The sequence below is a fragment of the Methylophaga sp. F7 genome, assembly GCF_056863975.1.
The window spans coordinates 2,315,858-2,430,244 of record NZ_CM166511.1 but is presented as its reverse complement, the minus strand read 5'-3'; the positions used below and the strand labels follow the sequence as shown (position 1 = coordinate 2,430,244).

The following is a 114,387-nucleotide window of genomic DNA, read 5'->3' as shown; positions in this document are numbered from 1 at the left end:
CCGCCGGCCAGTGTTTCCGGGTTTCCGACACCTTCCAGCGTAATGACGGCAAAAACTTTAATCATGCCAATAACGGTACCCAACAAACCGATTAGGGGGGAGATCGCGGCAATAGTGCCTAAAGTATTCAGGTTGCGTTCCAGTAGCTGAGTTACATGGCGACCCGTATCCTCAATACTTTCTTTGGTAATTTCTCGAGAACTGTTGCGATTGATAAGACCTGCAGCGAGAATTTGACCAAGCGGAGAGTTTTTTTGCAGTGAGTTAATGCGATATTGATCAATTTGTTTGAATTGTAACCACTGCCAGATCTGAGTGATTAATTCAGGTGGTGCAATACGACGTTGTTGTAGACTCCAAAACCGCTCTGCAATAATTGCAATGGCAATTATCGAACAGCCAAGTAGCGGTAACATCAGCCAGCCACCTGCTTTAAATAGTTCCAGCATGCTCCATCCGTCCCAGTTAATGAAATGTTGCCATGATACGTGAAAACGCATTTATTCAGTAGCGTTACGCATCCATATTCTACGGTGTTGCTCCCGCCATCCAATGGGCATTAAATCGATTTGTTGGTCGAGTTTGATAGATAATGCACCTTGTTTACCCGTTTGAAATGTTTTGCTGCCAATATCCTGGTAACGGTAAACTACCTCTTCAGAAGGAAAGTTGTAGCGGTTTTGATGACCACTGGCGAATAAAACATAGCGTGGAGAAACCTGCCTGATAAACGTCGTAGAGGATGAGCTGCGGCTGCCATGGTGAGGTGCAATCAGAATATCGGCTTTGAGCTGCTGCTCATATTGTCTTATAAGTTTTATCTCGGCTTTTCGCTCAATATCGCCCGTCAATAAAACCGTACCATATGGACCGCTGATTTTAAGTACGCAGGATAAATCATTACGGCTACCGGTTTGATCTTTATCAGGATGTAAAACGTCAAACCGGACCTGATCCCACTGCCATGACTGGCCATCTCTGCAGAATTCACTGCCAGCTAATTTATCAGGATCACTGCTTAGAATCTGTTTAGTGGGATAGCTTGATAAAACGGCACTTGCTCCGCCAATATGATCGTTATCTGCATGACTTATCATCAGCATATCGAGTTGCTTGATACCTTGATATCGAAGATAAGGCACTACCACTGCAGCACCGGTATCAAAATTACCAAAAGCCGGACCGGTGTCAAAAACCAATGTATGATTTTCAGTTTGCACTACGGCTGACAAGCCTTGTCCCACATCGAGTAACGTAAACCAGATTTCACCGCTTTCTGGTTTATTTGGCAGATAATAAAAAAGTGGCAATAACATAACAGCACCCAGCCAGCGTAAAGGCCAACCCCGTGGGGCAAGTATTATCAGCGTGCCAATGATTGATATGGCGAGCAGCTCAACGGGAAACACAGGTGTTTGCCAGACAGAAAAGGGTGATTGTGCCAGCCACTCCAGATACCACCACAATTTGGATAACAACCATTCTGTAAGTTGCAGCAGCCATTCAGCCAATCGCAGATCAAAGCTTAACAACAGCATGGAAATTAACAACAGCGGAACAACCAGGAAACTGATCACCGGCACCGCAAGCAGGTTAGCTAACGGTGCAATCAACGAGGTTTCCTGAAAAAACAGTAAAAGTAATGGCGTCAGACCTATTGCAATCCATAGATGAATATGCAGCCAGAGCCATTTTCTGGCCGGTTGTCGATATTGTGCTATATACAAAATGCAGGCAACAGCAGCAAATGAAAGCCAGAAACCTGCTGCCAGAACCGCAAATGGATCCAGCATCAGAATCAATATCAAGCTCAGACTCAGCACATGCAGCGGATCAGTACGACGTTTTATAAAGATACTGAGCATCACCACGCTGACCATTACTAATGCACGCTGAGTCGGGATGGATAATCCGGCCAGCAAGGCATAGAACAAAGCCAGTAAAAATCCGCCAACAGCACCGGCCTGCCTGTCGCTTAATGTTAATAAATGACGACTGCGTATTCGCCAGAGCAGTTTGGCAATAAAAAATCCCAGTGCTGCAGCGAGTCCTATATGCAATCCGGAGATTGCCAGTAAATGGCTGGTACCAGTTTGTCGTAAAGTATCCCATTGGCTTGTTTGCATATTGTCACGGTTACCAACAGCCAGCCCTTGAACTAACGCCAGCGAAGGACTTTGCTTTAAGACGTCGGACATTTTATCTATTAACTGCGCGCGCCAATGATTAACCGATAGCAAATTTGCTGAATGTAATTTTTGATTATGATCAGATTCCCGTATATATCCGGTAGCCCCGATCTGTTGCTGAAACAACCATGCTTCGTAATCAAACCCACCCGGGTTGGACATACCATGTGGGGCTTTCAAGCGAACAGAGAACTGCCATTTTTCACCGGATTGGGGGAGGTTGGGAGGAGGGAAATACCAACTCAAGCGAATCTTATCGGGCAACTTTAAATCGTTATTTTCAGGTTTGAATTCAAAACGGATTCGTTGATCGTTATGATGTGGTAAGGAAGTAATGAAACCTGACACCACAATATCCTGTCTCTCAAGTGTAGGATCAAGCTGATCATCTATTCTGAGCTGAGCCTGGAAGCTTGCCCATACTACCGCCACAACAAACCACATAACGGTCCATTGAGACCGCCGCCAGACAATAATCATCAAGGGGATTAAAGTGAGCAGCCAATATGGAGAGAGCAGCTGGGGCAACCATGCCACCAGTAAACAGCCCGACAAAAATGCAATGGCAGGTTTAATCATATATCCCTATAATGACCGCCGTTTATCAGCAATACTGAGACGTAATGCCTCGTAAGTTCCTAAAACGAATCATGCCAGATCATGTCACCATGCGCGAGCATAAGCATATGCGGCGTTTTGGCGAAAAGATCATGGCGCCGGAATTGTGGCATCTTAACCGCAGATCAGTATCTGCGGCGGTGGCGATAGGGGTTTTCTTTGCCTTTATACCGATGCCCGGACAAATGCTGGTGGCGGGTCTGCTGGCTATCTGGTTACGGGTAAACCTGCCTATTGCCGTGATGTGTGTATGGATAACCAATCCATTGACCATGGCGCCAATTTACTTTTTCACTTATAAAGTCGGCGCTATCCTGCTGGATGTGCCACTGCGCACGCATGAATTTGCTTTCAGTCTGGAATGGTTGTGGCAGGAGATAGGATTTATCTGGCAACCATTATTACTCGGTTCGGTAATCTGCGGCGCGCTGGCTGCGTTAGCGGGTGTGATTATTGTTCGATTAATCTGGCGTCTGGTCGTGATCAACAGTTGGTTAAAACGCTACCAGCGCCAAAATTCAGCTAAACGAAAAGATAAATAAATCAATTTTGTAATTTGCCATCAATCAACGTTAATTGCTGATCCATTCTGGCAGCAAGTTGTCTGTCATGCGTTACGATGACCAGTGCTGTACCCAGTTCCGTATTCAATTTCATAATCAAATCAAAAATACCTTCAGCAGTCTGGTGATCCAGATTTCCGGTAGGTTCATCAGCCAACAGGCAGGCAGGTTTGGTAATTAATGCGCGAGCCAGTGCCGCACGCTGACGTTCACCACCCGATAATTCGCTGGGTTTATGATGTGCCCGGTGACCCAGTCCTACCTGTTGTAACAGTTCAACGGCCTGTTGTTTGGCTGCCTTGGGATGCATGCCGCCAATAACCAGTGGCATAGCAACGTTTTCTTCTGCCGTGAACTCAGGTAGTAAATGATGAAACTGGTAAACAAAGCCTAATGATTGATTGCGTAATTTACTGAGATCATTGACTGAAAGTTTGCTGATATCCTGACCCAATACCTCAATTTTTCCGTCAGTTGGACCGTCCAGTCCGCCAAGCAGGTGCAATAGCGTACTTTTACCGGAACCTGAACTGCCGACTATCGCAATACGGTCACCAGCAAGCACTTGCAGATTAATATCCTGTAATACTGGGGTTTCCAGATTACCGTCTTTATAGCGCTTTACCAGTTTTTCGCAGCGAATTACCGTGTTATCAGTCATAACGTAAAGCCTCAGCCGGTTTAACCTGAGCGGCACGCCAGGAAGGATAGATAGTCGAAAGAATGGATAAAACAAAGGCAGTAATACCAATCACCGTGACATCGTTCCAATGCAAATCGGAAGGCAGGTCACTGATGTAATACACTTCTGCTGGCAGGAACTGGTAGCCTAAAATGGTTTCTATCCAGGCGATAATGTTAGAGACATTCAACGCCAGAATGACCCCACCTATCACCCCCAGAATTGTGCCAATGAGACCGATAACAATACCCTGCACCATGAAAATCCCCATGATGCCGCGCGGTGACATGCCCAGCGTCCTCAAAATGGCAATATCTGCATATTTATCGGTTACCATCATTACCAGCGTTGAAACGATGTTAAATGCCGCAACGGCCACAATCAGCATCAGAATGACAAACATCACGGTTTTTTCGGTTTTTAAGGCACGGAAAAAGTTAGCATGCTGGTAAGTCCAGTCAGCTGCGCGATATTCTGCAGGCAGGGTTTGTAAAAGCTCTCGGGTAATTCTTGGAGCCTGATAGACATCGTCTAGTTGCAATCGCAGGCCCGTTACTTTGCCGGGTATGCGGAATAAATTAGCGGCATCCTCAATATTCATGATGGCTAACGCACTGTCATATTCATACATGCCGATTTCAAAAACACCTGATACGGTCAAACGTTTCAGTCTGGGAATAACCCCGGCAGGGGTTGGGGTAACGTGTGGTGTGATCACCGTGATTTTATCGCCGGTGCCCACGCCCATGGTAATGGCTAAATCCTTACCCAGAATAATGCCGTAACTGCCCGGTTGCAGTGAGTCAAAGCGACCCTGAATGATTTTGTCACCAATACTGGAAACCTTAGGCTCCAAAGCGGGATCAACCCCACGGATTTGGGTGCCTCGAACCCGGCTACCCTGATTCAGCATTGCCTGGCCTTCAACAAAAGGAGCAGTATTTATAACTCTTGGGAAGCCTTCGATAAGTACCTCGGCCTTTTCCCAGTCAGCCAGTGTGCCATCCGAGCCGGTGACAAAAGCATGTGATGTCATACCGAGAATGCGTTCGCGTAATTCCTTTTCAAAACCATTCATTACCGATAACACGGTAATCAATGCGGCCACACCGAGCGCGACGCCCAGCATAGAGGTCATCGAGATGAATGAAATAAAATGATTACGCCGTTTAGCCCGGGTATAACGGGCGCCGATATAGACACTTAGAGGTCTGAACATATATTCGCTCTGGCAAAAAGCCCGCTATTACAGCGGGCTAGTGCATATTATTTTGGGTTGACGGTTTGGGTACCGTTTTCGGTGCCTAGTAACAACACGTCCGCAGGACGCATCGCAAACAAGCCGTTAGTCACTACGCCAACGATATCGTTCAGTGTTTTTTCCAGTTTGATAGGTTCCATAATATCCAGACCATGCACATCCAGAATGACATTATGGTTATCGGTGATCACGCCTTCACGATAAACTGGCTGACCGCCCAGTTTAACGATTTCACGGGCGACATAGCTACGCGCCATCGGGATCACTTCAACCGGTAACGGGAATTTGCCCAGCACATCAACCAGTTTGGTTGCGTCAGCAATACAGACAAATTTATCAGCCACTGCTGCAATAATTTTTTCGCGGGTTAATGCACCGCCACCACCTTTAACCAGTTGCAGATTGTGGTTTGATTCATCTGCACCATCTACATATACCGCGACTTCTTTAACCTCGTTTAAATCAAAAACATGAATGCCGTAATCCTTGAGCCGTTGGGTGGAAGCATTTGAACTGGATACAGCACCTTCAATACGACCTTTAATGGTAGCTAACGCATCAATAAAGTGATTAACGGTAGAGCCGGTGCCAACACCTACGACACCATCAGTGGTAATGTATTCCAAAGCCGACCACGCAGCTTGTTTCTTCATTTCATCAGCAGTCATTGCGATTCCTTGTTAATTTGAATGGCTTGATTTTATCCGGCTAATTATAGAGATAAATGATGGTCAATGGTAACGTAGTCATCTTTGTTAACCTAACAGACTGAATCTGGAACACCATGCTCACAGGCTATGTAGAAAAAATCCTTAAAGCGCGCGTCTACGATGTCGCTATCGAAACCCCTTTGGATTTGATGCCAAGATTATCCAAGCGGCTGAATAATCAGATTCTGATTAAACGCGAAGACTTGCAGTCGGTTTTTTCCTTTAAATTGCGTGGTGCCTATAACAGGATGAGCCACTTAACCGATGCTGAGCGAAAGCAGGGGGTGGTCGCCGCTTCAGCAGGTAATCATGCGCAAGGTGTTGCGCTGGCCGCCAGCAAAATGGGTATTTCCGCCATCATTGTTATGCCGATAACTACGCCACCAATCAAAGTGGAAGCGGTACGTATGTTGGGTGCTGACATTACTTTGCATGGTAATAGTTACGATGAAGCGTTTGATTATGCCAAGCAAGTTTCTGCTGATGAGGGACGGGTGTTTATCCATCCTTATGATGATCCTCTGGTGATAGCCGGACAGGGCACCATTGCGATGGAAATCATGCGCCAGCATCCCGATCCAGTTTATGCAGTATTTATTCCGGTAGGTGGCGGCGGTTTGCTAGGCGGAATGGCGGCTTATATAAAAGCCATCTGGCCTGAAATCAAAATTATTGCAGTTGAACCTGCCGATGCTGCGAGTCTCAAAGCCGCTCTGGATGCCGGTGAAAGAGTCAAACTGGATCAGGTAGGGTTGTTTGCCGATGGAACTGCGGTCAGACAGGTTGGTGAAGAGCCATTCCGGATTGCACAAAAAACGGTTGATCATGTGGTGACGGTGGAGACCGATGAAATCTGTGCTGCGATAATGGATGTGTTTGATGATACCCGCTCAATTGCCGAGCCTTCAGGGGCGTTATCGATTGCCGGTGCCAAAAAATATATTCAGCAAAATGGTTTGTATGACAAAACCATGGTGGTTATCAACAGCGGCGCAAATATGAATTTTGATCGGCTCCGGCATGTGGCAGAACGGGCTGAAATTGGGGAACGCCGGGAAGTATTGTTTGCCGCAACCATTGACGAGCAGCCGGGTAGTTTCCAACGCTTCTGCAAGACTTTGGCGGAACGCGGAATAACCGAGTTTAATTATCGATATGCTGATAAACAGCAGGCACAGGTGTTTGTTGGGGTGCGGATGTCTGGTCGTGAAGAAGAACGACAGATTCTCTTTGAAAACCTGACTCAAGCGGGCTACCAGTGGATCGATTTTAGCGATAATGAAATGGCGAAATTACATGTTCGTTATATGGTTGGTGGCCATGCACCTCAAGCTGAAAATGAACGTCTGATTCGTTTTGAATTTCCGGAACGACCGGGGGCCTTGTTACGTTTTCTGACACATATCGGTCAGCGCTGGAATATCAGCCTGTTTCATTATCGTAATCATGGAGCAGCGTATGGCCGGGTGCTGGTTGGGATTCAGGTAGCACCTGAATTCAATGAAGAATTTCAGGCGTTCCTGGATAATCTTGGCTATGTCCACTGGTTGGAAACCGACAACCCGGCCTACGATTTGTTTTTAAAGTAAGCCTAGGGCTTGTTTATCTTTCAGAGCAACTACTGCTGGAGACGCATTTCGTCCAACAGAAGCGGAAATGAAAGAACTATAAGTCTTAATCCGTTAGCGTGGTGGTATCACTGATCAATTGAATCTGGCCATGGACATCAACTGAGACTTTATTGCTGCCAGCTTCAAGTGCTACGGGTGCACTTTTGCTGCTCATATCGGCGGACATCATCATGCTGCTTTCCATGCGATGAACCGGCGCATAGCCGCTGGTATTGACTGACATATTAACCAGGCGATAACCCGGTTCATCAAATTGCTGCTGAATTAACGATGCTTTATTACGAAACTTGCTGATAGCCTGTTGCATCAGGTCGTTTTGAGTTGATTCGATTAATTCGTCGGATAATGAAAATTCCATGGATTGTACTGTGCCAAGAGATTGAATTTCACCCAATAATTCGCTCATCTGATTGAAATCGTGACTGTCTAAGCGAATTTGCTGGCTTACCTGCCAGGAGACGATTTGACTGTCTTTATACATCGGGCGGGTTTGGTAGCCGGTGGTTTGAGATTTGACCGCATCAAAATCTTTGATTTTCGCCAGTAACTGATTGCTGCGTTGATTGACCTGCTGACCCAATTTAGCCGGATCTGTGCCATTAAGCATTACCTGAATCACACTGCTTACCTTGTCATTTGCCACTTCGGTGGCGGCTGTTGCATTGAGATTGATTAGGTTAAAGTTTATTTCTGTTTCAGCTGCAGCAGACGCGGAATAAAACAACATGGCAACAATAAAAAAAGTATTTTTCATAAAGTGAAGGTTCCTGTGAGAAGTGGATTGAAGTGTTATTTGGCTTGCTGTCGGTGCAGCTTGATTGCTAAATTAGCAGGATTTGACTGACACTGTCAGCTGATTACCGCACAAAAATTATTTTTAATATTGAGGATAGACATGAAAGCTGAACAAAAAATTCTGCCTGATTCTGATACGCTGATCGAGGCTGCTGCCGAACATTTTGTGGTGACCGCCCGTTCAGCCATTGCCAAAAGAGGCGTATTTTATGTTGCGCTTGCCGGTGGTTCGACACCAAAAGGACTGTATCAGAAACTGGCTACTTCACCTTATATCGAACAGATAGATTGGGCAAGAGTGCAGATATTTTTTGGTGATGAGCGCTGTGTGCCGGCCACTCACGATGACAGCAACTTTAAAATGGCCAGACTGGCAATGCTGGATCATTTACCTATCCCGGCTGAGAATGTGCATCGCATGCCTACCGAAAGTGGCGATGCTGCTGAGGTTGCAACTCGTTATGCCAGTACCATCAAAATGGTGATGGAAGATAATCCTTTTGATCTGGTGCTCCTCGGGTTAGGGCCTGATGGTCATATTGCTTCACTGTTTCCAGATACTCCCGCACTGGACGTTACCGATACGCTGACAACCAGTCTGTTTGTGGAGAAATTTCAATCCTGGCGCGTAACATTGACCTATCCGGTAATCAACTCAGCCAGACAGGTGATTGTGTTTATCGCCGGTGAAGCGAAAGCAGATATTGTCAGAGATATTACCAGTGAGGCGGTATCCGGCTTACCGGTTCAGCGGCTCGCGCCGACAGGTGATTATTACTGGTTTATGGACCAGGCTGCTGCGGCACAATAATATGCAAACCCTGTTAGCTGCAGATATCGGCGGTACCAAAACCTTGTTGCAACTCAGTCACCTCGAAGGTGAAATTATTCTGCAACAACGTTTGGAAAATGATGATTATGCTGATTTTGAAAGTCTGCTGACAGCGTTTTTATCTACTGTAGCCGTCGATTTTCTGCCAGTCAGTAGCGCATGTTTTGCCGTGGCAGCACCGTTAAGTGGACGCCGAGTGCAACTGACGAATCGACCCTGGATCATCGATAGCGATAAGCTGAAGCAGCAATTTCCACTTGCTGAGCTTTGCCTGGTCAATGATTTTGCCGCGGTGGGTCATGGTATCGGTGAACTTGAAGAGAATGATCTCATTGTGCTGCAGCAAGGTAAGCCGGAAGCCAAATCATTACGAGCAGTCATTGGTGCAGGTACCGGGTTGGGGCAGGCTATTCTGTCACCTCTCCATAAAAGCTGGCGGGTATGGCCGACAGAAGGCGGCCATACCGACTTTGCTGCTCAGGACACCCAACAGCACGCTTTATTGAATAAACTGTTTGAACAATTTGAGCATGTCTCCTACGAGCGGGTATTATCAGGCTCCGGCCTGGTTATGCTGTACCAGTTTATTGCCGAACAGCAAGGTGACAACACGACATTGAATTTAACGGCAGAACAGATAAGTCAGTCTGCTCTGCAAGAAACAGATCCCGCGGCAGTAAAAGCCATGCAGTTATTTATGCAGATTTACGGGGCTCAGGCGGGTAATCTGGCGCTAATGACTCTGCCCAGAGCCGGAATTTTTATCGCTGGAGGTATTGCGGTAAAGAATCTGGCCTTATTTGAACAGGGCTTTTTCATGCAGTCTTTTCTGGCAAAAGGCAGGATGCGTGGGGTGCTGGAGCAGATACCGGTGTATTTGATCAACAATCATGATGTGGGACTTCGTGGAGCACGTTTGTTGGCTCGAAAAGCATTGTATAATGTTGACCATGACCGATAAAAAAAATCACATTATGGTGAACGTTGAAACCACTTACCTGGATCATGAATCTGATCCGGCCAGAGCAAGATATCTTTTTGCCTATACCATTACCATTACCAATGAGGGCGATACGCCAGCGCGGTTATTATCACGTTACTGGAAAATCACTGGTGGCGATGGTCATGAACAGGAAGTGGAAGGTGATGGCGTGGTTGGTCAGCACCCTTATCTGGCGCCGACAGAAACATTTACCTACACCAGTGCGGCTATGCTGGATACCCCAGTCGGTATGATGCAGGGCCATTATAATATGATGGATGACAGCGGCAGTCGTTTTGCGGTCGATATCCCGGCATTCACATTGGCTGCTCCGCAAAAGCTGCATTAATAACCCGGCTTATAAACAGTTTCCAATGGAACCTGCCGCACATATACGGCCATCTATCCAGATCGCTTTGTCCAATTTTGCATTTTGCAAATCACTGCCCCCCAGTTTGGCATCACGTAAATTGGCAAAACTCAAATCACTGTCGGATAAATTACTGTAAGACAAATCAGTCTGCTGCAGGTTGGCTCCTTTCAAATTGGCTCCCTGAAAATTGGTATAACTCAGGTTACTGAGCGGTAAATCTGCATAGCTTAAATCAGCCCCAACCAAATCAGCATTCATCATATTCGACATGGCGAGTCCGCTATTGCGAAGGTTGGCCCCCGTTAACATGGCTGAAGGGATATCCATGCCGGGTTTCAGACAGTTTTCCCAATTCACTAATGGGGCCGGAGCGGTATCACAATCTGCTTCAGAAAGATTCGAAGGGGTTGGAAATAAAATCGCACCTACAAATACACTGGTTAAAATCACACTGATAGTAAATATCGGCCAAAAACGGGCAGGACGTTCAGGTTTGAGTCTTTTTAATAATTCACTGCGCTGTTGGCGCTGCTGAATTAAAAAGTCCGGTTCCTGTTTGCGTCGCTGTTGCCGACGCATTTCACGTTCGGCTTCGGTAAGAGGCTGTTCATTGCGCCTATCAAAACCATCACGTTCATCAATGGGTAAGGGAGGGGGATGACCGGGTCAACAGTGTCCAGGGCGATGATATCGCCCAGCGGTTGCCAATATTTCTGATCAGTGCTGACTTCCGTTTGAGCATTAATTCTGCCCAATTGCAGGTTACTTTTCAGCAGGGCCTTTGTGAAAGGGCCACTGATGGTCTTATCCTGGCGTGTATACCATTTTGTACTGAATTTATTCATTGACCGGTCTTTGGCAACAAGTTGGTTGCTATACTAGCATTGTGTTTAATGCTGGGTGAATTCATGCAAATACCTCAGAGCTCACAGGCTGCTCAGGTCATTGTTACGGAAACTGCAAGTCGCACGCTGCCGCTTACTCCTGGTCAGGTTGCACAGGCGGTGGTGGTCTCAGCAGGTAAAGCCGGTGAAAATGTTGATATTCAATTGGCGGGAAAAATCGTCACCATTCAGGCTGGTGTGGATTTGCAACGTGGTCAGACTATCGAACTACAGCGGTCCGATAGCGCTGATAAAGTGGCGTTTAAACTGATTTCAGTCGCAGCCGTTTCTTCCGTTTCGACCGATCTGCGTCCGGGGCAAACGCTATTGGCTGAGGTCATTAAGTTGCTGCCCCAGCAATCCATCTTGCTGGCGCTGCAGCAAACAGGAAAGGTATCTGTTCCCCTGGAATTGGATATTAGCAGACTAAGTTCCAGCTTTAGACCCGGTCAGCAACTTTTAGTGCAAATTCTCAGTAACTCACCGTTAAGTGTGGCTTTACAAACTCCCAATCAAACTTCCTCAGAAACCATGGTTTCCCAACAACGTCGTTTAATGCCAATGGTTCTAGCTCAGCCACCACAATTGCAAAATGTTATCAATGCATTACCTGAATTGAAAAACATGCTGCCGGTGCAAAATGCCGTGAGCCAACTTTGGCAAAATATTCGCGAATTACAGACTGTCCAGCAACCTGCCAATTTACAGCAAGCTATTCAGCAGTCAGGCGTATTCCTGGAACGACAGTTACTGCAGCCTAATCCGAGTTTAACTGGAGACTTTAAAGCCAATTTGCTGAAACTGGCTGCTGCGTTGGAAGGGCAGATCCGACAGACAGCAAATGGACAAATCAATGCTCAGAATCTTCCGCCGGAGATTCGAACTGCACTGATAAATCTGCTCAATCAACCGGCGGCTTTACAGCAACTGCCATCACATATTACCAATGCTTTACTGGCTGGCGGGCAAACGCCAGCACAGTTACTCACCACGCTTCTGGCTAGACAAGGTTCTGTTGGCGCGACTGTTACAAATAACCAACCAATGAATTCTCAGAATGCGCCTGTTCAACAAATTAATCAGAATGCCCAATTTCAGGCTGGCGTTACAGAGTTAGCCAGATTGCAGGTGTTATTGCGTGAGGTGGAAACGGCGCTTGCCAGGGTACAGATGAACCAACTGAATATGGTAAGGGAAGCGGATAGCCCCACCCAACAGCAGGTCTGGTTAATGGATGTGCCGCTAAGGGACAAACAACAGTTACAGTGGATGCAGTTACAGTTTCAGCAGGGGAACAGGCAGAACCAGCAAGATGAAGAGCAATGGCAGGTCACACTGAACCTGGAAACGCAAAACCTTGGCAAGCTGCGGGCTTCGATCGGCTTACAATCAAGTGTTGTCAGTGTGGCATTAACGGCAGAAGATCCCAAAGCGGTGGCATTGCTGGAGGAAAATATCGATTTATTACGCGAAAAATTAGCGGCACTTGATTTACAGGTGCAACAATTAAGTTGTCACTGTGCCCCGGTGGAATGGTTAACGCCGCTGACGCAGACAGCTACCTCTGATGCATTACTGGATATTTCGGTATGAAACAGCAGTCACAGCCATTACGAGCAATTGCACTACATTATGATGGTGATAATGCACCGACAGTGACCGCCAGTGGTGAAGGTGATATTGCCGCTGAAATTATCCGCATTGCCAAACAGCACAATATTCCGCTTCGTGAAGATGCAGCGTTAGCGGACATGCTTAAAGATATGCAGCTGGGTGAAGCGATACCCGAAGCTTTATATCGGGTAATCGCTGAAGTGATAGCCTATGCCTTTATTGTTTCAGGAAAGTTTCCCAAAGAAAAAGGTTAAATTCCTTTAGCAATTCATCTATATCGAACCATTATCATTGAGCTCATATAGGCTAAATTTCTTCAATACTTTATAAATCGCATTATAAAAATCACATTAAGTATTGATTTTAAAATATAAAACCGCTATTTTCATCTGCATGTATCTCTAAAACCGGTCAAAAGTAACCGCATACAGAACAGATGAATAAACTGCTAACAATTGAGTCACAGGTGTCAAAGACATCCGAGCAGAGCCTGACGGCGCCAGTATCTGCTGCGGAAGTTAATGATTTACTGGCGGCACGAATTCTGATTAGCGGGACACGCGTTTCTGATCTGGCTTTTCTGCAAACCATGTTGTCACTTAGTGGATTTACTAACATCACCAGTGCAAATGGCCAAGAAAAGCTGATGCAAGTACTGCGCAAGAATATTAATGATGATCAATGTGATATTGATTTAATTATTCTGGATTGTCGCCTGGGTGAATGTAATGCCCGTGAACTGCGACTGAAACTGGATCAGTTTGATGAATGGCGGCGCATTCCGGTTATTGCCCTGACCGAAAAATCCCAATGGAACCATAACCAGTTATTAACGGATTTGGGGCATGGGGTGACGTCGCTTTTATATCGGCCGCTTACTGCTGAATCATTGCCGCCTGCAGTTATGACCACGCTGGCTACCAAGCGCGAACGTGATCATTACTATCTCCGCCAACAACAGATTGAAGACGAAAATGCCCAGCTAAGGGTGATGGAAGCTCGACTGCAATTTTCAGTAAATCATGATGATTTGACTGGTCTGGCAAACCGGCGTCGGCTTGAACAGGCACTTGAAATTACTTTAACGCAGGTGCGGAATTTCCATACCAGTAGTGCGGTGTTTTATATTGATCTGGATAGCTTCAAAGTTCTTAACGACGCTGAGGGTCATGAGGCGGGTGATAGCTTACTGGTACAGGTTGCGAATTCGTTGCGGGGATTTTTTAAAGTCCGCGACACACTGGTTCGAATCGGTTCTGATGAGTTTGCGGTATTAGTCGATACCATCGATCCGGAAACCGCCGTAGCGCGGGCAGAAGGTTTGCGAGACCTGTTTGATGGCTACAGTTTTACTTTCCATGATCATCAATATCATTTATCTGCCAGTATCGGTGTTAAATGTATTTCCGAAGCGGATGCCTCGACAGTAGGTGAAATTCTGTCGCATGCCAATCAGGCCTGTTATACCGCCAAAAAACGTGGACGCAATCGTGTACATGTATACAGCCCGGCAGATCGTGAAATGTATGCATTAAGACACAGTGTCAAATGGGCGCCCAGAATTCGTGCGGCATTGAAACAAGAAAAATTTGTTCTGGAATTTCAGCCCATCTACTCGCTCAAAGAGAGGAAAATCAACCATTACGAATGTTTGATTCGAATGCGTGGACAGGGCGACAAACTCTATTACCCACAGGATTTTATTCCCGTTGCTGAGGCTATGGGGTTAATTCACCAGATTGATTTGTGGGTGGTTAATCATGCATTTGAATTGCTAACACACATACCGAGTGATACAGCACTGGCGGTTAATTTGTCGGGCAATATTTTCCTCGATCAGAACTTATATCCTCTGGTGGAACGCAAACTGCTGGAAACCGGTGCCGATCCTTCGCGTCTGGTATTTGAAATTACTGAGACGTCAGCCATATCCAATTTTGAACAAACCAAACAGATGGTGGATCGTCTGCGACATTTAGGGTGTCGCTTCGCACTGGATGACTTTGGTGCCGGTTTCAACTCTTACAGCTATTTAAAACATTTCCCGGTAGATATATTGAAAATTGATGGTGGGTTTATCACCAATTTACATAATGATCCGGTAGATCAATTATTGGTGAAATCAATGATTGATATCTCACACAGTCTCGGCAAAAAAACGGTAGCTGAGTTTGTTGAAGACAGGGAAACACTGAAGATGTTGCAGGAATTCGGTGTGGACTTTGTCCAAGGTTATTTAATTGGTAAGCCTCAACGCGCGTTGCCTAATAAATCCTAGTGTAAATCGGTTACGGACTGACGCTGCATCCCATGCAGACGGGTAATCAACAATGCTTCTTCCTCACTCAGGTTGCAATTATCAATAAGCTGATTGATATCAACACCTTTTCTTGCCAAGCGAATGGCATGCTCGTAACTTTGTTGTTGAGGCTGTCCCAAATCCATACTGTTTTGCTGCTCACGTATTTTCATCAGGGTTTGTTCAAAGCGAACAATTCGTTCATCCGAACCCACTGCAGCACTGCATAAAGCAGATAACTGTTGCTGCAGAGCACTGATTTGGGTGGCCTGAGAGCGGCTCAATCGAAAGAAACGGTAGCTGGTGACCAGTAGCACAATCCCCAGCAATCCCACCAAACTGTATAAGCCGTATAACATCATGATATATCTCCTGAGATATCACACATATTCATCAATAATGCCGGTTTTAGGTGGCCGCTTTGGCTGTTTATTTTCTTTTTCATTATCTTCGACATGATTATCGTCCTGCTCGTTCTGTTTATGGCGACGTTTTTCATCTGCAGGAACATCCACTCTTGTTGTAGGAACAAGTGGTTGAGCAGGATGAATTTCGTCAGCCATGTCACATCAGAAACTGGCGATATCAGCGATTTCATCATCATTCAGCAGTTTATTGACGTCAACCAGAATCAATAACGTTTTATCTCGGTTACATACGCCCTGAATAAAACGAGAACTGTCATCACTGCTGACATTAGGCGCAGTGTCAATTTCTGATTGATGTAAATAAACCACCTCAGCGACGCTGTCGACTAACATGCCAATAACGTTACCACTGACTTCGGCAATAATAATTCGCGAATCTTCGTCAGCTTCACGGGAGGGCAGACCAAACCGCTTGCGAGTATCAATGACGGTTACCACATTACCGCGTAGATTGATGATACCCAGCACATAATCAGGTGCTCCAGGTACTGGAGCTATTTCAGTTGGGCGTAATACTTCCTGCACCTGCATCACATTGATGCCATAGACTTCCTGTTCCAAATGGTAGGTAACCCATTGTAGAATCGGATCACTGCCGGCCTGATTATCTTGCTCGCTCATGGTTTTTTCCTTATTCAAAAAATTGACCAACCTTAATCTGCCAATTTTATGACGCTATTTATATATATTCATCAAAGCACAGTTTGTGCCAATTTTATTTGCTAACGTATTATTTTTAACAGCTCGGGTAACGAAATAATACTACTCAGAGGAGACATTAACATACCCGCCAGCCAGGGTCTCTGACCTGGTTCTCGCCGCCAACGCACATTATCACCCTCGAGCTTGACCACATGACGTATCGCTGAGACCGCCAATCCCAATTGTTTATTGTCTACTAATAATATGTATCGGTTGTTATCTGAATTACTTGATTGATTGGTGATCAATGTTGTCAAATCGATTACTTGGGTATGCTGTTGAGGCCGACTTAAGGTTCCAACAACATAGCTTGGATGCCCTGGAATTTGCGACAACCCATCGTCTGGCCAGTTTTCAATGCCATCCAGTTCATCCAGACTCAATGCAAGCTGCATTCCCGCCACCTCGAATAATAATGCCTGCGTATGTTTGTCAGGCGAATTTTCGATGTCGGCGAAGCTTTCGGGTTCGGCGACAGGAAGTGTCTGGTCTATCTCAGCAGCTACCTGTTCAAGCGTTTCCGGTTCACTGTCCAGCAATAACTCCTGCAGATAAGCTGCTAACGCCTGTTTTGGTTCTTTTATTTGTGTTGGCTTAGACATTCTTATCTGACTTTGCCACTGCTGCGGCTTTGGTGAGTTTCTTCATTAGACGTTCATACGCCATGCTGCCCCGACTTTCAGGATTGAGTGCTGGCAGGGGAATGCCTGATTTGCTGGCATCACGAAATTGCGTATCTATTGGAATCGCATCCTGCCAAAGGTTATCTTCATAGTCTTTTTGCATTTTTTGCAATGTCTGGGTGCCAGCCCGAGTACGACGATCATACATGGTCGGCACAATCAGATACGGCAGCTTGTGCTGACGGGAATGGTTGATCAAGTGTAGCGTGTGCAACATGCGTTCTAGCCCTTTTAAGGCCAGAAATTCAGTCTGGACCGGTATTAACAGCTCATCACATGCAGCCAGAGCATTCACCATCAACACTCCCAGCATTGGCGGGCAGTCAATCAGTACATATTCAAAACGGTCTTTGAGTTGCTGTAGGGTTTTTTGTATCACTAAACCTTTGCCACTTTGAATGCCCAGCTGGCGATCCAGTGTCGCCATCGCAGTTGCAGCCGGTAATATGTACATATTTTCCTGACTGGTTTTCTTCAATGTTTTGAATATGGCGTTCAGTGGTTGCTGTTCAGCATGTTGGAATAGGGTATAGATACTGTTTTCGATATTGTCCGGATCAAAACCAAAATAAGTGGTTAATGAACCATGTGGATCCATATCCAGCAACAGCGTTGAATGGCCCTTCAACGCCAGATGGCTGGCAAGACTCACCACCGTAGTGGTCTTGCCTACGCCACCTTTCTGATTGGCGATCGCCCAGACCGTCATGGAGATGCTTCACCATTATTGGCGGGCATCATCAACGGCGATGACAAGGTGTCAGTAATGGGAGTACTTGAGTTTTCTGGCTCTGTTGCAGAGCGATTAAATTGATCAAACACTTCAAGTGTCCTCCGGCTTTCCGAGCTGCCCAGAATAACCAGAACAACCCGACGGTTTTTTTGGCGGCCCAATTCCGTTTCATTATCAGCTATCGGTTTGAATTCTCCATACCCAATAGCTGACATTCGTCCCGGCTCAATGCCAAAACGATCCAGTAAATTTACAACACTGGCAGCTCTGGCTGCTGACAACTCCCAGTTTGACGGAAATCTTGGCGTATTGATCGGTTGATCATCGGTAAACCCTTCAACCTGCAGAGGATTGGCAACGGGTGCCAGTACATCCGCAATCTGACCAATCACTGGCACAGCCTCACGTGCTAAACGCGCATCGCCGCTGGCAAACAGAAAATTGGAATTGATTTCTACCTCCAGCCAGTCTTCAGTTTGTTTGATACTGACATCTTCATTAGTAATCAAATCGGCCAGTGCACTGCTGAGTTGCTGCGAAATATCATTAATCGTCCGTATGCTCTGCTCGGAAACGGGGGGCGTTCTTTGGGAAGTTCGGGTAATTCAATTTCAAAATCCGGAAGTTCTGGTTTACCCGGTGAAGCTACTCGTTCGCCTTGTCCGCGGCTGACTTCGCCAATCTGAATGGGGTCCTCACTGCGGGTTGATTGTGAGAACACGCTTTCCAGTGTCTCTGATAGCACCCTATATTTACCTTCATTAACAGAAGAAATGGAATACATCACCACAAAAAACGCAAACAGCAGGGTAATAAAATCAGCATAGGAAACCAGCCAGCGTTCATGGTTTTCGTGTTCTTCATGACGCTTTCTCCGGGCCATAGGATTAACCCAGATATGCCTGCAGACGGCTTTCGATATTGCGTGGATTGTCACCATCAGCCACACTGATCAAGCCATCAATTAACATCATTTGTAATTGGGTGCGGCGCTGTACCAACGTCTTGAGTTTATTTCCGATTGGTAAAAACAATAGGTTAGCCAGCCCGACACCGTAAATGGTGGCAACAAAAGCCACGGCAATGCCTGATCCAAGTGAGGAAGGATCTGCCAGATTTCCCATGACGTGAATTAACCCTAATACCGCGCCAATGATACCGATGGTGGGTGAATAACCTCCCATGGCTTCATAGACTTTAGCGGCCTGCAGATCATTGTTTTCCATGATATCGAGATCGGTCTCCAGAATTTCACGAATGATTTCCGGCTCGGCACCATCAGCAATGAGTTGCAGACCTTTTTGGGTAAAGATATCGGTTTCTTCCATAGCCATAGCCTCAAGGCGAAGTAACCCCTCACGTCGGGCGATTTGATTCCAGTCAAGAATCTTTTCCAGTAAACGTTTGGCCGATTGCTGAGGGGGCTTGAATATCCATACGGTCATTTTCAATGCACGCAAAAATGTATTCATCGGCGTCTGTAGCATTACGGCACCCAGTGTACCGCCCAATACAATTAATAAGGCCACCGCATTAAGAATGGTATCGAGATGCCCACCTTCCAGATACTGACCGACAATAATGGCACCAAAACCAATCAGTAAGCCCAGGATGCTAAGGATATCCATAGCTTATTTAAGCGCCGTCAGTAGTTTACCGATTTCAGCCAGGCTGAGAATTTTATCAGCCACGCCTGCCTTGGCGACGGCCATTGGCATACCATAGATAGTACTGGACTGTTGATCCTGAGCCCACACGGTTGAGCCTTTCTGATGCATTTTTATCGCCCCATCACAACCATCAGCCCCCATACCGGTAAGGATTATCGTCAAGGTCTGTGCTGGACAAATCTGGGCAACAGATTCCAGTGTGACATCAATACAGGGGCGATATGTTGCATTTTCGGGGCCAGCCTCGACCTGCAGATAAAGCTGTCCTCGACGGCCTTTCAACATCAATTGTTGTCCACCCGGAGCAAGGTAAGCCACTCCTGGTTTTAAGGAATCATTCTGCTGAGCTTCTTTGATTTTGATATGACACTGGGAATTCAGTCGTTCAGCAAAAGAGGGGGTAAACGTTGCAGGCATGTGCTGCAATAGAATAATCGGAAACGGAAATTCCGCTGGCAACTGGGACAATACACTTTGCAAAGCAACAGGCCCACCGGTTGAGGTGCCGATAACCACCAGTTCAATTTTTTTCTTTTCAAGTGGCGTTATGGTGACCGGTGATTCTGACGTTTTGATGGCTGTGGTATGTTTTTCAGGCTTTGAGTGTGTTGCCAGAAAATTGATACGGTCACATAATTTTTGCCGGGCGCTGGCTTTGTCCTGCGCAAGATCTTCAAAACGTTTTGGCAGAAAGTCCATCGCCCCGGCATCTAATGCCTCTAGTGTGGCCTTGGCGCCATCCGTGGTCCAGGTGGAAAGCATAAGCACCGGGGTAGGGCGACGGCGCATGATTTTTTTACTGCCCCAATGCCATCCAATACAGGCATTTCCAAATCCATGGTAATAACATCGGGTCTGTAGCGAGATACCAGTTCGACGGCTTCCATACCATCAGCGGCACTGGCGATAACTTCAAGCCGTGGATCGGCATTAATGATTTCAGTCAGTCGCCGGCGAAAAAAGCTGAATCATCAACAATCAGTACCTTAACAGTCACAAATATCCTTAATAATTTCGATGTGCGTAGGTATTCATTAACTCTGGGAAATCAAGAATCAGAGCAATACGTCCATCGCCAGTAATGGTCGCTCCTGCAAAGCCTTTGGTACCATGCAGCAGGGCTCCCAGAGGCTTGATAACCACTTCTTCCTGTCCAATCAACTGGTCAACAACAAAACCCACTTTTCGTGTGCCGACATTGACGATAACAACATGTTCGGTTGTTGCTTTACGCTCTGTGACATTGTTTTTATTCAGCCATTTACGCAAATAAAATAAGGGCAGAGCTTTGTTTCTAACAATAACAGTTTGCTGACCATCAACGGTATTGGTTTTATTCAAATCCAGATTAAAAATTTCATTCACACTGACCAATGGGAAGGCAAATATCTGATTACCCAACATCACCATTAATGTGGGCATGATCGCCAGAGTTAACGGGACTTTGATAGAAAGTGTAGTGCCTTTGCCTATTTCCGATTGAATATCAATGACACCATTGAGTTTGGAGATGCTTGTCTTGACCACGTCCATACCGACACCGCGACCGGAGATATCAGAAATATCCTGTTTCATCGAAAATCCTGGTGCAAATATCAATGCAAAACATTCCGATTCGGTCAGACGTGAGGCAGCTTCCTCATCCATCATGCCTTTTTCAACGGCTTTGCGGCGTAATACTTCAGGGTTCATTCCGGCGCCATCATCTGAAATAGTCAGCAGAATATGGTCACCTTCCTGAGCTGCAGCGAGCACGATTTGCCCTTGTTTCGGTTTGCCTGCCGCTTCACGGACATCGGGCATTTCAACGCCATGATCGACTGCATTACGAACCAGATGCACCAACGGATCTGCCAGGGCTTCTACCAGATTTTTATCCAAATCGGTTTCTTCGCCACGTAATTCAAGATTGATGTCTTTTTTCAGGCTGCGAGCCAAATCACGTACCACTCGAGGGAAGCGACCGAATACCTTTTTGATCGGTTGCATCCGCGTTTTCATGACGGCGGTTTGCAGGTCTCCAGTAACCACGGCAAGATTATTGACGGCTTTGGCCATTTCCTCGTTTTCAAAGGCCGCTTCCAGCGTGTTAATACGATTTCGCACCAGAACCAGTTCGCCTACCATATTCATTATGTCGTCCAGTCGGGACGTATCGACGCGTACACTGGTTTCTGCTGGCGCTTTCGCTGCTTGCGGTGCAGCTGCAGCAGCTGCTGGTTTTACCGCTGTTACCACATCCTCATCTTCAGCCGTTTTCGGTGAAGATGCAGGTTCTGCTGGACTGACAGGTTTAGATGCTTCGGCAGCAGGTTTAGCTGCGGGCGGAGGAGTGGTTTTAGCTGCTGGTTTCTTTCCCTGTAATTCATCCAGAAGCGCTTCAAATTCTTCTTCGGAGATTTCATCATCTCCAGTCGATTTGGCTGGTTCGGCTTTAGGAGGATCTGCAGGTGGAGTAATGCCAGGCGCAGCATTGCCATGCAACTGGTCCAGTAGCGCTTCAAATTCATCATCTGTTATGTCATCGCCAGCTACATTGTTCTCAGCTGCCGGTGGGCTCACTTCTGGTTCAGGCTCTGGTTCAGGTTCTGCAGCAGCGGGCGGCGCTTCACCAGATAAATAAGCCGCCAGTTGATCGATTATGACCGGATCAGCTGCCGTTGGATAAGAGCCGGCTTTGACCTCAGCAAACATACTGTTAAGAATATCCAGTACCTTGAGAAAGGTATCCATCATGTCTGCATCAACCAGGCGTTCACCCTGACGCAACAGGTTAAATACATCCTCGCCTTTATGACACAGGTTTACCATCGCTTCGAGACTTAAAAATCCAGCGCCACCTTTAATGGTGTGAAAGCCCCGAAAAATGGAGTTAAGTAAATCTTTATCCTGTGGCTGTGTTTCCAGAGCAACCAATTGCTCATTCAAGCCATCCAGTATTTCTTCTGCCTCAACCAGAAAATCCTGCAGAATTTCATCATCTGTATCTAAGGCCATGCTCCTGTCCTTCTAAAAACCAAGACTGGATAACAAATCATCCACATCGTCCTGGTTGTTGACCACATTCGGTTTATTTTTAGCATTTATCTGCGGTCCTTCTGCTTTTAATGGATCGACCTGTTTTGTCTCTCCACTTTGCTGAGATTGTCCTGCCACCTTAACCAGTTTTACCAGATTGTTTTCAACTTCTTCTACCAGTCCAATGACCTGGCGTAAAACTTGTCCGGTTAAGTCCTGAAAGCCCTGTGCCAGCGTCATTTCAGATAAGTTATTGTGGATCTCCCCAGCATGCGTATTCACCACAGGTAAGTAAGCTTCAATTTCCCGGCTCAAATCACGGAATTCTGTTGCTGACATCTCCCGATTTCGAAAGCGTTGCCAGCTTTCATTGAGCTTAGCGGCAGTTTGTTTCAATTCATTAGCCAAAGGCAGGGTTTTATCGATATAACCTAACGTTTTGTGTGCAGCTTCTTCAGTGGTTTGAATAACGTAGTTCAGACGATCCCGGGTATCCGGCATATCGTTGTGTGTCAGATCAACCAGTCGGGCATCAACTTTGAAGTTATTTAATGCTTCGTGAAGTTCACGGGTCAATTTGCCTATTTGCTGAAATAATGCACTTTCGCGAGCATTGGTAAGCGCCATTAATTCAGTTTTAATACGATCTTCGTCATCCTGCTCAATCGCATTAATAAGGGCCTGGGCGGCTTCAAGTTGTTCTGCTTTATTCAGAGCTTCCATAAATTCCTTTCCAGCGGATTATTGTGCGTTGATACGTTCGAATATTTTTTCGATTTTTTCTTTTAATGTTGCGGCCGTAAATGGTTTGACAATATAGCCATTGACGCCAGCCTGAGCGGCCTCAATGATTTGCTCCCGTTTTGTCTCGGCAGTAACCATTAACACGGGCAAGGTAGCTAATTTGGGATCGGCACGCACAGTTTTAAGCAAGTCTATTCCTTGCATGCCGGGCATATTCCAGTCGGTTACCAGGAAATCGATACCACCTGCATTTAAGATGGGCAGGGCAGTTAAACCATCATCTGCTTCAATAGTATTATTGAAGCCAAGATCACGTAATAGATTTTTGATAATCCGTCGCATTGTAGAAAAGTCATCCACAATGAGGATTTTCATATTTTTATCCAAGGTATACCTCCCAAAATTACTGCATCCAATCGCGAAGCTTACTACGCAATCTCACCACAGTTTGTGTGTGGATCTGACTGACACGTGACTCACTGACGCCGAGTACTTCACCAATTTCTTTTAAGTTTAATTCTTCATTATAGTACAGGCTCATTAATAACCGCTCACGATCCGGCAGACCGTCTATCGCTTCTGCAAGAGCGCGTTCAAAATTGTTATTCTCGGTGATTTCAGCGGGACCGACATCATCACTACCGAAAGAGTCACCATCAGTCAGTTGATTATCAGTCATATCATCCAGACTGAATACCTGGTGCCCTGAGGCATCCTGTAATTGCTGGTGGTACTGATCAAGTGTCATTTCCAGTGCATCCGCCACCTCTACATCCATTGGTGAACGGCCAAGTTGCTGTTCAAGCTGATGCATGACTTCAGCGATTTCACGGGCTTTGCGGTGTACCGAGCGCGGTGCCCAATCATTGCGCCGAATTTCATCAAGCATCGCTCCACGGATACGAATACCCGCATACGTTTCGAAGCTGGCACCCTGGCTGGCTTTATACTGGTGGGAAGCATCCAGCAGACCAATCATGCCTGCCTGAATTAGATCATTCACTTCAACCGTATGGGGTAAGCGGGCAACCAGATGATAAGCGATACGTTTAACCAGGCCACCATGCTGTTCAATCAGCTGGTGCTGAGTGAGTTCTGATATTTGGCTGGAATACATGCTTAATCCAATCATCCTAACCTGCTTCCAGGCTAGCCTGTATCAGACGTTCAACAAAGAATTCCATATTTCCCCTCGGTTGTTTGGCTACGGGCCAGTAATCGATTTTTTTGCCAGATGCTGAAATGCCGTGGCAGATTTGCTGCGCGGTAAAAACTCGACCACTGAACGTTGCTTTTTAACTGCCCGACGAAGATCTTCATCAAAAGGAACAATCCCCATAAAATTTAAGGTTACATCCAAAAAGCGATCGCATACCAGTGAGATTTTATCGAATAATTCACGACCTTCCTGAATACTGCGTCCCATATTGGCAATAATATGGAATCGTTCAACTCCATGCTCGCGACTCAGTAATTTGATTAATGCATAGGCATCGGTAATTGAGGCAGGTTCATCACAGACAACAACGATGACTTCCTGCGCCGCTTTGGTAAAACTGACGACACTGTCAGCGATACCTGCTGCACTGTCGATAAGCAGGATATCAATATGATCATCGAGTTCACTGAAAGCTTGAATCATACCCGCATGTTCAGCAGGGCTGAGTTCAGCCATTTTCTTAACACCGGAAGCCGCTGGGATAATCTGTAGCCCGGATGGGCCATCAACCATAATTTCTTTCAGGCTTTTATCTCCCTCAAGAACATGCAGCAGATTGAATTGCGGATGTAAGCCAAGCATCACATCGATATTGGCCAAACCCAGGTCAGCATCGAGTAGAACGACTTTTTTCCCTTGAGTAGCAAGTGCCACACCAATATTCACCGTGACATTGGTTTTACCCACACCACCTTTACCACTGGCAATAGCGATTACTTTTACCGGCTTCGGAATGTGGGTCATTTTTCGCAGACCACTTGCCTGGTCCAAGGGTGCATCAGCCATAAGCGGCAAAACCTCCGTAACTGGATACTGTATGAGGATCCAGTGCTTGTTGTTCAGATTGCATCAACTCACTGGCCTGATTCACCAAACTGTTTGGTCGTGCCAGACCGAGATCTTCAGGTACTTGCTGACCATCGCAGATATAGGCCAAAGGCAGTTGATGACGAATTATTGCAGAGACCGCACCTCCCAGACTGCTGCTTTCATCAGTTTTGGTCAGAATGCAGCCGCTTAATTTAAGGTGCGAAAACGCCTTAATGATATCATTCAGAGCAGAGTTTTGGGTGGTTGCAGACAGCGTGAGGAAATGTCGGATTCGGGGAGAATGCTGAGTTAACATAGCTATTTTTTGTGTTAATTGCATATCACGCGGATTCATACCTGCAGTATCGATCAGTATAAAGCGCCGATCAAGCATATCATTCAGTGCTTCACCCAGTTCCTGATGGTTTCGCGCGACTCGTAATGAGACGCCCAATATACGAGCATAACTACGCAGTTGCTCCTGACCGCCGATTCGGTAGCAATCAGTGGTAATCAGGCCTACCTGGCGTGCACCGTGTTTCAATGCGCAACGCGCTGCCAGTTTGGCAATGGTCGTGGTTTTACCAACGCCAGTCGGTCCCACCAGAGCCATGATGCCACCTTTTTCGATAATGTCCTGATCTGATAACGGGATTTGCGCCGCAAGTTTGCCTAATGATTGACGCCAGGCAGTTTCCAGATCATCAATTCCCTGACTGGCTGTAACCAGTTGTTTGGCGAGTTCAACATCCGTTCCCATGCGCATATGGCGTTGCAAAACTTGCATCTGGGTGGGACTTTGTCTTGCCATATCCTTCCAGGTTAAATCAGATAGCTGGTTTTGCAGCATATCCCGCAAACTGGCAATTTCTTTGCGCATCTGAACCAGAGTGGGTTCCTGCGACCAGATATTTTGTTGTGGGGAAACGTAAGCCGGTGCTTGCGGTTGAGCAGGATCAATTTCAATTTTGGGTTCGTCTGCGACAGCTGCGGGACGAGGAACATTATTCTGACGACGGAATTGCGTCTCATCGTAATCTGTAGCCGCCACAATCTCCACGCCACCATCAACGCGAGTATTAGAGAGGATAACGGCATCCGGACCCAGTACTTCACGTACTTCGCGGATTGCCTGACGTACATCTGCCGCCTGGAAACGTTTAATTTTCATCACATCACCTTCTTGTTATCGACCCACATTTGCCACAATGCGTATTTGTTTATCATCAGGTATTTCGTTGTAGGAAAGCACATGTAGTCCTGGAATCGCGTTACGGATAAAACGGGAAATCCAACCTCTTAATCCCGCCTGAACCACCAAAATCGCCGACTCACCCGACATCTCTTGTCGTTGAGCCGCTTCTTGCAGATTTTTGTGCATATTTTCTGCGAGTCCCGGTTCCAGACTTGCGCCACCTTCTCCAGATGCCTGTAATGTTTTTAGCAATATTTGTTCCAGCTCTGGATCCAACGTGATAATAGGCAGATCAGGTTGGGTGCCATTAATGTGCTGTACGATGGAATGTGCCAGCGCCATCCGTGTTGCGGCAGTGATTGCTTCGGGATCGGGATTGCGTGCTGCCTGTTCGGCAATTGCCTCACTGATGGTGCGGATATCGCGAATTGGAATGTTTTCCTGTAGCAGGTTTTGCAGTACTTTTTGCACCGTACCTAATGGGACGGTATCGGGTACCAGACCTTCCACCAGTTTGGGCGCAGTTTTGGCAAGATTGTCCAGCAGGTGCTGAACTTCTTCGCGTCCCAGTAAATCATGCGCATGATTTTGCAGGATTTTACTTAAATGGGTGGCAACAACTGTGTCAACATCAACCACGGTATAACCCTGGGCCTGGGCATGCTCTCGCTGGCTGGGCTCAATCCAGATTGCATCCAGACCAAAGGCGGGATCCTTGGTACGAATACCCTCTAATTGGGCGAAGACCTGACCGGGATTGATTGCCAGCATCCGATCGGGATAGACCTCGGCTTCACCAAAGGTCACACCAAATAAAGTGACTTGATACGCGGTGGGCGATAAATCCAGATTATCGCGGATATGCACCGGTGGAATTAAGAAGCCCATTTCCTGCGAAATCTTTTTGCGAATACCTTTGATGCGATTCATCAACTGGCCGCCCTGATTTTTGTCTACCAGTGGGATCAAGCGATAACCGACTTCCAGTCCAATTGGATCAACCGGACTTAAATCATCCCAACTCAGCTCCCGTTGATCTCGATTGGCTTCCTGTTGTGGCGGTGGAGCTGCCGCAAGTGTGGCGGCTTTTTGACGCTGTGCTATCAACCAGGCACTGCCAGCACCGGCACCGGCCAAAAGTAAAAATGGGACATTTGGCATGCCGGGAATTAAACCCATTCCGCCGATAATGCCTGAGGTAATGGCCAGGGTTTTGGGTTCTTTCAACAACTGAGAGAAAATCTGCTCACCAATATCCTGATCAGCAGTAGAGCGGGTGACCAGCAAGCCCGCAGCGGCAGCAAGCAGTAATGAAGGTATCTGGGCGACCAGACCATCACCTATCGTCAGCAGGGTATAGTTATGTGCTGCTTCAGAAAAGCTCAGACTATGTTGCAGAACACCAATGACAAATCCACCGATGATATTGATAAACAGGATCAGGATCCCGGCAATAGCATCACCGCGAACAAATTTACTGGCACCATCCATAGAACCGTAAAAATCTGATTCCTGCATGATTTCTTCACGACGACGGCGGGCTTCATCCTGATCAATTAAGCCAGCATTTAAGTCAGCGTCGATCGCCATTTGTTTACCGGGCATCGAATCCAGGGTAAAACGGGCGCTAACTTCAGCAATACGCGTTGCACCTTTGGTGACCACCACAAAGTTGATAATAACCAGAATGGCGAAAACGACCAGACCTACCGCATAGTTACCGCCGATAACAAACTCACCAAATGCTTCGATAACCTGCCCGGCGGCGGCAGTACCGGTGTGTCCCTCAAGCAGAACAATACGGGTAGAAGCGACATTCAAAGCCAGTCTTAGCAGGGTTGCTAATAGCAGTATGGTTGGGAATGCGGCGAACTGTAAGGGTTTTCTCACATAAACACTGGCCAGCACGATGGTCAGTGATAAGGCGATATTAAAGCTGAATAACATATCCAGCATAAATGCAGGAAGGGGAATGACCACCATGGCCAGCAATGCCACCAGGAACATTGGTGTCGCGACATTACCATTTAACACCCCACCTAAACGGCTTGTCAGGCTTGTATTCTCCATTGACTACTCATCTCGTTTAAATTCATCCGGTATTGGCAAGTCTTCTGTATTGAGATTTGGCTTGTTACCGCCCGTATTTTTATAACGTCTCAATTGGAAGACAAACGCCAATATCTGGGCTACTGCAATATATAGACCAGATGGAATTTCCTGACCGATTTCCGTGCTGTAATAGACGGCTCGGGTCAGTGGAGGAGCAGAGATAATGGGCACTTCGTGGTGATCGGCGACCATTCTGATTTGTTGCGCCATCAGATCGGTGCCTTTAGCCAGGACAATTGGAGCGCCAGATTTAGATTGGTCGTAACGTAAAGCAACCGCGTAGTGTGTTGGGTTGGTAATGATAACGTCGGCTTCGGGCACATCCTGCATCATCCGTTGTTGAGATAACTGGAGTTGCATCCTGCGAATCCGCCCTTTGACTTCCGGGCTACCTTCGGTTTCTTTATTTTCGTCTTTAAGTTCCTGTTTTGTCATGCGTAATTGTTTAGTGTGATTCCATAGCTGGAAAGGCACATCAATCAACGCAATCAAAATCAGGCTGGCACAAATTGCTAAAAATCCCCAGAGGACAATGAACCCCAGCTCTGTCATTGCCACTTCAACTTCCTGCCGTCCCAGTGTCAATAATCGGTCACGCAGACTCCACAGAATTAAGGTGCCTATGCTGCCCACCAGTAAAAACTTGCCTAGCGCTTTGCCAAGTTCAACCAGACCCTGAGGGCCAAAAATACGCTTAAGACCGCGAAGCGGACTCATCTTTTCCGGTTTGACGCCCATGGCCTGCGTGGAGAAATTCCAGCCGCCAATCAATGCCGGAGCTGCTAATGCCGCTATCAGCGTAATTGCCAGAAAACTACCGACATCAACAGCCATGATTTTCAAGGCGACAATCAGCTGCTGCGCCATCATATGCGGGTCCATGATCAACTTGCGGTTCAGCGAAAAGGATTGGGTCATTACCTCGCCGAGACTGCTGACCAGATTTCCACCTACAAACAGCATCGCCACCGCACTGGAAATCAATACCACTACTGTGCTTAATTCCTGGGATCGGGGGACCTGACCCTTCTCCCGTGCTTCATCAAGACGTTTACCCGAGGGGTCTTCGGTGCGTTCCTGACCGCTATCCTGATCAGCCATTGTTCACTACCAGCATTCGTGTCATTTGCAGCATTTGATCCGAAAAGTTAACCAGATGATTGCCGACCGCGGGCAGGGTGATATAAATGATGACAAAGCCCAAGCCGATGGTAAGCGGAAAACCGATCGAAAATGGGCTGATTTGTGGGGCAGCACGAGACAAAATACCAAACGCCAGATTGACCATCATTAAAGAGCCAATTGCAGGTAAGGCAATAATAACACCGGCTGCATACATCCAGCTGGCCAGCCCGGCGATATCACGAAAACTTTCCACTGAAATACCGCCGGCACCCATTGGCAAGGTGATAAAGCTTTCTGCCATCACCTGGATCAATACTAAATGCCCATTAATACTGAGAAACATCAGGGTAATGAAGATCAGATAAAATTGACTGATTACTGGCACCGTAGTGCCATTCTGAGGATCAACCATTGAGGCAAAACCAAGCCCCATCTGCATTGCAATAATCTGACCGGCGACGATGAAGGCATTAATCAATAGTTGCAACATAAATCCCATGCAGATACCAATCATCACTTCTTGAGCAATAAGCAGGATGCCTTCACCACTCAGCGGCGAGAATACCGGGGGGAGTATTGATGGTTGGAACCACCACGAAAGTGATGGCCAGAGCAATGATCAGTCTGGTTCGAACATTGACAAAATTGCTACTAAAAATCGGTGCCACCATCAGCATACCGCCAATGCGAAATAGCGGCAGCATATACGCCCCGAGCATCGCACTGATTTCTGCGATAGACAGATTCATCGCTAACCTATCAGGTAGGGAATGTTTTCAAACAGTCGAACCGTGTAATTGGTGACCAGACTGAGCATCCATGGGCCGGCTACCATCAATACCAAAATCGTTACCAGCAATTTGGGAATGAAACTTAACGTCTGTTCGTTGATAGAGGTAGCCGCCTGAAACATGCTCACGATTAAGCCGGCGATTAACGCTGGAATAAGTATCACAATAATCAGCAAAGTAATCACTTCAAGAGTTTGCTGCATAACGGTTAAGACGGTTTCAGGAGTCATCGCTAGATATAAAAGCTGGAAGCCAGCGTTCCCATTAATAATGCCCAGCCATCAATTAAAACAAATAACATCAGTTTAAAGGGCAGAGAGATCAGCATGGGTGACAACATCATCATCCCCATTGCCATCAAAACTGAAGCGACGACAAGATCAATAATCAAAAATGGTACGAAAATCAAAAAGCCAATTTGAAAAGCGGTTTTTAACTCGCTGGTCACAAAGGCTGGCAGCAACAGGCTGAAAGGTACATCTGCAGGACTTTCAATGGCGGAATAACCACCAATTTCAGCAAATAATTCGATATCACTCTCTCTGGTCTGCGCCAGCATAAATTCGCGAAAGGGTTGACTAACCTGTTCAATCGCTGCGGTTGCTTCGATATCGCCATCCATATATGGCTGAACGCCATTTTCATAGGCTGTACTGAAGACCGGAGACATGATAAAGAAAGTCAGAAACAGCGCCAGACCAATCATAATCTGATTGGAAGGCGTGGACTGCACACCCATTGCCTGCCGCAGAATCGCCAATACAATAATGATCCGGGTAAATGAGGTCATCATTAACAATGCTGCCGGTAACAGCGTCAACACTGTCATTAACGCCAGGATCTGCAAGGTCAGCGAATAACTTTGTGATCCATCTTCGCCAGTCGACAAGGTCAATGCAGGAATACCAGGCTCAGCTAAAACCAAGCCAGGCAACACTAGCAGTAACAAGAACAAACCAACGCTACGCATTATTTATGGCCTCGCTGCTGCATCATCTGTTTCAGCCGATCAGCAAATGACTCGCCCTCAGCGGGTGGGGAAATTTCACGAATGGGAAGTGGTTCGGATAGCGTATGCAAAGTGCTGATATGTTGCGCAGTAACACCAATTAAAAGCTGTTGTTCGCCCACTTGTATCAACACAGCTTTTTCCCGCGTACCTAAAGAGAGGGATCCTAAAACCTTTAATTGACCATTATGTGCTGCGTGAAAGAATTGACTGCGTTTAAGCATCCAGCCTAAAAACACAATTATCGCCAGCACCACAATCAAGCCAAAGATCGTTTGTAGCAATGTACTGGCATTGACTGGTGTGGAACTCATGGTTTCTGCGTTGACCAATAGTGGGAACAACGCAACAGAGTTCACCAAAATGACTTGCCAATATCTCATCGCAGTTTTTTAATCCGCTCTGCGGCGCTGATAACATCGGTCAGACGTATACCGAATTTGTCGTTAACCACCACTACCTCACCATGGGCAATCAAGGTGTCGTTAACCAATACGTCCATCGGTTCACCCGCCAGCCGATCCAGTTCAACCACTGAACCCTGACTTAATTGCAGTAAATTACGGATGCTGATTCGGGTACGGCCAATTTCCATCGAAATGGTCACCGGAATATCCAGAACCATGTCCATATCTACATCAGTACGTGGTTTACCTTCATCATCCAGTTTATTCAGTGGAGCAGGGCTGGGCCGGGCTGCTGATGACTCGGCATCGGCCTGCTCTTCAAGTGCTGCTGCCCAGTCATCCTGGCCGCTATCGTCATCGACCTGTTCTTCCAGTGCAGCCGCCCATTCGTCAGCCAGATCCTGATCGGATTGTTTTGTATCTTCACTCATGATTTTTAGCCTTTGTCATCTGGTAACTTGGTGTAGTGTCTTTGGGATGTTCAATAATTGAGGTGATTTTCAACGCCGCTTTTTCATTATGCTCACCATAGCTAGCACGGAATATCGGGATATTTTCCACCATTGTGGTCACCGTTTTGGGCATGCTGATAGGGATAATGTCGCCCACTTTTAATGAGCGAACTTGTTCCAGCGTCAGTTTCGTTTGCGCCAGTGTTGCCGAAACGGTGACATCCGCCAACATCAATTCTTCACGCATTGATTTGGCCCAGCGACCATCATCGGCAGAACGATCACTTTGCAGGCCGGTATCCAGTAACTCACGAATCGGTTCCAGCATCGAGTAGGGCAAGGTGATATGTAAATCTCCACCACCACCATCCAGTTCAATATGGAAGGTGGAAATAACCACTACTTCACTGGGACTGACAATGTTGGCAAACTGAGGATTGACTTCATGGCTGACGAATTCAAATTTTACTGGCATAACTGGTGACCAGGCTTCAGTCAAATCGGTAAAGCACAAATTCAACACCATCCGTATCACCCGTAACTCGGTGGCAGTGAACTCCCGGCCTTCTATACGAGCCTGAAACCGGCCTTCACCACCAAAATAATTATCCAGAATGGTAAACACTAATTTGGGTTCAAAGACGATAAGTCCAGTGCCACGTAATGGTTGTAGCTGAATCAGATTCAGACTGGTCGGAACAAACAATGTATGAACATACTCAGAGAACTTCATCACCTGAACGCCACCCACTGAAATCTCAGCGGAGCGGCGCAGCATATTAAACAGATTAATTCGTAAATAGCGGGCGAAACGTTCGTTGATCATTTCCAGCGTCGGCATCCGACCACGAATAATGCGTTCTTCGTTACCGAAGTCATAACGCCGTGGTTTGCCGAACTCATCCAGTTCAGGTTTATTCTGCTGGATATCGTCACCGCCAAGACCATTTAGCAGTGCATCGACTTCATCCTGTGACAATATATCGTGAACGGCCATATCTATTGCATTACCAAACTGGTGAAATAAACGGCTTCAAGCCCGGCGACATCACTATTCTGCTGTTTAAGGAAACTATTAATGGTTTCCAGCGATGCCTGCTGTAAAGCCTTTGTGCCCTCAGTCGTACTGAGATCGTCATAATTTTGACTGTAAAACAACATCAGCAATTCATGAACCAGTGCGGGTTCATGTAAAGCAAACAGATCAATGGATGCCTGATCGCGCGCCATGACTTTCATTTTGATTTGCAGATAGCGGACCCGATCGTTGCTTTGCTCTGAGAAATTGACAATAAAGGGGGCGGTCACTTCATGATAAACCGGAGTAGCTTTCTGTACCTCTACCTCGGCATCCTCTGTCGACTCATCCGAAGCTGCATCTTTAGACAGCCACCAGTAAACACCTGCCCCTATGATAGATAACAGCACGACAATCCCAATAATCATGATGATTTTGGTTTTTTTGCTCATGCCTTGTTTGAGTTCGATATCTTTTTGTATTTCAGCCATGTTGTCTATGTCCTATCGATAAATTATTCAAAGCAAATACCGTGCCTGTTCATTGCCAGAGAAAGGTAGTGAAATACACTGCTTCAAGGTTGCTGTTACCTGTCTCTTCTTCAAAAATGGCTTTAATACGCTGATAAGCTTCTTCTTGGAGTTGGGTACGACCTTCCAGACTTTTTACTGAATCCATATTTTGCTCTGCAAATAGAATACGCAGCGTGTCCTGAATCATTGGTAGGTTACTTTCTGCACTGGCCAGGATGGCTGGATCTTCTGACTTTAACGCTACCTTGATTTGCAGATAACGTGCCTGATCATCACTTTGCCGCAAAAAATTAATGGTAAAGGGCTCTTCAATAACGTAATACAATGGTTGATTCGGCTGGCCACCTCCCGCATAACATACATAGCTGGTAAAACTGAGCAATGTGATTATTAATGCGTTCAGCAGATTTTTCATGACTTGGTATACTCCTTTGCGGAATGAGCTGGTGATATCAGCAACTGATTATGACAAGCTTAGGTAATGCGTGAAAGGGGGCAATTTGTCTAATAATGAACTAAAGCAAAATCAGGTGCCGAGAGCGAGCAAAAAAGATTTCTGGCTGACCCTGCCACAATACTGTCTGCCACAACACTTATTATCACTGCTGATGCACCGAATTTGTCGATTAACCACACCCTGGTTTAAGAATCGCATAATCTCAATTATTATTCGCCAGTATAAGGTGGATATGTCGGAAGCGGTAAATCCAGATATTAATTCCTATCAGCATTTCAATGCTTTTTTTACCCGCAAAATTAAACCCCAAACCAGACCAGTCGCATTGGGGAGTGACGTAGTTGTCTCTCCGGTAGATGGTTGTTTAAGCCAGTTGGGCTTTATCGAACAAGGCAGAATTGTACAGGCCAAGGGCCATGATTATTCAACGCTCGAACTATTAGGTGGCGATTCAGCAGTAGCGGAAAAGTTTGATGGGGGACAATTTGCGACAATTTATCTGTCACCACGTGATTACCATAGAATCCATATGCCTGTTTCAGGAAGTCTGACCCGAATGCGCTATATACCGGGGAAATTATTTTCGGTTAATCCACTTACCGTTCGCGGTGTACCGAGATTGTTTGCCCGCAACGAGCGCGTGGTCACAATTTTTCAGACCGACTTTGGACCTGTGGCGCTTATTCTGGTTGGCGCTATTTTTGTTGGCAGTATGGAAACAGTGTGGCATGAAGGCGAGATTACGCCACCATACACCAAAGGTATTCTGGACTGGCACTATACCGATGCCCATATTCGTCTGAATAAAGGTGAGGAGATGGGGCGTTTCAACATGGGGTCGACGGTGGTTTTATTATTACCACCTGGCGCGCCAACCTGGACAGATAACTGGAAAGCCGAGATGAAGATAAAACTGGGTCAGGCCCTGACCTGAAGTATCTAGATAATCAAACGCAAAAAAACCGGACATTGTCCGGTTTTTTTGTTTGCTATCTAGACATTGTTACGCCAGGCGTGACAACTGTTGTCCTTTAATTGCTCCACTTCTTCCGGACCCCAGGTACCCGCTTTATAGGTGTGGATGAAATCTTTTTCTTCAGACCATTTCTCCAGGATCGGATCAACCGCTTTCCAGGCCAGATTGACTTCATCAGCACGCAGGAATAAAGAACGATCACCTTGGATAGCATCCAGTATTAATGCTTCATAAGCATCAAGCTTGTGCTTGTTGTCATCCGACTCCATTGTTTCCAGACCAACGGTATGCGCTTTCATTTCCAACCCGGGTTGTTTGGCCTGTAGTTCAATACGCAACGTATTGTCAGGTTGCAGACCCATGACGATCCAGTTGGCATGACTTTCACCTACTTTGGTGTCTTTGAATAATTCCAAAGGCGGTTTTTTAAAGCGAATGGCAATCATCGCTTTTGATTCCGGCATGCATTTACCGGTGCGCAGATAGAAAGGCACACCATGCCAGCGCCAGTTATCAATATAGACTTTCATCGCGGCATACGTTTCGGTCACACTGCCTGCAGGTGCATCATCTTCTTCCAGATAACCTTTGACCGGTTTGCCGTTGATTTCACCTGCCGCATATTGGCCACGGAAAGCATGTTGATCAACGATGTCTTTAGTGATTGGACGAATTGATTTGAGAACTTTTACTTTTTCATCGCGTAATGATTCATCATCCATGTCTGCAGGTGGTTCCATTGCGACCAATGCCATCACTTGCAATAAGTGACTTTGAATCATGTCACGTAAAGCGCCCGAACCATCATAGTAGCCAGCACGGCCACCAACACCTTGTTGTTCGGCATGGGTGATCTGTACGTGATCAATGTATTTGTGATTCCACAAGGGTTCTAACAACAAATTGGCAAAGCGGAAAACAAAGATATTCTGAACCGTGCCTTTACCCAGGTAATGATCGATACGGTAAGTCTGTTCTTCGGTGAAGTTTTTGCGCAGAATGCGTTCCAGTTCAGCGGCACTTTTCTGATCGTAACCAAAGGGTTTTTCGACCACCAGATGACGCCAGCCATCAGTTTCCTGATTCAACCCAACGGCAGAAAGCTGATCGCCCACTACGCTGAATAGAGAAGGACTGATGGAGAGGTAAAAAACGATATTTTGAGAGAAACCATTTTCCGGCGTGGTGATCAGTTTTTTCAATTCGTGATAGCTGAATGCTTCGTTGATATCACATTTGAAATAATGCACTTTCTTCAGAAAAGTTTGCAGTAATTCGTTATCGATGCCACCACGAACTCTGGGAGTAACGTATTCTGTTACCAGCTCCTGCCACTCTTCCTGGGTGCTTTCTTTGCGTCCCATACAAATGATGCGGGTGTCGTCGGTTAAACGATTTTCCGCTTGTAAATGATACAAGGCGGGCAGCAGTTTTTTCTGGGACAGATCGCCGGTGGCGCCGAAAATAACAATAGTACAAGGTTGCATGGTTTCTCCCGTTACAAGGCTGTGACTATGCCTTTGAGCGTATATAATTGAGTAATTGTACAATTTTGGGAGAGCATAGTGCGAAAAATTCTGTTTGCAAGTAGTGAAGTGCATCCGCTGATAAAAACCGGTGGCTTAGCGGATGTCTCAGCCAGTCTGCCATTGGCCCTTTCACAGATGCAGCAGGATATTCGTATTATCATGCCGGCATATCGTGCCACACTGCAGCAATTAGGCGAATGTCCGCTGATTGCCACAGTAAAACTGGAGGGCTATCATCAGCCCATCCAGCTTCTGCAAGCACAATTACCGGATAGTGATGTTGTCGTGTTGCTGGTGGATTCTCCTGAGCATTTTGATCGGGATGGCGGACCTTATTGCGATACACAAGGGGCAGACTGGGCGGATAATGCGGCACGTTTTGCGTTATTTTGCCGCGCTGTTGTAGCGGTAGCCACCAATCATGCTGGGTTAGACTGGCAACCCGATGTAGTGCATTGTAATGACTGGCAGACCGGTCTGATTCCGGCGTTACTCAGCCTGGAAAAGACTCGCCCGGCTACTGTTTTCACCATTCATAACATGGCCTACCAAGGGTTGTTTTCCCGTGAAGTATTTGAGGTGCTCGATTTGCCTGATGCGTTATGGCAGATCGAGGGCATTGAATTTTACGGCATGATGTCCTTTATGAAAGGTGGCCTGGTTTATGCCGACCACATCACCAGCGTCAGCCCCACCTATGCGCAGGAAATCTGTCATTACGAATACGGTTATGGCCTGGAAGGTTTACTGGCCTTGCGTTCAGAACAATCACGACTCAGTGGTATCGTGAATGGTATTGATACTCAGGAATGGAATCCGCAAACCGATAAGTTCATCAGTCACCACTACAGTATTAAAAACCTGCGACCCAAATTGCTCAATAAAAAAGCATTGCAGCAGCATTTCTTTCTTCCCGAATCAGCCGACACATTGATGTTTGGCATGATCAGTCGGCTGGTGTCGCAAAAAGGTGTGGATCTCACGATTGATGCGATTCATCGTCTACTGGCAGAAGGCAAAGATGTCCAATTGGTTTGTTTGGGAAGTGGCGAAGCCGGATTTGAACAGGATTTGCGTGTTTTACGTGCCAGATTTCCTGATAAAGTGGGCATCCAATTTGGTTATGATGAAGCATTGGCGCATAAAATCGAGGCGGGTGTTGATGCGTTTTTGATGCCATCACGATTTGAACCCTGTGGTTTGAACCAAATGTATAGTCTGCGCTATGGCACGTTACCTGTCGTCAGAAATACCGGTGGCCTGGCCGACACAGTAGTCGATGCGAACGAAGAAAATCGTAAACAGATGTTGGCAACAGGCTTTAAATTTACCAAGCCCACCGTCGAGGATTTGTACAATACTCTGTTAACGGTGAATGAATTATTTTCACATCCCCGGTTATGGCGACGGATGATGCTGACTGCAATGGTGCAGGATTTTAGTTGGATAAATAGCGCGCAAGCCTATTTGCACCTTTATCAGCAATTAGTGGATAACTCATGACAACACGGCAAGTTGATTTCAGTAGCGCTGTGGCGCTTGATTTACTTACGGACAAAGATTTACGTTCACACGTCCGTTTTTTGGTGAATTTATTGGGCGAAGTTATCGCTGAACAGTCCGGGCCTGAGGTTTATCAGGTGATTGAGCAGTTACGCAAAGGATTTATCCGACTGCGTAAGGAAGATGATGTTGAGCTGCGTCAAACTCTCAAGGATAAAATTGAATCGTTGGATGAACTGACCTTACGTGAAGTTATCCGCGCTTTTAATCTGTATTTCAGTCTGGTCAACACGGCTGAAGAAGCCTATCACCACCACAATCGACAAATTCAACTGCGAAACGGTGGAAATCTCTGGCATGGTTCGTTTCTGGATACACTGACTCAGTTCAAAAATGAAGGTGTATCAATCAAACAGCTACAGGATTTGCTGGAAAAACTGGTTTTTATGCCGGTGTTTACCGCCCATCCAACCGAGTCTAAACGACGCACCGTGATGGAAATCTTACGTCGCGTGTTTTTGCTTGATGAGAAACTTACTGAAGGTCTGATAACATCGTTTGATCAACAGCAGATTCGTAACCAATTGAAACGTCAAATCCAGCTGCTCTGGTCAACTGATGAAGTAAGAGCGGTTAAACCATCAGTTCGCGATGAAATCAAAAACGGATTGTATTATTTCAATGTCAGTCTGTTTGATGCAGTGCCACGCAGTTATCGTAACCTGGAGAATGCTCTTCGTCGGGTTTATGGTGATGAACTGGATCCGGAAACACCAATTGTGGTGCCAGATTATTTACGTTTTGGCTCATGGATTGGTGGGGACCGTGATGGCAATCCCTTTGTCACTGCGCAAACAACGGAAATGGCGATAGCGCTGCAAAAGCGCACGGTAATTCGACGTTATCTGGAAGATGTCACTAAACTCAGTTTTATTCTGACGCAGACGCAGCCACTCTGCGAGATCAATGCTGATTTGGCTACCGATATCGAACTGAGCGAACAACGTTTTGCCGGAGCCTTTTCAACCAATCCGCAACGGTTTATTAATGAGCCTTACCGTCGCAAGCTTTATATGATGCGCTATCGGCTCAAAGATAATCTGGCTGTTCTGGAAGAATTCTTTCGCCCGGATCTGCAAATTGAAAGTCTCGGTGTGGCCTATCATAACGAAGATGAGTTTCTGGCGGATTTGTACCTGATACATAAATCACTGGTGGATAATGGCGATATCGCGATAGCTGCCGCTGAACTCACCGATCTGATTCGGCTGGTCAAAACCTTTGGGTTTTATCTTTATAATCTCGATATTCGTCAGGAATCATCAAAGCATACTGATGCGGTGGGCGAGATATTAGCGCTCACTGGCCTCAATCGCCATTATCTGCAAATGGATGAAGCAGAGCGCCAGACGTTGTTATCGGATTTACTGTCGGCCCCCAGATTGCCAGAAATATACGGCGATTTGCAGCCAGACTCTCTGGAAATTCTCAATGTATTCAGATTAATCGCCCGACTGCGGGTAGAGGTCAGTGAAAAAGCATTTGGTAATTATGTGATTTCCATGACCCATCAGGCCAGTCATATTCTGGAAGTAATGCTGCTGGCCAGATTTGCCGATTTAATTGGTCAGGATGAACATGGCTGGTTTTGCCATATCCGGGTAGCACCATTATTCGAAACCATTGAGGATCTGGAGCATATCGAGCCGGTAATGTCTGCTTTGCTTGAGAACAGTCAGTACCGCACATTGCTTAGTGCTTCCGGCAATATGCAGGAAGTCATGCTTGGCTATTCGGATTCCTGTAAGGATGGTGGCATTCTGGCATCAGCATGGAATTTATACCAGGCGCAGAAAACCGTCAGTCGACTTTCAGAACAATATGCTATCGGTTGCCGAATGTTTCATGGCCGTGGTGGCACCATCGGCCGTGGTGGTGGCCCGACGCATGATGCCATATTGGCTCAACCGGTCGATACCGTGCACGGTCAGATTAAGTTTACCGAGCAAGGAGAAGTGCTGTCATTTAAATACGGTAATACGGAAACTGCGGCCTATGAGTTAGGTATGGGGGTCTCTGCATTAATTAAAGCCAGTAGGGGACTGGTAACCGATTCAGCTCAGGAAAAGCCCGAATACCTTTCGATCATGCATCAACTGGCACAGTTGGGTGAACAGCAATATCGACAATTGACCGAGCAGACTCCCGGCTTTCTCGACTATTTCTATGAAGCCTGCCCAATCAGTGAAATCGGTTTGATGAATATTGGCTCACGGCCTTCACATCGTAAGGTCGGCGATCGATCCAAGTCTTCGGTCAGAGCGATTGGGTGGGTGTTTGCCTGGGCGCAATCAAGACATACCTTGCCAGGCTGGTATGGGATTGGTAGTGCGATTGCCACGTGGATTTCTGGGGATCCTGAAAGACGTCAAATACTGCAAAAAATGTATTTTGAATGGCCGTTTTTCCGGGCAATGGTGAGTAATACCCAGATGTCACTTTCCAAGGCTGATATGGATATCGCGGCAGAATATGCTGATCTGTGTATCGATAAACAGCAGGCGCAACAGGTACTCTCTGTTATACGTAATGAATACCAGCAAACAGCCAGTCAATTATTACAGCTGACAGGGGCGGAGACGCTAATGGCCGAAAATCCCCAATTAGCCTTGTCTTTACGAAGAAGGCAGGCTTACCTGGATCCGCTGAATCATATCCAGTTACTGTTATTGAAACGTTATCGGCATGGCGATTACAGTGATGCGGAAACAGCCAAATGGCGCGATCCGTTGTTGCGCAGTATCAGCGCCATTTCACAGGGAATGCGTAATACCGGTTAATCGTCTTTGGCAGCACGATCCTTCTTGGGAATATAACGCGGTTTATCTTCCTTGCTTTTGGATCGTGCCTTGTTAGCCTTGGCCTTGGGCGCAAGCCCCTTCAATTTGCGGATGGGCAAGCTGTGGCCAAGGTGATATTCAATGCGTTCCAGATTTTTCAGATCGTGCGTTTCAACCAGATTAATCGCCGTGCCATGTTTATCTGCCCGACCGGTACGGCCAATACGATGAATATAGTTATCACCGCGAAACGGCAGATCGTAGTTAATGACATGGGTAATATCTGCTACATCCAGCCCCCTGGCAGCAACATCGGTGGCTACTGTGACCTTGATTTGACCGGCGCGGAATTTACGAATCCGTTCGCGGCGTACAGATTGATCAAAATCACCATGTAACAGCTGAGCGGAGATATTCTGTGACTGTAACCAGTCGCAAACTTCTTCAGCACGGATTTTTTTATTACAGAATACTAAGGCTCGTTGGCAGGCCGGTGCGTTGATAAATGCTAATAATAAAGCCTGTTTATGTTCACGGTTATCAGCCAGATAAACCTGCTGAGTAACATTCTCTGCCAGTTGATTGGCCGCATTAATATGAATTTCCTGCGGGTCGGTAAGCAGTTCGTCGGCAAAAATTCTGACACCACTGCCTGCCAAGGTTGCCGAGAACAGTCCAGCCTGGAATTTTGATTTAATAGCGGCGAGCGCCATCAGCACATCAGGACCCTGACCCATATCGAGCATGCGATCGGCTTCGTCAATAATGACCAGTTCAACTGCTGATAAATCGACTGATTCATCATTTACCAGACTTAAAAGACGACCGGGCGTAGCGATAATAATGTCGCATTGAGCAGTAGCGTGTTGCACCTGCGCCCAAGGCGAGGCACCGCCGGTCAACATGGCGATGGTCGGTTTAAAGGCTTTACCGAGTTGATGAAACACATGCTGGATCTGAAATGCCAGTTCGCGGGTGGGAGCGAGGATCAGAATACGAGCCTGATCGTGCTTATGGCGTTCATCATTGAGGCGTTGCAAAATTGGCAGGATAAAGGCCGCCGTTTTCCCGGTACCGGTAGCGGCACAGGCCAATACGTCCTGACCGGCCAATAATGCCGGGATCGCCAGTTGCTGGACCTCAGTCGGTTTTTCAAAACCACTGTCGCGCACAGCGGCAATCAATTCATCATCAAGGAATAGATCGTCAAAAGTCATGGTGTTTATCTTATCAGTCGAAAGCGCCTGTGGGATCACAACAGGCATAGAAGTGGCGGGCAATATAACACAATATTGCTGCTAAGCCTGATGTGGTTGTTTTACTTCAGGTAGTCAAAACCAGCAAACAGCCAGCAATCATGACTGCGCAAGCCGCTAATCGGCGAAGAATATGTTTTTCATGAAAAATGCGGTAGCCGAGAAACACCTGCAATACCATACTGAGTTGGAATAACGCCAGCGAATAGGCCACCAGTAATTGCGAAAAAATCAGCATAGTGGTGTATTGCATCAAAAAAATAAAACCGCCCAGCCAGAGAAAATGACTGCGGTGTTGTCTGGCTGCTTGCCAATCCATTTCCCAGCGTTTGCCACCAAACCAGTAATACAGACCAATCGATAATGGCAGGCCAAATAAACACCAATAGACTGTGGTTGCCAGTGCACCGCCACTCAATACGGCATTTTTAAGTGGCAGGGTGCCAATTGAAAATAACAGTATGGATAAAAACCGATATTGCACTCCGCGTTGCATGAATAATTGCGATAGTCGGTTTGCAGATGGAGTTGTGGCCGGAGGGAATAACAAAAAACTGCCAAGCAAAATGATTATAACCCCGCTGAGCCCCTGCATACTGGGCACTTCGCCCAGAAAGATCAGCGCAAGAATCATCGAAAATACAACTTTATACGCGTTCAGTGGGCCGAAAACCGATAAATCAGTTTTGGATAAAGACAACACCAGAAATAAAGTGCCCGCCATATCCAGCAGAGCAGCCAGCAGAATATTGATCCAGAAGCGATGATCAATGGCACTGTGTTCCACCAATAGTATTAAAGGCAGACTAATGCAGGCCAGAACGAGATAGGAAAGCATCACGATAAACAGTGAATGCAGACCTTTGTGAGTGAACTGTTTTTGAAAAACGTTAGCCGCGGCGGAGGAAAATATCCTCCCTAGGACGATCAGTAACTCCATTACTCAGCAGAGTTTAATGGCAGATAATTATTTTCAGCATTGGTTTGATAAGCATTAAACATCTGGTAGTTGGCGTCCGGATCAAAACTGAAGACGATAAAATGATCCTTGCGTGAGCCCATTTCCATGCCTGGTGTACCGACCGGCATCTGCGGAACCGACAAACCTTTGATATGAGCAGGTTTATCGATCAGTAATTGTCTAATATCATCAGCCGGCACATGGCCTTCGATCACAAAATCATTAATAACGGCGGTATGACAGGAAGCCATATTGTTGGGCACACCAAGTTTTTGTTTAATTGTCGCCATATCATTACGGATCTTATCAATCACTTCGAATTGATGTTTTTCGAGATGCTCAATCCATTTATGGCAGCACTGACAATTGGCGTCACGATATACAGTAATCGTTTGTGGCTGTTCAAGTTGCAGACGAGCCTGATCCCATTCGCTGGCGTGGAGAGTAGATGCTAAAGCCAGACTCAGCAGTAAAGTCAGGCCGAAATTTACCATTTTATTAAGGGCACTCAATCATAATCTCCTGATCCTGGCTGTTTTTCTCGACATACTCCAAAGCCCACAATGTCGACTTATTATTTTCAACATCAATCATCTGCGGCAACTCGACACAATCGATTCCATGGTTTTTAAAGTGATCGATTTCAGTTTCTGTCAGCAACTGCGGGTTATGCCAGATGGCTGAAATATCATCACTGATTTCAGCCTGAAAAGCTTCCAGACCCTCACGAGTAAAAATAATAAGTACCATGATTATGGGATATCCAAATAGGCTTTTTCAGAGATAGTCGCCCAATCTTCATCCTGTTCACGAAAGTTTTTATAGGCTTGATGAACAGTATTGAATTTAGGATTTTCCGCGGCTTCTTCAGCCAGAGTCTGTTCAGTAATTTTTTTGAGCGTATTCAATACATCCGCTGGGAAGGGAACGATATTGATATCATCGCGCTGACGTAACTCTGCCAGTGCAGCCACATTCTTCTGTTCCATTTCGGAGGCCATTAACAAATTTTCTGCTTTGGCTGCATTTTCGATAATAGCTTGTAAATCAGGCGGCAATAAATCCCAGGCACGTTTATTAATACTGAGTTCCAGCACAGCACCTGGTTCCTGCCAGCCCGGATAATAATAAAATCTGGCTGCGCGATGCAGACCCAGACGTTGATCGTGGTAGGGCGCAATCCACTCAGTGGCGTCAATGGTATTGCGTTCCAGCGCGGTATAAACTTCACTGCCAGCAAGCAGAATGGGATTACCGCCGGCTTTGGCAAAAACTTTGCCCCCTAAGCCGGGGATACGCATTTTTAAGCCTTGCAAATCGGCCATCGAGTTGATTTCTTTATTAAACCACCCCCCCATTTGAATGCCGGTATTGCCTAACGGAAAAGGCACAATATTGTATGGCTCATAGACTTCACGCCATAAATCCAGGCCACCACCATGATATAACCAGGCATTCATGCCGCGTGGGGTCATGCCAAATGGCACGGTAGAGAAAAACTGCGCTTCTGGTACCTTACCCGCCCAGTAATAGGCACTACCGTGGCCCATTTCAACGGTTCCCTGAGAAACAGCGTCAAAAGTCTGCAAAGCCGGAATCAATTCACCACCGGCAAATACTTTAACCTTGAGGCGGCCATTGGACATGGCTTCAAGGTTGGCGGCAAAGCGTTCAGCCCCTTCCTGCAGCACCGGGAAACCCGGGGGCCAGGCGGTTACCATTTTCCAACGATAGATTTTACTGGTATCAATTTCTTCGTTAAACGGGCCAGTGTCATCAGGACCACAGGCGGAGAGTAAGCAGATGCTTACCAGCAATGCCAAGCGTCGTATAAATACGGATAAATGCATTATCGTTTTCCTGAATTACAAGGTTTCAAGTTTGGCATAGGCCAATACCAGCCATTTACTTCCGGCTTGTTTGAAATTCACATGAACACGAGCGTGACTGCCATTGCCTTCAGTGTCAATAATCACACCCTGACCAAATTTCTGATGCATCACCTGTTGCCCGGTTCTGAACCCGTTATCTTCAGCTGATTGTGATCGACTGGCAAGTGCCGTCAGACCAGATGCGGCCATATTTTGTGGAGAACGTACCTGATGAACTCGTTCAGCGGGAATTTCACTCAAAAAGCGCGAAGGGCGAGGATGCATTTCCTGCCCATACAAATAGCGTGATTCGGTATACAACAGATAGAGTGTTTTGCGTGCCCGGGTCATGCCGACATAACAAAGACGGCGCTCTTCGGCCAGTCGCAGCGGGTCATCAGCTGATTTCTGCCCCGGGAACAGGCCTTCTTCCATACCCACCATAAAGACGATGGGAAATTCCAGACCTTTGGCGGAATGCAGGGTCATTAACTGCACACAATCCTGCCATTGATCACCCTGGTTTTCGCCAGCTTCCAAAGCGGCGTGCGCAAGAAAAGCATCCAGTAACGGCATCTCTTCTTCATCGTCAGCGCGCATAAATTCACGACTGGCGTTAATCAGTTCGTCCATGTTTTCAATGCGACCCTGGCCCTTTTCGGTTTTGTCCTTGGCGAAATGGGTACGTAAACCGCTTTCGTCGATCACCAGTGCAGTCAGTTCATGTAATGACATGGTGTCATCTTCAGGTGTGAGTGAATCAATCAGCTCCAGAAAACTCGATAAGGCGTTGGCTGCTCTGGCAGGGAAAACTTTTTGTTGTAAGGTATCCACCGCAGATTGCCACATGGATTGATTGGTTTCCCGGGCATATTGGCGCAGCTGGGTTAACGTGGCTGCACCAATACCTCGGGTCGGCGTATTTACAATACGTTCAAAGGCAGCATCGTCACGACGATTACTGACCAATCGCAGATATGACAATACATCCTTGATTTCAGCGCGTTCAAAAAAGCGCAAACCACCATAAACCCGATAGGGTACAGCCGATTGCATCAAGGCTTCTTCAATGACCCGTGACTGAGCATTGGAACGATACAGCACGGCAACATCACTGCGTTGTCCACCCTGATTCATCCAGTTGCGTACTTCCTGCACCAGATAGGCGGCTTCATCGCGTTCGTTATAAGCGTTATAAAGCTGGATGGGTTCACCATCGGCATCCTCGGTCCACAGTTCCTTGCCAAGACGTTCACTGTTATTCGCGATAACCGCATTGGCTACGGCCAGAATATTGCCGGTGGAACGATAATTCTGCTCCAACCTAACAGTACTGGCGTCGGGATAATCTTTATGAAATTTCTGGATATTCTCAATTTTGGCGCCACGCCAGCCGTAAATTGACTGATCGTCGTCACCGACAATAAACAGATGTCCGGTCTGACCGGCCAGTACTCTTATCCAGGCATACTGAATGGTATTGGTATCCTGAAACTCATCGACCAGGATCTGCGAAAACCGTTGTTGATAATGCGACAGAATATCTGGACGTTTCAGCCACAATTCATGACTGCGCAGCAGTAACTCGCCAAAATCGACTACACCGGCACGTTCACAGGCCTGTTCATAGGCCAGATAAATCGTCAGCATGTTTTGTGAATACGGATCTTCCCCAGCTTGCAAATGCGCGGCACGAAGACCTTCGTCCTTTTGGCCGTTGATATACCATTGAGCCTGCTTGGGCGGCCATTGCGCTTCATCCAGAGACATGCCACGGATAATGCGTTTGATCATGCGCAATTGATCATCGCTGTCGAGGATCTGGAAACCTTGCGGCAGACCAGCCTCCTGCCAGTGCGAACGAAGTAAGCGATGCGCCAGACCATGGAATGTACCAACCCACATACCGCCAATAGGATAGCCGAGCATCTGTTCGATACGACCACGCATTTCTGCGGCAGCTTTATTGGTAAAAGTGACTGCAAGGATGTTTGCCGGTGATAAGGCTTCTGCCTGAATCAGCCAGGCAATTCGATGTACCAGAACACGTGTTTTACCACTTCCGGCACCAGCAAGAATTCGCGTATGCCCCAGCGGTGCAGCAACTGCTTCGCGTTGTGGTTTGTTCAGATCATCAAGTAGTTCAGATACATCCATTAGTTTCGTAACATTTCGGAGTGGTGGCCCGGAAAAGCATCAGCTCGAAATAATATGCGATGCAGTGGGTTAAGGCATCTATAGATACAACTATCCCCACAGATGGTGGGGATAGCATTGCATTATGGATTTAGATGTTGCTGTCGAGAAACGCAGCCAATTGTGATTTGGTCAAAGCGCCGACTTTTGTGGCTTCCACTTCACCATCTTTAAACAGCATCAATGTCGGGATACCACGAATACCATAACGAGGTGGGGTATCTGGATTTTCATCGATGTTCAGTTTGCAAACTTTTAATTTGCCTGCGTATTCAGCGCCAATTTCTTCCAGCACCGGCGCAATCATTTTGCATGGACCGCACCATTCAGCCCAGTAATCAACCAATACAGGCATATCAGACTGTAGAACCAGGCTGTCAAAGTCGCCATCGGTCACATTAGTGACGTTTTCGCTCATGTTTTATCTCCAGTGGTATCTAAAGTATTGGACCGCTATACTCGCAAGCCAACATTGAGTAACATTTTTTCTTATCAGTAAAGGTAATGCAAGTATTTATATGAGTGCTCACCTCACCGACACGGCATTTTCATCGCTGCCACTCCATCCGCTCCTGCAGAAAGGCTTGCAGCAAGCCGGTTTTGAATTTTGCACGCCGATTCAGGCTCAGTCTCTACCTTTATTGCTGGCAAACCACGATGTCGCGGGTCAGGCACAAACAGGCACCGGAAAAACCATCGCCTTTTTATTGGCCACATTTCAACGCTTATTAACGAATCAGGATGCGCAAAAACCTGCTTCAAAGCAACCTCGCGCATTAATATTGGCACCCACTCGGGAATTGGCAATTCAGATTGTAAAAGATGCTGAATTACTAAATAGTCATGCCGGATTGCGCATTGTGATCGCTCATGGCGGTAAAGATTATCAACGTCAGCGTGATGCAATCGATGACGGTTGTGATGTTTTGATTGGTACACCGGGACGTCTGCTGGATTTCCATAAACAACGGGTGTTTAACCTTAACAATATTGAAGCAGTGGTGCTGGACGAAGCCGACAGGATGTTTGATCTGGGCTTTATTAAAGATGTGAGGTTTTTTCTGCGCCGCTTACCCAGTCCTGAAAAGCGTTTAGGTATGCTTTTCTCTGCCACACTTAGTTATAAAGTGACTGAGCTGGCTTACGAACATATGAATAATCCGGAGAAAGTGCAGATCGAACCGGAAAAAATGATGGGTGATCGGATTGAAGAATGGGTTTATTACCCGTCAAATGAAGAAAAAATACCGCTACTGCTGGCGTTGATTAAGCGAATTCAGCCTATCCGCAGCATTGTTTTTGTCAACACAAAACAAGTCGCCGAGCGGGTATGGGGGTTTCTGGAAGGAAATGGCTACAAAGCTGCTTTATTATCTGGCGATGTACCGCAGAAAAAACGTGAAAGCCTGTTAAAACATTTCCAGGATGGTGAGTTTCCGTATCTGGTGGCAACCGATGTGGCCGCGCGTGGGCTACATATTCCTGAAGTCAGTCATGTGTTCAACTTTGATTTACCGCAGGATGCTGAAGACTATGTGCATCGTACGGGTAGAACCGCGCGTGCAGGTGCCAGTGGTATTGCGATAAGTCTGGCCTGTGAAGAATATGCTTTTTCGTTGCCTGATATAGAGCAATATATCAAACATAAATTGCCGGTAGCGCAAAGCACCGATGAGCAGCTTGAAACACCTCAGCCCAGAATTAAAGCTGAACGAAATCCAGCACCACGCCATAAAAATAAAACTCGTGGAGATAATAGCCATAACAATCGTCCGCGCAGCGGCAAGCGCAATAATGGCCCCAAAAAACCGGTAACTTCGGATGCAAATCAATAGTAACTTACCGGTACTTTTTACTCCGACAAGACAACCGGATGAGTCGTCTGTCCGACTCCCGGTGTTGTTGGATAAACAATCTGATTTCAATAATGTAAATCGCCAGCCTGTTATCAGCCGTCCAGTCATTGGGGTAACCAGTGATAATGATAGTCAACAGGCACGTTATATTCGTAATTTCAGTCTGACCAACCGTGAAACTGAGCGTGAGTATACAGCCCAGAACAGATTGCCAGCACAAGTTCAGGCCTACCTGCAGGTAGAGGCCCTTAAGGATGTTCCGACTCAGGAGAGATTATTTGATGCAATGGCTTAAGCTTGTCTTGATTTGCAGCGTTATCTGTTTATTTTCAGCTTGTGCAGCCAATTCGAGTGATGGTTCACCTAACCTTTCCAGCTTTGCCAAAAGTAACATTGACGATGTTATCGAGCTGCATCAGCAACGGGTTATGCAGGATCTGAAAACGTTAACTATCAAACTGTATCAACGTAATCCCTATCAGCGTCATGATCGCCATATGCGTACACTGGAAGACAGTGTAGCCAGATTATTTATGTATCCGGCGGATGTCGGTTTTGCCAAATGGGATGGGTTTGAACCGACCGAGATTATTCGTCTGGCTCTGACGGATGATTATGATGGTGACAGGGTGCTGGCCTTTACCGTGGGCATGCGGCGGATGTTAATGGCTTCGTATAATAATCAGTCAGAATTTTATTATCTGTCATCTATTGATCAGCAAAAACTCTATAACAGCGCACGAAATATCGAAATTGCGGCTTGGATGCTGGCGGAAAAGCGTGATGCAAAGGGTAAGCGGTTATTACTCAGTGACAGCCTGCAAGATGAGTCCAGGAACTTGAGTTTTCAACGTATTATTGGGGGCATGATTGCGACTCAGGATAATATTTCCGCCATCATTGCGCAGAAAAACGGTCGACTGGTAAAAACGGTGGTGGTGCAGGCGGCCTCGATGATGTTTTTACCCATCTGACTACTTATTTTGCGCCAATCGCCTGCAGCATAATACGTTTTTTCAACCACTGGGATTTATTGACCTGGTTCATTCCGGCTGTTCTCAACCAGCTGACAGGTTTAGCAGACTGGGTAAACAGGCGATGAAAACCATCCATACTGAACTGCATCAGCAGATTTTCTGCCAAACGACGGCGTTGATATTTTTTTAACGTATGCAAGCTGCCAATCTGACGTTGCAGCTGTACTGTCCAGACAAGCGTTTCTGCCAACGCCCTGGCATCCTGCAAGCCAATATTCACGCCTTGTCCGGCTAACGGGTGAATAGTATGTGCTGCGTCACCCAGCAAGGCGAATCCCGGTTTTACATAGTCTCTGGCATGCGCTAATGCCAGCGGGAAACTGGCCCGCTCAGAAACCAGCTCAACTTTGCCCAGTTGATGGTCAAATGCTTCTGCAAGTCTCAATTCAAAACTGTTTTTGTCGATTGTTTTAAGTTGTTCTGCCTGCTCAGTTGGTAAGGACCAGACGATCGAGCATAAATGTGCATCATTCAATGGTAAAAAGGCGAGAGGACCACCAGATAAAAAATGCTGCCAGGCAGTTTTCTGATGCGGTTGTTCAGTGCGTATGGTCGCGACCAGTCCATGCTGCTGATAAGCCCAGCCTCGGCTGGTAATCCCGGCTTGCTCGCGTAATAAGGAATGTGCACCATCTGCAGCCACAATCAGGTCGGCAGTTAAAACTCGGCCATTTTCCAGAGTGATTTGACCAGTTTGATAATGTTGTGGCTTTTCGGGACAGATTAAGTCAATTTGCCGATGATTGGCTGCTAAAGCGATTGCCTGATGCTGAATAAGCTGATTTTCAACAATATGGCCAAGATAATCGACCCCGATTTCAGCTGCCGAGAATTGCAGAACGCTATCGGCTGTCTCCCAAACCTGCATTTTTTCAAAGGGACCCAGTCGCGAGGAATACAGATTTTGCCAGACATTTATCTCTGTCAGGATCCGCTGGCTTGCAGGATTAATCGCACTGACACGTTGCGATGGAGCATCATCAACCGCCAGTTGTTCTGTTTGATGCGCTTCAATTAAGGCAATCTTTAAATCAGTCTGCTTTGCCAGTAACAGGGCAAAGGTGGTGCCGACCATGCCACCACCGACAATAATCACATCATAGTGGTTTTTCATAATGGCAGTCCCCGACTGAGTCTGGACTGTTTACCGCTAAGTCCCATGCTTGTTTTAGCCAGCTGATTTTTTAATCCAGGCAGTCCATTAAGTAACGCAAGACTCAGCGAACGACCATGTCCAAGCAGAAAATGGTTATTGCTGAAGGTGTTCACCAGAAAATCCGTAGCATTGACCACTTTATCCTGATCCTTTTGCTGCCAGTCGGAATAATCCTGTAACAAACTGGCATGACCACAGTCTTCAGGATGGGCGGCGATCAACTCTGCCAGAACCGCTGCATCACGTAAGCCAAGATTAAAGCCTTGGCCGGCAATGGGGTGCAGGCTGTGGGCTGCATTGCCAATTAACACGACTCGATTTTGTACAGGCTGATTGGTTTGCATTAACCCTAATGGGTAGCAGCTACGCTGACCAATTTTTTCAAAATGGCCAAGACGATAGCCAAAGGCTTTCTGCAGCCGTTCAGCAAATTGCTGTTCGTTACTTGCTAACAGGGCTTGCTCTTCACCTGTTTTCACCGTCCATACCAAACTGCAACGACCCTCAGACATGGGCAATAAGGCTAACGGGCCATGTTCAGTAAAGCGTTCGTAAGCCCAGTTCTGATGTGCTCGTTCAGGTATCACATTAGCTGTGATGGCGGTTTGCTGATATTCACGCTGCCAACTGGTTAACCCCAGTAAGTCCCGAATGGTAGAAAATTGTCCATCGGCACCGACCAGTAATCTGGTGGTAAGTTGCTGCCCATCAGATAACGTTACAGTGACTGATGTAGCATTTTGCTCCAGAGTGTCAACCTGCAGCGGTGTCAGAATGCTTAGCGTTGGGTGTTGCTGTAATGCCTGATTTAATTTAATACCCAGATGTTTTGCGGTCATCACTTGACCCAACGCCGGAACCTGTTCTTTCTGGGCAGTCAGACGTGTTACGCCAAAATGTCCCCGATCTGAAATATGAATGCCGTGAATCGGCGTGGCTTTATCAGCCAGCTGCGACCAAAGCTGCATGGTTTCAAAAATGCGTTGAGATCCATAAGACAAGGCAATACCGCGGTCATCAAAACCAGGTTGGTGGTGTTCCAGCAGATCCTGAGCTTCTACCAACGCAATACGTAAACCGGTATTTTGTAGTGCCAGGGCCAAACTTGACCCCACCATGCCAGCGCCAACAATCAGTAGATCAAAATCGGTTTTCACGATGTTAGCGAGCTCCAGCCATCAGGGCTTCAATGTCGTCAATTTCTTTCGGCGCGGCAGCAGATAATACTTCGTGCCCCTCTTTGGTCACCAGCACATCATCTTCAATACGAATCCCAGTGAAATGCCATTTTTTATCAATATGTTCCGGATCGCGAATATATAAACCTGGCTCGACGGTTAACACCATACCTGGCTCCAGTAAGCGCCAGGTACTATCAATTTTATAATCGCCGACATCATGCACATCCATGCCCAGCCAGTGGCCGGTACGGTGCATATAAAATTCACGATAAGCCTGATCTTCAATTAACTGATCAACATTTCCCTGAAGCAAACCAAGTTTGACCAGGCCTTCCGTGAGAACCTGCACAGCCGCTTCATGCGGTTGATTCCAGTGGTTTCCGGGTTTGACTGCCTCAATAGCGGCATATTGCGCGTCCAGCACGATTTGATACAACTCCCGCTGGGCCGGCGTAAATTTGCCATTCACCGGGAAGGTTCGAGTGATATCTGCGGCATAACATTGGTATTCGGCACCGGCATCAATTAACAACAGATCATTGTTTTTCAATTTACTGTTGTTTTCGATGTAATGCAGAATGCAGCCATTTTCACCGCCACCGACAATAGAAGGGTAGGCCGGACTGCGGCAGCCATGTTTCATAAACTCATGAATCAGTTCCGCTTCGACTTCATATTCGAACTTACCCGGTTCGGTAAACTGCATTGCCCGGATATGTGCTTTGGCTGACGCCTCAGCCGCATAGCGCATGTTCTTGATTTCCTGGCTGCTCTTAAACAGCCTTAACTCATTGAGGCAGTGCTCCAATTCGATGATTTCAGTAGGGGAGTGTTTGCCGGAGCGGGAGGTCTGGCGAAGATGATTTAGCCAGCCGACCATATGCTGATCAAATGCAGGCTGGTTGCCCATGGTGTAATAGACTTTTTCCTTCTCTTCCATCAGGCCGGGCAAAATATCATCCAGATCGGCGATAGGATAAGAATCATCTGCGTCATATAACGCAATGGCACCTTCCTGACCGGCACGATAACCATCCCAGATTTCTTTATCGAGATCGCGTTCCCGGCAGAACAGGATAAATTCGCCGTGTTCCCGTCCCGGGATCAATACCAAGACTGACTCTGGCTCATCAAAACCACACAGGTAATGAAAATTACTGTCACTGCGAAATGGAAAATCGACATCGCGGTTACGTGGATGAACCACAGCGTTCGGTAACACGGCAATACTGTCCGGCCCCATGATTTCCATCAATCTCTGGCGCCGTTTGGCGAATTCTTTTTTAGTCATTAATGCTCAATTATCTTGTCTTCGGGAGTAGTTGGATTTAACTCACCATAAAGCAGGAACAGACCCATTCGGAGATATTCCACTAATTCTTCGTAGTTATTATCGTCATCGTCACTGGGTTGCAATTCAATATCATCCACCTGGCTGATTTGTAACACATCAGTCAGATATTCCTGACAATCTGCGGGCAGTTCAGTTTCGTTGGTCAGGCCAGAAACCCCCAACCCGTAAACCAGACCCTGAGACCAATCGCTTAAAGCAGCAAGCCGTGAGCCCAGCGGCGCGTCATCATCCGGCAGTTCCAGCTGAAAATCGAAATCAAGGCTGTTAAGAGACTGCATCGTTTCATCAAACAGCCCCAGCAGGTTTTGTTTTTCTTCTTCGCCAGGGTGGTAGTCCTCAAATAAATCGCTATACCAGGTATTACGATTGGCCTGAGAATTCATACACAACAAACCGCATAATGCGCCCTGCAACTCGGCTGTGCTGGCAGGACCATCGGCGGTCACGTTTTCCGGTGACAGGGATGGAAAATATAATTGAGACATAGAGATACAACCTGAAATTAAAAAACACATCATGCAGTTGTTGACCGGGTCAACGGCGCACGTCTATAGTTAGGCATTATTCTCGCATAGCCAAGACGAATATTAATGGATAAAAACCCGATTCAACAATTGGAACAGCAGCTCGATGAGCTGTTACGGGCCAGTAGACGCTTGCGTGAAGAGAATATGTTACTTCGTTCTCAGCAGGCAGCCTGGCTTAGTGAGCGCGCGCAATTAGTTGAAAAAACTGAAATTGCCCGTACCCGCATCGAGAATATGGTTAATCGACTGAAGCAGCTGGATGAAGAACTATGACCGTACCTGTTCACGTCACAATCCTCGGCAAAGATTATCAAGTTGCCTGTCCTGAAGATCAACAGGATGCGCTAATTGCCTCTGCGCGCATGGTGCATCAGAACATGGAAAAAATCCGTAACACCGGTAAGGTGGTGGGGGTTGATCGCATTGCAGTTATGGCGGCTTTAAATATTGCGCATGAGTTGCTGTCATTACAGCAGGATGAAAGCCAGGACATCAAAAAAGTTAATGAAAAAATTTCTCTGCTTAAAGAGCGGGTTAGTGCATTTATTAACGAAGATAGGCAGTTGGAATTATAAAATACTGACGACTTGGGGAATAAAGTTGCGTATCATTTAATCAACCCTGCGGTGAGCGATAGCGACATGTGTTGTCTTGAGCCGATAAGCAAATGCTTTAGGAAACCAAATTTACGGGGTTGAAAAACAAGCCCGCTCCGACGGGAAGTTTGCCATCCCCATGCGGTTTCCCACTTGAACCAACAGGTTCAAGAACCCCGTTCGTAACGCCACTGTGGGGCCTTTCTATAACTTCTCTGTTGTATCTAAATCTTGATTAGCGCATTCCTAACTGATTTATCTTCATTAATAGCTTATTGAGCATCTCACGCTCATCCCTGCTTAAGGCATCGCTAAGTTGTTTTTCATGTCTTGCCAAGACTATCTCTAATGCTTCCTCAATCAGCTTTTTGCCTTTATCGGTCAGTTTTACCAAGCGACTACGCTGATCATCCGCACATTGTCGCCGGGTTATTAAGCCGTTTTTTTCCAGACTATTAAGCACTTTGGTTAAACCACCTGAGCTCACCAGATTCACCTGGCATATATTGGACGGGGTTTGCTCGTAGGGTGGGCCCTGCAGGCGCAATGATGCCAAAGCGTCAAATTCACCCACATTCAGATGAAATTGCTCCATCACAATTTTTGCATCCGAAAAAAATAATTCACGCGCACGAAACAGCCGCTTTATTGTCTCTGCTACAGCAAGATCATCGCCGTGCCAACAACTGCGCATTTGTTCGAGTGTTTCTTCTATGCTTAATATGCGATCTGCCAAGTGAGTTCCTCCTGAGATGACAGAATTATGACAAAAAAATTTACTTGCACGTGAAAGAATCTTGCATTAACCTTTCCAGAAACCTTTCTAGAAAGAATTCTAAGCTATTCCCTTCGCTTTCACCAGCGAATAACAAAGGATCTGTCATGCGTGATAACTCACTTGATACTAAACCCGCCTCTCTGCAGGCTTTAGCCATCACTGCTTTTTTCTCGTTAAGCCTTCTGTGTCATTCGGTTAGTGCTGAACAAAACCTTCCCAGAGTTCAGGTGGTGGAACCTGAGGTCCGCACGTTGACAGAGTGGAAAGAATTCACCGGTCGTTTTGAAGCGGTGGAGATGGTTGAATTGCGGGCAAGAGTAACAGGCTATCTGGATAAAGTGCATTTCGACGATGGCCAGATGGTTGAAAAGGGAGACTTATTATTTGAAATTGATCCACGGCCTTATGAAGCAGCAGTAGCCAGAGCTGAAGCAGAACTGTCCAGAATGGATAGTCAACTGAAACTGGCTGACCTGGATACCAAACGGGGTGAACGTTTATTAACCCAGAGTGCGATTTCTCAGGAAGAGGTGGACACCCGTCGGGCACGTTTTCAGGAAGCCAATGCCAATGTGGCATCCGCTGCTGCTGCGTTGAAAACCGCCAAGCTGGATTTACAGTACGCCAAAATTACTGCTCCGGTAAGTGGGAGGATTTCTAATCGCCGGGTTGACGTCGGTAACCTGATTGGCAGTGGTGATACAGGTGAAGCTCTGACCACCATTGTCTCGCTGGATCCGCTGCATTTTGTGTTTGACGTATCAGAAACCGAATATCTGGAATTGATTCGTTTGCCAGAGGGCCAGGAGCAATTGGTGAATGGCAGAACCATGCCGACGGAACTTAAATTAATTGATGAAAAGAACTGGACCCGTGAAGGTCGCATCGATTTTGTTGATAACCGGCTTGACGAAAATACCGGTACCCTGAGAATGCGTGTGGTAGTAGACAATGCCGATGGTGTTTTACGTCCGGGACTTTTTGCCCGCTTACGTTTGCCGACCAGTCAGAATGCAGAAGCGATGCTGGTTCCGGATAAAGCGATTGTGACGGATCAGGCAGCCAAAGTGGTGATGACGGTGGATGCCGAAGGCAAAGTCATTCCCAAACCTGTTGAACTTGGAACATTACAGGGTGATATGCGGGTAATCAGAAGTGGATTAACTGTATCAGATCGAATTATTGTTGAAGGCTTGCTGAGAGCGCGTCCGGGTACCGAAGTGAATGCTGTTCCATATCAGACTGAGGAACAGACTAATGTTGATGGACAAGACTCATGAAGTTTACTCACTTCTTTGTTGAAAGACCCATTTTCGCGACCGTTATTTCGGTCCTGATTGTCCTGGTGGGCACAATTGCCTATAGCAATTTGCCTGTTGCACAGTACCCTGAAATTGCGCCGCCCAGTATCGCGGTCACTGCTACTTATCCCGGTGCCACAGCCGAAACTGCTGGTAATACTGTCGCGACAGTATTGGAACAGCAGATCAATGGTGTAGAGAACATGCTCTACATGAAATCTGAAAATACCTCAGATGGGCGCACCTCACTGAATATCACCTTCAAGCCGGGTACCGATTTGGATACAGCACAGGTGCTGGTGCAAAACCGCATTGCCATTGCCGAGCCTTTGCTTCCGGAGGAGGTGACTCGACAAGGTATCGATATTCGTAAAAACTCACCTGATTTGATGATGGTTATTCATATTCTGTCTTCAGATGGCAGTCGCGATAACCTCTATGTTTCAAATTATGCCAGAACCCAGGTAGTCGACCGTTTAGCCCGTATAGACGGGGTCGGTGAAGCGCGGATTGTTGCCGAGCGGGCTTATGCCATGCGGATCTGGATTGATCCGGAACGAGCTCAGGCGTTTGGTTTAACAGCGAATGAAGTGGTTGCCGCTTTACGTGAGAACAACACCCAGATTGCTGCCGGTACTATCAACAGAGAACCGATTGAAACCAAAGGCGGTTTTGAGTTGAGTGTGGAAACGCAGGGCCGACTGCTGGAAGAAGAAGAATTCGGCAATATCATTGTAAAACGTGGCACTGATGGCCGGACCGTGAGATTACGGGATTTAGCCAGAGTCGAGCTGGCAGCTCAGGACTACAATAATATTGGTTATCTGGATGACAACCTGGCTTTGCCGGTCGTTATCTTCCAACGCCCGGGTTCAAATGCATTGGAGACTGCTCAGGCGTTACGGGCAGAGATGAAAGACATTGCTCAAAGTATGCCTTACGGCGTCGAATATCAGATTATTTATGATCCCACCGAGTTTATCGCCAAATCCATCGAGAAGATTTATCACACCATTTTAGAAGCCATCATACTGGTTATTTTGGTGGTGATGTTGTTCCTGCAGAGCTGGCGAGCATCGATTATTCCTATTCTGGCCATACCGGTATCACTGATTGGTACCTTTGCCGTTATGTCCATGCTGGGAGTGTCATTAAATAACCTGTCGTTGTTTGGTCTGGTGCTGGCCATTGGTATCGTGGTTGATGACGCTATTGTTGTGGTTGAAAACGTAGAGCGTTATATACGAGACGGATTCAGCCCTCGAGAAGCGGCACATAAAACCATGGATGAGGTCGGCGGAGCCTTGGTGGCTATTGCCATCGTATTGACTGCCGTATTTATACCGACAGCTTTTATCACAGGTATTTCCGGGGCGTTTTATCAACAATTTGCCTTGACCATTGCCACAGCAACCATTATTTCGCTGATCGTTTCGTTAACGTTATCTCCGGCTTTATCAGCGTTGTTATTAAAGCCCCATGTTGAAGGCCATGAGCCTAGTGGAGTTTGGGGCAAGGTTAGTTATCCATTTCGTGCGTTTGGCAATGGTTTTAATCGTGCCTTTGAGTGGATGGGTGATCGTTATTCGGCAATGACACGCAAGTTGTTACGCATGATGGCGGTTATGCTACTGATTTACGTCGGTTTGATCATGTTGACTGGCTATCAGTTCAATAAAGTACCAACAGGATTTATTCCTGAACAGGATCAAGGTTATTTGATCAATGTCCTACAGTTACCCCCTGGTGCCACACTGGAAAGAACGGATGCTGCAGCACGTGAAGCTTCGGCACGTTTAAGAGATGTTCCGGGCGTTGCACATGCTGTTTTGTTTGTCGGTCTGGATGGACCTACTTTTACCAATGCGTCTAACTCAGCGGTTATCTTCACGCCATTGGATTCGTTTGAAGACCGTATTGCCGCTGGTATTACCATTGACGATATTGTTGCTGGTTCTCAGCAGGCCTTATCTCAGGTTGATGCCGCGATGGCTTTTGCTATCAGACCACCTCCGGTTCGCGGGATGGGTAACTCTGGTGGTTGGAAACTGTATGTCCAGGATCGTGGTGGGCTTGGTCTGGAAAGACTACAGGCTGTCACCAATGAGGTGATTGGCGCAGCGAATCAAACCGATGGTTTATCGTCCGTGTTTACCTTCTTTAACTCTGGAACCCCCAGAATTTACGCTGATATTGATCGTACCCGGGCAGAAATGCTTAATGTGCCGGTAGGCAATGTTATCGATACCTTGGAAATCTATCTTGGCTCACGTTACGTCAACGATTTTAACTTTCTGAATCGTACCTATCGGGTAGTGGCGCAGGCGGATGGCCCTTACCGTGATGAGATTGAAGATATCGGTAAATTACGTACCCGCTCTGATAATGGGGCGATGGTGCCGATCGGGACTATAGCTACTTTTGAAAATATCACGGGGCCAATACGTCTGCCACATTACAATTTGTATCCGGCGATTGAGGTTCAGGGCAATACCGCACCGGGTTATTCCAGTGGTGAATCGCTTGCCATTGTGGAAGAACTATTGAGCGATACTTTGCCTGAAGGCATCAGTTTTGAATGGACTGAGCTGGCCCTACAGGAAAAATTGGCAGGTGATACGGCATTTCTCAGCTTTTCACTGGCAGTAGTGTTTGTATTTCTGCTGCTGGCAGCTTTATATGAAAGCTGGTTATTGCCCCTTGCAGTGGTGTTGATTGTTCCTATGTGTTTACTGGCCGCGATACTCGGGGTGAGTTTGCGCGGTATGGATAACAACATTCTGGTACAGATTGGCTTTGTGGTGCTGATTGGTTTGGCCTCAAAAAATGCCATATTGATTGTTGAGTTTGCCAAGCAAGCTGAAGATCGTGGTCTGAGTCGCCTGGATGCTGCGGTTGAAGCAGCACGTACTCGTCTGCGTCCAATCCTGATGACATCCTTTGCCTTCATTCTAGGCGTGGTACCATTAGTCTTGGCCTCTGGTGCTGGCGCCGAAATGCGGCAGGCCTTAGGAACGGCAGTATTTTTTGGTATGCTAGGTGTGACCTTTTTCGGACTGATATTTACCCCGGTTTTTTATGTTTTCTGCCGCTGGCTGGCGTCATTGAGAGATAAACGCGAGCAGCAACAAACCGCTGATGAAGTGAATTAAGTTCAGCTGGCTGAGCTGGTTTGATCATTGAAACTCCATGGTCTCGAGCGAGTCCGATTAAGCGTCACACTATTTTTTGGAGGGATTATGAAACTATTGACGAGCATAATGATTGCGCTGACATCTTCAGTAGCACTTGCTGATACACAGATCGAGCTTTATGAAGTGGACAAACAGGGAACCGGCAAAAGCCTGGGAACCGTAGCAGTACATCAATCAGCATTTGGTCTGGTTTTTACCCCGGATTTAAAATCGTTAACACCCGGTTTGCATGGCTTTCATGTGCATCAGAATCCAAGCTGTGATGCCGCTGAAAAAGACGGTGAAATGGTGCCTGCATTAGCCGCTGGTGGTCATTATGATCCCTACGATACTGGTAAGCACGACACCCCTTGGGGCAGCGGTCATGCCGGTGACTTGCCACCGTTGTATGTAGCCGATGATGGAACAGCAACTCATCCAGTGCTTGCACCACGCTTGACGCTTAAAGATTTACAAGGGCGTTCATTAATGATTCATGCTGGTGGTGACAATCACTCTGATCATCCTAAACCCTTAGGTGGTGGCGGTGCCCGAGTCGCCTGCGGTGTAACGGATTAATCTCCGTCAACTAGATAAATCAGTAATCAGACCGGAAGCAAGATTGAAATATTAAGTCCGCCTTCCGGTCTGTTTGTTGCAATAATCTCTCCGCCGTGGATTTCAATAGCACGATGAGCAATGGTCAGCCCCAGACCGATACCATCTTGCTGGTGGTTGTCACGACTGCGAAAGAACGGCTGAAAAATTTGCTGTAAATCCTGTTCAGCAATTCCCGGACCCTGATCTTCTATAGTGATTTGCCAATGGCCGGCTAATTTTTCAGTGGTTAGTTGGATCACTCCATTCTCAGGTGAATACTTAATCGCATTGCGCAAAACATTTTCAATAGCACTATGAATAAGCTCAGGGCGTGCAAACAGACTGATTTGCTCAAAAGTATTGTGCGTTATCTGAACATGTTTATTCTGGGCTTCAAAACGAGCGTCCTCCACAATATCCAGCAGCATTTCTGTTAGATCGAAAAGTTGTCTTTCATCATTTTCAGTTGTCGGATTTTCCAGACGAGATAAATTCAGCAACTCACCGATGAGATGATCGATACGCTCGGATTCACGTTCAACCCGATCCAGCATTTTTGCGGTTTTATCCGGACTTTGCTGTGCCAAACCAATCGCAGCCTGCATCCGTGCCAAGGGTGAACGTAACTCATGAGAAACGTCGTGGAGTAATCGTTTCTGTGCATTCAGCAACTGGCTTATGCGCCCGGTCATATAATCAAAATTCTGCCCCAGTTCAGCCAATTCATCACGACGTTTTCCCATAGCCGGGCTAATTCGGGTATCCAGTTTGCCATCTGCAACATCATTAAAGGCTTTCTTTAGAATACGGATGGGTTTGGTAAACCACCAGGCCAGTAAAGCACTGAATAATAATCCCGACATCAACCACATGCCCAGTAATAATAAGAGTGGTGGTTTAGGAGGTTTGGGCCGATCCAGCTTCTGGACGAGTTTTTCAGGGGAGGGGATAAATAACAGCAAGGCTCTGCCATCTTCCAAAATTACTTGTTGGACAGAGCGTATTCTTTGATTTTCAAATAATAATTGTCTCGTCGTTGCCAGTAATTGCGGATCAATATTCCGTTGCAGAATATCCTGATTATCCTGATTAACGGCGAAAAGCTTAATGCCATTACGATGTTGTTCATGGAGGTACTTTTTTAGCGGCTCAATACCGGCATAACGCGCTATATCAGCCGCACTGTCGACAAGGTCAGTAGCTTTCCAGCCCATTTGCACTGGAATTGCCTCGAAGGACTGACGTTCAGCATTATGGCGTAGCCACATGCCACTGGCGACACCAATACTCGTCAGTAATAAAGCCAGTAAAAAAGCGAAAAAGAATTTCCAGAATAAACTTCGCATTACTTAATCAACTGATAACCTTTACCGCGGACTGTCTGAATATAAGAATGACCATCCTGTTGTTCTCCCAGCTTGTGCCGAATACTGCTCATATGCACATCAATACTGCGATCAAAGCGTGCCAGCGGCCGGCCTAATGCTGCTTCTGATAATGCATTTTTACTGACGACCTGACCGGCATTTCTTGCAAGGGATTCCAACAGGCTGAATTCGGTGCTGGTCAGTTCCAGCGCGGTATCAAACCATAAGGCTTTACGTTGTTGAGGCCAGAGTTGTAACGGACCCGTTTGAATAACGGTTTCATCCTGTTGCTGCTGTCGGGTGATTTCACTGCGCCGCAAAATAGCTTTGATTCGAGCAATTAATTCTCTGGGAGTACAGGGTTTAGGTACATAGTCATCGGCCCCAGATTCCAGTCCCATGATGCGATCAACATCGTCACCCTTTGCGGTAAACATTAAAATGGGCACATGACTTTGCTGACGGATGAGTTTTAATACTTCAGTGCCACTCATATCAGGCAACATCACATCCAGAATCACAATATCGAAATCTCCCTGCAAGGCAAGCTGCAGGCCTTCTGTTGCTGTATCTGCAGTGCGAACCTGAAACTTCTCTTCCTCCAGATAGTCTTGAAATAGACCAGAAAGAATCACATCATCATCAATAATTAATACTTTGCTCACAGAGATGTCCTGTTATTTTTTTAAAGTAATGATACGTCCGCAAATATTAATCAGCTAATTGTAAATCAGTGTTTTACCTGAATTTACATATCAAAACAGTCATTAACAGTTAATCCATCAATACTGTCTGCAACCTGTCGAACGACAGTATTTCGTTAAAAAATAACCTTTTTAGGAGAATACCTATGCGTAGCAAATTAATGGCGCTCAGTTTGATTCCAGCTTTATTTTTAGCAGTACCTGCCATGGCCGATAAACATAAAAGCTGTGGTGAAGGCAGTAAATACAGCGATATGAAGAAAATGCACGGTGAACATGATGGTATCCCTCTTATGTTGCAAGGCATTGATTTAAACGAGGATCAAAAATCAGAAATCAAAAAATTAGTTGAGGCTCAGCAAACTGATAAAAGAAATGATATGAAGTCGCACTGGGAGCTGCGCAAGAAATTAAACCAATTGGCTTTTAATGATCGTCTGGATCAAAACAAGCTAGAAGCCATAATCAATGAAGCCACAGAATCTCATGCCGACAGATTAGCTAAAAAAGCTAAATTGAATAATGCGATTTTCAATGTGCTAACAGCAGAACAAAAACAGCAGCTGAAGCAGAAAATGGCCGACTCTGAAAACCGTAACAAGCCTTGAATAAAATTACTTACCTCATCCTGACAATGAATGCAGGATGAGGTTTTTATGGGCGTTGTTCAGGATTTCTTTTGAAGCAGTGAAATTACTGAAGCTGTTTGCGGGCGCACACCACGCCAGATATAAAAGGCTTCTGCGGCCTGTTCAACCAGCATGCCCATACCATCAATTGTCTTGGCTGCATTATGTGTTTTAGCCCATTTGATAAATGCTGTATCAGCTTCGCTGTACATCATGTCATAACAGCAGGCGCCACTTGCCAGCACCGTATCAGGCAAAGGAGGTACTTCACCCTGTAAACTGGCTGCGGTGGCATTAATCACCACATCAAATTCACCGTCAATGTCATCAAATCCACCGCCATGAACATTGCCCAGATGGGCAAACAGCTCGGCAAGGTGAATGGATTTTGAAGCTGTTCGGTTGGCAATAAATATTCCGAGCGGTTTGTATTCAAGTAGGGGCGCGATCACGCCACGTGAAGCGCCACCGGCTCCAAGTAATAAAATTCTTTTGCCGGTAAGCTCAACCTGATGATTGACCGCTAAATCACGGCAAAGACCAATGCCATCTGTATTGTCACCAAACAAGCTGCCATCACTATTGAATACAACGGTATTAACTGCTCCAGCCAATTCGGCCCGGGCAGATTTTTGCTGGGTTATCTCCCAGACCTGCTCTTTGAATGGCACCGTTACATTGATGCCTTTTAACTTAAGCACGTCGCGAAGCTGTTGAAGACTGTCATGCAGTCCGTCCAACTGTACTTCAATCGCTGTATATTCAATATCCTCACCGGTTTGTCTGGCAAACGAGGCATGAATCAGCGGGGATATACTATGGTGGATCGGGTTACCGATCACGGCGTATTTATCTGTCATGATTTAGCGCTGTAACTGTTGTGCAATATCTTTAGCGAAATAGGTGAGGATACCGTCGGCACCCGCACGTTTAAATGCCAGCAGGCTTTCCATAATAACTTCTTCACTGAGCCAGCCTTTCAACGTTGCTGCCTTGAGCATCGCATATTCACCACTGACCTGATAAACAAAAGTGGGTTTCTGGAAAGTCTTTTTCACCCGGTACAAGACATCAAGATAGGGCATGCCGGGTTTAACCATCACCATATCAGCACCTTCCTGAATATCCAATGCGACTTCATGTAAAGCCTCATCAGAATTGGCTGGATCCATCTGATAACTGAATTTATTGCCACCGGCTAAATTCCCTGCACTGCCCACAGCATCGCGAAATGGTCCATAAAAACTGGAGGCATATTTAGCGGAGTAAGCCATGATACGAGTATGTATGTGCCCGGCATTTTCCAGCGCGTTACGTATCGCGCCAATACGTCCATCCATCATATCGGAGGGAGCGACTACATCGGCTCCTGCCTCGGCATGAGATAACGCCTGTTTGATTAATACTTCCACCGTTTCATCATTAATAATATAGGCGTTGTCATCAATCAGACCATCCTGACCGTGAGTGGTAAAAGGATCCAGAGCAACATCAGTCATTACCCCCAAATCGGGGAAGGCTTTTTTTAAGGCTCTGACAGCGCGTTGCGCCAGACCATCGGGATTAAACGCTTCTGCAGCATCCAGTGACTTCTGCTCCAATGGGGTCACTGGAAACAATGCCATCATCGGGATGCCCAATTTGTGAATGATTTCAGCTTCCTGAAGCAGCAAATCAATGCTCAATCTCTCCACCCCAGGCATTGAAGTGACTTTTTCTCGTTGATTTTTGCCTTCGAGTACAAAGCAGGGATAAATCAGATCATCGACAGTGAGCTGATGCTCTCGAACCAGTCGCCGGGAAAAGTCATCTTTGCGCAAACGGCGGGGTCTTTGTTGTGGAAAAGCGGAAAAATTAAAATACTGTTGGGTCATAAGTTCTGCCAGGTAAATAAGCTGCGCTTCATACTACCGCTGGCAAGGTAACTTGTCATCGTTTTTAGCGTGGACGCATAGGCTGCAGATAGGCTAAAATTGCAAAGATTTTGTCCGGGGAGAACGTCGTCCCCTGTTCCTTTTTTATCTGGTGGAGGTTCCCCTTGCGTACAACTGCGCTACTTGCTCTTGAAGATGGCACGGTCTTTCACGGCGAATCAATCGGTGCTGTGGGCCAGTCAGTTGGTGAAGTGGTCTTCAACACCGCGATGACAGGTTATCAGGAAATTATTACCGACCCGTCGTATTGCCGCCAAATCGTCACCCTGACTTATCCGCATATCGGTAACGTTGGCGTCAATAAAGACGATGAAGAATCTGACCAGGTGTATGCCAGTGGTTTAATCATTCGCGAACTTTCACCGGTCATGTCCAGCTGGCGTGGTGAAGAAGCTTTGGATAAATATCTTGAGCGCCAGAATGTAGTCGGACTGGCTGGTATTGATACCCGGCGGCTGACCCGTCTGTTACGGGAAAAAGGTGCGCAAAAAGGCTGCATCGTTGCTGGCGATAATATTGATGTTGATGCGGCAATTGCTGCGGCCAAAGCCTTTGCTGGTTTGAAAGGCATGGATCTGGCCAAAGAAGTTTCAACCAAACAGGCTTATGAGTGGACTGATGGTATCTGGCACATCGACAACCAGTCTCGTAAAGCCGAGCCGCGTTTTCATGTGGTTGCCTATGATTATGGCATCAAGAAAAACATCATGCGTATGCTTACCGAACGTGGCTGCAAATTGACAGTAGTGCCCGCACAAATGCCTGCTGAAGAAGTCATGAAGTTGAATCCTGATGGTATTTTCCTGGCCAATGGCCCGGGTGATCCAGAACCTTGTGATTATGCGATTAAGGCGATTCAGTATTTCCTCGATAAAGAGATGCCGATTTTTGGTATCTGTCTGGGACATCAATTACTGGCATTGGCCTGTGGTGCCAAAACCGAAAAAATGAAATTCGGTCATCATGGGGCGAATCATCCGGTTCAGGAATTGCTGGCAGGTCTGGTGATGATTACCAGTCAGAATCACAGTTTTGCTGTAGATGAATCCACTTTGCCTGACACCGTTGAAACCACTCATCGTTCTTTATTTGATGGAACATTGCAGGGTATTCATCATAAAACCAAACCGGCTTTCAGCTTCCAGGGACATCCGGAAGCCAGCCCTGGTCCACAGGATGCATCACCTCTATTCGATCACTTTATCGACCTACTCGAACAAGCGACAGGTAAATAACACATAATGGCTAAACGTACTGATATTCAAAGCATTCTGATTCTGGGTGCTGGTCCGATTGTTATCGGTCAGGCCTGCGAATTTGATTATTCTGGCGCACAGGCTTGTAAAGCCCTGCGAGAAGAAGGTTATCGCGTCATTCTGGTCAATTCCAACCCGGCCACTATCATGACTGACCCAAATATGGCTGATGCGACATATATTGAGCCAGTTACCTGGGAAGCAGTCAGCAAGGTTATTGAAGTTGAACGTCCCGATGCGATATTGCCAACCATGGGAGGCCAAACCGCGTTGAACTGTGCATTGGCACTGGAAAAACATGGCGTTTTGGAAAAATATGGCGTCGAGATGATCGGTGCTGACAGTGAAGCCATAAATAAGGCCGAAGATCGCGATTTGTTCCGCGCGGCGATGCGTAAAATTGGTCTGGATATGCCGCAATCGGATATTGCGCACTCCCTTGATGAAGCGCTTGAAGTTCAACAGAAATTTGGTTTCCCGGTCATTATCCGGCCGTCATTTACCATGGGCGGCAGCGGTGGCGGAATTGCCTATAACCGTGAAGACTTTGTCGATATCTGCCAGCGTGGCTTATATCTCAGCCCGACCTCAGAATTGCTGATTGAAGAGTCAATCATCGGCTGGAAAGAATACGAAATGGAAGTGGTGCGTGACAAAAAAGATAACGCCATCATTATCTGTTCCATTGAAAACTTTGATGCAATGGGCGTGCATACTGGTGACTCAATCACTGTGGCACCTGCCCAGACGCTGACCGATAAAGAATACCAAATCATGCGTAATGCCTCGCTGGCAGTTTTGCGTGAGATTGGCGTGGAAACCGGTGGTTCGAACGTGCAGTTTGCGGTAAACCCGGAAACCGGACGTTTGATCATTATCGAAATGAATCCACGGGTGTCACGCTCATCGGCTTTGGCTTCGAAAGCCACCGGTTTTCCAATTGCCAAAGTCGCCGCCAAACTGGCAGTGGGTTACACACTGGATGAATTACAGAACGAAATTACCGGCAATGCGACACCAACGTCATTTGAACCGACTATTGATTATGTTGTCACTAAAATCCCACGTTTTACCTTTGAAAAATTCCCGTTGGCGGATAACCGTCTGAGCACTCAGATGAAATCTGTCGGTGAAGTGATGGCCATTGGTCGTAATTTCCAGGAGTCTTTACAGAAAGCATTACGTGGTCTTGAAACAGATCGGGATGGATTTAACGAAATTCTGGATCTGAAAGCCGAAAATACCGCTGAAGTATTACGCCGTGAATTAAGTTTGCCTGGCTCCGATCGTCTTTGGTACGTAGGTGATGCTTTCCGTTATGGAATGGGCTTTGACGAAGTTCAGCAGCTAACACATATTGATCCGTGGTTCCTGATACAGATTCAGGAGCTGGTGGAAATTGAAAATCAGCTTAAAGAGCGTTCGTTAAACGATATTGATGAAGCTGAAATGCGCGCGTTGAAGCGCAAAGGTTTCGCTGATTCACGACTGGCAAAATTGTTACACAAAACTGAAAAACAATTTCGCAGCCATCGTCATGCATTGGGAGTTCGTCCGGTGTATAAACGGGTTGATACCTGTGCAGCTGAATTTTCAACCTCTACTGCCTATATGTACTCAACCTATGACGAAGAGTGCGAAGCCAATCCGACTGATCGTGACAAAATCATGATTTTAGGTGGTGGTCCTAACCGTATTGGTCAGGGTATTGAGTTTGATTATTGTTGTGTTCACGCCGCTCTGGCATTACGCGAAGATGGTTACGAAACCATTATGGTCAACTGTAATCCAGAAACCGTTTCCACCGATTACGACACATCGGATCGACTATATTTTGAGTCACTGACGCTGGAAGACGTACTGGAAATTGTTGCGCTGGAAAAACCTAAAGGCGTGATCGTCCAGTTCGGTGGTCAGACACCATTGAAACTGGCGCGTGCACTTGAAGCTGCCGGTGTGCCAATTATTGGTACTTCGCCGGATGCCATTGACCATGCAGAAGATCGCGAACGGTTCCAGCAAATGGTCGAAAAACTCGGCTTGCTGCAACCGCCAAATCGTTTGGCACATTCAGTTGATACCGCTGTGTCACTGGCGGCAGAAATCGGTTATCCATTAGTGGTTCGTCCATCTTATGTATTGGGTGGCCGTGCAATGGAAATCGTTTATAACGAAGAAGAGTTACAACGTTATATGCTGACTGCGGTATCGGTTTCCAATGATTCTCCGGTATTACTGGATCGTTTCCTGGATGACGCCATTGAGGTCGATGTCGATGCAATTTGTGACGGTAAGGAAGTGCTTATCGGCGGCATTATGGAACATATCGAACAGGCTGGTGTTCATTCCGGTGACTCTGCCTGCGCCTTACCCCCTTACAGTCTGAGTCAGGAAGTAATGGATCAGTTACGGGTACAGGTGAAACAGATGGCACTTGAACTGGGCGTAGTGGGACTTATGAATACCCAGTTTGCCATTCAGGGTGACCGTATATTTATTCTGGAAGTGAACCCACGCGCATCACGTACCGTGCCATATGTATCTAAATCGATTGGTGTACCGCTGGCTAAAGTTGCTGCACGCTGTATGGCCGGTATGAGCCTGGCAGAGCAGGGTGTAACTAAAGAAGTGATTCCGTCTTACTATTCGGTTAAAGAAGCGGTGTTCCCATTCATCAAGTTCCAGGGTGTGGATCCGATTCTTGGACCGGAAATGAAATCCACTGGTGAAGTAATGGGCGTGGGCCGTACTTTCGGTGAGGCTTTTGCCAAATCCCAGTTAGCGGCATCGGTGAGTCTGCCGGTTGGAGGTAAAGCCTTTATCTCAGTGCGTGATGCCGACAAACAATCGGTTATCAAGATTGCCAAAGATTTGTTAGGCTTGGGTTTCTCGTTGCTGGCCACGCGAGGCACACAACAAACGCTGATGGAGGCCGATGTGCCCTGTGAGCGAGTTAAAAAAGTCGCAGAAGGTCAGCCGCATATTGTGGATATGATTAAAAACGATGAAATTGCCCTGATTGTGAATACAACAGAAGGTCGTCAGGCCGTTGCGGATTCAAGAGAAATACGCCGCGCTGCATTGCAACATCAGGTGAACTACACCACAACATTAGCCGCTGCTCGTGCCACAATTCTGGCCCTGCATTGCGAAGACAGTGTTTCGGTGAATCGTTTACAGTCATTACATGGAGAATTGAATTAATGGCCGTACCAATAACAGAACGCGGTGCTCAGGCACTGAAAACTGAATTACATGAACTGAAAACCGTTAAACGTCCAGCCGTGGTGGATGCGATTTCTGAAGCCCGTGCGCATGGCGATTTAAAAGAAAATGCTGAATACCATGCAGCCCGTGAACAGCAAAGTTTTATTGAGGGCCGTATTCAGGAACTTGAATCGACTTTGGCGGATTGTCAGATAATTGATCCCACTTCGTTGCCTAAAGATGGCCGTGTTGTGTTTGGTGTTACGGTCGATTTGCTGAATATCGATACTGATGAAGAAAAGCAGTATCAGATCGTGGGCGATTATGAATCCGATATTAAATTGAACCGTATCTCAATTTCTTCACCTATTGCACGGGCATTGATCGGCAAGGAAATTGACGATGTAGCAACTGTCCAGGCGCCGGGTGGTGCAATCGAATATGAAATTACCGGCATTCATTATCTGGGCTAACGGTTGAATCGTTCTGAAACTATTGGCGAACGCTTATTACTGACACTGTGGGTAGGCGCTTTATGGTCAGTCGGTTATCTTGCTGTTCCGCTGGCTTTTATCAGCCTTGAGACATTGGTGGCCGCAGATTATGCGGCCAAACTGTTTTTTGCAGTGAATGTTATTGGCATAATCAGTGGTACGCTGATTCTTCTGGGCAAAATAATTATTCAGCGTGGCCGGGCAATACATTCCTGGCGTTTCTGGATTTTGATGGCCATGTTGGTGATTACCTTGATATTCAGCATGTATATACAGCCTGAGATGGCCAGCATAAAAACGGTCGATAACTGGCGTTTAGAGACCAATCTCGCCGAGCGCTTTGAATGGTTACATATGCTGAGTCAGAATCTGTATCTGATGTTGAGTATTGCCGGATTATTGTTAGTACTGAGTACTGACAAAATCCACGTGGCAGAGAAGAATTGAAATGGCGCGCAGTAAATCCAGCACAAATTGGCTTAAAGAACATTTTGACGATCCTTATGTCAAAAAAGCACAGCAGAAAGGTTACCGTTCCAGAGCAACCTTCAAACTGGAAGAAATCGATCAGAAAGATAAATTAATTCGCAACGGCATGTCGGTGGTCGATCTTGGTTCGGCGCCTGGGGGATGGTCTGATTATGCTTTGCATCGGGTCGGTGACAAAGGTAAAGTTATTGCATTGGACATTTTACCGATGACACCTCTGACTGGAGTACATTTCATTGAGGGTGATTTTCGTGAGGATCATGTACTCGAAAAACTGAATGAAGTATTGGCCGGACAATCAATAGACCTTGTATTATCGGATATGGCCCCCAATATGACAGGTGTAGGCGCAATCGATCAGCCGGGTAGTATGTATCTTGTCGAACTGGCATTGGATTTTGCTATTAATAACTTGAGTAAACAGGGTGATTTTCTGGTCAAAGTTTTTCAGGGCGAAGGCTTTGATGAATTTTTGAAGTCTATGCGGTCACATTTTAATAAAGTGACAACCCGTAAACCTGATGCTTCACGTGCTCGCAGCCGTGAGGTATATCTACTCGGACGTGGACTGAAATGACAGTAAAAAGACTAACGTTACTAGGGGTAACAAACATTGAGTGACATGATGAAAAATATTGTTTTATGGGTCGTCATCGCGATGGTATTGATGTCGGTATTTAACAATTTCGGTCCGCAGCAAAGCAAGCAGAGCGAAATGGATTACTCGACCTTTATCAGCAGTGTGAAAAATGGCGGGGTCTCCAGTGTGGATATCCAGGGTCGGACGATCACCGGCAAATTATCGGATGGCAGTAACTTTACTACCTACAGTCCAGATTACGATCCAGGCCTGATTGGTGATTTGCTGGATAACGGCGTGGCTATCAAAGCTGAACCAGCAGAAAAAACCGGTCTGCTGATGCAGATATTTATTTCATGGTTCCCAATGTTGTTACTGATTGGTGTGTGGATTTTCTTCATGCGTCAGATGCAAGGTGGCGGTGGTAAAAACCCCATGTCTTTTGGCAAAAGCAAAGCCCGCATGTTGAATGAAGATCAGGTTAAAGTGACCTTCAAAGATGTTGCTGGCGTCGAGGAAGCTAAAGAAGAAGTTCATGAATTAGTCGACTTCTTGCGTGATCCAGGCAAATTCCAGAAGCTGGGTGGACGCATTCCACGCGGTATTCTGATGGTTGGTTCGCCAGGTACTGGTAAAACATTATTAGCCAAAGCGATTGCCGGTGAAGCGAAAGTACCTTTCTTTACTATTTCGGGTTCTGATTTCGTTGAAATGTTTGTTGGTGTCGGTGCATCACGTGTTCGTGACATGTTTGAACAAGCAAAAAAACATGCACCATGTATTATCTTTATCGATGAGATTGATGCCGTCGGTCGTCACCGTGGTGCCGGTATGGGCGGTGGTAATGACGAACGTGAGCAGACACTGAATCAGTTGTTGGTTGAGATGGATGGTTTTGAAGGTAATGAAGGCGTCATTATTATTGCCGCCACCAACCGTCCTGACGTACTTGATCCCGCTTTATTGCGTCCGGGGCGCTTTGACAGACAGGTAGTAGTGCCATTACCGGATATTCGTGGACGTGAACAGATTCTGAAAGTTCATATGGGTAAAGTGCCCGCTGATGAAGATGTTGATCCAAGTGTAATTGCACGTGGAACTCCAGGCTTTTCAGGTGCTGACCTTGCCAATCTGGTGAATGAAGCTGCTTTATTTGCGGCCCGCACCAACAAACGCCTGGTATCAATGGTGGATTTGGAGTTAGCCAAAGATAAAATCATGATGGGTGCTGAACGTCGCTCAATGGTCATGAGTGATAAAGAAAAAGAACTGACGGCCTATCATGAAGCCGGTCACGCCATTGTTGGGCGCAGTGTACCGGGCCACGATCCAGTGTATAAAGTGAGTATCATCCCTCGTGGTCGTGCGCTGGGTGTAACGATGTTTTTACCAATCGAAGACAGATACAGTTACACCAAACAACAATTGGAAAGTCAGATTTCAAGCCTGTATGGCGGTCGACTGGCTGAAGAAATGATTTTTGGTGCTGAAGCAGTGACTACTGGTGCCTCAAATGATATTCAGCGGGCAACAGAACTGGCACACAATATGGTCACCAAATGGGGACTATCGGACAATATGGGGCCTTTATCTTATGGTGAAGAAGAAGGCGAAGTTTTTCTGGGTCGCAGTGTTACCCAGCACAAGTCAGTATCTGATTTGACAGCTAAACAGATTGATGAAGATGTTCGTGCATTGATTACCAGGAATTATGATCGTGCCAAAAATATTCTGACCGAAAATGCTGATAAATTGCACACCATGGCAAAACTTCTGATCAAATACGAAACGATTGATAGCGATCAGATCGATGCGATCATGGAAGGACGTGAACCAGGTGCACCTAAGGGTTGGGATGATAAATCATCGACTCCACCACCATCCGCTAAAGCAGATGAAGATGGCCCGGAACCTACAGGCAAACCTGCTGATCAATTAAACTGAGAAAAGTTAAATCATGATGATGGATTTTGCGGGCAAATCTCTGGATTTGTCCGCTCCGCACGTTATGGGCATCGTCAATGTAACGCCCGACTCCTTTTCGGATGGCGGGCGTTTTTTCGGCTGATAAAGCCCTCGAACAAGCTCGAAAACTGGTTGCTGATGGCGCTACTATTATTGATATTGGTGGCGAATCGACTCGTCCCGGCTCTGAACCTGTTGGTGTTGAAGAAGAAATTCGCCGAGTGGTGCCTGCAATAGAAGCTATTCATGCTGAGCTTGATGTGGTTATTTCTATCGATACCATGAAAGCTGAAGTTATGCGTGCTGCAGTAGCGGCTGGGGCGAGCCTGATAAACGATGTAAATGCGTTACGTAGTGAAGGGGCATTACAGGCAGCCGCTGAACTGGGTGTTCCGGTGTGCCTGATGCATATGCAGGGCTCACCTCAAACCATGCAACAACAGCCCCACTATTCCGATGTGGTCAGTGAAGTAAATGAATTTCTGTCTGAGCGGGTTGCTGCCTGTGAAGCAGCGGGAATTTCGCGTTCAAAGATTATTCTGGACCCGGGATTTGGCTTTGGTAAAAATGCCCGTCATAATCTGCGATTAATGAAGCATTTATCGGTGATAACGGAATCGGATCTGCCTGTCCTGGTCGGCGTTTCACGAAAATCCATTATCGGTGCGATGCTCAATATATCGGTTGAAGAACGATTGGCGGGAAGCCTGGCTCTGGCATCGATAGCGATATGGCAAGGCGCAAAAATCATACGCAGTCATGATGTCCGGGAGACCGTACAGGCAGTCCGATTGTGTGAACATGTAATGCAGGTTAACGATTTTGACTGAACAAAAACGACGTTATTTTGGTACTGATGGCATCAGAGGAAGAGTAGGCGATGGCGCCATTACACCTGACTTTGTATTGAAACTCGGGTGGGCGATTGGACGTGTGTTGGCGAAGGAACGTAACAGCAAGGTTTTGATCGGTAAAGACACCAGAATATCCGGTTATATGTTTGAATCCGCATTACAGGCAGGCCTTTCAGCCGCTGGTGTAGATGTATATTTAATGGGGCCAATGCCAACCCCCGCAGTAGCTTATCTAACCCGCACATTTCATGCCCAGGCAGGCATTGTAATCAGTGCCTCGCATAATCCCTATCATGATAATGGCATTAAATTCTTCTCTGATAAGGGAACCAAGTTGCCGGATTCAGTTGAACTGGCGATTGAGGCAATGCTTGACCAGCCGATTAGAACGGTTGATTCTGCCTATTTAGGCAAGGCCCACCGTATTGCTGATGCTGCAGGACGTTATATTGAGTTTTGTAAAAGCACCATTTCGACTGGGGTTGATTTATCCAATCTGAAAATTGTGGTGGATTGCGCTCATGGTGCCACTTATCACATCGCACCAAACGTATTCCGTGAACTGGGTGCCGAAGTCATTTTGATGGGCGCCGAGCCGGATGGTCTGAATATCAATCAGAATTGTGGTTCGACTGAACCGCGATTACTGCAAGCCAGCGTTCTCGAGCATAAAGCTGATTTGGGTATTGCTCTGGATGGCGATGGTGACCGCCTTATCATGGTGGATCATCAGGGCGAGCTGGTAGATGGTGATGATATTCTGTTTATCATTGCCCGTGGAAGACAACGTGTTGGTCTGGATAGAGGCCATGTGGTCGGTACACAGATGTCGAATCTGGGATTGCAACATGCCTTGGAAAAACACGACATTATTCTGCATCGGGCAAATGTCGGTGATCGTTATGTGATGGAGAAGCTGCAACAGGTTGAAGGACTGATTGGTGGCGAGGCCTCAGGACATATTATCTGTCTGGATAAAACCAGCACGGGGGATGGTATTGTTGCAGCATTGCAGGTACTGGCTGAAATCCAGCAAACGGGTAGCAGCCTGCATGAACTGTGCTCTGCTGTCATAAAATATCCACAACGTCTTGTTAATGTACGTATTGATAAACTGGTTAATTTACGGGATTATCCGGAAATTCAAGCGGCTGTAGAAGAAGTGGAGAAAACACTTGGTCAGGAAGGGCGAGTGCTGCTGAGAGCCTCCGGAACAGAACCGGTTATAAGAGTAATGGTTGAGGGGCACGATGCAACCCGCACTAACCAGTTAGCCAAGTCTCTGGCCGAACAAATTGAGATAATATTACAACGTTAGATAAGTAATTCTATGCCAACAGAGTGAGCGGAGAGGACATTGCTTTATCTTCGGTCTGTCGGTACCCTTTATAATTAATTCTTATTGAGAGTAGGTGTCTGTGCGCAAACCGCTGGTCGCTGGTAACTGGAAAATGAACGGCTCTAGCGCAAGCAACAAATTGTTGCTTGATGCGATACTGGCGCAAAGAGACTCCTTTGCTTCAGTTGATGTCGCTTTATTCCCTCCTGCACTATATATACAACAGGTTCAGTCTGCTTTATCCGGTACAGGAATGTATTGGGGGACGCAAAATGTGTCGCAATTTGATTCTGGTGCTTATACCGGTGAAATTTCAGCGGCAATGTTGCATGACTTTAGTTGTCAGTATGTGTTGATTGGTCATTCCGAACGACGTTGCCTGTATGCAGAGCTAAATCTGGATCAGGTTTTTCTTGATCATATCATCGCAGAAAAATATGAAATGTCCGTCAAGCATGGCATTACCCCCATTATCTGTATTGGTGAAAGCCCGGAAGAACACTCCATGGGCCGCACCGAAGAAATGGTGGCACGCTTGATGGATATAGTGATTGCGCAACAAGGGGTCAAAGCGCTGTCAAAAGTGGTATTGGCATATGAACCTGTCTGGGCAATCGGAACAGGTAAGACAGCCAGCCCGGAATGGGCGCAGGATGTACATTCGTTCATGCGTCAGCGGGTGGCAAAACATGATGCGAATATTGCCGCATCACTCAGAATACTTTACGGCGGCAGCGTAAAAGGTAATAATGCTGCTCCATTATTTGCCAAGCCCGATATTGATGGTGGATTAATCGGCGGCGGCTCTAGAGATGCCGATGAATTTGTAAAAATCTGTCAGGCTGCAGTTCAAAATTAGGAAGTTAAATGGATGCGTTGATTCTGGTGGTTCACATTGTGATCTCACTATTGTTAGTTGGTTTGATCTTAATCCAGCACGGTAAAGGTGCTGATGCCGGTGCTGCATTTGGCGGCGGTGGCAGTGGCGGCGGTGGGGCTTCTTCAAGCCTGTTCGGGAGTCAGGGCTCTGCATCTTTCCTGAGTCGTAGCAGCGCCATTCTGGCCACAGTATTTTTTATTACCAGTCTGACATTGGCTTATCTTGCTGGTAACGCTGATCGTGTTCAGAGTGTTACTGACTCAGTGGTAGTTGAACAGCCTGCAGAAGAAAGTCCTGCGGATCTCCCAGACTTTCCATAAAAATCCCTCACAGTTAATTGCCGTCGTGGTGAAATTGGTAGACACGCTATCTTGAGGGGGTAGTGCCTTAGGGTGTGCCGGTTCGACTCCGGCCGACGGCACCAATATATAAAAACCCGCCAGTGAATAAAATCGCTGAGCGGGTTTTTTATTTTTGAATATAATCGGCAAATTCCAAATTGTTAGCCCAATAAGTCGATTTATAGAAAGCGTATTATTGGTGATTAACCTGTCGACGATGCTTTTTCCACATACCTGCAATAAAGAATATTAACGCTATCCAGATTAATCCAAAGGTTATCAGCCTTTCCGGTGGGTAGGCTTCTTTGAGCACAAAAACGCCAATCACAAATTGAATTGTCGGGTTGATGTACATAATAAACCCCACTACTGATAAATCGACTCGACTGGCCGCCATGGCAAATAGAACCAAAGGCAGAGCAGTGAGAAAACCTGAACCAATAAGTAGCAACGTTAATTGTGAGCTCTCACCAAATGCGAGATTGTAATCAACGTTTGTTGATTGCCAAAGGATCCAGAACAGCGCAACAGGGGCCAACCATAAGGTTTCAATGGTCAAGCCGTTTACGCCATCGACAGGATGTTTTTTTCGAATGAGTCCATAAAGTGCAAATGCCAGGGCCAACGATAAGCCTACCCATGGAATGCTCCCCAGGCTGACCCATTCCCACAAAAACGCAATTGTGGCCAGCACCCCGGCCCAAGCCTGTAAAGGATGCAGCTGTTCTTTAAGTAACCATCTCGCCAATAACAGACTCATTACCGGGGTAATGAAATATCCCAGGCTGGCTTCCAGCACACGATGCTGTGAAACTGCCCAGATAAATATCAACCAATTTACCGCAATAAGTAATGATGATAACGCCAGCCACAATAATAATTTTTTATCGGCAAAAGTCTTAATCAACTTACGGCCGCGGCCCAGTAAAAGGCCTACCACCGTGGTGGCAAGTAAAGACCAGAGAATTCGGTGCGACAACACTTCAACGGCTGATACGCTATTGAGATAACTGAAATAAAGTGGGAAGCTGCCCCAGATAACGTATGCAGCAATGGCGAAAATCAGTCCATACATAAAGTAAATCGCTTAAAGATAATGTTATTGATGACCTTGGCTAAAAGGCTTGAGGTTGTACATATTAACGAAATGGCTATGCTAGGGTCTTTTTAAGAAATTAAACCCATGAACGATACTTAAAAGAGTATGGTTACAAAAAATATAAACGTAATAATTAAGATGGTATGAATTGGATAGGTAGACCGGGTGTTAAGCAATAAACTCAACCAATTGCAGAGTCGACTTAATAAGTCTCGAAGAGCAGGATATCTTGCACCACTGCGAATTGCATTGTTTTATGCCATTTTTGCCACATTATGGATTATTTTTTCAGATCAACTTATAGAACGGTTCACCCGAGATCCCCTGTTATTGTCACGTTTACAAACATACAAGGGATTACTGTTTGTCACTATCACGACCATCCTGGTCTGGTTGATGACCCAACGTTCATGGTTATCGCAAAATAAACTTATTGCTGCATTGCAGGATAGTCAATCAAGGTTATGTTTGATCTTTGATAATGTGTCATGCGGGATACTGGAATGCGATCTGCAAGGGCGAATTACTTTCAGTAATCAAGCCCATCATGAGATTCTGGGCGTTAAACCTAATGAGTTGATCGGATCCCATATCTGGGATTATCAACCGGATGAAACCACTCAACAGCAATTTAAACGATTGTTCGATAATTTGGTGATCCATCAGCCATCACCAGATTTAATGGTTACCACCAATCTTAGCCAGCAAGGTCAGCAAAAAATTCTGGAATATAGCTGGGACTATATTTATGACGAGCTGGGTGATTTGACGGGGCTAATTGCCGTTATTTCTGACATTACCACACGTAAACAGCAGGAAGAACGAATACTTCATCTGGCGCAATACGATACGTTAACGAGCCTGCCTAATCGCTTTCTGGCATTGGATCGTTTATCCCAACGGCTGAAGTTGGCCCACCCCAATAAAGACATGGTGGGTGTGTTATGTATGGATTTAGATGATTTTAAAAAAATTAACGAATCATTGGGACATTCTGCCGGCGATGCCTTACTGATCCAGGTCACAAAGCGTATTCAGACGCATATTCGCCATGGTGACACTCTTGGTCGGCTTGGTGGTGATGAATTTATTGTGTTGCTGACCGACCTGCAGACAACGGAGGAAATTACGCAAATTGTTGAAAATCTGATTCAGCAATTTCGCTTGCCTTTCAGCATTGATGGGCAATCTCTCACAATGACCTTAAGTATTGGTGTTGCCATTCATCCTGTGGATGGAAATGATGCTTCACAATTACTCAGACAAGCTGATGCAGCCATGTTTTATGCTAAAAGTAATGGGCGTAATACTTTTACATATTACACCGAGTCAATGAACCGTGATGCAACCCGCCGATTATTGATAGAGCAACAGATGTATGGAGCTTTGGAAAGAGGCGAGTTTTATCTGTTTTATCAACCACAGATTGAGTTGGCAACGGGGAAAATGATTGGTGCTGAAGCCTTGTTACGTTGGCAAAACGATCAGTTGGGTCCCATCGGTCCTGATGAGTTTATACCTGTTGCTGAGCAAACCTGTCTGATTGTCTCGATTGGCGAATTTGTGATGCATTCAGCTATAAAAATGGCATCAAAATGGCAGGCGCTTCAGCCAGATTTTCGCATGGCGATCAACCTTTCTCCCTGTCAGTTTCGTGACCCTGGATTGTTAGGTTTTGTAGAGCAGCAGCTACTGCAATACCCAGTTCAGCCCAATACGCTGGAATTGGAAATAACCGAGGGTGTATTACTTAGCGGCTACCTGATGACTGATGAGTTATTTCAGTCTTTTACTGCTAAGGGAATTGAGATGGCGATGGACGATTTTGGTACTGGCTATTCATCACTTAGCTATCTGCGGCGCTATCCTTTTGCCATATTAAAAATCGATCGAAGCTTTATTAACGATATGACAACTGATCCAGCCGATAGGGAATTGGTTAATGCCAGCATTGCCATGGCGCATGGGCTTGGCCTGAAAGTCGTTGCTGAAGGTGTGGAGACTGAAGAGCAGGCAAACTCCCTCAAAATAATGAATTGCGATTATGTGCAGGGATATTATTTCAGCAAACCGATTACCCCTGATGAATTAATCTCAAAGCTGGAGAATTATGTTCATGAATAAATGCATCTAAATGCACGCTTCAAATACAGCACGTTAATGTGTACTATCGGGAGTTGATCAAATAATTTTGATTTCGTAAAAACAATAATAATTATCAGGTGTCACAAAGACACTACATCTCGGAAGAGTGGAAGGGCGGCATGTTAGAGGGATACCTCCCCATTTTGTTGTTTATTATCATTGGCATTGGCTTCGGTGTGATGCCTCTTATTGCGGGCTTTATTATCGGGCCACAGCGCCCTGATGCCGAAAAACGCTCCAGCTATGAATGTGGCTTTGAACCTTTTGAAGACACGCATGGCAGATTTGATGTGCGTTATTACCTGGTTGCCATCCTGTTTATCATTTTCGATCTGGAAATCGCCTTTTTATTCCCTTGGGCTATCGTGCTCGATGAAATCGGGGTGTTTGGTTTGCTGGCCATGTTCCTGTTTCTGGGGATTCTGGTAGTAGGCTTTATCTATGAATGGAAAAAAGGAGCCCTGGAATGGGAATAGAGGGCGTTCTTCACGAAGGTATAGTCACCACTTCTGCAGATAAATTAATCAACTGGGCCCGGACCGGTTCTTTATGGCCGATGACCTTTGGTCTTGCATGTTGTGCAGTTGAAATGATGCATGCCGGAGCGTCACGTTATGATCTGGATCGTTTCGGGGTAGTGTTTCGGCCCAGTCCCCGTCAGTCGGATGTGATGATTGTGGCTGGCACCCTTGTTAACAAAATGGCACCGGCATTACGCAAGGTCTATGACCAGATGTCCGAACCTCGCTGGGTTATTTCAATGGGATCCTGTGCTAATGGCGGTGGCTACTACCATTATTCCTATTCGGTCGTTCGGGGCTGTGATCGGATAGTACCGGTGGATATTTATGTGCCGGGTTGTCCGCCAACTGCTGAAGCCTTACTCTACGGTATTATTCAGTTACAGAAAAAGATTCAACGTACCAATACCATCGCTAAAAGCTCACAAGCATAAGGTTGTTGCATGGAATCGCTTAAACATAAACTGGAACAGCATTTTGCCAATCAGCTGGTGGAGTGTGAGTTTAATCGAGGCGAATTAACAATCCATGTTGAGGCTGAACAGATTATTCCAGTATGCCAAGCATTACGCGATGAATTTGAGTTTACCCAATTAATTGATTTATGCGGTGTAGATTATTCCGTATATGGCAACAGTGGCTGGGAAACCAAACAGGCCACTGAACATGGTTTCAGTCGGGCACGTGAACCGTTTTCGCAAATCGACGAAATGGACGAAGGCTTTCGCTATGCCGTTGTTTATCATTTGCTATCGGTGCAACACAATAATCGACTTCGCCTTAAGGTGGATCTGATTGCTGAAACGCCCATTATTGATTCAGTTACCAGCATCTGGCATTCGGCAGACTGGTACGAACGTGAAGCCTTTGATTTGTTTGGCATCCTGTTCAAAGGCCATGAAGATCTGCGACGTATTCTGACGGATTATGGTTTTGTCGGACATCCGTTTCGCAAGGATTTCCCATTGATTGGCAATGTGGAAATGCTTTATGACCCCGAACAGAAACGGGTGATTTATCAGCCAGTCAGTATTGAACCTAGAACACTGGTCCCGCGGGTAATTCGTGATGATAACCGTTACCTGCAACCGCATGGCAGCGAGGCCAAGAAATAATGGCTGAAATTAAAAATTACACGCTGAATTTTGGCCCACAACATCCAGCAGCACATGGTGTATTACGGCTGATTCTGGAAATGGATGGCGAGGTTATTGTGCACGCTGATCCACATATTGGTTTGTTGCATCGTGGTACCGAAAAGCTGGCTGAGTCCAAACCCTATAACCAGAGTATTGGTTATATGGATCGGCTGGATTATGTGTCGATGATGTGTAACGAACATGCCTATGTGATGGCGATAGAAAAGCTGTTAGGTATTGAACCTCCGGTTCGGGCACAGTACATCCGGGTATTGTTTGATGAAATGACCCGGGTTTTGAATCACCTGATGTGGCTTGGTGCACATGGTCTGGATATCGGTGCTATGACCGTCTTTCTTTATTGCTTTCGTGAGCGTGAAGATTTAATGGACTGTTACGAAGCTGTATCCGGTGCAAGGTTACATGCAACCTATTATCGTCCAGGTGGCGTCTATCGTGATTTACCCAACAGCATGCCGCAATATCAAAAATCCAAATGGCATTCTGACGCAGAGGTTAAAAAGTTAAACCAAAGCCGCGAAGGCAGCCTGCTCGATTTTATTGAGGACTTCTGTCAACGCTTTCCCAAATGCGTTGATGAATATGAAACGCTGTTGACCGATAACCGTATCTGGAAGCAACGTACCGTAGGAATTGGTGTGGTATCGCCGGAACGCGCGCTGCAACTTGGTTTTACCGGACCAATGCTACGTGGCAGTGGTGTGGAATGGGACTTAAGGCGCAAGCAGCCCTATGAAGTTTATGACCGATTGGATTTTGATATCCCGGTGGGTAAAGAGGGGGATTGTTATGATCGATATCTGGTACGCATTGAAGAGATGCGTCAGTCCAATAAAATCATGCAGCAATGTATTGACTGGCTGCGAGTCAATCCGGGGCCAGTGATTGTTGATAATGTCAAAATAGCGCCTCCCAGCAGAGCGGATATGAAAGATGATATGGAAGCATTAATTCATCATTTCAAACTGTTTACTGAAGGCTATTGTGTGCCAGAAGGCGAGGTATATAGCGCCGTAGAACATCCCAAGGGGGAGTTTGGTATTTATATGGTTTCGGACGGTGCCAATAAACCTTATCGCGTGAAAATACGTGCCCCGGGCTTTCCCCATCTTGCCGCAATGAACGAAATGGCTAAAGGCCACTTGCTGGCTGATGTGGTGGCCATTATCGGTACCATGGATATTGTTTTCGGGGAGATTGACCGATGACAGCAGAGTTGCAACTCACAGGCCACCGGGATCAGTTGTTCAGTGAATCCATCCGCCAACAGCTGGATAGCTGGATCAGTAAATATCCACCAGGCCAGGCTCAATCAGCGGTCATACCGGCTTTGCATATTCTGCAGGATGCGCATGAAGGATGGCTAAGCGAGGGATTGATGCGTGCGTTGGCGGAGTATCTGGATATTCCGGTTATCAGTGTGTTTGAAGTCGCTACGTTTTATACGATGTTTGAACTTAAACCGGTGGGCCAGCATAAAATCAGCCTTTGTACCAATATTTCCTGTCAGCTTTGTGGTTCGGAAGACATCGCCAGACATATACAGAAAAAGCTGGGGGTTGGTTTTGGGCAAACCACTGCTGACGGCAAATTCACATTAAAAGAAGTAGAGTGCCTGGGAGCTTGTGTCGGTGCCCCCATGCTATTGCTGGATCGTGAATACCATGAGCATCTGACCGTGGAAAAAATCAATACGCTTTTAGACGGGGTGAAATGATGCAACAAAACCAGGTTTGTTTTCGCACCATGCACCTTGACCAGCCCTGGTCGATGGAAGCTTATCGCAGCGTTGGCGGTTACGAAGTACTGGAGAAAATTCTCCGTGAAAAGACCCGTCAGGAAAGTATTATTGAGACCATCAAAAATTCGGCACTACGTGGACGCGGCGGTGCTGGCTTTCCAACCGGGCTGAAATGGAGCTTTATGCCGCGGCGTATGCCAGGGGATAAATATATTGTCTGCAACTCGGATGAAGGCGAACCAGGCACCTGTAAAGATCGTGACATTATGCGTTACAACCCGCACCAGCTGATTGAAGGCATGATTATCGCCGGCTATACCATTGGTGCCCAACGTGGCTACAACTATATTCGTGGTGAGTTTTTTGAGCCGATTGAACGGTTTGAACAAGCATTAATTGAAGCACGTGAAGCGGGTTATTTAGGCAAGGATATTCTTGGTAGTGGATTTAATTTTGAACTTCACACCCATCCTGGGGCCGGTGCGTATATCTGCGGTGAAGAAACGGCGTTACTCGAATCCCTGGAAGGCAAAAAAGGCCAGCCGCGTTACAAACCCCCATTCCCGGCAGGCTATGGTTTATACGGCCGGCCAACCACAATAAACAATACCGAAACGTTAGCCTCGGTGCCGGTCATACTGCAACATGGTGCGGACTGGTTTCATGAGCTGGGCACACCAAATAACGGCGGTCAGAAAATCTTCTGCATGACCGGCCATGTGAATAAACCGGGAAATTATGAAGTGCCATTGGGAATGCCCTTTGCAGAATTACTGGAACTCGCCGGTGGTGTCCGCAATGGCAACAAACTTAAAGCCGTTATCCCCGGTGGCAGTTCGACACCTGTGGTACCTGCAGATGTCATGATGCAAACCGCAATGAGCTATGACGGTATCGGCAAGGCAGGTTCGATGCTTGGGGCAGGGTCAGTGATTGTAATGGACGAAACCACCTGCATGGTCAAAGCGTTGGAGCGCATCGCCTATTTTTATTACGAGGAGTCCTGCGGTCAGTGCACCCCTTGTCGTGAAGGCACCGGCTGGCTATATCGCGTTATTAAACGCATTGAAAATGGCGAAGGCCGTCAGGAAGATCTGGATCGTCTGGTAGATGTTGCGAACAACATTAACGGTAATACGATCTGTGCTCTGGGCGATGCCGCAGCCGCGCCTGTTATCAGCTTTATCAAGCATTTTCGCGATGAATTTCAGTATCACATCGATCACCAACGCTGCCTGGTTGATGAACCAGAATTGAAGTTGAACTATGGTTAATATCGAAATTGATGGCATTCCACTTAAAGTGGATTCAGCCAAAATGATTATTCAGGCTGCTGATGAGGCGGGTATTGATATTCCGCGTTTTTGTTATCACAAAAACCTGTCGATAGTGGCCAACTGCCGTATGTGTCTGGTTGAAGTCGATAAGGCTCGTAAAGCCTTGCCAGCTTGTGCCACGCCAGTTGCAGAGGGAATGAAAGTATTTACTCAGTCAGAAACAGCGCTGGCAGCACAACGTGGCGTTATGGAATTTCTGCTGATCAATCACCCGTTGGATTGCCCGATTTGTGATCAGGGCGGCGAGTGTGAATTACAGGATTTATCGCTGGGCTATGGCAGTGGCATAAGCCGATTCAGTGAGAAAAAACGGGTTGTGAAAGACAAGGATATCGGACCGCTGGTGCAAACCGATATGACCCGCTGCATCCACTGTACCCGTTGTGTGCGCTTTGGGCAGGAAATTGCCGGCATCAAAGAATTGGGTGCGACAGGCCGTGGTGAACATATGGAAATCGGTACCTATGTTGAACACAGTCTGGCGTCGGAGTTATCAGGCAATATCATTGATATCTGTCCGGTAGGTGCACTGACTTCCAAACCTTTCCGTTATAAAGCACGGGCCTGGGAGATGACTTCCCACCCGTCAATTGCGATGCATGATGCCGTGGGTTCCAGTGTGGAGATTCATACCCGGCAGAATGATGTTATGCGTGTGGTTGCCAGAGATAATGAATCCGTAAATCAAAGCTGGATTTCAGACCGGGATCGTTTCAGTTATCTTGGTTTAAAACATCCTGATCGTTTGCTGCATCCCATGATTAAGCAAAATGGTGAATGGCAGACTACCGATTGGCAGACGGCTCTTGAGTTTGCAGTAGAAGGAATCAAACACGTTAAAACCAAAAATGGTGCCGATCAGATTGCCGGCTTGATATCCCCCACAGCTACATTGGAAGAAGCCTATCTGTTCCAGAAATGGCTACGTAATTTTGGTAGTCAGAATATTGATCATCGCTTACGGCAGCAGGATTTCAGTGACGCAGGGCAGGAGCAATTCAGCCCAATCTGCCTGGCAGAAGTTGAAGATTGTGATGCGATTGTCTTATTGGGTTGTAATGTTCGCAGTGAAGCGCCCCTGTTAGCCCATCGAATTCGCCAGTCGGCTTATGCCGGCGGGCTGGTCAGTGATATTAATTTCTTCAAAACCGATTTGCTGATGCCGACAGACCGTCAGGTGGTGGTGAATACGGCACAACTATTCGCCTTGCTCAGCGGCATTACCAAAGCGTTATTACATTTGGATAAGGAGGCTGCTGCAGCCTGGCAACATCTGATTCCTGAAAAAGCGGCCTCGGCAACCGAGCAGAATATTGCGATGCAGCTGGCTAATGGCAATCAACCATTAATTGTTGTTGGTGCATTAGCCAATCAGCACCCTCAGGCAGCAGTCATTCGATCAATGGCGGCGCTTATTAGTAAACTGACAGGAGCACGGCTGTTAATTCTACCGGAAGCGAATAGTCAGGCTTTGCATTTGGCCGGCGCTTTACCGCATAACGAAATGATTAAAGACGTAAAGCCTGGCCTGGATGCTAAAACGGTCTGGGAAGAGCAGTTACGTGCATATGTATTAATGAATATTGAACCGGAATTTGACTGTTCCAATCCCTCTGCTGCCCAACTTGCCTTACAACGAGCCGGTTTTGTAGTCGCAATAAACAGTTTTCATTGCAACAGTCTTCATGAGTATGCCGACGTATTGCTGCCTTTGGCGGCATTTGCAGAAACGTCTGGTACATTTGTCGGTCTGGATCATCAATGGCAGTCCTTTACCGGCGCAGTGGCACCACCGGGAGAAAGTCGTCCAGGCTGGAAAATTCTGCGGGTACTGGGCAATATTTCAAAATTCAACGGGTTTGATTATGTTTCTTCAGAAGGGGTGCGCCAGGAGTTGCAGGATCAGTTGAACCGGCATTCTCCGGTTAAACACGGTTTGTATATTCCAGCTGAAATTTCTCAGGCTGACGGTTTGCAGCTGATTTCAGAGGTGCCGATATATCGTACAGACAGTCTGGTCAGACATAGTAAAGCCCTGCAATTAACACCGGAAAATCAGTTTCTGGATACCTTGCGGATTCATCCGATACAGGCTGAGCAGTCAGGTCTACATCAGGGGGATCAGGTGCATATTCAGCAGGGTGAAATCTCCGTATCGACCACCGTACTGATAGATGAACAGGTTGCTGAGGGCATGGTTTATCTAGCTGCAGCCTCGCCATTAAGTGCCAAATTAACATTAGCCTTTGGTGATGTAGAATTATCAGCCATGCTGGAGACAGCTGATGCTTGATCTGCTCACCCAGCATTTGTTACCCAATATAGGCAAAATTTTGCTGATTGTGTCGGTATTGATGCTGGCGGTAGCCTATCTGACTCTGGCAGAACGCAAAGTGATTGGCTATATCCAGATGCGTATTGGCCCCAATCGTGTTGGGCCGCGTGGCCTGCTGCAACCGATTGCTGATGGTCTGAAGTTATTACTTAAAGAAATCATCTTGCCCACGCGCTCCAATCTCTATTTGTTTGTATTGGCACCGGTATTAGCAATTGGTCCTGCTTTGGCAGCTTGGGCGGTTATCCCGTTTGACGCTGGCATGGTGTTGGCCGATATTAATGCCGGTTTGTTATATGTACTGGCTATTACCTCAATGGGTGTTTACGGCATTGTGATTGCTGGATGGGCCTCCAATTCACGCTATGCTTTTTTAGGCGCGATGCGCAGTGCCGCTCAAGTAGTCTCCTATGAAATTGCCATGGGTTTTGCCCTGGTAGGCGTACTGATTGCCGCTGGTAGCTTGAACCTGAGTGAGATTGTTATGGCTCAGCAAGGCGGTATTTTTTACTGGTACTGGTTACCTTTGTTACCGTTGTTTGTGGTGTATTTTGTCTCTGGTGTGGCGGAAACCAATCGCGCACCGTTTGATATTGCCGAAGGTGAATCCGAAATTGTTGCCGGCTTCCATGTGGAATATTCCGGTATGGCATTTGCGATATTTTTCCTCGCTGAATACGCCGATATGATTTTGATTTCGATTCTGGCCGCCACCTTGTTTATGGGCGGCTGGTTATCACCTTTTGAAGGTATTCCGGTTTTAGAGTCGATGTTTGCCTGGGTGCCGGGACTGGTCTGGCTATTACTGAAAACCAGTATGTTTTTATTTATCTACTTATGGATCCGCGCCACCTTTCCTCGCTATCGTTATGATCAGGTGATGCGTCTCGGCTGGAAAGTGTTTATACCAGTCACATTAGTTTGGCTGGTGATTATTTCGACCATGCAGGTGTTCGATATCGGGCCCTGGTTTAACAACATCGTCGAGGTGACAAGTCCATGAATGAGTCAATTCGTCACTTTTTTAAGAGTTTTCTGCTGTGGGAGTTAGTGCAGGGATTACGGCTGACCGGTCGACATTTGTTTTCGCGCAAGGTCACGGTGCAATATCCCGAAGAGCAAACGCCACAATCGCCACGTTTCCGCGGTTTACATGCTTTACGTCGGTATCCCAATGGTGAAGAGCGCTGTATTGGCTGCAAATTATGTGAAGCAGTTTGCCCTGCATTGGCGATTACCATCGATACCGAACCCCGTGAAGACGGCACCCGCCGAACCACGCGTTATGACATTGATTTATTCAAATGTATTTACTGCGGTTTTTGTGAAGAATCCTGTCCCGTGGATTCGATAGTAGAAACCCGGGTATTTGCCTATCACTTTGAAAATCGTGGTGAAAATATTATGGACAAACAGCAGTTACTGGCGATTGGTGATAAATATGAACCGGAAATCGCTGCTGATCGGGAGGCTGATGCGCCTTATCGATAGGCCGGATAATTATGGAAAAAATACTGTTTTATTTTTTTGCTGGCATTTTATTGTTTGCCGCCACCATGGTGATTACCGTAAGAAATCCGGTGCGTGCAGCATTGTTTCTGGTGCTGGCCTTTTTTACCAGTGCAGCCATCTGGTTGATGCTGGAAGCCGAGTTTCTGGCGATCAGCCTGGTTTTGGTATATGTCGGTGCGGTGCTGGTGCTGTTCCTGTTTGTGGTCATGATGCTGGATATAGATACCAGTGCACTTAAGGAAGGATTTACCCGTTATCTGCCGTTAGGCTTATTAGTTGCCGTTTTGATCGTGCTGGAATTAATTGCCGTATTGGGTGCGGCGAATTTTGGTTTGGATCAGGTGCCCGTTCCTGAAGGTTCTGATGAAAGTAATACCAAAACGCTGGGCCGACTGTTGTATACGGTTTATGTTTATCCATTCGAAATCGCTTCGGTGATTCTGACGGTGGCCATCGTGGCAGCCATTACGCTGACCTTACGGCCCAATAAACGCAAAACTCAGGATCCAGCTGAGCAGGTCAAAGTTCGTAGTAAAGACCGCGTCCGTCTGGTGAAAATGGCCTCGGAAAAGCGCCAGGATGGGAAAGGAAAACCATGATTGCTTTATCTGACTTTCTGATTGTTGCCGCTATTTTGTTCAGCTTGTCTGTTGCCGGTATTTTTCTCAATCGTAAAAACATCATTATCCTGCTGATGTGTATTGAATTGATGTTGCTGGCGGTTAACCTGAACTTTATTGCCTTTTCTTATTACGCCGGGGATGCCGCTGGCCAGGTATTTGTGTTTTTTATTCTGACTGTTGCGGCGGCTGAAGCAGCGATTGGCCTGGCAATCCTGGTCGTATTATTCCGCAATCTCAGCACCATCAATGTTGATGATCTCAACCGGTTAAAGGGCTAACGGCATGACCCAGACCCTGTTACTGACCATTGTTTTAGCCCCCTTACTTGGCAGTATCATTGCTGGTTTTTTTGGTCGTAGGATTGGCCGGAACTGGTCACATCGAGCGGCAATCGCCGGTGTCAGTATTGCGTTCTTTTTATCGCTCTGGGTGTTGAAGCTGGTAGTCATGGATGGCGCAACCTATAACCAGGCGGTATATCAGTGGCTGCAAGTTGGCAGCCTGAGCATTGAAGTCGGCTTTATGGTTGATTCACTGACTGCAGTGATGATGACCGTGGTGACCTTTGTATCGCTGATGGTGCATATCTACACCATTGGTTATATGCATGATGATGACGGCTACAGCCGGTTTTTCAGTTATATCTCGCTGTTTACCTTCTCAATGCTGATGCTGGTGATGGCCAATAACTTTATGCAGCTGTTTTTTGGCTGGGAAGCGGTTGGCGTGGTGTCTTATCTACTCATCGGCTTCTGGTACAAAAAGCCCACGGCTATTTATGCCAATCTCAAGGCATTTCTGGTCAATCGTGTGGGTGATTTCGGTTTTCTGCTGGGGATTGCTGCCGTACTGATGTACTCCGGCAGTCTGGATTATCTGGAAGTATTTAATCAGGCTCCGGTGATGGCGGGGCAGACCATTTCCATATTTGATAATTACGCCTGGTCGTTAATGACGGTGATTGGCATTCTGTTATTTATCGGTGCAATGGGGAAATCAGCGCAGGTGCCACTGCATGTGTGGTTGCCGGATTCGATGGAAGGTCCAACGCCAATATCCGCATTGATCCATGCGGCAACAATGGTGACGGCGGGCATTTTTATGGTGGCGAGAATGTCACCTCTATACGAATATTCTGAAACTGCACTGTCATTTATTCTGGTGATTGGGGCGATTACCGCTTTGTTTATGGGCTTTTTGGGCTTAATTCAGAACGATATCAAACGGGTTATTGCCTATTCAACATTGTCACAGCTCGGCTATATGACAGTAGCATTGGGTGTGTCGGCATACTCCGCAGCCATTTTCCATTTATTCACCCATGCATTTTTTAAAGCTTTGCTGTTTTTAGCGGCTGGCTCAGTGATTTTAGCCCTGCATCATCAGCAGGATATTCGACAGATGGGCGGGCTAAAAAAATATTTACCCATTACTTACTGGACCAGTCTGATTGGTACGCTGGCGTTAATTGGTTTTCCCGGGCTGGCCGGCTTTTTCTCCAAGGACGCCATTATCATGGCGGTGCATGAATCGACCATACCAGGCAGTAGCTTTGCCTTATGGGCAGTGATGATAGGGGTATTTGTTACCAGTCTGTACAGCTTTCGGCTTTTGTTTTTGGTGTTCCACGGCAAAGAACGTTTTGATGCGCATGGCCATCCGCCACATGAATCCCCTAGCGTGGTTACCTGGCCGTTGATTCTGCTGGCGATTCCATCGGTATTGGCCGGTTATTTGATTGGCACTTTGGTGTATGACAATTTCTTCAGCGATGCGATAACCGTTATGCCGCAGCATGATGTGCTGGCGGCGGCAAATTATCATGGCCTGGTTGGGTTTATCACCCATGGGTTGATGACAGCACCGTTCTGGCTGACAATGGCCGGTTTGGTAACCGCCTGGTATCTCTATCTCAAACGTCCGGATCTGCCTGCCAAAATTCAGCATCGACTGATGTGGCTATGGCAAATTCTGGAAAATAAATACGGCTTTGATGCATTTAACGACAAAGTTTTTGCCGGTGGTTCACGAGGTCTGGGCTGGCTGTTCTCTCGCGTGGGTGATCGAATGTTAATTGATGGTTTAGTGGTTAACGGTACAGCACGAACAGTGGGTTTAATCTCGAGAGTAGGGCGCAAAATGCAGAGTGGTTATTTGTACCATTACGCCTTTGTAATGATTATCGGGGTGTGGCTGTTGCTCACCTGGTTTGTGGTTTAGGAGCAAGCTGATTAGATGATGGACTTCCCGCTGCTCAGTATATTGATTTTGCTGCCGATTATCGGCGGCGGTTTGCTGTTGTTCTGTAAACAAAATCATGTTTTGGCCCGCCAACTGGCTTTAGTTATCAGTGTCGCCACCATGCTGCTGTCTTTTTTGCTGTATATCGGCTTTGATACCACCAGTCATCAAATGCAGTTTGTTGAACGCCTGTCATGGATCGCCACATTTAATATCGAGTATTACCTTGGCATTGATGGCTTTTCGATGCCACTGATGATCCTGACCACGATATCTACAGTTCTGGTTGTTATCGCTGGTTGGCAGGTCATTCAGGATCGGGCAGCACAATACATGGCTGCTTTTTTGATTATGGAAGGCTTGATGCTGGGTGTGTTTGCAGCGCTTGATGCCATTCTGTTCTATCTGTTTTTTGAAGCAATGCTGATTCCGCTGTTTCTGGTGATCGGCATCTGGGGAGGACCCAACCGGGTCTATGCCACGATTAAGTTTTTTCTGTATACCTTTTTCGGCTCAGTGTTTTTGCTTATTGCACTGTTATATCTGCAATTTCAGGCGGGCAGTTTTTCGATTCTGGACTTTCATGCTGTCAGCTTGACTCTGACTCAACAGATATGGATTTTCCTGGCATTTTTAATTGCCTTTGCAGTGAAGATTCCGATGTGGCCGGTACATACCTGGTTACCCGATGCTCACGTTGAAGCGCCTACCGGTGGTTCGGTAATTCTGGCGGCGATCACGCTGAAAATCGGTGGTTATGGTCTACTACGTTTTGCTCTGCCGATTACCCCGGATGCCAGTATGACGCTGGACTGGCTGGTTATTGGCTTATCGTTGATTGCCATTGTTTACATTGGCTTTGTCGCGTTGGCGCAATCCGATTTGAAAAAACTGATTGCCTATTCAAGTATTGCTCATATGGGTTTTGTCACCCTGGGCTTGTTTATTATATTTCGGATTACTGCCAATGAGGCAATCACTATCGGTATCGGGAATGGGCAGGTGCTGGCGATTGAAGGTGCGATGGTCCAGATGATTTCGCATGGCTTTATCGCTGCGGCGATGTTCCTCAGCGTGGGCGTGTTATACGACCGGATGCATACCCGGGAAATCAGTGCCTATGGCGGTGTCGCCAACAGCATGCCGAAATTTACCGCGTTGGCCGTGTTCTTTGCGATGGCCAATGCCGGGTTGCCCGGTACTTCAGGTTTTGTCGGTGAGTTTATGGTGATCCTGGCGGCGTTTCAGGCCAACTTCTGGTATGCCTTTCTGGCGGCCACGACTTTAATTCTGGGCGCGGCTTATACCTTGTGGATGGTCAAACGGGTATTTTTTGGAGAGATCGCCAATGACCAAGTCGCTAAATTACAGGATATTAACTCACGGGAAATGCTGCTGTTGGCAAGTCTGGCGGTCATTGTCTTAGTGATTGGTATTTGGCCCGATCCGTTACTTAATGTGATGCATGCGTCGGTAGATAATCTGCTGCTGCAAATCACTCAGTCAAAGCTTTAAAGGAAACACCATATGGCGTTTGAGGTTCCAAATATGCTGTTTGCCTTGCCAGAGATGCTGCTGCTGGCTATGTGCTGTATTGTGCTGCTCGTGGTCGCTTTTACCGGTAATCGTCGAATCAATCTGGTACATGCATTAAGCCAATTGAGTCTTTTAGTAACCTTTTTCACGGTTTTCTGGATGATGGGTGAGGGTGGGCTGACCTTTTCTGAAACTTATATCAAAGACCCGCTTAGCGATATCCTTAAACTGGCGATCTGTCTGGTAAATATGCTTGTGTTGAGTTATTCCTATAGTTATTTACAGGCCCGAAATTTATTGCAGGGCGAATTTTATGTACTGGCCTTGTTTGCCACCCTGGGTATGCTGGTAATGGTGTCGGCACATCACTTTTTGACGCTGTATTTAGGGTTGGAACTGATGTCGCTTTGTCTATACGCCATGGTGGCCATGCAACGAGATTCATTTGCCGCTACCGAAGCCGGAATGAAGTACTTTATTTTGGGCGCATTGGCTTCGGGCATGTTGTTATACGGCATGTCGATTATCTACGGGGTCACTGGTGAATTAGGTATCCAGGCCATAGCCGTAGCATTAGACACTGAAGAATTGAATCAGACAGTCCTGAGTCTGGGCATTGTGTTCTTGGTGATTGGTATCGGCTTCAAGTTTGGTGCGGTACCGTTTCATATGTGGTTACCGGATGTCTATCAGGGGGCGCCCACAGCTATTACTTTATTTGTCGCCAGTGCCCCAAAAATAGCGGCTTTTGCGTTGTTGATACGTATATTGACGGAAGGTATGGGCGATATGCTTAGTGTCTGGCGCGATATGCTGATCATGCTGGCCGTATTGTCGATTATCCTGGGTAATCTGCTGGCAATTGCACAGAGCAACTTAAAGCGGATGCTGGCCTATTCCACCATTTCGCACGTTGGCTTTTTATTATTGGGTGTTTTAGCCGGAACCCAGGCAGGCTATGCTGCAGCATTGTTTTACACCTTGGTCTATGCACTGATGACATTAGGCAGTTTTGGTATGATTCTGCTGCTGAGTCGTGAGGGCTTTGAAGCTGAAGAGATAGAAGACTTTAAAGGTCTGGGGCAACGCCACCCCTGGCATGCGTTGATGATGCTGTTACTGATGTTTTCCATGGCGGGTATTCCACCACTGGCCGGTTTCTATGCGAAATTAGGCGTGATTAAATCAGTCGTCGATGTTAATTTACTGGCCGTTGCTATTGTTGCTGTCGTGATGTCGGTTATAGGTGCGTATTATTATTTGCGGGTGGTCAAGGTGATGTTTTTCGACACTGCCACCGAAAAGCCCCATATAGCAGCCACAACCTCAATGCAGTACCTGCTGAGTGGCAACGTATTAGCAGTACTGTTACTCGGTTTGTTTCCGGGAAGTTTATTTGCGCTTTGCGCCAGAATATTTAGTTAGGTTTAAAAATGTCGATTTGGTTACTGCTGTTGATAATGTTTGTGCTGGCAAATTTACCATGGGTAAATTCAAGATTATTTCTGTTTATCCCGTTAAAAAATGGTAAAAATGCCTGGTTAAGACTGTTTGAAGTAGTAGTATATTATTTTGTAGCTCTACTGGTCTCCATCGCTTTTGAGCAGCAGTATGCAGGCAATATTTATCCCCAGCAGTGGGAGTTTTTTGTCACTACCTTGAGTTTGTTTCTGGTGTTTGCCACACCGGGCGTAGTGTATCGGCATCAATGGTTGCCATTACAGCAAAAGCTCCGTTAAAAATCGCAAAAATGCGCCTGTTAAGGGCGTAGTAATTCAATCCGAAACTTCAAAAGACTGCTATCAGGGCACTTACAGGCTTTGATATCAATTCGGGATGCATCCCGAAGCATTGTAGTTTAGAATTTGCGGGTTTAACTCCCTGATGATGTAAACAACATCGGTTTTTCACACAAAAGAGACAGGATTATGGCTTCTTCCGATTTATCCAAGTACAGAAATATTGGTATTTTCGCTCACGTTGATGCGGGCAAAACCACCTCCACCGAACGTATTCTTAAACTGACCGGTAAAATTCATAAATCCGGTGAGGTTCATGATGGTGAATCCACCATGGACTTTATGGATCAGGAAGCCGAACGCGGTATTACTATCCAGTCAGCAGCCACAACCTGTGAATGGAAAGGCCATCGTCTGAACGTTATCGATACCCCAGGTCACGTTGACTTCACGATTGAAGTATATCGTTCACTGAAAGTATTGGACGGCGGTATTGGTGTTTTCTGTGGTAGTGGTGGTGTTGAGCCGCAATCAGAAACCAACTGGCGTTATGCGAATGACTCAGAAGTTTCTCGTCTGATCTTTGTTAATAAGCTGGATCGTATCGGTGCTGATTTCTACCGTGTTGTAAAACAGGTTGAAGACGTTCTGGCAGCAACGCCACTGGTAATGGTTTTGCCAATCGGTATTGAAGATGAATTTACCGGTGTTGTCGATTTGCTGACCCGTAAAGCATGGATCTGGAAAGATGAGAAAAATGCTGAAGACTACACCATCGAAGAGCCACCAGCTGATATGGCTGACCAAATTGAAGAATGGCGTGAAAAACTGATCGAAACTGCTGTAGAGCAGGATGATGATCTGATGGAAAAATATCTGGAAGGTGAAGAGCCTTCTATCGAAGATCTGAAAAGATGTATCCGTAAAGGTACATTGCAATTGGATTTCTTCCCAACATACTGTGGTTCGGCATTCAAAAACAAAGGTATGCAGTTAATCCTGGATGCCGTTGTTGATTACCTGCCTGATCCAACTGAAGTTGATCCACAACCAGAAGTTGATTTGGAAGGTAACGAAACCGGTAAACACGCTATCGTTGATATCAAAGGCCCACTGCGCGCACTGGCATTCAAAATCATGGATGACCGTTTTGGCGCATTGACTTTCGTTCGTGTCTACTCAGGCGAATTGAAAAAAGGCGATACCATCCTCAATACTTTCACCGGCAAAACAGAACGTGTTGGTCGTATGGTGGAAATGCACGCCAATGATCGTAACGAACTGGATTACGCACACGCTGGTGACATTATCGCCATCGTCGGTATGAAAGATGTTCAGACTGGACACACCTTATGTGACCCGAAAAACCCGGCGACATTGGAACCAATGGTCTTCCCGGATCCCGTTATCTCAATCGCGATTGCGCCTAAAGATAAAGCTGCCGCTGAAAAACTCGGTGTTGCACTGGGCAAAATGATTAAAGAAGATCCTTCTTTCCGTGTTGAAACCGATGACGATAGCGGTGAAACCATTATGAAAGGTATGGGTGAATTACATCTGGATATCAAAGTCGATATCCTGAAGCGTACCCATAACGTTGATGTAATTGTTGGTGAACCGCAGGTTGCTTACCGTGAAACCATTACACAAAAAATCGAAGACAGTTACACCCACAAGAAACAATCGGGTGGTTCTGGTCAATTCGGTCGTATTGACTACATCATTGAACCAGGTGAACCAGGCAGCGGTTTCAATTTTGAATCAACCGTAACCGGTGGTAGCGTTCCTCGTGAATACTGGCCAGCTGTTGAAGCCGGCTTCAAGAAAATGATGGGCCGTGGTGTTTTAGCGGGCTTCCCATTACTTGACGTCAAAGTAAACTTGTTTGATGGTGCATTCCACGCCGTGGATTCATCAGCAATGGCCTTTGAAATTGCTGCGATGGGTGCATTCCGTCAAACCATTCCGAAAGCGGGCCCACAATTGCTGGAGCCGATCATGAAAGTAGATGTGTTCTGCCCGGATGATAACGTTGGTGACGTTATCGGTGACTTGAACCGTCGTCGTGGCATGATCAAATCGCAGGATGCCGGTGCAACTGGCGTACGTATTAAAGCTGAAGTCCCACTGAGCGAAATGTTCGGTTACATCGGTACTCTACGTACAATGACATCTGGTCGTGGTCAGTTCTCTATGGAGTTCCTGCACTACTTGCCATGCCCACGTAACGTGGCAGAAGAGGTTATTAAAGAAGTTAAAGAACGTGAAGCTGCTGCGAAAAAATAAGCAGTTTACTAAAAGTTCTATTGAGAAAGGGGCGTTTATCGCCCCTTTTTTTGGCCAAAAATTGACCTTAACTCAGGTTAGCCCAGTATTGAAAGAACTAGTCTATGCTGAGCTTTCTTTACAATGGACAAGGCTGAAAAATGGACCTGAAAAGCGGGTATCCCTACTGGGCGATTAGAAATGGATTGATGCGAATCTTTCCGGCTCAGGATCAGGATATTGACTGTGATGTAGCAGTTATTGGCGGTGGTATAACCGGAGCTTTGATTGCTGACGATCTCAGTTCAAATGGTTATGCCGTGGCGGTTATAGAACAACGGGATATCGGTTGGGGTAGCACTGCAGCCAGTACGGCCATGCTGCAATACGAAATTGATACTCATCTGACTGAGCTTGCAGAATTGTATGGCGAAGTGGATGCATTAAAAGCTTATCGGGCATGTGCAGAGGCAATTAATGACCTTAAAAAACTTTCTGAGACTGTCGGTGATGTCGACTTTGAAATGCAGGAAAGTCTGTATTACGCCAGTCGCAGTCGTGATAAAAAATCCCTAAAAGCTGAATTTCTGTTACGACAAAAACATGGATTTGATGTTGAATGGTTGGAATCAGATGCGATAAAAAAATTGTATGGTTTTAAATCGCCCGGGGCGATCCTTAGCAAACTGGCTGCTCGAGTTGATCCTTATCGGCTGGCGCATAAACTTCTGGACAGGCTGCAAAGTAGTGGCCATCACGTTTATGACCGTACCGAAATAAAAGATTTGAAGCCTTCAGATAAACAGGTTGTTTTAACGACAACGTCTGGATTTAAAATTAACTGTCAACATGTGGTAATTGCAACGGGTTATGCCAGTCAGAAATTACTGAAACAAAATGTAGCGTCAAATCGCAGCAGCTATGCCTTTATTACCGACCCGATAGATCCCGAGTTACTGGGCGAATTAAATAAAACCATGATGTGGGAATCTGCTAGACCTTATCTTTATATGAGAACAACGGGAGATGGACGTTTATTGGTAGGTGGGGAAGACGATGATATTGATATCCCGGCAAAACGGGATAAACGCGTCGATAAAAAAGCCCAGACTCTGGCTAAGAAGGTCGAAAAATTGTTTCCCAAACTACCAATGAATCCGACATTTTCCTGGGCGGGAACATTTGCTGAAACGGAAGATGGCTTGCCATTTTTTGGTGCTCATCCCCAATATGGTGAACGTGTGCAGTTTGCCATGGCCTATGGTGGAAACGGTATTACCTACAGCATGATTGGTGCTGGCTTGTTAAGAGCGAATATCGAACAGCGCGAACACCCGTTAGCGGAGCTGTTTTCTTTCTCCAGATTAGACCAAAGCAACAACGATTGATGCACTGACACAGAACAATACAGTCCATAATGCCGAGCGCTTCAGCACGTAAATAATTAAAAAGCCGCCGAGCGCAATCAGTAAATCCAGCCAATGATTTACGCCTTCAGTGAAAATCGGATCGTATAAAGCAGCGGCCAGTAAACCGACTACAGCTGCGTTAATGCCGGCAACAACGGCACCTGCATTGGGAAGATGAGCAAGTTGCTGCCACAGCGGTAACATCGCCAGCAATAATAAAAAACCCGGAACAAAAATGGCGAGGGTAGCCAGCAGGGCATTCCAGCCTGCGGCTAACTGTGAAGGGATTTCAGCGCCGAGATAGGTTGCCAGGGTAAACATCGGGCCTGGAACAGCCTGGGCGGCACCGTAACCGGTTAAAAATTGATCGGTGGTGAGCCACCCAGTGGCAACAGTCTGCTGTTCGAGCAACGGCAACACAACATGACCACCACCAAATACCAATGCACCGGCCTGATAGAAGCCGGCCAGCATATTAGTGGTATTAAGCTGACTGCCTGCAAATAGGCTGAGAATAAGCAGCAACATAAACACACTGAATAATATCCAGGCGGTTTGTTTGCCATAATTGACCGGGAATCTAAAATCCGCTGAAAGTTGTTGCTGGCGACATAAAAACCAGCCTGCCAGTCCACCCAGGATGATCACTGCAATTTGCATAATCGCCAGATTGAAAATCAACAGTAAGGCAAAACTGAACAGTGCTATCAAGATACGTTGCCAGTCTGGCGTCAGTTTCTGAGCCATACTGATAACAGCATGAGCGACCACCGCAACCGCCACCAGTTTTAGACCATCAATAATGGCCATGCCGATAGCATTGTCCAGCTGATGAGCAATGGTGGCAAAAGCAAACAGCAGTAATGCAGAGGGCAGGGTAAACGCGATAAAAGCAGCAATGGCGCCAAGCCAGCCAGCGCGAAACAAGCCAATTGAAAATCCCATCTGGCTGCTGGCTGGGCCAGGTAAAAACTGTGTAACAGCAAGTAGCTGAGAAAATTGCTGTTCAGAAAGCCATTGCCGTTTATTGATAAATTCAGTGCGGAAATAACCAATATGAGCAATCGGTCCGCCAAACGCCGTCAGACCCAGTTTGAGAAAGGCTAAAAACACATCAATGACATGATGCAGATTGTTTGGTGCCTTCACAGTTCTTTCCTCTGGTTAATCGGTATGGCTGGCAGCATCCATCCGTAACAGTTCCAATAATCGTTGCATATCATCGGGTAAGGGGATCTGCCAGCTTACTGCTTCCCCAGTAGTCGGATGATCAAACCCCAGTAAACCGGCATGTAAAGCCTGACGACGTGTATTCTGCAGGGCAGCCAGACAGCTATCCGTCATCCCTTTTGGTGTTTTAAACCGGCCACCATATAAAGGATCGCCCAATAAAGGATGGCGAATATGCGCCATATGCACACGGATCTGGTGAGTGCGCCCGGTTTCCAGTTTGCAACGCAAATGGGTATGTGCCCGAAAGCGCTCCTCAATCCGATAGTGTGTCACGGCAGGTTTACCGTTTTGTGTCACGGCCATACGTTTGCGATCAATATGATGTCTACCAACTGGTGCATCAACCGTCCCCCCGGCGGTAAACACACCGCAGGCAATGGCCTGATATTCACGAATTACGGAACGCTGCTGTAGTTGGCTGATTAATGAATGATGTGCTTGCAGACTTTTAGCGACCATTAATAGTCCGGTAGTGTCTTTATCAATGCGATGCACAATCCCGGCGCGCGGAATATGAGTAAGTTGGGGCGCATGAGCCAATAACGCGTTGACCATTGTGCCATTCTGGTTGCCAGCGCCAGGATGCACTACCATGCCTGCCGCTTTATTGATGATTAATACATCGTCATCTTCATAAATAATATCCAGTGCGATAGTTTCGGCCTGCCAGTTATCTTCATGAATAATCTGCTGTGCGGCAATTTCAATCTGGTCACCGGTGCGTACCGCATCTTTAGGGCGACAGACTTTCTGATTGACCAATACATCGCCGGCTTTAATCCATTTGGTCAGCTGACCGCGGGAGTATTCTGAGAACAGCTGGGCCAAGGCCTGATCGACACGCAAGCCACTTAATGACTCGGGAATGGTGGCATCTAGTTTAATAATCTCTGTCATGAATGGCTTTGCATAAAATGGGTTACGTATTATAACGTAGCTTGATACATCGCCGTGAAACGGACGAAAGGGGGATTATGAAACGACTGCTGATATGTCTTGCATTGCTACTGACTTCGACCTGGATTCAGGCTGAGCCAAATATGGCTTTACTGGCTTCATCCTGCGCGACTTGTCATGGTACCAATGGCCACAGCAAAGGTGAAATGCCCAAACTTGCAGGTTTGGAGCAAGATTATTTTATTGAACAGATGCTGGGGTTTGCCAGCGGGGCGAGAGAGTCTTCTGTTATGCGACATCATGCTGCGGCGTACAGCGAAACTGAAATTCGCCTATTGGCAGAGTATTTCTCTAAACAATAATTTGCTTCAAATCTTTTGGCAATATGGGCAGAAATAGGTCGCCCGCTGTGACTGGCGAATCAATTCTATTGGATGACCACATTGTTTACAGCCTTGTTTCTGCCGGGCATAAACCCATAATTCCTGAGCAAAATATCCGGGTTTGCCTTCGCTATCCCGAAAATCCCGTAAGGTTGTCCCACCCGCTGCAATAGCTTTTTCCAATGTCAGTTTGATCGCGGCAACCAGTTTTTCTGCCTGTTTTTTTGTTAGTTTTGCAGCTATCAGCTGAGGGTGAATGGCGGAGATAAACAGCGATTCACTTGCATAGATATTCCCCACACCTACAACGATCTCCGCATTCATAATAAAAGTTTTAATGCTGACCTGACGTTTACGGCTACGTTGGAACAGATATTCGGCGTCAAAATCCTCCCCCAGTGGCTCTGGCCCCAGATGGTTTAATAACGGATGTTGCAGCGGTGGCTCACTGGTCCACAATACAGCCCCAAAGCGGCGTGGATCGGTAAAGCGCAGAATAATATTATTGGCAAACACAATATCAACATGATCGTGTTTTTCGGCTGGCTGAAAAGCAGTCAGAATACGTAACCGCCCGGACATACCCAGGTGGATAAACAGCGTGCCTTCAGTGGTATGCAACAATAAATACTTGGCCCGGCGGCTGACCGACTGAATGATTTTCCCACACAGTTTTTCATCCAGGTTGTCAGTGATAGGCCAGCGCAGTCGAGAGTCACGAATGACAACCTGCTTAACCTGCTGATTTTTTATATATGGCGCAATGCCACTGCGGGTGGTTTCGACTTCAGGTAATTCAGGCATATCACTCGTTTATTGAAAAGAGGGCAGGAATAATGGTGGCTGGAAACAGATATTGTAATTGTTGTTGATGATCAGTAAGCGTAAGACCTTCCTCGCTATTTGATACAACAAATTTACGCTGTGTGTTATCGGTTAATTTAATGGTCACTTCCTGCTCATCCGGTGTACTTGTTTCATCATCTAACATGATAACAACCTGCATGGCATAAGCCTGTTGCCAGTTTTGCAAAAGTGCCAGGAGTTTATCCTGAGGATAATTTTGCGGCATGGAGTGCCAGCTGTCATTTTGCTGAACTATGGAGAGTGCCGCGTATTGTTGCTGGCCCTGTTGGTTTTGCAGCTCAGGCAAGTACAGAGCTGCAATTTTGCTGGCCGGATCCAATAAACGGTTATCGACAAAGCTACTGGCACTGGCACCGAGTAATGGTGAAATATCATCGTTAATTAAATAAATCTGCTGATTGTGCAGAATATAACGATACCCGCTGAGCGGTTCAGTATCACCAAAAGCAAAATGGTATTCATTGAAAACTAATGACAACTCAGGCTGCTGCAGTCCGAATTCTGCCAGGTCAGTTGTTTGTGTCACCGGGATCTGTTGATGAGCTGGTTGTTGTAACAGACTGAGTAACAGATTGATCCGGGTTTGATTGGCTCGCACATGTATTGGCTGGCTTAACTGCCATTGCTGATCGCGTTGCAAGTGAATGGTTTGCTGTTCACGGCGAACAATTGTAATTTGATTGACCTGTGCCGCCTGAATTTTATCAGTGATATAAGCTGAATCCTCTACTTGCGATTCTGTCATTAACCACACTAATAGAACCGCAACCACCAATAACAGCAGATTGGTCAGATATGTGCTTTTCATCGGCGTCTTCTAATCCACCAGATACTTATGCCAATCAAAAGCAGACTAAGTGGTAATCCGAGTAAAAATCCAATACCAATAAATAATGATTGGTGCTCGGTTAATACCAGTTGGTTATCTCGGGTTGTGATGACCGGAATATCGATTGAATCATCTTCAGCAACCAGCCAGTTTGCCAGAGCCATCGCAAGTTCAAGATTGGCCGCTGTGCCAAGATACAGGTCGGAGACAAAATCGCCATCACCAAATACGGCAACACGTTGTTGTTGAGTTGTTGAAACAGGTTTTTCCATTAATACGCTGAGCATTAACGGCCCTGGAATATCGATTTCTGCATCAAAACGTAAATCATCCAGACTGGTGCCGGTCATATCACCTAATTCAGACCAGCTATCACTTTGTGATTGCATCAGCTCAGTAACTTGCCAAGCAGATTCAGCTTCTGATAATTGAATAGCATGCGCTTCTGGCATCAGGGTGACGCTGGAAGTGGCTGCCGTAACCGGGTGATTGGCGTAATCTGTCACAATCACAAAACGTGGATCTTCCAGACCTAATTTACCGGCATTGGGATCCACCATCGTACCCGGTACAAAGCTCAGGTTAAGCTGTTCACGGATGGCCGCCAGACCCGTATCAGTGTCAGGTTCGCTGAGCCAGAGCAGATTACCGCCTTGCTGCAACCATGACTGTAACTGGACAATATCGCTTTGCGGCCAGGCGGCTTGTGAACTGGCAATAACCAATACAATTTTTTTATCCTCGCTGTTAAGTTGCATCGCTTCTGTCATGGTCAGAGATTGCACCTCAAAGCCGGTGCTATTCAACTGTTGTCCCCATTGCGACATATCAAATGCACCATCACCGGCAATATCCCGTTCCCCATGACCAGTAATAAAGATTAATTCAGGCAAGTTACTGCGACTGACTTTTATAATGGCATTGCTTAGCGATTGCTCAGATAAATCATATACATGTTGTTGTCCCTGTTGACCTGAAACTACCATTTCAGCCTGCTGCTGAATGTCCAGTTCACGAACCCGCTGTGGCTGGCTGACAGGATCAATAAACGACACTGTAAGTTGCTGACTATGCTGTTGATAGCGCTTTAATAAACTTTCTGCTGCTGATTGATACTGATGTCCGGGACTGATGAATACTTCTATTGTCACCGGAGTTTCAAGCAACTGTAGTAATTCGGTAGTAGCAGAAGAGAGGGTATGTCGCTGGTTAGCTGTCCAGTCTGACTCAAAGCTGTAACGATTCGAAAGAACGGCTACTGCGATAATCACTACCAGCAATAAAATGTAAAAGATGATCTGTTGCAGGCGATGTTGATATTTAAACTGTTTTGACATCTTCATAGACTCAACCTCGCTGCATCAAGTCGTCGAATAGTCATCAGAATAAATACCACGCAGAACAGAGCAAAAAAGCTTAGATCAACACTGTTAATCTGTCCTGCCAGCAGCGGTTGAAAATGTCCTAACAGGGATAACCAGGCCAGCCAGTTAATTTGGCCTGAAACAGCACTGGCCGCAGCAAAATCAATTATCCATAATAAAAACAGTAAACAGAATGTCATCACCGCTGCAATAATCGGCTGGGTGGTGAGTGATGATAAAAATATTCCGGCGGCCAAGAAACTGGCTACCAGCAAAAACAGCCCGAACATGCTCACACCAAACTGGTAAAAATCGATTGCTGATCCGGCAAGCAGCGATAGCGGCATTAAAGCAATCAATGCTAATTGCAGCAGAAAAAAACCAAGATATCCGAGGTATTTACCTAACACAATCTGACTGGCGGAAAGTGGCGCAGAGATCAAAAGAGGCAGACTATGGTTACGATGTTCATCAGCAAAAGCCCGCATGGTGATAAATGGGGCAATCAATAGCAACACCAGAGCAGCATTGCTTAATAATGGCGCAATAATCATTTCTGTTACACCGGGAGCTCCCGGGATGGCTGAAATCTGGCCCTGAATCTGAGCAAAATACTCAATATGACTGAGAAACATATATGCCAGTAAAAACTGTACTAATGCCAGCATTATCCAGGCAAAAGGAGACAAAAACAGTCGCGAAATTTCAAGTCTTGCCACGCACCACATCAGTTTTTAACCTCAGCTAGCGGTGCGTCATCTTTTATCAGATGCATAAAAATATCTTCCAGCGAGTCCTGTTCACGCAACAGTTCCTGCAGTTGCCAGTGTTTAGAGACGGCACTCGCTATCAGGTTTTCTGTAGGATCCTGTTCCGGGTGATAAAGGATTCGAAACTGATGGGCTGAAACGGGCTCCACCGAAGACACATTCGTTAGAGCCTGAAGCTCGGTGATCGGTGGCGGGGCAGATAAAGTGATCCTCAGGCTGCTGTTGAGTCTTTGCTGATGCAGAGCTGTCAGGCTATCGGCAAACATGACCTGGCCTTTACTGATGATTTGTACCCGATCGCAGAGCATTTCCACTTCTGGCAGAATATGCGTCGACAGTATCACGCTATGTTCATTGGCCAGTTCACGAATGAGTTCGCGGATCTGCCGAATTTGTAGGGGATCCAGACCAGAAGTCGGTTCATCCAAAATGACCACCGCCGGGTTATGCACGATCGCCTGAGCGATGCCGGTACGCTGTTGGTAGCCTTTGGATAATTGACCGATCAAACGTCGCTGGACATCACCCAGTCCACAGCGCTCAATGACCGTTGCAACTGCAGATTTAAGTTGCTGGCCTTTGAGCAGATTGAGTCTGGCACAATGCTGTAAATATTCGTTGACGGTCAATTCACGATATAACGGCGGATTTTCCGGCAGATAGCCCAGTTGAGCCTTGGCCTGCTTAGGTTGCGACAATAAATCAAAACCATTGATATGGATCTCGCCTTTATCCGGCGCCAGATTACCGCTAAGCATTTTCATAGTGGTGCTTTTACCAGCACCATTGGGACCGAGAAAACCCAGTATTTCTCCGCGTTTTACCGTGAGATCGATATTTTGAACCACAACATTGGGTCCAAAATAACGTGACAGATTTTGTGCTTCCAGCAATATAGTCATAGCGCACTATAATACGGTTTTGAGGTGAATCGTCTACTACGTTGTTGCAACATAGATATCATCTGAGATTTCAATATTTTTGGAGTGCGGCACAGTTCATCTCATTGCCCAAAATAAAGAACAATTTTAAGTTTAATTTATTCGAGCCATAAAAAAACCCGCATTAAAGAGCGGGTTTTTTTAGAAGCAGTAAACAATAGTGTTACTTGATTTTTGCTTCTTTATACATCACGTGTTGACGGATAACGGGATCAAACTTTTTGATTTCCATTTTTTCCGGCATGGTGCGTTTGTTTTTATCAGTAGTGTAGTAGTGACCTGTACCTGCTGATGAAACTAATTTGATTTTATCGCGCATGTCCTGACTCCTTAGATTTTTTCGCCGCGGCTACGGAGATCAGATAAAACGGTATCAATACCTCTTTTATCAATGATACGCAGACCATGATTGCTGACACGCAATTTTACCCAACGGTTTTCAGACTCAACCCAAAAACGGTGTGAGTGAAGGTTAGGTAGGAAACGGCGTTTTGTTTTGTTGTGAGCGTGTGAAACATTGTTTCCGCTCATAGGGCGTTTGCCCGTTACCTGACATACTCTGGACATGTTAATCCTGCTCCTGATGCATTTTTAGTGACTGACGCGTCCTGCCAACGCATCATTCTGAATAAACTAAGCCGGACTTTATACCATATGTGCTATCTGATGTGTAGCAGTTTTAAGCTATAAATCAGCTGAGGCCCATTTTGTCGAGCTGTGCTGAAACGCTCTCTTTATCGAGTACACCAATTTTGCGCATCACAATTTTGCCTTCGGGCGAAATCAGATAATGCGTTGGTGTCACCCGAACATTATTAAATGCGCTGGAAATTTCGCCTTCACTGTCCCAGATAAGCGTGTAGGGAAGACCCCGGTCTTCACGCATTGCCTTGATATGTGAAGGTGTGTCGTGGGGCAGTGAAACGCCCAGCATGACCAAGCCTTTTTTGCGTATTCTTCATGCAAAGCAATGAGTTCGGGCAGTTCCTGAATACACGCCGGGCAATCAGTCGCCCAGAAAATCATCAATATTGGTTTACCGGCATATTCGGTGAAATTATGCATTTTTCCGTCTACATCCTCAAACGTAAGTTCGGTGTAGGCCGGAGCGGTAGCATTCTTGTACATAAAGACGACAAACAATAATGCAAATAGGGCGGCTATAAACAGTGCAAAACGTTTTCCAGACTTCATTTTATCTCTCAGTTTGCTGGGTTAATTGACCTAGAGATTCTGTCAGTTTCAGATTTTCACGATAATCCACCGGACAATCAATAACGGTGACTGTATTTCTGTCCAAAGCTTCTTTTAAAACAGACATTAACTCTTCGGTCTTATTCACTCTGACACCCGTTGCGCCAAATGATTGCGCATACTGTACAAAATCCGGATTGCCGAATTTTACATTACTGGTTCGGCCAAACTGGTTTTGCTGTTTCCATTCAATCAGACCGTAGCTTGCATCGTTCCAAATCAGAATGACAATCGCGATATTCAAACGAATGGCTGTCTCAATTTCCTGAGAGTTCATCAGAAAACCAGCGTCACCGGTTACTGCAACGACTTTGCGTTCCGGATGTGCCAGTTTGGCTGCAATTGCACCCGGAACCGCTATGCCCATGCTGGCAAAGCCATTGGAAATAATGCAGGTGTTCGGGTATTCACAGCGGAACATTCGTGACATCCACATTTTATGGGCACCCACATCGCAGATTACGATATCTTCCAGATGCATGGCGGTACGCAGATCCCAGATGATTTTCTGTGGTTTAACAGGGAATTCGGTATCACGGCGATGCTGATTCATTTCTGTAATCAGACTATCGCGTAAAGTACGCATGGCCTTACCTTCGTGCGGCGTGGTGAGGGCTGCAATTCGATTCAGACTGTGCGTAATATTGCCCACAACACCCAATACCACACTGTAATATCCATCAACCTCAGCATGGGTGGTATCAATATGAATCAGCGTGCGATCCCGTGAGGGATGCCAGAGATAGGGGTGGTATTCAACCATGTCGTAGCCGATACAGATAATTACATCGGCATTGGCAAAGCCGGTATTCACATAGTCATTCGACTGCAACCCAACACTGCCCAGTGACATGGGATGACCAAACGGAATGACGCCTTTGGCCATAAAGGTGTTGGCGACCGGAATGCCCAGCTTTTCAGCAAAGTCTGTAAGCGCTTTAGCGGCATGCGCACGAATGACGCCATTACCCGCCAGAATAATCGGATTTTCTGCATTGGAAATTAATTCTGCTGCTCGTTCGATATGTTCAGCAGCCGGTTCAGGAGGTGTGGCGTGTTTGACCCGCAGTGGAGCATCGTCAATTTCCATCTCGGCAATATTTTCAGGAAACTCAATAAAACAGGCACCGGTTTTCTCGGTCTGCGCCACTTTAAAAGCTTTGCGAACAATTTCCGGAATCACTTCAGGGCTGACAATTCGAGTGGAGTATTTGGTGATGGGCAAAAACATCGCTTCCAGATTCAGGACCTGATGCGATTCTTTATGCAAGCGATTGGTCGAAGCCTGACCGGCAATGGCTACCAGGGGGCATGATCCATATTGGCATCAGCCACACCGGTAATCAGATTGGTCGCACCCGGACCGAGTGTCGCCATACAGACTCCTGCACGGCCAGTGAGTCGACCATAAACATCTGCCATAAAGGCCGCACCTTGTTCATGCCGGGTGGTAATAAACTGAATGGAGGAATCCAGCAAGGCGTCCATGACATCCAGATTCTCCTCACCGGGAATACCAAAAACATATTCCACACCTTCATTTTCCAGAGTACGGACAAATAGCTCTGCTGCTTTCATTTTTTCGCTCCGCGATGAATGGCTTTAAAAAAGGGGCTTTCGCCCCTAGGGTCTGTTGATCTTTCATAGCCACCACTGCTGGAGGCTATTTTTTCGTCCTACAAGGCGGAAATGATGCGATGTAATTGTTCTACATAAGTCATTTTCAACACCGTAGGGCGGAAAAATAGTCCCAGCCCTTCGGGGTGTGACTTAAAATGCCCCAATCCACGTTGCTCGTCATGTATTTAGAGCAACTACAAAAACGTCTGGAACGTTTTTAAGCGTAAGCCCCTTAGGGGTGAGATACATGGATGTATCTCACAAACTGCATTCCTCGCGCCTTGATTGGAGCATTTTAGTCACAACAGAGGCGGCTCTGAAAGATCAACAGACCCTAGGTTTCACTGAAATGCTGTTGGAATTTGTTTATGCCAATCAGTGACCTGTTGGTATTGATGAGCAACATTAAGTAAACGTGCCTCATCGAAATAATTACCAATGATCTGTAAACCAGCAGGTAAGCCATTGGCAAAACCTGCCGGAATTGACATACCGGGCAAACCAGCAAGATTGGTATTAATGGTATAGATATCCGCTAAATACATGGCTACTGGATCATCGGCTTTATCACCCAGTTTAAAGGCTGTGGTTGGCGCGGTAGGTCCCATAATCACATCAACTTCTTCAAATGCCTGTTGGAAGTCATCGCTTATCAAACGGCGGCATTTCTGAGCTTTAAGATAGTAGGCATCGTAATAACCGGCAGATAGTGCATAGGTTCCGATCATGATGCGACGTTTAACTTCGTCACCGAAACCTTCACCGCGTGAACGTTGGTACAGATCCAGTAAATCTTTTGGATCTTCACAGCGATGGCCAAAGCGCACGCCGTCCATACGAGACAAATTGGATGAGCATTCTGCAGGGGCAACCACATAATAAGTTGGTATCGCCAGAGAGGTATTTGGCAGGCTGATCTCTTTGACGGTTGCCCCGAGCTTTTCGAATTCCTTAATGGCGACATCAATTATTTCTGCCACTTCCGGTGCCAGACCTTCACCAAAGTATTCTTTTGGCAGACCAATGCGCAGACCTTGCAGGGAATCATTCAGATTTGCGGTGTAATCTGGAACATCACGTTCCACGCTGGTGGAATCGCGTTCATCAAAACCCGACATGACATTTAACAATAATGCCGCATCTTCGGCGTTGGCCGTCATCGGGCCCGCCTGATCCAGGCTGGAGGCAAAAGCAATCATGCCGTAACGGGAAACACGACCATAAGTTGGTTTCAAACCGGTTAAATTACATAAAGATGAAGGCTGACGAATTGAACCACCTGTATCTGTACCGGTAGCCGCCGGTGCCAGTCGAGCAGCGATTGCTGCTGCAGAGCCTCCGGAAGAACCACCTGGAACCCGTTCAGTATCCCAGGGATTTTTGACCGGACCGTAAAAGCTGGTTTCATTGGATGAACCCATGGCAAATTCGTCCATATTGGTTTTACCCAACATTACCATGCCACTGGCTGCAATTTTTTCCACCACAGTCGCATCATAGGGCGCAACAAATTTATCGAGCATTTTTGATGCACAGCTGGTACGAACGCCCTTGGTGCAGAAAATATCTTTATGCGCCATTGGAATGCCGGTCAGTTTACCGGCAGTCTTGTCTGCAAACTGTTTATCAGCAGCCGCAGCCTGCGCCAGCGCGCTTTCTTCAGTCACACTGATAAAAGCATTCAAATTGCCATTATGCGTTTTGATACGGTTTAGAAAGTGTTGAGTCAGTTCCACACTGGTGATGTCACCGTTGTGTAGCAAGGCCGAAAGTTCAGAAAGAGTTTTGTTATGCATGTACTTGCCTGTGTTGGATTTATTCGATGACCTGTGGAACCAGGTAGACGCCAGCGTCGGTTTTAGGGGCAATAGACTGGAACAATTCACGTTGGTCAGTTTCGGATACCACATCCTCACGCAATCGTTGGTGTGCATCCAGTGGGTGCGCCATGGGACTGACTGCATCGGTATTCACCGCGCTCATCTGTTCGACCAGATTGAGAATGTTATTAAGATCTCGGGCGTAATCAGGAATCGTGCTTTCATCAATGGCAAGCCGCGCAAGATGCGCGATTTTTTCTACATCGGATTTATCTAAACTCATCAGTCGTCCCGTAAGTTAATTGATTTCACAAAGTTGAAGTTTAAATCATTAGTTGCTTGCCCAACAGACCTGAGCATTGCTAAAGTATCCATTTTACCTCTTCCGGATGTGGTTTCTTCAATGTTTGAACGTTTACGTGGGATCTTCTCTAACGATCTGTCTATCGATCTGGGTACAGCGAATACGCTGATTTATGTGCGCGGCCGGGGCATCGTTTTGGATGAACCTTCAGTAGTCGCAATTCGACAGGATAAGGGGCCAGGCGGCCCTCGCTCGATCGCCGCGGTAGGTGCAGAAGCTAAAAGAATGTTAGGGCGGACCCCTGGCAATATCACTGCGATACGTCCATTGAAAGATGGTGTTATAGCCGATTTCACTGTCACTGAAAAAATGTTGCAGCATTTTATTCGCAAGGTGCATGAAGGTCGCTTTTTAAAACCAAGTCCGCGCGTTTTGGTCTGCGTACCCTGCGGCTCAACACAAGTCGAACGTCGGGCAATTCGTGAATCTGCTGCCGGCGCCGGTGCGCGTGATGTATTTTTGATTGAAGAACCGATGGCAGCAGCCATTGGTGCCGGTATGCCGGTAGAAGAAGCCAGCGGCTCGATGGTGCTGGATATTGGTGGTGGCACCACTGAAGTCGCGATTATCTCACTGAACGGGATTGTTTATTCAGCTTCAGTGCGAATCGGTGGTGATTTGTTCGATGAGGCGATTGTCAATTATGTCCGTCGGAATTACGGCACATTGATTGGTGAAGCCACTGCTGAAAAGATCAAAAAAGAAATCGGTTCTGCCTATCCTGGAAACGAAGTCCGAGAAATGGAAGTACGTGGACGTAATCTGGCAGAAGGAATCCCCCGCAGTTTCACACTGAACAGTAATGAAATACTGGAAGCGTTGCAGGATCCATTAGCCGGTATTGTCGCTGCAGTGAAAACTGCGCTGGAACAGACACCGCCGGAACTGGGTGCTGACGTTGCTGAACGAGGCATCGTGCTGACGGGTGGTGGTGCGTTACTAAGAGACCTGGATCGCCTGTTAATGGAAGAAACCGGCTTGCCAGCCATTGTCGCAGAAGACCCGCTGACCTGTGTTGCCAGAGGGGGTGGTCGTGCATTAGAACTTATTGACGAACGCGGGAGCGACGTATTTACGTTTGAATAGTCTTCAGTCAGATTGAAGTAGGTATTTGACCTTTACAAATAGCAAGGTTATTTGTGAAGGTCTTTTCATTTTCGGAACTGAGCCATTAAACCGTTATTTGCCCAAACACCTTCATTAAATACTCGGATGCTGCTTGCAGTAGTCGCATCGTTGTTATTGTATTTTCTGGATACACGACTGGATTATTTCAAGCCCGTCAGGATGACCCTGTCTACGGCTGTTTATCCGGTACAGAAACTCGCCTCTATGCCAGACGATTTCTCCACATGGTTTACTGATTTTTTTCAGGGCCATCGGCAACTGCGTGAGAAAATCATGAAGCTTGAAGCACAAAACCTCACTAATAGTGTGCGGATGCAGAAAATGCAGGCGCTGGAAAGTGAAAACATGCGCTTGCGAGAATTGCTTGGTTCATCATTTCGTCTACAGGAACGGGTGCAGGTTGCCGAACTGCTCAGTGTCGACTTAGATCCTTTTTATCAGCATGTCATCATCGATAAAGGTGAAACCTTTGGCGTCTATGAAGGGCAGCCAGTACTCGATTCTCTAGGTGTCATGGGACAGGTGGCGGAAGTCAGCCAGTTTTCCAGCCGCGTCGTGTTGTTAACCGACCCCAGCCACAGTATTCCAGTACAGATTGTCAGAAATGGCTTACGCGCTGTGGTCACTGGGCGGGGTCTGGGAGAAAATTTACAGATGGAGTTTTTACCGCACAATGCCGATGTGCGCGTTGGAGATCTATTGGTAACCTCGGGCCTGGGGGGCGTTTCCCGGTTGGTTACCCCGTTGGAAAGGTGATCTCAGTAAACTTCCCTCAGGGAAAATCTTTTGCCGAAATTAGCGTTAGTCCAGCTGCTCGGTTGGCAACCAGTCGAGAAGTCATGTTGGTACTGCCGGGTGAAAAAATTGATTTCGGTATTACATATCCTTTGCAAATTGAAGAAAGTGATTTACCTGCAGTGGAAGAACAGCCTGCATTGGAAGAACAGCCTGCAGTGGATGCGCCAGTGACGCCATCGGAGGAAAGTAACTGATGGTTCTGGTGAAGTCACAGCATAGCAGTGTCATATACATTACCTTGTTATTCGCCATTTTATTAATGCTGGTGCCACTGCCAGATACGCTTCGATATGCACGTCCGGAATGGGTTGCTATCACGCTGATTTACTGGGCAATGGCTTTACCACAACGGGTCAGCATTGGCGTTGCCTGGTTTACCGGATTGGTGATGGATGTGGTCACCGGAGGTATTCTGGGGATTCATGCATTTGCCTATGCACTGGTGATTTATCTGGTGGGGCGTTTACATTTGCAAATTCGTCAATATCCTCTTTGGCAACAGGCTTTTACAATATTGTCCCTGGTTTCTCTGGTGCATTTTATCGTGATGCTGAGTGCGCCGATCACCTTCAGTTGGAACCACTGGTTGACCATACTGACCAGTACACTGGTCTGGCCCTTTGTGTATGCCGTATTAAGGAAAATACGTCGTAGTTTTCAGGTGAGTTGATTGTGATCGATCCCCGGCACAGGCTCAAAGACCATTTTCGTGAAAGTCGACTGGTCAGTAACCGACTGATATTCGCCGGGCTTTTTTCGCTAGTGTTGTTTGGCATCATTATTTTTCGCTTGGTGATGCTGCAGATTGTCGAATTTGAACACTTTGATTCACTTTCCAATCGCAATCGGGTGGATATTGAGCCGTTAGCGCCTCAACGCGGCTTGATTTACGATCGTAATGGTGTGTTACTGGCCGAAAATATTCCGACATTCAGTCTCGAGTTGATCCCGGAGAAAGTACAGAATGTGGATCAAACAATTGCCGAATTGGCTGAGCTGTTATCACTAACCGCTGAAGATATTGATGCGTTTAATGAACGCCGTAAACGTCATCGAGCCTTCGAAGAAATAGTGGTTCGTAACCAGCTGACTCAGAAAGAAGTCGCATTGTTTTCAGTTAATCGTCATCGTTTCCCGGGTGTTGATGTGGTAGGCCGGTTGATACGGCATTATCCGCAGGGACCGCT

General features: G+C 46.5%; 116 protein-coding genes, 1 tRNA gene, 1 other RNA gene and 4 pseudogenes (2 of these 122 only partly in view). 56 read left to right on the top strand and 66 right to left on the bottom strand.

What is annotated here, in order from left to right; translation table 11 throughout:
- Positions 1-449 carry the 5' portion of a MotA/TolQ/ExbB proton channel family protein gene (locus AC08OG_RS12190; protein WP_014708108.1) on the bottom strand. Its footprint begins 187 nt before the window's first position, so 449 of the gene's 636 nt are visible here — the first part of the coding sequence; it begins with the start codon at positions 447-449; its stop codon lies off the left edge, out of view.
- 51 nt (positions 450-500) lie between these two features.
- The gene (locus tag AC08OG_RS12185; RefSeq protein WP_482929626.1) at positions 501-2,768 is read right to left on the bottom strand and encodes a DNA internalization-related competence protein ComEC/Rec2; all 2,268 of its coding nucleotides are present in this window, start codon (positions 2,766-2,768) and stop codon (positions 501-503) included.
- A gap of 44 nt (positions 2,769-2,812) precedes the next feature.
- On the opposite strand from AC08OG_RS12185, the gene AC08OG_RS12180 reads away from it, so the two are divergent.
- Entirely contained in the window at positions 2,813-3,349 is a 537-nt protein-coding gene (locus tag AC08OG_RS12180; protein WP_292353637.1) for a DUF2062 domain-containing protein, read from the top strand.
- 1 nt (position 3,350) lies between these two features.
- Here the strand turns inward: AC08OG_RS12180 and lolD are convergent, their stop codons facing one another.
- The 3 genes from lolD to rpiA are packed head-to-tail and all read right to left on the bottom strand — an operon-like array spanning position 3,351 to position 5,981.
- Positions 3,351-4,031 (bottom strand): lipoprotein-releasing ABC transporter ATP-binding protein LolD, encoded by a 681-nt coding sequence (gene lolD, locus AC08OG_RS12175; protein ID WP_482929625.1) that lies wholly within the window; start codon positions 4,029-4,031, stop codon positions 3,351-3,353.
- Positions 4,024-5,271: a lipoprotein-releasing ABC transporter permease subunit gene (locus tag AC08OG_RS12170; protein WP_482929624.1), complete on the bottom strand. Its 1,248-nt coding sequence runs from the start codon at positions 5,269-5,271 to the stop codon at positions 4,024-4,026. Before AC08OG_RS12170 ends, lolD begins: the two co-directional genes overlap by 8 nt.
- Before the next feature lie 47 nt (positions 5,272-5,318).
- Complete coding sequence (rpiA, locus tag AC08OG_RS12165; RefSeq protein WP_292353640.1) at positions 5,319-5,981, bottom strand: ribose-5-phosphate isomerase RpiA; 663 nt, start codon at positions 5,979-5,981, stop codon at positions 5,319-5,321.
- 116 nt (positions 5,982-6,097) lie between these two features.
- Between rpiA and ilvA the strand changes: the two genes are divergently transcribed.
- Positions 6,098-7,612 (top strand): threonine ammonia-lyase, biosynthetic, encoded by a 1,515-nt coding sequence (gene ilvA / locus AC08OG_RS12160; RefSeq protein ID WP_292353641.1) that lies wholly within the window; start codon positions 6,098-6,100, stop codon positions 7,610-7,612.
- Between the two features lie 85 nt (positions 7,613-7,697).
- On the opposite strand, the gene AC08OG_RS12155 is transcribed toward ilvA, so the two are convergent.
- A complete protein-coding gene (locus AC08OG_RS12155) occupies positions 7,698-8,408 on the bottom strand; it encodes an SIMPL domain-containing protein (RefSeq protein WP_292353642.1) in 711 nt (236 codons plus the stop codon).
- 141 nt (positions 8,409-8,549) lie between these two features.
- On the opposite strand from AC08OG_RS12155, the gene pgl reads away from it, so the two are divergent.
- The 3 genes from pgl to apaG are packed head-to-tail and all read left to right on the top strand — an operon-like array spanning position 8,550 to position 10,612.
- On the top strand, positions 8,550-9,260 hold the full coding sequence (gene pgl / locus AC08OG_RS12150; RefSeq protein WP_292353643.1) for a 6-phosphogluconolactonase: 711 nt from the start codon (positions 8,550-8,552) through the stop codon (positions 9,258-9,260).
- 1 nt (position 9,261) lies between these two features.
- Positions 9,262-10,242 carry a glucokinase gene (locus tag AC08OG_RS12145; RefSeq protein ID WP_482929623.1) on the top strand — a complete coding sequence of 327 codons (981 nt, stop codon included), beginning with the start codon at positions 9,262-9,264 and terminating at the stop codon, positions 10,240-10,242.
- Complete coding sequence (gene apaG / locus AC08OG_RS12140) at positions 10,232-10,612, top strand: Co2+/Mg2+ efflux protein ApaG (protein ID WP_014708098.1); 381 nt, start codon at positions 10,232-10,234, stop codon at positions 10,610-10,612. The genes AC08OG_RS12145 and apaG overlap by 11 nt, the downstream gene beginning before the upstream one ends.
- 9 nt (positions 10,613-10,621) lie before the next feature.
- On the opposite strand, the gene AC08OG_RS12135 is transcribed toward apaG, so the two are convergent.
- Positions 10,622-11,215: a pentapeptide repeat-containing protein gene (locus tag AC08OG_RS12135; RefSeq protein ID WP_482929622.1), complete on the bottom strand. Its 594-nt coding sequence runs from the start codon at positions 11,213-11,215 to the stop codon at positions 10,622-10,624.
- On the bottom strand, positions 11,173-11,481 hold the full coding sequence (locus AC08OG_RS12130) for a DUF4339 domain-containing protein (RefSeq protein WP_482929621.1): 309 nt from the start codon (positions 11,479-11,481) through the stop codon (positions 11,173-11,175). Before AC08OG_RS12130 ends, AC08OG_RS12135 begins: the two co-directional genes overlap by 43 nt.
- Positions 11,482-11,544: 63 nt before the next feature.
- Between AC08OG_RS12130 and fliK the strand changes: the two genes are divergently transcribed.
- The 3 genes from fliK (at position 11,545) to AC08OG_RS12115 (ending at position 15,412) form a co-directional block, all read left to right on the top strand.
- Complete coding sequence (gene fliK, locus AC08OG_RS12125) at positions 11,545-13,113, top strand: flagellar hook-length control protein FliK (RefSeq protein ID WP_482929620.1); 1,569 nt, start codon at positions 11,545-11,547, stop codon at positions 13,111-13,113.
- Positions 13,110-13,388 (top strand): EscU/YscU/HrcU family type III secretion system export apparatus switch protein, encoded by a 279-nt coding sequence (locus AC08OG_RS12120; protein WP_482929619.1) that lies wholly within the window; start codon positions 13,110-13,112, stop codon positions 13,386-13,388. Before fliK ends, AC08OG_RS12120 begins: the two co-directional genes overlap by 4 nt.
- A gap of 212 nt (positions 13,389-13,600) precedes the next feature.
- Entirely contained in the window at positions 13,601-15,412 is a 1,812-nt protein-coding gene (locus tag AC08OG_RS12115) for a putative bifunctional diguanylate cyclase/phosphodiesterase (RefSeq protein WP_414673322.1), read from the top strand.
- Here the strand turns inward: AC08OG_RS12115 and AC08OG_RS12110 are convergent.
- The 27 genes and pseudogenes from AC08OG_RS12110 to AC08OG_RS11980 form a co-directional block, all read right to left on the bottom strand.
- Positions 15,409-15,795: a DUF2802 domain-containing protein gene (locus AC08OG_RS12110; protein ID WP_292353648.1), complete on the bottom strand. Its 387-nt coding sequence runs from the start codon at positions 15,793-15,795 to the stop codon at positions 15,409-15,411. The two genes, AC08OG_RS12115 and AC08OG_RS12110, sit on opposite strands and share 4 nt — an antisense overlap.
- Positions 15,796-15,813: 18 nt before the next feature.
- Positions 15,814-15,996 carry a hypothetical protein gene (locus AC08OG_RS12105; protein ID WP_292353649.1) on the bottom strand — a complete coding sequence of 61 codons (183 nt, stop codon included), beginning with the start codon at positions 15,994-15,996 and terminating at the stop codon, positions 15,814-15,816.
- Between the two features lie 6 nt (positions 15,997-16,002).
- Positions 16,003-16,482 carry a chemotaxis protein CheW gene (locus AC08OG_RS12100; protein ID WP_292353650.1) on the bottom strand — a complete coding sequence of 160 codons (480 nt, stop codon included), beginning with the start codon at positions 16,480-16,482 and terminating at the stop codon, positions 16,003-16,005.
- A gap of 101 nt (positions 16,483-16,583) precedes the next feature.
- The gene (locus AC08OG_RS12095; protein ID WP_292353651.1) at positions 16,584-17,165 is read right to left on the bottom strand and encodes a chemotaxis protein CheW; all 582 of its coding nucleotides are present in this window, start codon (positions 17,163-17,165) and stop codon (positions 16,584-16,586) included.
- A complete protein-coding gene (locus AC08OG_RS12090; RefSeq protein WP_292353652.1) occupies positions 17,158-17,955 on the bottom strand; it encodes a ParA family protein in 798 nt (265 codons plus the stop codon). The genes AC08OG_RS12095 and AC08OG_RS12090 overlap by 8 nt, the downstream gene beginning before the upstream one ends.
- Entirely contained in the window at positions 17,952-18,488 is a 537-nt protein-coding gene (locus AC08OG_RS12085; RefSeq protein ID WP_482929618.1) for an OmpA family protein, read from the bottom strand. The genes AC08OG_RS12090 and AC08OG_RS12085 overlap by 4 nt, the downstream gene beginning before the upstream one ends.
- Positions 18,485-18,862, bottom strand: a complete 378-nt coding sequence (locus AC08OG_RS12080) for a flagellar motor protein MotB (protein WP_482929617.1) — start codon at positions 18,860-18,862, stop codon at positions 18,485-18,487. Before AC08OG_RS12080 ends, AC08OG_RS12085 begins: the two co-directional genes overlap by 4 nt.
- A gap of 4 nt (positions 18,863-18,866) precedes the next feature.
- The gene (locus AC08OG_RS12075) at positions 18,867-19,607 is read right to left on the bottom strand and encodes a flagellar motor protein (RefSeq protein WP_292479965.1); all 741 of its coding nucleotides are present in this window, start codon (positions 19,605-19,607) and stop codon (positions 18,867-18,869) included.
- 3 nt (positions 19,608-19,610) lie between these two features.
- Positions 19,611-20,438, bottom strand: a complete 828-nt coding sequence (gene cheB, locus AC08OG_RS12070; RefSeq protein ID WP_482929616.1) for a chemotaxis-specific protein-glutamate methyltransferase CheB — start codon at positions 20,436-20,438, stop codon at positions 19,611-19,613.
- Complete coding sequence (locus AC08OG_RS12065; RefSeq protein ID WP_482930552.1) at positions 20,369-20,557, bottom strand: response regulator; 189 nt, start codon at positions 20,555-20,557, stop codon at positions 20,369-20,371. The genes cheB and AC08OG_RS12065 overlap by 70 nt, the downstream gene beginning before the upstream one ends.
- Before the next feature lie 97 nt (positions 20,558-20,654).
- Positions 20,655-22,646 (bottom strand): chemotaxis protein CheA, encoded by a 1,992-nt coding sequence (locus AC08OG_RS12060; RefSeq protein ID WP_482929615.1) that lies wholly within the window; start codon positions 22,644-22,646, stop codon positions 20,655-20,657.
- Positions 22,647-22,658: 12 nt separating this feature from the next.
- Complete coding sequence (locus AC08OG_RS12055) at positions 22,659-23,390, bottom strand: protein phosphatase CheZ (protein ID WP_292353657.1); 732 nt, start codon at positions 23,388-23,390, stop codon at positions 22,659-22,661.
- An 18-nt stretch (positions 23,391-23,408) separates the two neighbouring features.
- Entirely contained in the window at positions 23,409-23,786 is a 378-nt protein-coding gene (cheY, locus tag AC08OG_RS12050) for a chemotaxis response regulator CheY (RefSeq protein WP_014708084.1), read from the bottom strand.
- A gap of 28 nt (positions 23,787-23,814) precedes the next feature.
- Positions 23,815-24,543 carry an RNA polymerase sigma factor FliA gene (locus AC08OG_RS12045; RefSeq protein WP_439503955.1) on the bottom strand — a complete coding sequence of 243 codons (729 nt, stop codon included), beginning with the start codon at positions 24,541-24,543 and terminating at the stop codon, positions 23,815-23,817.
- A 1-nt stretch (position 24,544) separates the two neighbouring features.
- Positions 24,545-25,416 (bottom strand): annotated as a pseudogene (locus AC08OG_RS12040) (MinD/ParA family protein).
- Complete coding sequence (flhF, locus tag AC08OG_RS12035) at positions 25,409-26,611, bottom strand: flagellar biosynthesis GTPase FlhF (RefSeq protein WP_482929614.1); 1,203 nt, start codon at positions 26,609-26,611, stop codon at positions 25,409-25,411. The pseudogene AC08OG_RS12040 and the gene flhF overlap by 8 nt, the downstream one beginning before the upstream one ends.
- 15 nt (positions 26,612-26,626) lie before the next feature.
- Complete coding sequence (flhA, locus tag AC08OG_RS12030; protein WP_292353660.1) at positions 26,627-28,705, bottom strand: flagellar biosynthesis protein FlhA; 2,079 nt, start codon at positions 28,703-28,705, stop codon at positions 26,627-26,629.
- 3 nt (positions 28,706-28,708) lie between these two features.
- A complete protein-coding gene (gene flhB / locus AC08OG_RS12025; RefSeq protein ID WP_292353661.1) occupies positions 28,709-29,848 on the bottom strand; it encodes a flagellar biosynthesis protein FlhB in 1,140 nt (379 codons plus the stop codon).
- Positions 29,841-30,488, bottom strand: coding sequence for a flagellar biosynthetic protein FliR (fliR, locus tag AC08OG_RS12020; RefSeq protein WP_482929613.1), 648 nt, complete (start codon positions 30,486-30,488; stop codon positions 29,841-29,843). Before fliR ends, flhB begins: the two co-directional genes overlap by 8 nt.
- Positions 30,415-30,621: a flagellar biosynthetic protein FliR gene (locus AC08OG_RS12015; RefSeq protein WP_482929612.1), complete on the bottom strand. Its 207-nt coding sequence runs from the start codon at positions 30,619-30,621 to the stop codon at positions 30,415-30,417. Before AC08OG_RS12015 ends, fliR begins: the two co-directional genes overlap by 74 nt.
- 2 nt (positions 30,622-30,623) lie before the next feature.
- Positions 30,624-30,893: a flagellar biosynthesis protein FliQ gene (gene fliQ, locus AC08OG_RS12010; protein ID WP_014708077.1), complete on the bottom strand. Its 270-nt coding sequence runs from the start codon at positions 30,891-30,893 to the stop codon at positions 30,624-30,626.
- A gap of 2 nt (positions 30,894-30,895) precedes the next feature.
- Positions 30,896-31,633, bottom strand: a complete 738-nt coding sequence (fliP, locus tag AC08OG_RS12005; protein ID WP_292353663.1) for a flagellar type III secretion system pore protein FliP — start codon at positions 31,631-31,633, stop codon at positions 30,896-30,898.
- Entirely contained in the window at positions 31,633-32,055 is a 423-nt protein-coding gene (gene fliO / locus AC08OG_RS12000) for a flagellar biosynthetic protein FliO (protein WP_482929611.1), read from the bottom strand. Before fliO ends, fliP begins: the two co-directional genes overlap by 1 nt.
- Positions 32,052-32,510 carry a flagellar motor switch protein FliN gene (gene fliN, locus AC08OG_RS11995; protein WP_292353665.1) on the bottom strand — a complete coding sequence of 153 codons (459 nt, stop codon included), beginning with the start codon at positions 32,508-32,510 and terminating at the stop codon, positions 32,052-32,054. Before fliN ends, fliO begins: the two co-directional genes overlap by 4 nt.
- Positions 32,503-33,528 carry a flagellar motor switch protein FliM gene (fliM, locus tag AC08OG_RS11990; protein WP_292353666.1) on the bottom strand — a complete coding sequence of 342 codons (1,026 nt, stop codon included), beginning with the start codon at positions 33,526-33,528 and terminating at the stop codon, positions 32,503-32,505. The genes fliN and fliM overlap by 8 nt, the downstream gene beginning before the upstream one ends.
- 2 nt (positions 33,529-33,530) lie before the next feature.
- A complete protein-coding gene (locus tag AC08OG_RS11985; protein ID WP_482929610.1) occupies positions 33,531-34,040 on the bottom strand; it encodes a flagellar basal body-associated FliL family protein in 510 nt (169 codons plus the stop codon).
- Between the two features lie 49 nt (positions 34,041-34,089).
- Positions 34,090-34,497, bottom strand: a complete 408-nt coding sequence (locus AC08OG_RS11980) for a flagellar basal body-associated FliL family protein (RefSeq protein ID WP_292353668.1) — start codon at positions 34,495-34,497, stop codon at positions 34,090-34,092.
- 85 nt (positions 34,498-34,582) lie between these two features.
- Between AC08OG_RS11980 and asd the strand changes: the two genes are divergently transcribed.
- A complete protein-coding gene (gene asd / locus AC08OG_RS11975; RefSeq protein WP_482929609.1) occupies positions 34,583-35,473 on the top strand; it encodes an archaetidylserine decarboxylase in 891 nt (296 codons plus the stop codon).
- Between the two features lie 59 nt (positions 35,474-35,532).
- On the opposite strand, the gene zwf is transcribed toward asd, so the two are convergent.
- Positions 35,533-37,002 (bottom strand): glucose-6-phosphate dehydrogenase, encoded by a 1,470-nt coding sequence (zwf, locus tag AC08OG_RS11970; protein WP_482929608.1) that lies wholly within the window; start codon positions 37,000-37,002, stop codon positions 35,533-35,535.
- A 78-nt stretch (positions 37,003-37,080) separates the two neighbouring features.
- Here zwf and glgA point away from each other — a divergent pair, with 78 nt between their 5' ends.
- Both glgA and ppc read left to right on the top strand, forming a co-directional pair.
- Entirely contained in the window at positions 37,081-38,547 is a 1,467-nt protein-coding gene (gene glgA, locus AC08OG_RS11965) for a glycogen synthase GlgA (RefSeq protein ID WP_482929607.1), read from the top strand.
- On the top strand, positions 38,544-41,387 hold the full coding sequence (ppc, locus tag AC08OG_RS11960; protein ID WP_482929606.1) for a phosphoenolpyruvate carboxylase: 2,844 nt from the start codon (positions 38,544-38,546) through the stop codon (positions 41,385-41,387). The genes glgA and ppc overlap by 4 nt, the downstream gene beginning before the upstream one ends.
- Here ppc and AC08OG_RS11955 read toward each other — a convergent pair.
- The 7 genes from AC08OG_RS11955 to trxA all read right to left on the bottom strand — a co-directional run bounded on the left by AC08OG_RS11955 (position 41,384) and on the right by trxA (position 48,089).
- Entirely contained in the window at positions 41,384-42,604 is a 1,221-nt protein-coding gene (locus tag AC08OG_RS11955) for a DEAD/DEAH box helicase (RefSeq protein WP_482929605.1), read from the bottom strand. The genes ppc and AC08OG_RS11955 overlap by 4 nt on opposite strands.
- Positions 42,605-42,710: 106 nt before the next feature.
- Positions 42,711-43,583 carry an EamA family transporter gene (locus AC08OG_RS11950; RefSeq protein ID WP_482929604.1) on the bottom strand — a complete coding sequence of 291 codons (873 nt, stop codon included), beginning with the start codon at positions 43,581-43,583 and terminating at the stop codon, positions 42,711-42,713.
- Complete coding sequence (locus tag AC08OG_RS11945) at positions 43,583-44,116, bottom strand: DUF411 domain-containing protein (protein ID WP_482929603.1); 534 nt, start codon at positions 44,114-44,116, stop codon at positions 43,583-43,585. The genes AC08OG_RS11950 and AC08OG_RS11945 overlap by 1 nt, the downstream gene beginning before the upstream one ends.
- Positions 44,103-44,354: a hypothetical protein gene (locus AC08OG_RS11940; RefSeq protein WP_292353676.1), complete on the bottom strand. Its 252-nt coding sequence runs from the start codon at positions 44,352-44,354 to the stop codon at positions 44,103-44,105. The genes AC08OG_RS11945 and AC08OG_RS11940 overlap by 14 nt, the downstream gene beginning before the upstream one ends.
- Positions 44,355-44,356: 2 nt before the next feature.
- On the bottom strand, positions 44,357-45,454 hold the full coding sequence (locus AC08OG_RS11935) for a TRAP transporter substrate-binding protein (protein ID WP_482929602.1): 1,098 nt from the start codon (positions 45,452-45,454) through the stop codon (positions 44,357-44,359).
- A gap of 15 nt (positions 45,455-45,469) precedes the next feature.
- A complete protein-coding gene (gene uvrD, locus AC08OG_RS11930) occupies positions 45,470-47,632 on the bottom strand; it encodes a DNA helicase II (RefSeq protein ID WP_482929601.1) in 2,163 nt (720 codons plus the stop codon).
- Between the two features lie 130 nt (positions 47,633-47,762).
- Positions 47,763-48,089 carry a thioredoxin TrxA gene (trxA, locus tag AC08OG_RS11925; protein ID WP_014708059.1) on the bottom strand — a complete coding sequence of 109 codons (327 nt, stop codon included), beginning with the start codon at positions 48,087-48,089 and terminating at the stop codon, positions 47,763-47,765.
- Positions 48,090-48,189: 100 nt separating this feature from the next.
- On the opposite strand from trxA, the gene rhlB reads away from it, so the two are divergent.
- The 3 genes from rhlB to AC08OG_RS11910 are packed head-to-tail and all read left to right on the top strand — an operon-like array spanning position 48,190 to position 50,501.
- A complete protein-coding gene (rhlB, locus tag AC08OG_RS11920) occupies positions 48,190-49,506 on the top strand; it encodes an ATP-dependent RNA helicase RhlB (protein ID WP_482929600.1) in 1,317 nt (438 codons plus the stop codon).
- Positions 49,493-49,822, top strand: coding sequence for a hypothetical protein (locus AC08OG_RS11915; RefSeq protein ID WP_292353680.1), 330 nt, complete (start codon positions 49,493-49,495; stop codon positions 49,820-49,822). Before rhlB ends, AC08OG_RS11915 begins: the two co-directional genes overlap by 14 nt.
- Positions 49,809-50,501 (top strand): hypothetical protein, encoded by a 693-nt coding sequence (locus AC08OG_RS11910; protein ID WP_482929599.1) that lies wholly within the window; start codon positions 49,809-49,811, stop codon positions 50,499-50,501. The genes AC08OG_RS11915 and AC08OG_RS11910 overlap by 14 nt, the downstream gene beginning before the upstream one ends.
- A gap of 4 nt (positions 50,502-50,505) precedes the next feature.
- On the opposite strand, the gene AC08OG_RS11905 is transcribed toward AC08OG_RS11910, so the two are convergent.
- The 4 genes from AC08OG_RS11905 to AC08OG_RS11890 are packed head-to-tail and all read right to left on the bottom strand — an operon-like array spanning position 50,506 to position 54,740.
- Positions 50,506-51,678, bottom strand: a complete 1,173-nt coding sequence (locus AC08OG_RS11905; RefSeq protein WP_482929598.1) for a UbiH/UbiF/VisC/COQ6 family ubiquinone biosynthesis hydroxylase — start codon at positions 51,676-51,678, stop codon at positions 50,506-50,508.
- Complete coding sequence (gene ubiH / locus AC08OG_RS11900; protein ID WP_482929597.1) at positions 51,675-52,877, bottom strand: 2-octaprenyl-6-methoxyphenyl hydroxylase; 1,203 nt, start codon at positions 52,875-52,877, stop codon at positions 51,675-51,677. The genes AC08OG_RS11905 and ubiH overlap by 4 nt, the downstream gene beginning before the upstream one ends.
- 4 nt (positions 52,878-52,881) lie before the next feature.
- Entirely contained in the window at positions 52,882-54,192 is a 1,311-nt protein-coding gene (gene pepP, locus AC08OG_RS11895; protein WP_482929596.1) for a Xaa-Pro aminopeptidase, read from the bottom strand.
- Positions 54,192-54,740, bottom strand: coding sequence for a UPF0149 family protein (locus AC08OG_RS11890; RefSeq protein WP_014708052.1), 549 nt, complete (start codon positions 54,738-54,740; stop codon positions 54,192-54,194). The genes pepP and AC08OG_RS11890 overlap by 1 nt, the downstream gene beginning before the upstream one ends.
- A 105-nt stretch (positions 54,741-54,845) precedes the next feature.
- On the opposite strand from AC08OG_RS11890, the gene AC08OG_RS11885 reads away from it, so the two are divergent.
- From AC08OG_RS11885 to ssrS, 3 genes are all read left to right on the top strand, one after another.
- The gene (locus tag AC08OG_RS11885) at positions 54,846-55,055 is read left to right on the top strand and encodes a TIGR02449 family protein (protein WP_014708051.1); all 210 of its coding nucleotides are present in this window, start codon (positions 54,846-54,848) and stop codon (positions 55,053-55,055) included.
- Positions 55,052-55,357 (top strand): cell division protein ZapA, encoded by a 306-nt coding sequence (locus tag AC08OG_RS11880; RefSeq protein ID WP_292479908.1) that lies wholly within the window; start codon positions 55,052-55,054, stop codon positions 55,355-55,357. Before AC08OG_RS11885 ends, AC08OG_RS11880 begins: the two co-directional genes overlap by 4 nt.
- A gap of 40 nt (positions 55,358-55,397) precedes the next feature.
- A non-coding RNA gene (gene ssrS / locus AC08OG_RS11875) (6S RNA) lies at positions 55,398-55,582 on the top strand.
- A gap of 31 nt (positions 55,583-55,613) precedes the next feature.
- Here the strand turns inward: ssrS and AC08OG_RS11870 are convergent.
- Positions 55,614-56,114: a MarR family winged helix-turn-helix transcriptional regulator gene (locus tag AC08OG_RS11870; RefSeq protein ID WP_482929595.1), complete on the bottom strand. Its 501-nt coding sequence runs from the start codon at positions 56,112-56,114 to the stop codon at positions 55,614-55,616.
- A 146-nt stretch (positions 56,115-56,260) separates the two neighbouring features.
- Here AC08OG_RS11870 and AC08OG_RS11865 point away from each other — a divergent pair, with 146 nt between their 5' ends.
- The 3 genes from AC08OG_RS11865 (at position 56,261) to sodC (ending at position 61,209) form a co-directional block, all read left to right on the top strand.
- Positions 56,261-57,436: an efflux RND transporter periplasmic adaptor subunit gene (locus tag AC08OG_RS11865; RefSeq protein WP_482929594.1), complete on the top strand. Its 1,176-nt coding sequence runs from the start codon at positions 56,261-56,263 to the stop codon at positions 57,434-57,436.
- The gene (locus AC08OG_RS11860; RefSeq protein WP_482929593.1) at positions 57,433-60,609 is read left to right on the top strand and encodes an efflux RND transporter permease subunit; all 3,177 of its coding nucleotides are present in this window, start codon (positions 57,433-57,435) and stop codon (positions 60,607-60,609) included. The genes AC08OG_RS11865 and AC08OG_RS11860 overlap by 4 nt, the downstream gene beginning before the upstream one ends.
- 87 nt (positions 60,610-60,696) lie before the next feature.
- The gene (gene sodC, locus AC08OG_RS11855) at positions 60,697-61,209 is read left to right on the top strand and encodes a superoxide dismutase [Cu-Zn] SodC (protein WP_292400050.1); all 513 of its coding nucleotides are present in this window, start codon (positions 60,697-60,699) and stop codon (positions 61,207-61,209) included.
- 26 nt (positions 61,210-61,235) lie between these two features.
- On the opposite strand, the gene AC08OG_RS11850 is transcribed toward sodC, so the two are convergent.
- Together AC08OG_RS11850 and AC08OG_RS11845 are read right to left on the bottom strand one after the other, a co-directional pair.
- Positions 61,236-62,576 carry a sensor histidine kinase gene (locus AC08OG_RS11850; protein ID WP_482929592.1) on the bottom strand — a complete coding sequence of 447 codons (1,341 nt, stop codon included), beginning with the start codon at positions 62,574-62,576 and terminating at the stop codon, positions 61,236-61,238.
- On the bottom strand, positions 62,576-63,262 hold the full coding sequence (locus AC08OG_RS11845; RefSeq protein ID WP_292353691.1) for a response regulator transcription factor: 687 nt from the start codon (positions 63,260-63,262) through the stop codon (positions 62,576-62,578). The genes AC08OG_RS11850 and AC08OG_RS11845 overlap by 1 nt, the downstream gene beginning before the upstream one ends.
- A 245-nt stretch (positions 63,263-63,507) precedes the next feature.
- On the opposite strand from AC08OG_RS11845, the gene AC08OG_RS11840 reads away from it, so the two are divergent.
- Entirely contained in the window at positions 63,508-63,909 is a 402-nt protein-coding gene (locus AC08OG_RS11840) for a Spy/CpxP family protein refolding chaperone (RefSeq protein WP_292353692.1), read from the top strand.
- 59 nt (positions 63,910-63,968) lie between these two features.
- Here the strand turns inward: AC08OG_RS11840 and aroE are convergent, their stop codons facing one another.
- Together aroE and hemB are read right to left on the bottom strand one after the other, a co-directional pair.
- Positions 63,969-64,790, bottom strand: a complete 822-nt coding sequence (gene aroE, locus AC08OG_RS11835) for a shikimate dehydrogenase (RefSeq protein ID WP_482929591.1) — start codon at positions 64,788-64,790, stop codon at positions 63,969-63,971.
- Between the two features lie 3 nt (positions 64,791-64,793).
- Positions 64,794-65,804, bottom strand: coding sequence for a porphobilinogen synthase (gene hemB / locus AC08OG_RS11830; protein ID WP_292400038.1), 1,011 nt, complete (start codon positions 65,802-65,804; stop codon positions 64,794-64,796).
- A 164-nt stretch (positions 65,805-65,968) separates the two neighbouring features.
- Here hemB and carA point away from each other — a divergent pair, with 164 nt between their 5' ends.
- The 11 genes from carA (at position 65,969) to AC08OG_RS11775 (ending at position 77,352) form a co-directional block, all read left to right on the top strand.
- Entirely contained in the window at positions 65,969-67,099 is a 1,131-nt protein-coding gene (gene carA / locus AC08OG_RS11825) for a glutamine-hydrolyzing carbamoyl-phosphate synthase small subunit (RefSeq protein ID WP_292353695.1), read from the top strand.
- Between the two features lie 6 nt (positions 67,100-67,105).
- Positions 67,106-70,324 carry a carbamoyl-phosphate synthase large subunit gene (gene carB / locus AC08OG_RS11820; protein WP_292400035.1) on the top strand — a complete coding sequence of 1,073 codons (3,219 nt, stop codon included), beginning with the start codon at positions 67,106-67,108 and terminating at the stop codon, positions 70,322-70,324.
- Positions 70,324-70,800 (top strand): transcription elongation factor GreA, encoded by a 477-nt coding sequence (gene greA / locus AC08OG_RS11815; protein WP_292353697.1) that lies wholly within the window; start codon positions 70,324-70,326, stop codon positions 70,798-70,800. The genes carB and greA overlap by 1 nt, the downstream gene beginning before the upstream one ends.
- A gap of 3 nt (positions 70,801-70,803) precedes the next feature.
- Positions 70,804-71,268, top strand: coding sequence for a DUF4149 domain-containing protein (locus tag AC08OG_RS11810; RefSeq protein WP_482929590.1), 465 nt, complete (start codon positions 70,804-70,806; stop codon positions 71,266-71,268).
- A gap of 1 nt (position 71,269) precedes the next feature.
- Positions 71,270-71,887 (top strand): 23S rRNA (uridine(2552)-2'-O)-methyltransferase RlmE, encoded by a 618-nt coding sequence (rlmE, locus tag AC08OG_RS11805; RefSeq protein WP_292353699.1) that lies wholly within the window; start codon positions 71,270-71,272, stop codon positions 71,885-71,887.
- 45 nt (positions 71,888-71,932) lie between these two features.
- The gene (gene ftsH / locus AC08OG_RS11800) at positions 71,933-73,834 is read left to right on the top strand and encodes an ATP-dependent zinc metalloprotease FtsH (protein WP_292354101.1); all 1,902 of its coding nucleotides are present in this window, start codon (positions 71,933-71,935) and stop codon (positions 73,832-73,834) included.
- 101 nt (positions 73,835-73,935) lie between these two features.
- The gene (gene folP / locus AC08OG_RS11795; protein WP_482929589.1) at positions 73,936-74,685 is read left to right on the top strand and encodes a dihydropteroate synthase; all 750 of its coding nucleotides are present in this window, start codon (positions 73,936-73,938) and stop codon (positions 74,683-74,685) included.
- Positions 74,678-76,027 (top strand): phosphoglucosamine mutase, encoded by a 1,350-nt coding sequence (glmM, locus tag AC08OG_RS11790; protein ID WP_292400026.1) that lies wholly within the window; start codon positions 74,678-74,680, stop codon positions 76,025-76,027. Before folP ends, glmM begins: the two co-directional genes overlap by 8 nt.
- Before the next feature lie 100 nt (positions 76,028-76,127).
- Positions 76,128-76,907 carry a triose-phosphate isomerase gene (gene tpiA / locus AC08OG_RS11785; protein WP_292353702.1) on the top strand — a complete coding sequence of 260 codons (780 nt, stop codon included), beginning with the start codon at positions 76,128-76,130 and terminating at the stop codon, positions 76,905-76,907.
- Between the two features lie 8 nt (positions 76,908-76,915).
- A complete protein-coding gene (gene secG / locus AC08OG_RS11780; protein ID WP_292400023.1) occupies positions 76,916-77,248 on the top strand; it encodes a preprotein translocase subunit SecG in 333 nt (110 codons plus the stop codon).
- Positions 77,249-77,267: 19 nt separating this feature from the next.
- Positions 77,268-77,352 (top strand) — tRNA-Leu (locus tag AC08OG_RS11775).
- Between the two features lie 110 nt (positions 77,353-77,462).
- Here AC08OG_RS11775 and rarD read toward each other — a convergent pair.
- On the bottom strand, positions 77,463-78,344 hold the full coding sequence (gene rarD / locus AC08OG_RS11770) for an EamA family transporter RarD (RefSeq protein ID WP_292400020.1): 882 nt from the start codon (positions 78,342-78,344) through the stop codon (positions 77,463-77,465).
- A gap of 189 nt (positions 78,345-78,533) precedes the next feature.
- Here rarD and AC08OG_RS11765 point away from each other — a divergent pair, with 189 nt between their 5' ends.
- The 18 genes from AC08OG_RS11765 (at position 78,534) to AC08OG_RS11680 (ending at position 98,911) form a co-directional block, all read left to right on the top strand.
- Positions 78,534-80,492, top strand: a complete 1,959-nt coding sequence (locus tag AC08OG_RS11765) for a putative bifunctional diguanylate cyclase/phosphodiesterase (RefSeq protein WP_482929588.1) — start codon at positions 78,534-78,536, stop codon at positions 80,490-80,492.
- A 140-nt stretch (positions 80,493-80,632) separates the two neighbouring features.
- A complete protein-coding gene (ndhC, locus tag AC08OG_RS11760; protein WP_292353706.1) occupies positions 80,633-80,989 on the top strand; it encodes an NADH-quinone oxidoreductase subunit A in 357 nt (118 codons plus the stop codon).
- Positions 80,980-81,468, top strand: coding sequence for a NuoB/complex I 20 kDa subunit family protein (locus AC08OG_RS11755; RefSeq protein WP_292353707.1), 489 nt, complete (start codon positions 80,980-80,982; stop codon positions 81,466-81,468). The genes ndhC and AC08OG_RS11755 overlap by 10 nt, the downstream gene beginning before the upstream one ends.
- 9 nt (positions 81,469-81,477) lie before the next feature.
- Positions 81,478-82,149, top strand: a complete 672-nt coding sequence (locus AC08OG_RS11750) for an NADH-quinone oxidoreductase subunit C (RefSeq protein WP_292353708.1) — start codon at positions 81,478-81,480, stop codon at positions 82,147-82,149.
- The gene (locus tag AC08OG_RS11745; RefSeq protein ID WP_292353709.1) at positions 82,149-83,402 is read left to right on the top strand and encodes an NADH-quinone oxidoreductase subunit D; all 1,254 of its coding nucleotides are present in this window, start codon (positions 82,149-82,151) and stop codon (positions 83,400-83,402) included. Before AC08OG_RS11750 ends, AC08OG_RS11745 begins: the two co-directional genes overlap by 1 nt.
- Positions 83,399-83,911 carry an NADH-quinone oxidoreductase subunit NuoE gene (gene nuoE / locus AC08OG_RS11740; protein WP_482929587.1) on the top strand — a complete coding sequence of 171 codons (513 nt, stop codon included), beginning with the start codon at positions 83,399-83,401 and terminating at the stop codon, positions 83,909-83,911. Before AC08OG_RS11745 ends, nuoE begins: the two co-directional genes overlap by 4 nt.
- On the top strand, positions 83,911-85,209 hold the full coding sequence (gene nuoF / locus AC08OG_RS11735) for an NADH-quinone oxidoreductase subunit NuoF (RefSeq protein WP_292353711.1): 1,299 nt from the start codon (positions 83,911-83,913) through the stop codon (positions 85,207-85,209). The genes nuoE and nuoF overlap by 1 nt, the downstream gene beginning before the upstream one ends.
- A complete protein-coding gene (nuoG, locus tag AC08OG_RS11730) occupies positions 85,202-87,565 on the top strand; it encodes an NADH-quinone oxidoreductase subunit NuoG (RefSeq protein ID WP_439503938.1) in 2,364 nt (787 codons plus the stop codon). Before nuoF ends, nuoG begins: the two co-directional genes overlap by 8 nt.
- Positions 87,558-88,610, top strand: coding sequence for an NADH-quinone oxidoreductase subunit NuoH (nuoH, locus tag AC08OG_RS11725; RefSeq protein WP_439503937.1), 1,053 nt, complete (start codon positions 87,558-87,560; stop codon positions 88,608-88,610). The genes nuoG and nuoH overlap by 8 nt, the downstream gene beginning before the upstream one ends.
- Complete coding sequence (gene nuoI, locus AC08OG_RS11720) at positions 88,607-89,098, top strand: NADH-quinone oxidoreductase subunit NuoI (protein ID WP_439503936.1); 492 nt, start codon at positions 88,607-88,609, stop codon at positions 89,096-89,098. The genes nuoH and nuoI overlap by 4 nt, the downstream gene beginning before the upstream one ends.
- Before the next feature lie 11 nt (positions 89,099-89,109).
- A complete protein-coding gene (locus tag AC08OG_RS11715) occupies positions 89,110-89,718 on the top strand; it encodes an NADH-quinone oxidoreductase subunit J (protein ID WP_292353718.1) in 609 nt (202 codons plus the stop codon).
- On the top strand, positions 89,715-90,020 hold the full coding sequence (nuoK, locus tag AC08OG_RS11710; RefSeq protein ID WP_292353720.1) for an NADH-quinone oxidoreductase subunit NuoK: 306 nt from the start codon (positions 89,715-89,717) through the stop codon (positions 90,018-90,020). Before AC08OG_RS11715 ends, nuoK begins: the two co-directional genes overlap by 4 nt.
- A 4-nt stretch (positions 90,021-90,024) precedes the next feature.
- Complete coding sequence (gene nuoL / locus AC08OG_RS11705) at positions 90,025-91,962, top strand: NADH-quinone oxidoreductase subunit L (RefSeq protein WP_482929586.1); 1,938 nt, start codon at positions 90,025-90,027, stop codon at positions 91,960-91,962.
- A 15-nt stretch (positions 91,963-91,977) separates the two neighbouring features.
- Positions 91,978-93,498, top strand: a complete 1,521-nt coding sequence (locus tag AC08OG_RS11700; protein WP_292400011.1) for an NADH-quinone oxidoreductase subunit M — start codon at positions 91,978-91,980, stop codon at positions 93,496-93,498.
- Positions 93,499-93,510: 12 nt separating this feature from the next.
- A complete protein-coding gene (nuoN, locus tag AC08OG_RS11695; protein ID WP_318988963.1) occupies positions 93,511-94,944 on the top strand; it encodes an NADH-quinone oxidoreductase subunit NuoN in 1,434 nt (477 codons plus the stop codon).
- Positions 94,945-94,952: 8 nt separating this feature from the next.
- Positions 94,953-95,258 carry a DUF2818 family protein gene (locus AC08OG_RS11690; RefSeq protein WP_292353728.1) on the top strand — a complete coding sequence of 102 codons (306 nt, stop codon included), beginning with the start codon at positions 94,953-94,955 and terminating at the stop codon, positions 95,256-95,258.
- A 189-nt stretch (positions 95,259-95,447) separates the two neighbouring features.
- Positions 95,448-97,544 (top strand): elongation factor G, encoded by a 2,097-nt coding sequence (gene fusA / locus AC08OG_RS11685; RefSeq protein WP_292353729.1) that lies wholly within the window; start codon positions 95,448-95,450, stop codon positions 97,542-97,544.
- Positions 97,545-97,684: 140 nt separating this feature from the next.
- Entirely contained in the window at positions 97,685-98,911 is a 1,227-nt protein-coding gene (locus AC08OG_RS11680; protein WP_482929585.1) for an NAD(P)/FAD-dependent oxidoreductase, read from the top strand.
- Here the strand turns inward: AC08OG_RS11680 and chrA are convergent.
- Together chrA and rluD are read right to left on the bottom strand one after the other, a co-directional pair.
- On the bottom strand, positions 98,888-100,081 hold the full coding sequence (chrA, locus tag AC08OG_RS11675; RefSeq protein ID WP_482929584.1) for a chromate efflux transporter: 1,194 nt from the start codon (positions 100,079-100,081) through the stop codon (positions 98,888-98,890). The genes AC08OG_RS11680 and chrA overlap by 24 nt on opposite strands.
- A 15-nt stretch (positions 100,082-100,096) precedes the next feature.
- The gene (gene rluD / locus AC08OG_RS11670; protein ID WP_482929583.1) at positions 100,097-101,062 is read right to left on the bottom strand and encodes a 23S rRNA pseudouridine(1911/1915/1917) synthase RluD; all 966 of its coding nucleotides are present in this window, start codon (positions 101,060-101,062) and stop codon (positions 100,097-100,099) included.
- A 77-nt stretch (positions 101,063-101,139) separates the two neighbouring features.
- On the opposite strand from rluD, the gene AC08OG_RS11665 reads away from it, so the two are divergent.
- A complete protein-coding gene (locus tag AC08OG_RS11665; RefSeq protein ID WP_292353736.1) occupies positions 101,140-101,424 on the top strand; it encodes a c-type cytochrome in 285 nt (94 codons plus the stop codon).
- 6 nt (positions 101,425-101,430) lie between these two features.
- On the opposite strand, the gene mutM is transcribed toward AC08OG_RS11665, so the two are convergent.
- From mutM to gatC, 11 genes and pseudogenes are all read right to left on the bottom strand, one after another.
- Complete coding sequence (gene mutM, locus AC08OG_RS11660; RefSeq protein ID WP_482929582.1) at positions 101,431-102,249, bottom strand: bifunctional DNA-formamidopyrimidine glycosylase/DNA-(apurinic or apyrimidinic site) lyase; 819 nt, start codon at positions 102,247-102,249, stop codon at positions 101,431-101,433.
- Position 102,250: 1 nt separating this feature from the next.
- On the bottom strand, positions 102,251-103,120 hold the full coding sequence (locus AC08OG_RS11655; protein WP_482929581.1) for a DUF4340 domain-containing protein: 870 nt from the start codon (positions 103,118-103,120) through the stop codon (positions 102,251-102,253).
- Positions 103,117-104,484, bottom strand: a complete 1,368-nt coding sequence (locus AC08OG_RS11650; protein WP_482929580.1) for a GldG family protein — start codon at positions 104,482-104,484, stop codon at positions 103,117-103,119. The genes AC08OG_RS11655 and AC08OG_RS11650 overlap by 4 nt, the downstream gene beginning before the upstream one ends.
- Entirely contained in the window at positions 104,481-105,233 is a 753-nt protein-coding gene (locus AC08OG_RS11645) for an ABC transporter permease (protein WP_292399986.1), read from the bottom strand. The genes AC08OG_RS11650 and AC08OG_RS11645 overlap by 4 nt, the downstream gene beginning before the upstream one ends.
- The gene (locus tag AC08OG_RS11640; protein ID WP_482929579.1) at positions 105,233-106,177 is read right to left on the bottom strand and encodes an ABC transporter ATP-binding protein; all 945 of its coding nucleotides are present in this window, start codon (positions 106,175-106,177) and stop codon (positions 105,233-105,235) included. The genes AC08OG_RS11645 and AC08OG_RS11640 overlap by 1 nt, the downstream gene beginning before the upstream one ends.
- Positions 106,178-106,379: 202 nt before the next feature.
- On the bottom strand, positions 106,380-106,535 hold the full coding sequence (gene rpmG / locus AC08OG_RS11635; RefSeq protein ID WP_014707985.1) for a 50S ribosomal protein L33: 156 nt from the start codon (positions 106,533-106,535) through the stop codon (positions 106,380-106,382).
- A gap of 11 nt (positions 106,536-106,546) precedes the next feature.
- Positions 106,547-106,783, bottom strand: a complete 237-nt coding sequence (gene rpmB / locus AC08OG_RS11630) for a 50S ribosomal protein L28 (RefSeq protein ID WP_226070964.1) — start codon at positions 106,781-106,783, stop codon at positions 106,547-106,549.
- Between the two features lie 127 nt (positions 106,784-106,910).
- Positions 106,911-107,269 (bottom strand): annotated as a pseudogene (locus tag AC08OG_RS11625) (TlpA family protein disulfide reductase); the annotation flags it as partial.
- Positions 107,270-107,411: 142 nt separating this feature from the next.
- Positions 107,412-109,048, bottom strand: a pseudogene (locus AC08OG_RS11620) (acetolactate synthase large subunit).
- A 383-nt stretch (positions 109,049-109,431) separates the two neighbouring features.
- Positions 109,432-110,886 carry an Asp-tRNA(Asn)/Glu-tRNA(Gln) amidotransferase subunit GatA gene (gene gatA, locus AC08OG_RS11615; RefSeq protein ID WP_292353757.1) on the bottom strand — a complete coding sequence of 485 codons (1,455 nt, stop codon included), beginning with the start codon at positions 110,884-110,886 and terminating at the stop codon, positions 109,432-109,434.
- A gap of 19 nt (positions 110,887-110,905) precedes the next feature.
- Positions 110,906-111,193: an Asp-tRNA(Asn)/Glu-tRNA(Gln) amidotransferase subunit GatC gene (gene gatC / locus AC08OG_RS11610; RefSeq protein WP_014707980.1), complete on the bottom strand. Its 288-nt coding sequence runs from the start codon at positions 111,191-111,193 to the stop codon at positions 110,906-110,908.
- 120 nt (positions 111,194-111,313) lie between these two features.
- Between gatC and AC08OG_RS11605 the strand changes: the two genes are divergently transcribed.
- The 5 genes and pseudogenes from AC08OG_RS11605 to mrdA form a co-directional block, all read left to right on the top strand.
- On the top strand, positions 111,314-112,360 hold the full coding sequence (locus AC08OG_RS11605) for a rod shape-determining protein (RefSeq protein ID WP_041354692.1): 1,047 nt from the start codon (positions 111,314-111,316) through the stop codon (positions 112,358-112,360).
- Between the two features lie 126 nt (positions 112,361-112,486).
- Positions 112,487-113,190, top strand: a pseudogene (mreC, locus tag AC08OG_RS11600) (rod shape-determining protein MreC); the annotation flags it as partial.
- 30 nt (positions 113,191-113,220) lie between these two features.
- Entirely contained in the window at positions 113,221-113,394 is a 174-nt protein-coding gene (locus AC08OG_RS11595; protein ID WP_482930571.1) for a hypothetical protein, read from the top strand.
- A complete protein-coding gene (gene mreD / locus AC08OG_RS11590; protein ID WP_482929578.1) occupies positions 113,394-113,870 on the top strand; it encodes a rod shape-determining protein MreD in 477 nt (158 codons plus the stop codon). Before AC08OG_RS11595 ends, mreD begins: the two co-directional genes overlap by 1 nt.
- 2 nt (positions 113,871-113,872) lie before the next feature.
- Positions 113,873-114,387, top strand: the 5' end (the start) of a protein-coding gene (mrdA, locus tag AC08OG_RS11585) for a penicillin-binding protein 2 (RefSeq protein WP_482929577.1). The gene runs 1,354 nt beyond the window's last position; only the first 515 of its 1,869 coding nucleotides appear in the window; its start codon is at positions 113,873-113,875; the stop codon falls past the right edge of the window.

What these genes read in the sequence shown, in the direction of transcription:
- AC08OG_RS12185 (WP_482929626.1), bottom strand. Translation starts at nt 2,768, where the DNA reads ATGATTAAACCTGCCATTGCATTTTTGTCGGGCTGTTTACTGGTGGCA.
- AC08OG_RS12180 (WP_292353637.1), top strand. Translation starts at nt 2,813, where the DNA reads ATGCCTCGTAAGTTCCTAAAACGAATCATGCCAGATCATGTCACCATG.
- lolD (WP_482929625.1), bottom strand. Translation starts at nt 4,031, where the DNA reads ATGACTGATAACACGGTAATTCGCTGCGAAAAACTGGTAAAGCGCTAT.
- AC08OG_RS12170 (WP_482929624.1), bottom strand. Translation starts at nt 5,271, where the DNA reads ATGTTCAGACCTCTAAGTGTCTATATCGGCGCCCGTTATACCCGGGCT.
- rpiA (WP_292353640.1), bottom strand. Translation starts at nt 5,981, where the DNA reads ATGACTGCTGATGAAATGAAGAAACAAGCTGCGTGGTCGGCTTTGGAA.
- ilvA (WP_292353641.1), top strand. Translation starts at nt 6,098, where the DNA reads ATGCTCACAGGCTATGTAGAAAAAATCCTTAAAGCGCGCGTCTACGAT.
- AC08OG_RS12155 (WP_292353642.1), bottom strand. Translation starts at nt 8,408, where the DNA reads ATGAAAAATACTTTTTTTATTGTTGCCATGTTGTTTTATTCCGCGTCT.
- pgl (WP_292353643.1), top strand. Translation starts at nt 8,550, where the DNA reads ATGAAAGCTGAACAAAAAATTCTGCCTGATTCTGATACGCTGATCGAG.
- AC08OG_RS12145 (WP_482929623.1), top strand. Translation starts at nt 9,262, where the DNA reads ATGCAAACCCTGTTAGCTGCAGATATCGGCGGTACCAAAACCTTGTTG.
- apaG (WP_014708098.1), top strand. Translation starts at nt 10,232, where the DNA reads ATGACCGATAAAAAAAATCACATTATGGTGAACGTTGAAACCACTTAC.
- AC08OG_RS12135 (WP_482929622.1), bottom strand. Translation starts at nt 11,215, where the DNA reads ATGCGTCGGCAACAGCGACGCAAACAGGAACCGGACTTTTTAATTCAG.
- AC08OG_RS12130 (WP_482929621.1), bottom strand. Translation starts at nt 11,481, where the DNA reads ATGAATAAATTCAGTACAAAATGGTATACACGCCAGGATAAGACCATC.
- fliK (WP_482929620.1), top strand. Translation starts at nt 11,545, where the DNA reads ATGCAAATACCTCAGAGCTCACAGGCTGCTCAGGTCATTGTTACGGAA.
- AC08OG_RS12120 (WP_482929619.1), top strand. Translation starts at nt 13,110, where the DNA reads ATGAAACAGCAGTCACAGCCATTACGAGCAATTGCACTACATTATGAT.
- AC08OG_RS12110 (WP_292353648.1), bottom strand. Translation starts at nt 15,795, where the DNA reads ATGATGTTATACGGCTTATACAGTTTGGTGGGATTGCTGGGGATTGTG.
- AC08OG_RS12105 (WP_292353649.1), bottom strand. Translation starts at nt 15,996, where the DNA reads ATGGCTGACGAAATTCATCCTGCTCAACCACTTGTTCCTACAACAAGA.
- AC08OG_RS12100 (WP_292353650.1), bottom strand. Translation starts at nt 16,482, where the DNA reads ATGAGCGAGCAAGATAATCAGGCCGGCAGTGATCCGATTCTACAATGG.
- AC08OG_RS12095 (WP_292353651.1), bottom strand. Translation starts at nt 17,165, where the DNA reads ATGTCTAAGCCAACACAAATAAAAGAACCAAAACAGGCGTTAGCAGCT.
- AC08OG_RS12090 (WP_292353652.1), bottom strand. Translation starts at nt 17,955, where the DNA reads ATGACGGTCTGGGCGATCGCCAATCAGAAAGGTGGCGTAGGCAAGACC.
- AC08OG_RS12080 (WP_482929617.1), bottom strand. Translation starts at nt 18,862, where the DNA reads ATGGCCCGGAGAAAGCGTCATGAAGAACACGAAAACCATGAACGCTGG.
- AC08OG_RS12075 (WP_292479965.1), bottom strand. Translation starts at nt 19,607, where the DNA reads ATGGATATCCTTAGCATCCTGGGCTTACTGATTGGTTTTGGTGCCATT.
- cheB (WP_482929616.1), bottom strand. Translation starts at nt 20,438, where the DNA reads ATGCGCCGTCGCCCTACCCCGGTGCTTATGCTTTCCACCTGGACCACG.
- AC08OG_RS12060 (WP_482929615.1), bottom strand. Translation starts at nt 22,646, where the DNA reads ATGGCCTTAGATACAGATGATGAAATTCTGCAGGATTTTCTGGTTGAG.
- AC08OG_RS12055 (WP_292353657.1), bottom strand. Translation starts at nt 23,390, where the DNA reads ATGGAAGCTCTGAATAAAGCAGAACAACTTGAAGCCGCCCAGGCCCTT.
- cheY (WP_014708084.1), bottom strand. Translation starts at nt 23,786, where the DNA reads ATGAAAATCCTCATTGTGGATGACTTTTCTACAATGCGACGGATTATC.
- AC08OG_RS12045 (WP_439503955.1), bottom strand. Translation starts at nt 24,543, where the DNA reads ATGATTGGATTAAGCATGTATTCCAGCCAAATATCAGAACTCACTCAG.
- flhF (WP_482929614.1), bottom strand. Translation starts at nt 26,611, where the DNA reads ATGAAAATTAAACGTTTCCAGGCGGCAGATGTACGTCAGGCAATCCGC.
- flhA (WP_292353660.1), bottom strand. Translation starts at nt 28,705, where the DNA reads ATGGAGAATACAAGCCTGACAAGCCGTTTAGGTGGGGTGTTAAATGGT.
- flhB (WP_292353661.1), bottom strand. Translation starts at nt 29,848, where the DNA reads ATGGCTGATCAGGATAGCGGTCAGGAACGCACCGAAGACCCCTCGGGT.
- AC08OG_RS12015 (WP_482929612.1), bottom strand. Translation starts at nt 30,621, where the DNA reads ATGAATCTGTCTATCGCAGAAATCAGTGCGATGCTCGGGGCGTATATG.
- fliQ (WP_014708077.1), bottom strand. Translation starts at nt 30,893, where the DNA reads ATGACTCCTGAAACCGTCTTAACCGTTATGCAGCAAACTCTTGAAGTG.
- fliP (WP_292353663.1), bottom strand. Translation starts at nt 31,633, where the DNA reads ATGCGTAGCGTTGGTTTGTTCTTGTTACTGCTAGTGTTGCCTGGCTTG.
- fliO (WP_482929611.1), bottom strand. Translation starts at nt 32,055, where the DNA reads ATGAGATATTGGCAAGTCATTTTGGTGAACTCTGTTGCGTTGTTCCCA.
- fliN (WP_292353665.1), bottom strand. Translation starts at nt 32,510, where the DNA reads ATGAGTGAAGATACAAAACAATCCGATCAGGATCTGGCTGACGAATGG.
- fliM (WP_292353666.1), bottom strand. Translation starts at nt 33,528, where the DNA reads ATGGCCGTTCACGATATATTGTCACAGGATGAAGTCGATGCACTGCTA.
- AC08OG_RS11985 (WP_482929610.1), bottom strand. Translation starts at nt 34,040, where the DNA reads ATGGCTGAAATACAAAAAGATATCGAACTCAAACAAGGCATGAGCAAA.
- AC08OG_RS11980 (WP_292353668.1), bottom strand. Translation starts at nt 34,497, where the DNA reads ATGAAAAATCTGCTGAACGCATTAATAATCACATTGCTCAGTTTTACC.
- zwf (WP_482929608.1), bottom strand. Translation starts at nt 37,002, where the DNA reads ATGCAACCTTGTACTATTGTTATTTTCGGCGCCACCGGCGATCTGTCC.
- ppc (WP_482929606.1), top strand. Translation starts at nt 38,544, where the DNA reads ATGACAACACGGCAAGTTGATTTCAGTAGCGCTGTGGCGCTTGATTTA.
- AC08OG_RS11955 (WP_482929605.1), bottom strand. Translation starts at nt 42,604, where the DNA reads ATGACTTTTGACGATCTATTCCTTGATGATGAATTGATTGCCGCTGTG.
- AC08OG_RS11950 (WP_482929604.1), bottom strand. Translation starts at nt 43,583, where the DNA reads ATGGAGTTACTGATCGTCCTAGGGAGGATATTTTCCTCCGCCGCGGCT.
- AC08OG_RS11940 (WP_292353676.1), bottom strand. Translation starts at nt 44,354, where the DNA reads ATGGTACTTATTATTTTTACTCGTGAGGGTCTGGAAGCTTTTCAGGCT.
- AC08OG_RS11935 (WP_482929602.1), bottom strand. Translation starts at nt 45,454, where the DNA reads ATGCATTTATCCGTATTTATACGACGCTTGGCATTGCTGGTAAGCATC.
- uvrD (WP_482929601.1), bottom strand. Translation starts at nt 47,632, where the DNA reads ATGGATGTATCTGAACTACTTGATGATCTGAACAAACCACAACGCGAA.
- trxA (WP_014708059.1), bottom strand. Translation starts at nt 48,089, where the DNA reads ATGAGCGAAAACGTCACTAATGTGACCGATGGCGACTTTGACAGCCTG.
- rhlB (WP_482929600.1), top strand. Translation starts at nt 48,190, where the DNA reads ATGAGTGCTCACCTCACCGACACGGCATTTTCATCGCTGCCACTCCAT.
- AC08OG_RS11915 (WP_292353680.1), top strand. Translation starts at nt 49,493, where the DNA reads ATGCAAATCAATAGTAACTTACCGGTACTTTTTACTCCGACAAGACAA.
- AC08OG_RS11910 (WP_482929599.1), top strand. Translation starts at nt 49,809, where the DNA reads ATGCAATGGCTTAAGCTTGTCTTGATTTGCAGCGTTATCTGTTTATTT.
- AC08OG_RS11905 (WP_482929598.1), bottom strand. Translation starts at nt 51,678, where the DNA reads ATGAAAAACCACTATGATGTGATTATTGTCGGTGGTGGCATGGTCGGC.
- pepP (WP_482929596.1), bottom strand. Translation starts at nt 54,192, where the DNA reads ATGACTAAAAAAGAATTCGCCAAACGGCGCCAGAGATTGATGGAAATC.
- AC08OG_RS11890 (WP_014708052.1), bottom strand. Translation starts at nt 54,740, where the DNA reads ATGTCTCAATTATATTTTCCATCCCTGTCACCGGAAAACGTGACCGCC.
- AC08OG_RS11885 (WP_014708051.1), top strand. Translation starts at nt 54,846, where the DNA reads ATGGATAAAAACCCGATTCAACAATTGGAACAGCAGCTCGATGAGCTG.
- AC08OG_RS11880 (WP_292479908.1), top strand. Translation starts at nt 55,052, where the DNA reads ATGACCGTACCTGTTCACGTCACAATCCTCGGCAAAGATTATCAAGTT.
- AC08OG_RS11865 (WP_482929594.1), top strand. Translation starts at nt 56,261, where the DNA reads ATGCGTGATAACTCACTTGATACTAAACCCGCCTCTCTGCAGGCTTTA.
- AC08OG_RS11860 (WP_482929593.1), top strand. Translation starts at nt 57,433, where the DNA reads ATGAAGTTTACTCACTTCTTTGTTGAAAGACCCATTTTCGCGACCGTT.
- sodC (WP_292400050.1), top strand. Translation starts at nt 60,697, where the DNA reads ATGAAACTATTGACGAGCATAATGATTGCGCTGACATCTTCAGTAGCA.
- AC08OG_RS11850 (WP_482929592.1), bottom strand. Translation starts at nt 62,576, where the DNA reads ATGCGAAGTTTATTCTGGAAATTCTTTTTCGCTTTTTTACTGGCTTTA.
- AC08OG_RS11840 (WP_292353692.1), top strand. Translation starts at nt 63,508, where the DNA reads ATGGCCGATAAACATAAAAGCTGTGGTGAAGGCAGTAAATACAGCGAT.
- aroE (WP_482929591.1), bottom strand. Translation starts at nt 64,790, where the DNA reads ATGACAGATAAATACGCCGTGATCGGTAACCCGATCCACCATAGTATA.
- hemB (WP_292400038.1), bottom strand. Translation starts at nt 65,804, where the DNA reads ATGACCCAACAGTATTTTAATTTTTCCGCTTTTCCACAACAAAGACCC.
- carB (WP_292400035.1), top strand. Translation starts at nt 67,106, where the DNA reads ATGGCTAAACGTACTGATATTCAAAGCATTCTGATTCTGGGTGCTGGT.
- greA (WP_292353697.1), top strand. Translation starts at nt 70,324, where the DNA reads ATGGCCGTACCAATAACAGAACGCGGTGCTCAGGCACTGAAAACTGAA.
- rlmE (WP_292353699.1), top strand. Translation starts at nt 71,270, where the DNA reads ATGGCGCGCAGTAAATCCAGCACAAATTGGCTTAAAGAACATTTTGAC.
- ftsH (WP_292354101.1), top strand. Translation starts at nt 71,933, where the DNA reads ATGATGAAAAATATTGTTTTATGGGTCGTCATCGCGATGGTATTGATG.
- folP (WP_482929589.1), top strand. Translation starts at nt 73,936, where the DNA reads ATGGCGGGCGTTTTTTCGGCTGATAAAGCCCTCGAACAAGCTCGAAAA.
- secG (WP_292400023.1), top strand. Translation starts at nt 76,916, where the DNA reads ATGGATGCGTTGATTCTGGTGGTTCACATTGTGATCTCACTATTGTTA.
- rarD (WP_292400020.1), bottom strand. Translation starts at nt 78,344, where the DNA reads ATGTATGGACTGATTTTCGCCATTGCTGCATACGTTATCTGGGGCAGC.
- ndhC (WP_292353706.1), top strand. Translation starts at nt 80,633, where the DNA reads ATGTTAGAGGGATACCTCCCCATTTTGTTGTTTATTATCATTGGCATT.
- AC08OG_RS11755 (WP_292353707.1), top strand. Translation starts at nt 80,980, where the DNA reads ATGGGAATAGAGGGCGTTCTTCACGAAGGTATAGTCACCACTTCTGCA.
- AC08OG_RS11750 (WP_292353708.1), top strand. Translation starts at nt 81,478, where the DNA reads ATGGAATCGCTTAAACATAAACTGGAACAGCATTTTGCCAATCAGCTG.
- AC08OG_RS11745 (WP_292353709.1), top strand. Translation starts at nt 82,149, where the DNA reads ATGGCTGAAATTAAAAATTACACGCTGAATTTTGGCCCACAACATCCA.
- nuoE (WP_482929587.1), top strand. Translation starts at nt 83,399, where the DNA reads ATGACAGCAGAGTTGCAACTCACAGGCCACCGGGATCAGTTGTTCAGT.
- nuoF (WP_292353711.1), top strand. Translation starts at nt 83,911, where the DNA reads ATGCAACAAAACCAGGTTTGTTTTCGCACCATGCACCTTGACCAGCCC.
- nuoG (WP_439503938.1), top strand. Translation starts at nt 85,202, where the DNA reads ATGGTTAATATCGAAATTGATGGCATTCCACTTAAAGTGGATTCAGCC.
- nuoH (WP_439503937.1), top strand. Translation starts at nt 87,558, where the DNA reads ATGCTTGATCTGCTCACCCAGCATTTGTTACCCAATATAGGCAAAATT.
- nuoI (WP_439503936.1), top strand. Translation starts at nt 88,607, where the DNA reads ATGAATGAGTCAATTCGTCACTTTTTTAAGAGTTTTCTGCTGTGGGAG.
- AC08OG_RS11715 (WP_292353718.1), top strand. Translation starts at nt 89,110, where the DNA reads ATGGAAAAAATACTGTTTTATTTTTTTGCTGGCATTTTATTGTTTGCC.
- nuoK (WP_292353720.1), top strand. Translation starts at nt 89,715, where the DNA reads ATGATTGCTTTATCTGACTTTCTGATTGTTGCCGCTATTTTGTTCAGC.
- nuoL (WP_482929586.1), top strand. Translation starts at nt 90,025, where the DNA reads ATGACCCAGACCCTGTTACTGACCATTGTTTTAGCCCCCTTACTTGGC.
- AC08OG_RS11700 (WP_292400011.1), top strand. Translation starts at nt 91,978, where the DNA reads ATGATGGACTTCCCGCTGCTCAGTATATTGATTTTGCTGCCGATTATC.
- nuoN (WP_318988963.1), top strand. Translation starts at nt 93,511, where the DNA reads ATGGCGTTTGAGGTTCCAAATATGCTGTTTGCCTTGCCAGAGATGCTG.
- AC08OG_RS11690 (WP_292353728.1), top strand. Translation starts at nt 94,953, where the DNA reads ATGTCGATTTGGTTACTGCTGTTGATAATGTTTGTGCTGGCAAATTTA.
- fusA (WP_292353729.1), top strand. Translation starts at nt 95,448, where the DNA reads ATGGCTTCTTCCGATTTATCCAAGTACAGAAATATTGGTATTTTCGCT.
- AC08OG_RS11680 (WP_482929585.1), top strand. Translation starts at nt 97,685, where the DNA reads ATGGACCTGAAAAGCGGGTATCCCTACTGGGCGATTAGAAATGGATTG.
- rluD (WP_482929583.1), bottom strand. Translation starts at nt 101,062, where the DNA reads ATGACAGAGATTATTAAACTAGATGCCACCATTCCCGAGTCATTAAGT.
- AC08OG_RS11665 (WP_292353736.1), top strand. Translation starts at nt 101,140, where the DNA reads ATGAAACGACTGCTGATATGTCTTGCATTGCTACTGACTTCGACCTGG.
- mutM (WP_482929582.1), bottom strand. Translation starts at nt 102,249, where the DNA reads ATGCCTGAATTACCTGAAGTCGAAACCACCCGCAGTGGCATTGCGCCA.
- AC08OG_RS11655 (WP_482929581.1), bottom strand. Translation starts at nt 103,120, where the DNA reads ATGAAAAGCACATATCTGACCAATCTGCTGTTATTGGTGGTTGCGGTT.
- AC08OG_RS11650 (WP_482929580.1), bottom strand. Translation starts at nt 104,484, where the DNA reads ATGAAGATGTCAAAACAGTTTAAATATCAACATCGCCTGCAACAGATC.
- AC08OG_RS11645 (WP_292399986.1), bottom strand. Translation starts at nt 105,233, where the DNA reads ATGTGGTGCGTGGCAAGACTTGAAATTTCGCGACTGTTTTTGTCTCCT.
- AC08OG_RS11640 (WP_482929579.1), bottom strand. Translation starts at nt 106,177, where the DNA reads ATGACTATATTGCTGGAAGCACAAAATCTGTCACGTTATTTTGGACCC.
- rpmG (WP_014707985.1), bottom strand. Translation starts at nt 106,535, where the DNA reads ATGCGCGATAAAATCAAATTAGTTTCATCAGCAGGTACAGGTCACTAC.
- rpmB (WP_226070964.1), bottom strand. Translation starts at nt 106,783, where the DNA reads ATGTCCAGAGTATGTCAGGTAACGGGCAAACGCCCTATGAGCGGAAAC.
- gatA (WP_292353757.1), bottom strand. Translation starts at nt 110,886, where the DNA reads ATGCATAACAAAACTCTTTCTGAACTTTCGGCCTTGCTACACAACGGT.
- gatC (WP_014707980.1), bottom strand. Translation starts at nt 111,193, where the DNA reads ATGAGTTTAGATAAATCCGATGTAGAAAAAATCGCGCATCTTGCGCGG.
- AC08OG_RS11605 (WP_041354692.1), top strand. Translation starts at nt 111,314, where the DNA reads ATGTTTGAACGTTTACGTGGGATCTTCTCTAACGATCTGTCTATCGAT.
- mreD (WP_482929578.1), top strand. Translation starts at nt 113,394, where the DNA reads ATGGTTCTGGTGAAGTCACAGCATAGCAGTGTCATATACATTACCTTG.